103 protein-coding genes, 1 tRNA gene and 2 riboswitches are annotated in these 113,137 nt (G+C 69.5%); of the genes, 61 read left to right on the top strand and 43 right to left on the bottom strand.

Annotated features, from left to right (window positions below):
* Window positions 1-76 precede the first annotated feature (76 nt).
* The 10 genes from uvrA (at window position 77) to secG (ending at window position 12,096) form a co-directional block, all read left to right on the top strand.
* A complete protein-coding gene (gene uvrA, locus ABH936_RS05885; protein ID WP_404602825.1) occupies window positions 77-3,175 on the top strand; it encodes an excinuclease ABC subunit UvrA in 3,099 nt (1,032 codons plus the stop codon).
* A complete protein-coding gene (locus ABH936_RS05890; protein WP_404602826.1) occupies window positions 3,175-3,585 on the top strand; it encodes a Rieske (2Fe-2S) protein in 411 nt (136 codons plus the stop codon). The genes uvrA and ABH936_RS05890 overlap by 1 nt, the downstream gene beginning before the upstream one ends.
* Window positions 3,585-5,588 (top strand): excinuclease ABC subunit UvrC, encoded by a 2,004-nt coding sequence (gene uvrC / locus ABH936_RS05895; protein WP_404602827.1) that lies wholly within the window; start codon window positions 3,585-3,587, stop codon window positions 5,586-5,588. Before ABH936_RS05890 ends, uvrC begins: the two co-directional genes overlap by 1 nt.
* Before the next feature lie 17 nt (window positions 5,589-5,605).
* A complete protein-coding gene (gene rapZ, locus ABH936_RS05900; protein WP_404602828.1) occupies window positions 5,606-6,478 on the top strand; it encodes an RNase adapter RapZ in 873 nt (290 codons plus the stop codon).
* The gene (yvcK, locus tag ABH936_RS05905; protein WP_006945440.1) at window positions 6,475-7,458 is read left to right on the top strand and encodes a uridine diphosphate-N-acetylglucosamine-binding protein YvcK; all 984 of its coding nucleotides are present in this window, start codon (window positions 6,475-6,477) and stop codon (window positions 7,456-7,458) included. The genes rapZ and yvcK overlap by 4 nt, the downstream gene beginning before the upstream one ends.
* An 85-nt stretch (window positions 7,459-7,543) precedes the next feature.
* On the top strand, window positions 7,544-8,521 hold the full coding sequence (gene whiA, locus ABH936_RS05910) for a DNA-binding protein WhiA (protein ID WP_038570925.1): 978 nt from the start codon (window positions 7,544-7,546) through the stop codon (window positions 8,519-8,521).
* A gap of 155 nt (window positions 8,522-8,676) precedes the next feature.
* A complete protein-coding gene (gene gap, locus ABH936_RS05915) occupies window positions 8,677-9,684 on the top strand; it encodes a type I glyceraldehyde-3-phosphate dehydrogenase (protein WP_165583564.1) in 1,008 nt (335 codons plus the stop codon).
* Between the two features lie 12 nt (window positions 9,685-9,696).
* Window positions 9,697-10,893: a phosphoglycerate kinase gene (locus ABH936_RS05920; protein WP_165583565.1), complete on the top strand. Its 1,197-nt coding sequence runs from the start codon at window positions 9,697-9,699 to the stop codon at window positions 10,891-10,893.
* Between the two features lie 89 nt (window positions 10,894-10,982).
* Window positions 10,983-11,777 (top strand): triose-phosphate isomerase, encoded by a 795-nt coding sequence (gene tpiA, locus ABH936_RS05925; RefSeq protein ID WP_165583566.1) that lies wholly within the window; start codon window positions 10,983-10,985, stop codon window positions 11,775-11,777.
* A gap of 76 nt (window positions 11,778-11,853) precedes the next feature.
* Window positions 11,854-12,096 (top strand): preprotein translocase subunit SecG, encoded by a 243-nt coding sequence (secG, locus tag ABH936_RS05930; protein ID WP_006945467.1) that lies wholly within the window; start codon window positions 11,854-11,856, stop codon window positions 12,094-12,096.
* Between the two features lie 90 nt (window positions 12,097-12,186).
* Here the strand turns inward: secG and pgl are convergent, their stop codons facing one another.
* Genes pgl through tkt form a run of 6 tightly spaced genes read right to left on the bottom strand, consistent with a single transcriptional unit; the run spans window position 12,187 to window position 20,292 of the window.
* Complete coding sequence (gene pgl, locus ABH936_RS05935; protein WP_165583567.1) at window positions 12,187-12,915, bottom strand: 6-phosphogluconolactonase; 729 nt, start codon at window positions 12,913-12,915, stop codon at window positions 12,187-12,189.
* Entirely contained in the window at window positions 12,912-13,838 is a 927-nt protein-coding gene (locus ABH936_RS05940; protein ID WP_165583568.1) for a glucose-6-phosphate dehydrogenase assembly protein OpcA, read from the bottom strand. The genes pgl and ABH936_RS05940 overlap by 4 nt, the downstream gene beginning before the upstream one ends.
* Window positions 13,835-15,391: a glucose-6-phosphate dehydrogenase gene (gene zwf / locus ABH936_RS05945; RefSeq protein ID WP_115296203.1), complete on the bottom strand. Its 1,557-nt coding sequence runs from the start codon at window positions 15,389-15,391 to the stop codon at window positions 13,835-13,837. Before zwf ends, ABH936_RS05940 begins: the two co-directional genes overlap by 4 nt.
* Complete coding sequence (locus ABH936_RS05950) at window positions 15,388-17,019, bottom strand: glucose-6-phosphate isomerase (RefSeq protein WP_404602829.1); 1,632 nt, start codon at window positions 17,017-17,019, stop codon at window positions 15,388-15,390. Before ABH936_RS05950 ends, zwf begins: the two co-directional genes overlap by 4 nt.
* On the bottom strand, window positions 17,016-18,137 hold the full coding sequence (gene tal, locus ABH936_RS05955; protein ID WP_074039352.1) for a transaldolase: 1,122 nt from the start codon (window positions 18,135-18,137) through the stop codon (window positions 17,016-17,018). The genes ABH936_RS05950 and tal overlap by 4 nt, the downstream gene beginning before the upstream one ends.
* A gap of 7 nt (window positions 18,138-18,144) precedes the next feature.
* Window positions 18,145-20,292 carry a transketolase gene (gene tkt, locus ABH936_RS05960; protein WP_074045297.1) on the bottom strand — a complete coding sequence of 716 codons (2,148 nt, stop codon included), beginning with the start codon at window positions 20,290-20,292 and terminating at the stop codon, window positions 18,145-18,147.
* Between the two features lie 121 nt (window positions 20,293-20,413).
* Here tkt and ABH936_RS05965 point away from each other — a divergent pair, with 121 nt between their 5' ends.
* Entirely contained in the window at window positions 20,414-21,391 is a 978-nt protein-coding gene (locus ABH936_RS05965; RefSeq protein WP_074045298.1) for a heme o synthase, read from the top strand.
* 212 nt (window positions 21,392-21,603) lie between these two features.
* On the opposite strand, the gene ABH936_RS05970 is transcribed toward ABH936_RS05965, so the two are convergent.
* The 3 genes from ABH936_RS05970 to ABH936_RS05980 all read right to left on the bottom strand — a co-directional run bounded on the left by ABH936_RS05970 (window position 21,604) and on the right by ABH936_RS05980 (window position 24,265).
* Complete coding sequence (locus ABH936_RS05970; RefSeq protein ID WP_239302984.1) at window positions 21,604-22,551, bottom strand: heme A synthase; 948 nt, start codon at window positions 22,549-22,551, stop codon at window positions 21,604-21,606.
* Window positions 22,552-22,685: 134 nt separating this feature from the next.
* Window positions 22,686-23,525, bottom strand: a complete 840-nt coding sequence (locus ABH936_RS05975; RefSeq protein ID WP_165583573.1) for an ABC transporter permease — start codon at window positions 23,523-23,525, stop codon at window positions 22,686-22,688.
* Window positions 23,522-24,265, bottom strand: a complete 744-nt coding sequence (locus ABH936_RS05980; RefSeq protein ID WP_165583574.1) for an ABC transporter ATP-binding protein — start codon at window positions 24,263-24,265, stop codon at window positions 23,522-23,524. The genes ABH936_RS05975 and ABH936_RS05980 overlap by 4 nt, the downstream gene beginning before the upstream one ends.
* 151 nt (window positions 24,266-24,416) lie before the next feature.
* Here ABH936_RS05980 and ABH936_RS05985 point away from each other — a divergent pair, with 151 nt between their 5' ends.
* Genes ABH936_RS05985 through ABH936_RS06020 form a run of 8 tightly spaced genes read left to right on the top strand, consistent with a single transcriptional unit; the run spans window position 24,417 to window position 31,148 of the window.
* Entirely contained in the window at window positions 24,417-25,232 is an 816-nt protein-coding gene (locus ABH936_RS05985; protein ID WP_404602830.1) for a helix-turn-helix transcriptional regulator, read from the top strand.
* The gene (gene sufB / locus ABH936_RS05990; protein ID WP_006945377.1) at window positions 25,229-26,647 is read left to right on the top strand and encodes a Fe-S cluster assembly protein SufB; all 1,419 of its coding nucleotides are present in this window, start codon (window positions 25,229-25,231) and stop codon (window positions 26,645-26,647) included. Before ABH936_RS05985 ends, sufB begins: the two co-directional genes overlap by 4 nt.
* Entirely contained in the window at window positions 26,647-27,858 is a 1,212-nt protein-coding gene (gene sufD / locus ABH936_RS05995) for a Fe-S cluster assembly protein SufD (RefSeq protein WP_239302981.1), read from the top strand. Before sufB ends, sufD begins: the two co-directional genes overlap by 1 nt.
* Window positions 27,855-28,181: a non-heme iron oxygenase ferredoxin subunit gene (locus ABH936_RS06000; RefSeq protein ID WP_038568280.1), complete on the top strand. Its 327-nt coding sequence runs from the start codon at window positions 27,855-27,857 to the stop codon at window positions 28,179-28,181. The genes sufD and ABH936_RS06000 overlap by 4 nt, the downstream gene beginning before the upstream one ends.
* A gap of 49 nt (window positions 28,182-28,230) precedes the next feature.
* The gene (gene sufC, locus ABH936_RS06005) at window positions 28,231-29,007 is read left to right on the top strand and encodes a Fe-S cluster assembly ATPase SufC (RefSeq protein ID WP_038568278.1); all 777 of its coding nucleotides are present in this window, start codon (window positions 28,231-28,233) and stop codon (window positions 29,005-29,007) included.
* Window positions 29,008-29,009: 2 nt separating this feature from the next.
* A complete protein-coding gene (locus ABH936_RS06010; RefSeq protein WP_404602831.1) occupies window positions 29,010-30,305 on the top strand; it encodes an aminotransferase class V-fold PLP-dependent enzyme in 1,296 nt (431 codons plus the stop codon).
* A 1-nt stretch (window position 30,306) separates the two neighbouring features.
* Window positions 30,307-30,816, top strand: a complete 510-nt coding sequence (sufU, locus tag ABH936_RS06015; protein ID WP_115296209.1) for a Fe-S cluster assembly sulfur transfer protein SufU — start codon at window positions 30,307-30,309, stop codon at window positions 30,814-30,816.
* A complete protein-coding gene (locus ABH936_RS06020; protein ID WP_006945372.1) occupies window positions 30,813-31,148 on the top strand; it encodes a metal-sulfur cluster assembly factor in 336 nt (111 codons plus the stop codon). Before sufU ends, ABH936_RS06020 begins: the two co-directional genes overlap by 4 nt.
* An 88-nt stretch (window positions 31,149-31,236) precedes the next feature.
* Here ABH936_RS06020 and ABH936_RS06025 read toward each other — a convergent pair whose 3' ends face one another.
* Entirely contained in the window at window positions 31,237-31,713 is a 477-nt protein-coding gene (locus ABH936_RS06025) for a C40 family peptidase (RefSeq protein ID WP_083603764.1), read from the bottom strand.
* A 3-nt stretch (window positions 31,714-31,716) separates the two neighbouring features.
* A riboswitch (cyclic di-AMP (ydaO/yuaA leader) is annotated at window positions 31,717-31,902 on the bottom strand.
* A 115-nt stretch (window positions 31,903-32,017) separates the two neighbouring features.
* Window positions 32,018-33,007 (bottom strand): neutral zinc metallopeptidase, encoded by a 990-nt coding sequence (locus ABH936_RS06030; RefSeq protein ID WP_136788385.1) that lies wholly within the window; start codon window positions 33,005-33,007, stop codon window positions 32,018-32,020.
* 173 nt (window positions 33,008-33,180) lie between these two features.
* Here ABH936_RS06030 and ABH936_RS06035 point away from each other — a divergent pair, with 173 nt between their 5' ends.
* Both ABH936_RS06035 and ABH936_RS06040 read left to right on the top strand, forming a co-directional pair.
* Window positions 33,181-34,779, top strand: coding sequence for an ABC-F family ATP-binding cassette domain-containing protein (locus ABH936_RS06035; protein ID WP_404602832.1), 1,599 nt, complete (start codon window positions 33,181-33,183; stop codon window positions 34,777-34,779).
* Between the two features lie 9 nt (window positions 34,780-34,788).
* Window positions 34,789-36,651: an ABC transporter ATP-binding protein gene (locus tag ABH936_RS06040; protein ID WP_404602833.1), complete on the top strand. Its 1,863-nt coding sequence runs from the start codon at window positions 34,789-34,791 to the stop codon at window positions 36,649-36,651.
* Window positions 36,652-36,658: 7 nt separating this feature from the next.
* Here the strand turns inward: ABH936_RS06040 and ABH936_RS06045 are convergent, their stop codons facing one another.
* The 4 genes from ABH936_RS06045 to ABH936_RS06060 all read right to left on the bottom strand — a co-directional run bounded on the left by ABH936_RS06045 (window position 36,659) and on the right by ABH936_RS06060 (window position 39,001).
* On the bottom strand, window positions 36,659-37,429 hold the full coding sequence (locus tag ABH936_RS06045; protein ID WP_404602834.1) for an SDR family oxidoreductase: 771 nt from the start codon (window positions 37,427-37,429) through the stop codon (window positions 36,659-36,661).
* A 67-nt stretch (window positions 37,430-37,496) separates the two neighbouring features.
* Window positions 37,497-38,399 carry an SURF1 family protein gene (locus ABH936_RS06050; protein WP_241724503.1) on the bottom strand — a complete coding sequence of 301 codons (903 nt, stop codon included), beginning with the start codon at window positions 38,397-38,399 and terminating at the stop codon, window positions 37,497-37,499.
* Between the two features lie 46 nt (window positions 38,400-38,445).
* The gene (locus tag ABH936_RS06055) at window positions 38,446-38,712 is read right to left on the bottom strand and encodes a hypothetical protein (protein ID WP_006945337.1); all 267 of its coding nucleotides are present in this window, start codon (window positions 38,710-38,712) and stop codon (window positions 38,446-38,448) included.
* A complete protein-coding gene (locus tag ABH936_RS06060; protein ID WP_006945365.1) occupies window positions 38,687-39,001 on the bottom strand; it encodes a DUF3099 domain-containing protein in 315 nt (104 codons plus the stop codon). The genes ABH936_RS06055 and ABH936_RS06060 overlap by 26 nt, the downstream gene beginning before the upstream one ends.
* A 113-nt stretch (window positions 39,002-39,114) precedes the next feature.
* Between ABH936_RS06060 and fabG the strand changes: the two genes are divergently transcribed.
* The 3 genes from fabG (at window position 39,115) to ABH936_RS06075 (ending at window position 42,638) form a co-directional block, all read left to right on the top strand.
* Window positions 39,115-39,858, top strand: coding sequence for a 3-oxoacyl-ACP reductase FabG (gene fabG, locus ABH936_RS06065; RefSeq protein WP_241724504.1), 744 nt, complete (start codon window positions 39,115-39,117; stop codon window positions 39,856-39,858).
* Window positions 39,859-39,926: 68 nt separating this feature from the next.
* Window positions 39,927-40,688, top strand: coding sequence for an enoyl-ACP reductase FabI (fabI, locus tag ABH936_RS06070; RefSeq protein ID WP_074045305.1), 762 nt, complete (start codon window positions 39,927-39,929; stop codon window positions 40,686-40,688).
* A 72-nt stretch (window positions 40,689-40,760) separates the two neighbouring features.
* Window positions 40,761-42,638 (top strand): Mur ligase family protein, encoded by a 1,878-nt coding sequence (locus ABH936_RS06075; RefSeq protein WP_253184138.1) that lies wholly within the window; start codon window positions 40,761-40,763, stop codon window positions 42,636-42,638.
* A gap of 105 nt (window positions 42,639-42,743) precedes the next feature.
* Here the strand turns inward: ABH936_RS06075 and cphA are convergent, their stop codons facing one another.
* From cphA to glgC, 4 genes are all read right to left on the bottom strand, one after another.
* The gene (gene cphA, locus ABH936_RS06080) at window positions 42,744-45,578 is read right to left on the bottom strand and encodes a cyanophycin synthetase (RefSeq protein ID WP_404602835.1); all 2,835 of its coding nucleotides are present in this window, start codon (window positions 45,576-45,578) and stop codon (window positions 42,744-42,746) included.
* 35 nt (window positions 45,579-45,613) lie between these two features.
* Window positions 45,614-46,504, bottom strand: coding sequence for a cyanophycinase (locus tag ABH936_RS06085; RefSeq protein ID WP_404602836.1), 891 nt, complete (start codon window positions 46,502-46,504; stop codon window positions 45,614-45,616).
* 10 nt (window positions 46,505-46,514) lie between these two features.
* Window positions 46,515-47,786: a phosphoserine phosphatase SerB gene (gene serB / locus ABH936_RS06090; RefSeq protein WP_404602837.1), complete on the bottom strand. Its 1,272-nt coding sequence runs from the start codon at window positions 47,784-47,786 to the stop codon at window positions 46,515-46,517.
* A gap of 106 nt (window positions 47,787-47,892) precedes the next feature.
* Window positions 47,893-49,146 carry a glucose-1-phosphate adenylyltransferase gene (gene glgC / locus ABH936_RS06095; protein ID WP_404602838.1) on the bottom strand — a complete coding sequence of 418 codons (1,254 nt, stop codon included), beginning with the start codon at window positions 49,144-49,146 and terminating at the stop codon, window positions 47,893-47,895.
* Between the two features lie 63 nt (window positions 49,147-49,209).
* On the opposite strand from glgC, the gene glgA reads away from it, so the two are divergent.
* Window positions 49,210-50,421, top strand: coding sequence for a glycogen synthase (glgA, locus tag ABH936_RS06100; protein WP_404602839.1), 1,212 nt, complete (start codon window positions 49,210-49,212; stop codon window positions 50,419-50,421).
* A gap of 64 nt (window positions 50,422-50,485) precedes the next feature.
* Here the strand turns inward: glgA and ABH936_RS06105 are convergent, their stop codons facing one another.
* Genes ABH936_RS06105 through ABH936_RS06115 form a run of 3 tightly spaced genes read right to left on the bottom strand, consistent with a single transcriptional unit; the run spans window position 50,486 to window position 53,257 of the window.
* Window positions 50,486-51,247, bottom strand: a complete 762-nt coding sequence (locus ABH936_RS06105; RefSeq protein WP_259877798.1) for a hypothetical protein — start codon at window positions 51,245-51,247, stop codon at window positions 50,486-50,488.
* 25 nt (window positions 51,248-51,272) lie between these two features.
* A complete protein-coding gene (locus ABH936_RS06110; protein ID WP_404602840.1) occupies window positions 51,273-52,559 on the bottom strand; it encodes an MFS transporter in 1,287 nt (428 codons plus the stop codon).
* 56 nt (window positions 52,560-52,615) lie between these two features.
* Window positions 52,616-53,257, bottom strand: a complete 642-nt coding sequence (locus ABH936_RS06115) for a GntR family transcriptional regulator (protein ID WP_241724510.1) — start codon at window positions 53,255-53,257, stop codon at window positions 52,616-52,618.
* A 173-nt stretch (window positions 53,258-53,430) separates the two neighbouring features.
* Here ABH936_RS06115 and ABH936_RS06120 point away from each other — a divergent pair, with 173 nt between their 5' ends.
* The gene (locus ABH936_RS06120) at window positions 53,431-54,219 is read left to right on the top strand and encodes an ABC transporter ATP-binding protein (protein ID WP_074039322.1); all 789 of its coding nucleotides are present in this window, start codon (window positions 53,431-53,433) and stop codon (window positions 54,217-54,219) included.
* 6 nt (window positions 54,220-54,225) lie between these two features.
* Window positions 54,226-55,032, top strand: coding sequence for a TrmH family RNA methyltransferase (locus ABH936_RS06125; RefSeq protein WP_404602841.1), 807 nt, complete (start codon window positions 54,226-54,228; stop codon window positions 55,030-55,032).
* Between the two features lie 101 nt (window positions 55,033-55,133).
* On the opposite strand, the gene ABH936_RS06130 is transcribed toward ABH936_RS06125, so the two are convergent.
* From ABH936_RS06130 to ABH936_RS06140, 3 genes are read right to left on the bottom strand one after another with little or no spacing between them, the layout of a single operon-like run.
* Window positions 55,134-55,676 (bottom strand): YbhB/YbcL family Raf kinase inhibitor-like protein, encoded by a 543-nt coding sequence (locus ABH936_RS06130; RefSeq protein ID WP_136788376.1) that lies wholly within the window; start codon window positions 55,674-55,676, stop codon window positions 55,134-55,136.
* A 55-nt stretch (window positions 55,677-55,731) separates the two neighbouring features.
* Complete coding sequence (locus ABH936_RS06135; RefSeq protein WP_074045314.1) at window positions 55,732-56,109, bottom strand: DUF3037 domain-containing protein; 378 nt, start codon at window positions 56,107-56,109, stop codon at window positions 55,732-55,734.
* Window positions 56,106-56,894 (bottom strand): HipA family kinase, encoded by a 789-nt coding sequence (locus ABH936_RS06140; RefSeq protein WP_006945433.1) that lies wholly within the window; start codon window positions 56,892-56,894, stop codon window positions 56,106-56,108. Before ABH936_RS06140 ends, ABH936_RS06135 begins: the two co-directional genes overlap by 4 nt.
* Window positions 56,895-56,926: 32 nt before the next feature.
* Here ABH936_RS06140 and ABH936_RS06145 point away from each other — a divergent pair, with 32 nt between their 5' ends.
* The 8 genes from ABH936_RS06145 (at window position 56,927) to ABH936_RS06180 (ending at window position 65,804) form a co-directional block, all read left to right on the top strand.
* A complete protein-coding gene (locus tag ABH936_RS06145; RefSeq protein ID WP_115296223.1) occupies window positions 56,927-57,709 on the top strand; it encodes a 1-acyl-sn-glycerol-3-phosphate acyltransferase in 783 nt (260 codons plus the stop codon).
* Window positions 57,710-57,757: 48 nt separating this feature from the next.
* Window positions 57,758-59,869, top strand: coding sequence for a RecQ family ATP-dependent DNA helicase (locus tag ABH936_RS06150; protein WP_404602842.1), 2,112 nt, complete (start codon window positions 57,758-57,760; stop codon window positions 59,867-59,869).
* A 29-nt stretch (window positions 59,870-59,898) separates the two neighbouring features.
* The gene (locus ABH936_RS06155) at window positions 59,899-60,945 is read left to right on the top strand and encodes a glucose 1-dehydrogenase (protein WP_006945434.1); all 1,047 of its coding nucleotides are present in this window, start codon (window positions 59,899-59,901) and stop codon (window positions 60,943-60,945) included.
* Complete coding sequence (locus ABH936_RS06160) at window positions 60,942-62,372, top strand: DNA polymerase IV (protein ID WP_404602843.1); 1,431 nt, start codon at window positions 60,942-60,944, stop codon at window positions 62,370-62,372. Before ABH936_RS06155 ends, ABH936_RS06160 begins: the two co-directional genes overlap by 4 nt.
* Window positions 62,373-62,461: 89 nt before the next feature.
* Window positions 62,462-62,911: an NfeD family protein gene (locus tag ABH936_RS06165; protein WP_038568195.1), complete on the top strand. Its 450-nt coding sequence runs from the start codon at window positions 62,462-62,464 to the stop codon at window positions 62,909-62,911.
* 61 nt (window positions 62,912-62,972) lie between these two features.
* Window positions 62,973-64,229, top strand: a complete 1,257-nt coding sequence (locus ABH936_RS06170; RefSeq protein WP_038568192.1) for an SPFH domain-containing protein — start codon at window positions 62,973-62,975, stop codon at window positions 64,227-64,229.
* Window positions 64,230-64,314: 85 nt separating this feature from the next.
* Window positions 64,315-64,399: transfer RNA gene (locus ABH936_RS06175), tRNA-Leu, on the top strand.
* 79 nt (window positions 64,400-64,478) lie between these two features.
* Window positions 64,479-65,804, top strand: a complete 1,326-nt coding sequence (locus ABH936_RS06180; RefSeq protein ID WP_404602844.1) for a M20/M25/M40 family metallo-hydrolase — start codon at window positions 64,479-64,481, stop codon at window positions 65,802-65,804.
* Here ABH936_RS06180 and ABH936_RS06185 read toward each other — a convergent pair whose 3' ends face one another.
* Window positions 65,805-66,005 (bottom strand): DUF5703 family protein, encoded by a 201-nt coding sequence (locus ABH936_RS06185; protein WP_038568187.1) that lies wholly within the window; start codon window positions 66,003-66,005, stop codon window positions 65,805-65,807.
* 37 nt (window positions 66,006-66,042) lie between these two features.
* On the opposite strand from ABH936_RS06185, the gene ABH936_RS06190 reads away from it, so the two are divergent.
* Window positions 66,043-66,387, top strand: a complete 345-nt coding sequence (locus tag ABH936_RS06190) for a primosomal protein (RefSeq protein WP_404602845.1) — start codon at window positions 66,043-66,045, stop codon at window positions 66,385-66,387.
* 71 nt (window positions 66,388-66,458) lie between these two features.
* Here ABH936_RS06190 and ABH936_RS06195 read toward each other — a convergent pair whose 3' ends face one another.
* A complete protein-coding gene (locus tag ABH936_RS06195; RefSeq protein WP_404602846.1) occupies window positions 66,459-67,418 on the bottom strand; it encodes an aldo/keto reductase in 960 nt (319 codons plus the stop codon).
* 2 nt (window positions 67,419-67,420) lie between these two features.
* Complete coding sequence (locus ABH936_RS06200) at window positions 67,421-68,425, bottom strand: magnesium and cobalt transport protein CorA (RefSeq protein ID WP_404602847.1); 1,005 nt, start codon at window positions 68,423-68,425, stop codon at window positions 67,421-67,423.
* Window positions 68,426-68,504: 79 nt separating this feature from the next.
* On the opposite strand from ABH936_RS06200, the gene ABH936_RS06205 reads away from it, so the two are divergent.
* From ABH936_RS06205 to ABH936_RS06230, 6 genes are all read left to right on the top strand, one after another.
* Window positions 68,505-69,224 (top strand): MSMEG_4193 family putative phosphomutase, encoded by a 720-nt coding sequence (locus tag ABH936_RS06205; RefSeq protein WP_404602848.1) that lies wholly within the window; start codon window positions 68,505-68,507, stop codon window positions 69,222-69,224.
* 10 nt (window positions 69,225-69,234) lie between these two features.
* Window positions 69,235-69,762: a DUF3090 family protein gene (locus ABH936_RS06210; RefSeq protein ID WP_404602849.1), complete on the top strand. Its 528-nt coding sequence runs from the start codon at window positions 69,235-69,237 to the stop codon at window positions 69,760-69,762.
* Entirely contained in the window at window positions 69,759-70,580 is an 822-nt protein-coding gene (locus tag ABH936_RS06215; protein WP_404602850.1) for an SCO1664 family protein, read from the top strand. The genes ABH936_RS06210 and ABH936_RS06215 overlap by 4 nt, the downstream gene beginning before the upstream one ends.
* A gap of 69 nt (window positions 70,581-70,649) precedes the next feature.
* Entirely contained in the window at window positions 70,650-71,912 is a 1,263-nt protein-coding gene (gene mshC, locus ABH936_RS06220) for a cysteine--1-D-myo-inosityl 2-amino-2-deoxy-alpha-D-glucopyranoside ligase (RefSeq protein ID WP_404602851.1), read from the top strand.
* A complete protein-coding gene (locus ABH936_RS06225; RefSeq protein ID WP_404602852.1) occupies window positions 71,909-72,490 on the top strand; it encodes a hypothetical protein in 582 nt (193 codons plus the stop codon). The genes mshC and ABH936_RS06225 overlap by 4 nt, the downstream gene beginning before the upstream one ends.
* Window positions 72,491-72,660: 170 nt before the next feature.
* Window positions 72,661-73,077: a hypothetical protein gene (locus ABH936_RS06230; RefSeq protein ID WP_404602853.1), complete on the top strand. Its 417-nt coding sequence runs from the start codon at window positions 72,661-72,663 to the stop codon at window positions 73,075-73,077.
* A 109-nt stretch (window positions 73,078-73,186) separates the two neighbouring features.
* Here the strand turns inward: ABH936_RS06230 and ABH936_RS06235 are convergent, their stop codons facing one another.
* Both ABH936_RS06235 and ABH936_RS06240 read right to left on the bottom strand, forming a co-directional pair.
* Entirely contained in the window at window positions 73,187-73,498 is a 312-nt protein-coding gene (locus tag ABH936_RS06235; protein WP_404602854.1) for a hypothetical protein, read from the bottom strand.
* Between the two features lie 21 nt (window positions 73,499-73,519).
* Window positions 73,520-74,398 (bottom strand): proteasome assembly chaperone family protein, encoded by an 879-nt coding sequence (locus ABH936_RS06240; protein WP_404602855.1) that lies wholly within the window; start codon window positions 74,396-74,398, stop codon window positions 73,520-73,522.
* A 259-nt stretch (window positions 74,399-74,657) separates the two neighbouring features.
* Between ABH936_RS06240 and metH the strand changes: the two genes are divergently transcribed.
* On the top strand, window positions 74,658-78,350 hold the full coding sequence (metH, locus tag ABH936_RS06245; RefSeq protein ID WP_404602874.1) for a methionine synthase: 3,693 nt from the start codon (window positions 74,658-74,660) through the stop codon (window positions 78,348-78,350).
* A gap of 3 nt (window positions 78,351-78,353) precedes the next feature.
* Window positions 78,354-79,106 (top strand): HAD family hydrolase, encoded by a 753-nt coding sequence (locus ABH936_RS06250; RefSeq protein ID WP_404602856.1) that lies wholly within the window; start codon window positions 78,354-78,356, stop codon window positions 79,104-79,106.
* Window positions 79,107-79,267: 161 nt separating this feature from the next.
* Here ABH936_RS06250 and thiC read toward each other — a convergent pair whose 3' ends face one another.
* From thiC to ABH936_RS06270, 4 genes are all read right to left on the bottom strand, one after another.
* Entirely contained in the window at window positions 79,268-81,088 is a 1,821-nt protein-coding gene (thiC, locus tag ABH936_RS06255; RefSeq protein WP_404602857.1) for a phosphomethylpyrimidine synthase ThiC, read from the bottom strand.
* Window positions 81,089-81,177: 89 nt separating this feature from the next.
* Window positions 81,178-81,292: riboswitch (TPP riboswitch) on the bottom strand.
* A gap of 93 nt (window positions 81,293-81,385) precedes the next feature.
* Entirely contained in the window at window positions 81,386-82,096 is a 711-nt protein-coding gene (locus tag ABH936_RS06260) for a CE1759 family FMN reductase (protein WP_404602858.1), read from the bottom strand.
* A gap of 102 nt (window positions 82,097-82,198) precedes the next feature.
* A complete protein-coding gene (locus ABH936_RS06265) occupies window positions 82,199-83,389 on the bottom strand; it encodes a CE1758 family FMN-dependent luciferase-like monooxygenase (RefSeq protein WP_404602859.1) in 1,191 nt (396 codons plus the stop codon).
* Between the two features lie 293 nt (window positions 83,390-83,682).
* Complete coding sequence (locus ABH936_RS06270; protein ID WP_404602860.1) at window positions 83,683-84,528, bottom strand: RecB family exonuclease; 846 nt, start codon at window positions 84,526-84,528, stop codon at window positions 83,683-83,685.
* A 49-nt stretch (window positions 84,529-84,577) separates the two neighbouring features.
* Here ABH936_RS06270 and ABH936_RS06275 point away from each other — a divergent pair, with 49 nt between their 5' ends.
* The 3 genes from ABH936_RS06275 (at window position 84,578) to arc (ending at window position 88,815) form a co-directional block, all read left to right on the top strand.
* A complete protein-coding gene (locus ABH936_RS06275; RefSeq protein WP_404602861.1) occupies window positions 84,578-85,753 on the top strand; it encodes a site-2 protease family protein in 1,176 nt (391 codons plus the stop codon).
* Window positions 85,754-85,764: 11 nt separating this feature from the next.
* Window positions 85,765-86,973, top strand: a complete 1,209-nt coding sequence (locus ABH936_RS06280; protein WP_165583593.1) for a tRNA (adenine-N1)-methyltransferase — start codon at window positions 85,765-85,767, stop codon at window positions 86,971-86,973.
* Between the two features lie 210 nt (window positions 86,974-87,183).
* Entirely contained in the window at window positions 87,184-88,815 is a 1,632-nt protein-coding gene (gene arc / locus ABH936_RS06285; protein WP_165583594.1) for a proteasome ATPase, read from the top strand.
* A 141-nt stretch (window positions 88,816-88,956) separates the two neighbouring features.
* Here arc and ABH936_RS06290 read toward each other — a convergent pair whose 3' ends face one another.
* Window positions 88,957-89,313: a DUF3054 domain-containing protein gene (locus ABH936_RS06290; protein WP_165583595.1), complete on the bottom strand. Its 357-nt coding sequence runs from the start codon at window positions 89,311-89,313 to the stop codon at window positions 88,957-88,959.
* A gap of 113 nt (window positions 89,314-89,426) precedes the next feature.
* Here ABH936_RS06290 and ABH936_RS06295 point away from each other — a divergent pair, with 113 nt between their 5' ends.
* The 12 genes from ABH936_RS06295 to ABH936_RS06350 all read left to right on the top strand — a co-directional run bounded on the left by ABH936_RS06295 (window position 89,427) and on the right by ABH936_RS06350 (window position 103,129).
* Window positions 89,427-91,439, top strand: a complete 2,013-nt coding sequence (locus ABH936_RS06295; protein ID WP_165583596.1) for an MFS transporter — start codon at window positions 89,427-89,429, stop codon at window positions 91,437-91,439.
* A 70-nt stretch (window positions 91,440-91,509) separates the two neighbouring features.
* Window positions 91,510-93,027, top strand: coding sequence for a depupylase/deamidase Dop (gene dop / locus ABH936_RS06300; protein WP_404602862.1), 1,518 nt, complete (start codon window positions 91,510-91,512; stop codon window positions 93,025-93,027).
* A 179-nt stretch (window positions 93,028-93,206) separates the two neighbouring features.
* Window positions 93,207-93,398, top strand: a complete 192-nt coding sequence (locus ABH936_RS06305) for a ubiquitin-like protein Pup (RefSeq protein ID WP_165583598.1) — start codon at window positions 93,207-93,209, stop codon at window positions 93,396-93,398.
* A gap of 78 nt (window positions 93,399-93,476) precedes the next feature.
* Window positions 93,477-94,850, top strand: coding sequence for a Pup--protein ligase (gene pafA / locus ABH936_RS06310; protein ID WP_404602863.1), 1,374 nt, complete (start codon window positions 93,477-93,479; stop codon window positions 94,848-94,850).
* Window positions 94,851-94,954: 104 nt separating this feature from the next.
* Complete coding sequence (locus tag ABH936_RS06315; protein WP_404602864.1) at window positions 94,955-96,004, top strand: FKBP-type peptidyl-prolyl cis-trans isomerase; 1,050 nt, start codon at window positions 94,955-94,957, stop codon at window positions 96,002-96,004.
* A 41-nt stretch (window positions 96,005-96,045) separates the two neighbouring features.
* Window positions 96,046-96,465 carry an FKBP-type peptidyl-prolyl cis-trans isomerase gene (locus tag ABH936_RS06320; protein ID WP_006947303.1) on the top strand — a complete coding sequence of 140 codons (420 nt, stop codon included), beginning with the start codon at window positions 96,046-96,048 and terminating at the stop codon, window positions 96,463-96,465.
* A 205-nt stretch (window positions 96,466-96,670) separates the two neighbouring features.
* Window positions 96,671-97,663 (top strand): helix-turn-helix transcriptional regulator, encoded by a 993-nt coding sequence (locus ABH936_RS06325; RefSeq protein ID WP_404602865.1) that lies wholly within the window; start codon window positions 96,671-96,673, stop codon window positions 97,661-97,663.
* Window positions 97,660-98,736, top strand: a complete 1,077-nt coding sequence (locus ABH936_RS06330) for a helix-turn-helix transcriptional regulator (RefSeq protein ID WP_404602866.1) — start codon at window positions 97,660-97,662, stop codon at window positions 98,734-98,736. The genes ABH936_RS06325 and ABH936_RS06330 overlap by 4 nt, the downstream gene beginning before the upstream one ends.
* Window positions 98,733-99,074, top strand: coding sequence for a hypothetical protein (locus ABH936_RS06335; RefSeq protein WP_006947226.1), 342 nt, complete (start codon window positions 98,733-98,735; stop codon window positions 99,072-99,074). Before ABH936_RS06330 ends, ABH936_RS06335 begins: the two co-directional genes overlap by 4 nt.
* A 56-nt stretch (window positions 99,075-99,130) precedes the next feature.
* Window positions 99,131-99,415: a Sec-independent protein translocase subunit TatA gene (gene tatA / locus ABH936_RS06340; RefSeq protein WP_006947258.1), complete on the top strand. Its 285-nt coding sequence runs from the start codon at window positions 99,131-99,133 to the stop codon at window positions 99,413-99,415.
* Between the two features lie 17 nt (window positions 99,416-99,432).
* Window positions 99,433-100,257 (top strand): twin-arginine translocase subunit TatC, encoded by an 825-nt coding sequence (gene tatC, locus ABH936_RS06345; RefSeq protein ID WP_038568108.1) that lies wholly within the window; start codon window positions 99,433-99,435, stop codon window positions 100,255-100,257.
* 82 nt (window positions 100,258-100,339) lie between these two features.
* Window positions 100,340-103,129, top strand: coding sequence for a DEAD/DEAH box helicase (locus tag ABH936_RS06350; RefSeq protein WP_404602867.1), 2,790 nt, complete (start codon window positions 100,340-100,342; stop codon window positions 103,127-103,129).
* A 3-nt stretch (window positions 103,130-103,132) separates the two neighbouring features.
* Here the strand turns inward: ABH936_RS06350 and ABH936_RS06355 are convergent, their stop codons facing one another.
* Together ABH936_RS06355 and ybaK are read right to left on the bottom strand one after the other, a co-directional pair.
* Window positions 103,133-104,059: a 5'-3' exonuclease gene (locus ABH936_RS06355; protein ID WP_404602868.1), complete on the bottom strand. Its 927-nt coding sequence runs from the start codon at window positions 104,057-104,059 to the stop codon at window positions 103,133-103,135.
* Window positions 104,060-104,092: 33 nt separating this feature from the next.
* On the bottom strand, window positions 104,093-104,608 hold the full coding sequence (gene ybaK, locus ABH936_RS06360; RefSeq protein ID WP_200829287.1) for a Cys-tRNA(Pro) deacylase: 516 nt from the start codon (window positions 104,606-104,608) through the stop codon (window positions 104,093-104,095).
* Window positions 104,609-104,892: 284 nt separating this feature from the next.
* On the opposite strand from ybaK, the gene lnt reads away from it, so the two are divergent.
* A complete protein-coding gene (gene lnt / locus ABH936_RS06365; protein WP_404602869.1) occupies window positions 104,893-106,590 on the top strand; it encodes an apolipoprotein N-acyltransferase in 1,698 nt (565 codons plus the stop codon).
* 103 nt (window positions 106,591-106,693) lie between these two features.
* Window positions 106,694-107,326 carry an FxsA family protein gene (locus ABH936_RS06370; protein WP_006947225.1) on the top strand — a complete coding sequence of 211 codons (633 nt, stop codon included), beginning with the start codon at window positions 106,694-106,696 and terminating at the stop codon, window positions 107,324-107,326.
* A gap of 132 nt (window positions 107,327-107,458) precedes the next feature.
* Here the strand turns inward: ABH936_RS06370 and ABH936_RS06375 are convergent, their stop codons facing one another.
* From ABH936_RS06375 to ABH936_RS06400, 6 genes are all read right to left on the bottom strand, one after another.
* A complete protein-coding gene (locus ABH936_RS06375) occupies window positions 107,459-107,827 on the bottom strand; it encodes an RNA polymerase-binding protein RbpA (RefSeq protein WP_006947299.1) in 369 nt (122 codons plus the stop codon).
* Window positions 107,828-108,058: 231 nt separating this feature from the next.
* Window positions 108,059-109,426 (bottom strand): MFS transporter, encoded by a 1,368-nt coding sequence (locus tag ABH936_RS06380; protein WP_404602870.1) that lies wholly within the window; start codon window positions 109,424-109,426, stop codon window positions 108,059-108,061.
* A gap of 56 nt (window positions 109,427-109,482) precedes the next feature.
* Window positions 109,483-109,686, bottom strand: a complete 204-nt coding sequence (locus ABH936_RS06385; protein WP_404602871.1) for an antitoxin — start codon at window positions 109,684-109,686, stop codon at window positions 109,483-109,485.
* A gap of 11 nt (window positions 109,687-109,697) precedes the next feature.
* A complete protein-coding gene (locus ABH936_RS06390) occupies window positions 109,698-110,435 on the bottom strand; it encodes an HAD hydrolase-like protein (protein ID WP_144707726.1) in 738 nt (245 codons plus the stop codon).
* Window positions 110,432-111,244, bottom strand: coding sequence for a gamma-glutamyl-gamma-aminobutyrate hydrolase family protein (locus ABH936_RS06395; protein WP_165583604.1), 813 nt, complete (start codon window positions 111,242-111,244; stop codon window positions 110,432-110,434). The genes ABH936_RS06390 and ABH936_RS06395 overlap by 4 nt, the downstream gene beginning before the upstream one ends.
* A 126-nt stretch (window positions 111,245-111,370) precedes the next feature.
* On the bottom strand, window positions 111,371-112,942 hold the full coding sequence (locus tag ABH936_RS06400) for an APC family permease (protein WP_404602872.1): 1,572 nt from the start codon (window positions 112,940-112,942) through the stop codon (window positions 111,371-111,373).
* Between the last annotated feature and the right edge of the window lie 195 nt (window positions 112,943-113,137).

Genomic DNA, 113,137 nt, shown 5'->3' on the forward strand with positions numbered 1-113,137 from the left:
TCGTGGGCGTGTCCCGGGTGCCCACAGGGGTGGGTTTCCCCGCGCCGTTCGGGGGTTGTCGGTGCGCGCACCTAGCATGGGGGACGTGCCGAAGATTCCAAGCAGCAGCAACGCCGTGGCCCCACGTCGCGGCCACGATCACCTTCTCGTGCGCGGCGCACGGGAGCACAACCTCAAGAACGTCTCGATCGAGATCCCGCGTGACGCGCTCGTCGTGTTCACCGGGCTGTCCGGCTCGGGCAAGTCGTCCCTCGCGTTCGACACGATCTTCGCCGAGGGCCAGCGCCGCTACGTCGAATCCCTGTCGGCGTACGCGCGTCAGTTCCTCGGTCAGATGGACAAGCCGGACGTCGACTTCATCGAAGGCCTCAGCCCCGCCGTCTCCATCGATCAGAAGAGCACGAACCGCAATCCGCGCTCGACGGTGGGCACGATCACGGAGGTCTACGACTACTTCCGTCTGCTCTTCGCCCGCGCCGGTCGCCCGCACTGCCCCGTCTGCGGCGCGCCGGTCGGCAGCCAGACGCCGCAGCAGATCGTCGACTCGATCCAGGAGCTACCGTCTGGCACCCGCTTCCAGGTGCTTGCACCCGTCGTGCGCGCCCGCAAGGGCGAGTACGTCGACCTGTTCGCCGAACTGCAGACGAAGGGCTTCTCCCGTGCCCGTGTCGACGGTGAGACGGTGACGCTGAGCGAACCGCCGACGCTGGAGAAGCAGAAGAAGCACACGATCGACGTCGTCGTCGACCGTCTCGTCGCGAAGGGGCCGGACGACCTCAGCGGCCGCCAGCGCCTCACCGACTCGGTCGAGACGGCCCTCGGCCTCGCGGACGGCCTCGTCGTCATCGAACGCGTCGTGCGCGAGGGCGCCGAGGACGAGCACGACGAGCTGCCGCTCGAGCGCCGTTACTCGGAGAAGCTCGCCTGCCCGAACGACCACGCGCTGTCGATGGACGCGATCGAGCCGCGTTCGTTCTCGTTCAACAGCCCGTTCGGTGCCTGCCCGGCCTGCACCGGTCTCGGCACCGAGCTGCGTGTCGACCCCGACCTCATCATCCCCGACGAGGACAAGACGCTGCGCGAGGGCGCGATCCTGCCGTGGGCGCAGGGCAGCGGTGCCGCCGACTATTTCGTCCGCGTCATGGGCGCGCTCGGCAAGGAGAGCGGGTTCGACCTCGACACCCCGTGGCGCGACCTGCCGGCCAAGGCGAAGACGATGCTGCTCGAGGGCAAGAACCACAAGGTTCACGTCACCTACCGCAACCGTTTCGGGCGTGAGCGCTCCTATTCGACGGGCTTCGAGGGCGTCATCCCGTTCGTCAAGCGTCGCCACACGGAGACGGAGTCGGAGTGGAGCCGTGAGCGCTACGAGGGCTACATGCGCGAGGTGCCATGCCCGACGTGCAACGGCGCACGCCTCAAGCCCGAGTCGCTGTCGGTGACGATCGGCGGCAAGTCGATCGCCGAGGTGTGCGCGCTGCCGATCTCGGAGTCCGCGCACTTCCTCGACGACGTCGACTTCACCTCGCGCGAGCGGCAGATCGCCGAGCGCGTCATCAAGGAGATCGCGGCGCGTCTCGGCTTCCTGCTCGACGTCGGCCTCGACTACCTCTCGCTCGACCGGCCCGCCGGCACGCTGTCGGGTGGTGAGGCGCAGCGCATCCGCCTCGCGACGCAGATCGGCTCGGGTCTCGTCGGCGTGCTCTACGTCCTCGACGAGCCGTCGATCGGTCTTCACCAACGCGACAACCACCGCCTCATCGAGACGCTGACGCGCCTGCGCGACCTCGGCAACACGCTCATCGTCGTCGAGCACGACGAGGACACGATCGCGACGGCCGACTGGATCGTCGACATCGGGCCCGGTGCCGGTGAGCACGGGGGAGAGGTCGTCTACTCCGGCCCGGTCAAGGGCTTGCTCGCGGAGAAGAAGTCCGTCACCGGCGGTTACCTCAGCGGCCGATTGTCCATCCCGGTGCCGCAGACGCGTCGCGGTCAGGACGGTCGCCGCCTCGTCGTCGAGGGAGCGCGTGAGCACACGCTCAAGGACATCGACGTCGCGTTCCCGCTGGGCAACCTCGTCGTCGTCTCCGGCGTGTCGGGGTCGGGCAAATCGACGCTCGTCAACGACATCCTCTACACGACGCTCGCGAACGACCTCAACAGCGCCCGCCAGGTCGCCGGGCGCCACAAGCGCGTCACCGGCACCGAACTGCTCGACAAGGTCGTCCACGTCGACCAGAGCCCCATCGGGCGCACGCCGCGGAGCAACCCGGCCACCTACACGGGCGTGTTCGACGCCATCCGCAAGCTCTTCGCAGAGACACAGGAGGCGAAGATCCGCGGCTACCAGCCGGGGCGCTTCTCCTTCAACGTCAAGGGCGGACGCTGCGAGGCATGTTCGGGTGACGGCACGCTGAAGATCGAGATGAACTTCCTGCCCGACGTGTACGTGCCGTGCGAGGTGTGCCACGGGGCGCGCTACAACCGCGAGACGCTCGAGGTGCACTTCAAGGGCAAGTCGATCGCCGAGGTGCTCGACATGCCGATCGAGGAGGCCGCTGAGTTCTTCGAAGCGGTGCCCGCGATCGCGCGTCACATGCGCACGCTCGTCGACGTCGGTCTCGGCTACGTCCGTCTCGGCCAGCCGGCGCCGACGCTGTCGGGTGGTGAGGCGCAGCGCGTCAAGCTAGCCGCGGAGCTGCAGAAGCGCTCGTCCGGCCGCACGATCTACGTCCTCGACGAGCCGACGACCGGTCTGCACTTCGAGGACATCCGCAAGCTGCTCGAGGTCATCCAGGGCCTCGTCGACAAGGGCAACACGGTCGTCGTCATCGAGCACAACCTCGACGTCATCAAGAGCGCCGACTGGGTCATCGACATGGGCCCCGAGGGTGGTTTCCGCGGCGGTGAGGTCGTCGCCGAGGGCACGCCAGAGCAGATCGCGCAGGTCGAGGCGAGCCACACGGGTCGCTTCCTGCGTCCGCTGCTCGAAGCCGCGGGCGTGACGCCGACGATCGTGGCGCAGAAGCCCGTCATCGACCCGCGCGCGGCGATGAAGAAGACGGCCGCGAAGAAGACGGCGAGCAAGCAGACCGCGGCCGGCAAGACGACCGCAAAGAACACGAGCGCCGCGCCGAGTGCGGCGAAGAAGACGACCCGGAAGAAGGCATGATGAGCGACCTCCAGGCACAGTTCACCCGCCGCAGCGCGATGACCGCGACGATCGCCGTGGCCGGCACCGGCATGCTCGCCGCGTGCGGCGGGGGCGACGACGAGGCCTCGACGAAGTCCGTCGACGCCACGATCGACGCGAGCAAGGTGAGCGTCGGCAGCGGCTTCGTCGACCGCGGCAACTCCATCGTCCTCACTCAGCCGACGAAGGGCACCTTCAAGGCGTTCACGTCCGTGTGCCCGCACCAGGGCTGCCAGGTCGGCGAGGTCACCGACAAGGCGATCGTCTGCCCCTGCCACGGCAGCCGCTTCGACCCGATGACGGGCGCCGTGCTCGCCGGCCCCGCGGACAAGCCGCTCGCCGAGAAGAAGGTCGAGGTCAAGGGCAGCCAGCTGCACGTGACCGGCTGATGGCAGACCCCCGCACCTACCGCCCCAAGACGGGCGACATCCCGACCGAACCCGGCGTCTACCGCTTCCGCGACCGCGACGGGCGCGTCATCTATGTCGGCAAGGCGAAGAACCTGCGCTCGCGCCTGAGCAACTACTTCCAGGATCTGCGGCTGCTGCACCCGCGCACGCGGACGATGGTGACGACGGCCGCCTCGGTGGAGTGGACGATCGTGCGCACCGAGGTCGAGGCGTTGCAGCTCGAGTACGCCTGGATCAAGGAGTTCGACCCGCGCTTCAACGTCAAGTACCGCGACGACAAGTCCTACCCCTACCTCGCGGTGACGATGTCCGACGCGGTTCCGCGCGCGCAGGTGATGCGCGGGCGCAAGCGTCCCGGCACTCGCTACTTCGGCCCGTTCACGCACGCGTGGGCGATCCGCGACACGCTCGATCAACTCATGCGCGTGTTCCCGATGCGCACGTGCAGCAACGGGGTCTACCGACGCGCCGAGGCGTCGGGTCGCCCGTGTCTGCTCGGGTACATCGACAAGTGCAGCGCGCCCTGCGTCGGCAAGGTCACCAAGGCCGAGCACCGTGAGATCGCCCAGGATTTCTGCGATTTCATGGCCGGCGATTCCGCGCGCTTCACCCGGGAGATCGAGCGACGCATGAAGGCTGCCGCCGCCGACCTCGACTTCGAACAAGCGGCGCGCTTGCGCGACGACCTCGGTGCCCTGGAGAAAGTGCTGCAGAAGTCGGCCGTCGTGTTCGACGACGCGACGGATGCCGACGTCTTCGGCGTCGCCGAGGACGACCTCGAGGCAGCCGTCCAGGTCTTCCACGTGCGCGGCGGCCGCATCCGGGGTCAGCGCGGCTGGGTCACCGACAAGGGCAGCGACGCCGGCGTCAACACCGCCGACCTCGTCGAGGCCATGCTGCTCGAGGTCTACGGCGACCTTCAGGGGCGCGACGACGTCCCGCGCGAGGTGCTCGTGCCGTCGCTGCCGCCCGATGTCGAGACGGTCAGCTCGTGGCTGCGCGAACGCCGCGGCAGCAACGTCGACGTCCGCGTGCCGCAGCGCGGCGACAAGCGCGAGCTCGCCGCGACGGTCGCGAAGAACGCCGAGCACGCGCTCGCGCGCCACAAGGTGAGCCGCGCGTCCGACCTGACGGCCCGCTCGCAGGCCCTCGAGGAGTTGCAGGAGAACCTCGGGCTGCCCGAGGCGCCGCTGCGCATCGAGTGCTTCGACATCTCGCACGTGCAGGGCACGAACGTCGTCGGTTCGATGGTCGTGTTCGAGGACGGTCTGCCCCGCAAGTCGGAGTACCGCCGCTTCATCGTCAACGGCATCGAGGGCGAGGATGGCACGCTGCGCAACGACGACGTCGCCGCGATGCACGAGGTGCTGACGCGGCGTTTCGCCCGGCTCGCGAAGGAGAGCGCCGACCTCGCGCCCGCGACGACCGGCGAGATCCCGGCGGACGCGGCGACCGCAGGCCCCTCCCTGCGTGACGAGAACGGCCGCATCAAGCGCTTCGCCTACCGTCCGCAGTTGCTCGTCGTCGACGGCGGACGCCCGCAGGTCGACGCCGCCGCGCGGGCCCTCGCCGACGTCGGGTTCGACGACATCCCCGTCGTCGGGCTCGCGAAGCGTCTCGAGGAGGTGTGGCTCGTCGACGACGACTACCCCGTCATCCTGCCGCGCACGAGCGAGGCCTTGTACCTGCTGCAGCGCGTGCGCGACGAGGCGCACCGCTTCGCGATCACCTTCCATCGTGAGCGACGCTCGAAGTCGATGACGACGTCCGCGCTCGACGGCATCGCCGGGCTCGGCCCTGCCAAGCAGAAGGCGCTGCTCGCGCACTTCGGCTCGCTCAAGCGCATCCGCGCGGCGGACGCCGACGCGCTGTGCGAGGTCAAGGGCATCGGTCCGACGCTCGCCGAGACCATCGTGCGTTCGCTCGGGCAGGAGCAGGGCGAGCCAGCGGTTAACGTGATGACCGGAGAGATCGTCGAATGAACGAGCGAGAGGCAGCCATGTCACACCCACCGCGCGCGGAGTTGATGATCGTCACCGGCATGAGCGGCGCCGGCCGCTCGACGGCCGCGAACGTGCTCGAGGATCAGGGCTGGTACGTCGTCGACAACCTGCCGCCTCAGCTGCTGCCCGACCTCGCCGGGCTCGTCGACGCGAGCGCGGAGGACGTCCCGCGCCTCGCCGCCGTCGTCGACGTGCGCAGCCGCGCGTTCTTCACCGACTTCCGCGCGGGCCTCGAACGTCTGCGTGACGACGGCTGGCGCCCGTCGGTCGTGTTCATGGACGCGACCGACGGGGCGCTCGTGCGCCGGTTCGAGTCGGTGCGCCGACCGCACCCGTTGCAGGGCGAGGGGCGCATGCTCGACGGCATCATCCGCGAACGTGAGATCTTGCGCGACCTGCGCTCGAACGCCGACATCCTCATCGACACGAGCGGTCTCAACGTCCACCAACTGTCGGCGAAGGTGCACGAGCTCGTCGGCGACACGGGCGGGCCGGCGTTGCGCGTCGCCGTCATGAGCTTCGGGTTCAAGTACGGCATCCCGCTCGACGCCGACCTCGTCTTCGACATGCGTTTCTTGCCGAACCCGTTCTGGAACCCGGAGCTGCGCCCGTTCAGCGGAAAGGACGAGGTCGTGCGTGATTTCGTCCTCGGTCAGCCGGGCGCCCGTGAGTTCCTCGACGGCGTCCTCGCGCTGCTCGAACCGATGACGCAGGGCTACCTGCGCGAGGGGCGCAGCTACGTCACGCTCGCCGTCGGCTGCACCGGCGGCAAGCACCGCAGTGTCGCGATGGCCGAGGAACTGGCGAAGCGCCTCGCCTCCGATCAGGTCGGGACCCTCGTCGTCCACCGTGATCTGGGGCGGGAGTGAAGCGCCCCGCGGTCGCGGCCCTCGGTGGGGGGCATGGCCTGTTCGCCTCGCTGGAGGCCCTGCGTCTCGTGACGGACAAGATCACCGCCATCGTCACCGTCGCCGACGACGGGGGCTCTTCGGGGCGCCTGCGCGAGGAGTACGACATCCTCCCGCCCGGCGACCTGCGCATGGCGCTGGCCGCTTTGTGCGACAACTCGCAGTGGGGCATCGCCTGGCGTGATGCGCTGCAGCATCGCTTCCCCGGCGAGGGCCCGCTCGGCGGGCACGCCCTCGGCAACCTGCTCATCGCGGGGCTGTGGGATTCGCTGGGAGACCCGATCCAGGGTCTCGACATGGTCGGGCGCCTGCTCAGCGCGCGCGGGCGCGTCCTGCCCATGTCGTTGCAGCCGTTGCGCATAGACGCCAAAGTCCGCGGCGCCGACCCCGCAGATCCGGACGGGGTGCGCGAGGTCTCCGGCCAGGTCGCGGTCGCGCAGACGCCGGGCACCGTGCTCAACCTGCGCCTGTTCCCCGACCCGCCGCAGCCGTGCCGCGAGGCGATCGACGCGGTGCTCGACGCCGACTGGGTCATCCTCGGGCCGGGCTCGTGGTTCACCTCCGTCATGCCGCACCTGCTCGTGCCCGACCTGCTCGACGCGCTCGTGCAGACGAAGGCGAAGCGGATGCTGACGCTCAACGTACAGATGGACACGGGCGAGACCTCCGGTTTCTCGGCCAGCGATCACCTCGAGGTGCTCGCGGCCCATGCTCCGGCCCTTCACCTCGACGCGATCCTCGCCGACCCGGGCGTCGTCGGTGATGACGCCCGCGCCCGCGAGGCGCTCGAGTCGTCGGCGGCCGCGTTGGGCGCGAGCGTCGTCTACAAGCCGGTCGCCGACCAGGAGAGCGCCGGCGTCCACGACACCCTGCGCCTCGCGACGGCGTACCGCGACGTCATGGAATCGGCCGCCCGCGCCCAGGCGCGGCGTCGCGCGTGATCACCCGTTTGGGCCGGGTGCCGCGCGTTCGGCACAATAGATCCTTCGTCCCGCAGGGCGATCGACGAGGAAGGTGCACGACGACATGGCGATGACGGCAGCGGTCAAGGACGAGCTGGCCCGGGTGGTGGTGACGCCGCAGCAGACCCGCAAGTCCGAGGTCGCGGCCATGCTGCGCTTCGCCGGCGGGCTGCACCTCGTCGCCGGGCGGGTCGTCGTCGAGGCGGAGCTCGACACCGGCGTCGCCGCGCGTCGTCTGCGGACGAACATCACGCAGCTCTACGGTCACACGAGCGAGCTCGCCGTCATGAGTGCCGGCGGCATCCGTCGTCAGACGACGTACCTCGTGCGCGTCGCCAAGCCCGAGCTCGCCGTGCAGACCGGCCTCGTCGATGCGAAGGGCCGCCCGGTGCGCGGGCTGCCGCCGAAGATCGTCAACGGCACCCTCGACGACGCCGCCGCCGCGTGGCGCGGCGCGTTCATCGCCCACGGGTCGCTCACCGAGCCGGGCCGTTCGTCGTCGCTGGAGATCACCTGTCCCGGTTCCGAAGTCGCCCTCGCCCTCGTCGGCGCGGCGCGCCGGCTGGGTGTGCCCGCAAAGGCGCGTGAGGTGCGCGGCGTCGACCGCGTCGTCATCCGTGACGGCGAGGCGATCGGCGCGATGCTCACCCACATGGGCGCCGAGGACGCGCGCCTCGTGTGGGAGGAGCGCCGCATGCGCCGTGAGGTGAGGGCCACCGCGAACCGTCTCGCGAACTTCGACGACGCCAACCTGCGCCGTTCGGCGCGCGCTGCCGTCGCCGCGGGCAGCCGCGTCGCGCGGGCGATGGAGATCCTCGGCGAGGACGTACCCGATCATCTTCGTCAGGCCGGTGAGTTGCGCATCGAGCACAAGGAGGCGAGCCTCGAGGAGCTCGGCGCCCTGGCCGACCCACCGATGACGAAGGACGCCGTCGCCGGACGCATCCGCCGGCTGCTCGCGATGGCCGACAAGCGCGCCGCCGATCAGGGCATCCCCGGCACCGACGCGAACCTCACGCCCGACATGCTCGAGGACGACTGACCCTGCCGCGCCCCGGTCAGCGGCCTGACTGACCGGTAACCTGCCCCGCGGTGCCCCGCGGCCCGCCTGCGTGTCATAGGGTGGAGGTGTTGAAAGACCTCGCGCCTTTCTGGGCGCGTGAGCACTCGATTCCTAGGGAAGGGCAGGGTCCTCAAGTGACCGTCCGCGTTGGTATCAATGGCTTTGGCCGCATCGGCCGCAACTTCTTCCGGGCCGTGAAGGCCTCGGGCGCAGACGTCGAGATCGTGGCGGTGAACGATCTCACCGACAACAAGACGCTCGCCAACCTCCTCAAGTACGACTCGATCCTCGGCCGTTTCGACGGCGAGGTCTCCTACGACGAGAACTCCCTCACGGTCGACGGCAAGAAGATCGCCGCGTTCGCCGAGAAGGACCCGGCGAAGCTCGACTGGGCCTCGGTCGGCGCCGACGTCGTCATCGAGTCCACCGGTTTCTTCACGGACGCCGAGAAGGCCAAGGCGCACCTCACCGGTGGCGCGAAGAAGGTCATCATCTCCGCCCCGGCGAAGAACGAGGACATCACGATCGTCATGGGCGTCAACGACGACCAGTACGACGCGTCGAAGCACACGATCATCTCGAACGCCTCGTGCACGACGAACTGCCTCGCCCCGATGGCCAAGGCCCTCAACGACGGCCTCGGCATCGAGCGTGGCCTCATGACGACGATCCACGCCTACACGGGTGACCAGCGTCTGCACGACGCGCCGCACAGCGACCCGCGTCGCGCCCGCGCCGCCGCGATCAACATCGTTCCGACCTCGACGGGTGCCGCCAAGGCCGTCGCGCTGGTGCTGCCGGAGCTCAAGGGCAAGCTCGACGGTTACGCGCTGCGTGTGCCGACCCCCACAGGCTCGGCGACCGACCTGACGTTCGAGGCTCCGCGCGAGACGACCGTCGAAGAGGTCAACGAGATCGTCAAGAAGGCCGCGAGCGAGGGCCCGCTCAAGGGTTACCTGCAGTACACCGAGGACCCGCTGGTCTCGACGGACATCGTCACCGACCCGGCCTCCTGCATCTTCGACTCCGGTCTGACGAAGGTCATCGGCAACCAGGTCAAGGTCGTCGGCTGGTACGACAACGAGTGGGGTTACTCCAACCGCCTCGTCGACCTGACCACGCTCGTCGGCTCCTCCCTCTGATCGGGGTCAGGCGTGAAGTCCATCAGCGATCTGGGTGATCTGCGCGGCAAGACAGTGTTGCTGCGCAGCGACCTCAACGTCCCGCTCGACGGTTCGACGATCACCGACGACGGCCGCATCCGCGCATCGGTCCCGACGATCCAGGAGCTGACGAAGGCCGGCGCTCGCGTCGTCGTCGTCGCGCACCTGGGCCGCCCCAAGGGCGAGCCGGAGGCGAAGTACTCGCTGCAGCCCGTCGTCGCGCGCCTGTCGGAACTGCTCGGTCAGGACGTGGCGTTCGCCACCGACACAGTCGGCGACTCGGCGCGTTCCACGGTTGAATCCCTCGGTGACGGCGACGTCGCCCTGCTCGAGAACCTGCGCTTCAACGTTGGCGAGACGAGCAAGGACGAGGCCGAGCGCAAGCAGTTCGCCGAGCAGCTCGCGTCACTGGCGGACGTGTTCGTCTCCGACGGCTTCGGTGTGGTGCACCGCAAGCAGGCGTCCGTCTACGACGTGGCGCAGCTGCTGCCGTCGGCGATGGGTGGGCTCGTCAAGACCGAGGTCGAGGTGCTGAAGCAGCTCACCGAGAACCCGAAGCGTCCGTACGCCGTGGTCCTCGGTGGCGCGAAGGTCGCCGACAAGCTGGCCGTCATCGAGAACCTCATCCAGACCGCGGATCGGCTGCTCATCGGCGGCGGGATGGTGTTCACCTTCCTCGCGGCCGAGGGGCACGAGGTCGGCAAGAGCCTGCTCGACACCGAGCAGATCGAGACGGTCAAGGGCTACATCGCGAAGGCCAAGGAGCTGGGCGTCGAGATCGTGCTGCCGAGCGACGTTGTCGTCGCGCCGGAGTTCGCGGCCGACAAGGGCCACGAGGTCGTCTCGATCGACGCGATCCCGGCCGACCAGATGGGTCTCGACATCGGCCCGGAGTCGGCGAAGCTGTACGCGAGCAAGCTGACGGACTGCAAGACGGTGTTCTGGAACGGCCCGATGGGCGCGTTCGAGATGGAGCCGTTCGCCGCCGGGACGAAGGCTGTCGCGCAGGCGCTTATCGAGGCCACCGAGAACGGTGCCCTCACCGTCGTCGGTGGTGGCGACTCGGCCGCCGCCGTGCGTCAGCTCGGCTTCTCCGACGATCAGTTCGGGCACATCTCCACCGGTGGTGGGGCGAGCCTCGAATACCTCGAGGGGAAGGAACTGCCGGGCATCTCCGTGCTCGGCTGATCTGACCTCCACAGCTGCGAACCCCGCCTCCGTCGCTTCGGCGGGGGCGGGGTTCGCGGTATCCGATCAACGTGAAAGGGGAAGCCGGCATGGCTTCGACGAAGAACACGCGCACGCCGCTCATGGCGGGCAACTGGAAGATGAACCTCGACCACCTCGCGGGCACTCACCTCGTGCAGAAGCTCGCGTGGGGCCTGGAGGACAAGCGCCACGACTTCGGGGCCGTCGAGGTCGCCATCCTGCCGCCGTTCACTGATCTGCGTTCGGTGCAGACGCTCGTCGACGGCGACAAGCTCAAGCTCGTCTACGGCGCACAGGATCTGTCGCAGCATGACGAGGGCGCGTACACCGGTGAGATCTCGGGCGCATTCCTCGCGAAGCTCGGCTGCACCTACGCGTGCGTCGGTCACAGCGAGCGCCGTCAGTACCACGGTGAGACTGACGAGGTCGTCCGCGCGAAGGTCGAGGCCGCGTACCGTCACGGCCTCACGCCGATCCTGTGCGTCGGTGAGCCGCTCGAGGTCCGTCAGGCGGGCGAGCACGTCGAGCACTGCGTCGCCCAGATGCGCGCCGCCGTCGCCGGTCTCACGCCCGAGCAGGCGTCGACGCTCGTCGTCGCCTACGAGCCCGTATGGGCCATCGGCACCGGCGAGGTCGCGACGCCCGCCGACGCTCAGGAGGTGTGCGCCGCCGTCCGCGTCGCCCTCGCCGACGCGTTCGACCAGGAACTCGCGGACAAGGTCCGCGTTCTCTACGGCGGCTCGGTGAAGCCGGGCAACGTCGCGGAGATCATGGCCGGGGACGACGTGGACGGTGCCCTCGTCGGCGGCGCGTCGCTCGTCGCTGACGACTTCATCGGCATCTGCACCTACCAGAACGCCTGAGGCTCGGGCACGCGGTACGCTGGGGGCTGATTTCGCGCGGGCTCACGCCCGCCCCGTCGTGAGGTGAGATTTCTTCGTGGACATTGTCAAGATCCTGCTGCAGGGCCTGCTCGTGCTGAGCAGCCTGTTTCTCGTGCTGTTGATCCTCATGCACAAGGGCAGCGGCGGCGGTCTGTCCGACATGTTCGGCGGTGGCTCCGGCGCCAACCTCGGCGGCTCCTCCCGCGCTGAGCGCAACCTCAACCGCATCACCGTCGGCGCTGCGACGATCTGGATCCTCGCCATCATCGGCTTGGGGCTCGTCGAACGCTTCAATTGACGGATTCCATTGGTGCCCATGAGCGCCGACGCGACTAAGCTCGTCATCTCCAGCGGGAGGTGACGAGCTTCGTCGCGTTGGATGGGTGCTTCAGGCGCCGGGCCCGGCTGCCGCCTCGTCAAGCCACCAGATCGTACGTTCGCGTCCATGTACGCCGGAGGCCGGGTGAGCGGTTCGATCCGTCGAACTCGACGCTGCGCGCACCGCGTCTGCCTTGTCGGCCCCCGCGATCATGAGCCACACCTCGCGCGCCGCGTTGAGCGCGGGGAAGGTGAGGCTGATGCGCTGCGGCGGCGGCTTGGGGGAGTCGTTCAGCGCGACGACGCTCGTGTTGTCGACGCGTGTCGTCGCGTGCCCGGGAAACAGGGACGCCACGTGCGTGTCCGGACCCATCCCGAGCATGACGACGTCGAACTGTGCCGCCACCGTGGCCAGCTCGTCGCGGTAGCGCGCAACGGCCGCGTCGAGGTCGTCACCGTCCGGGCCGTCCGACGCTGCCATGGCGTGCACGTTCGCCGCGGGCACGCCGACGACGTCGATGAGCGCCACCCGAGCCTGCGTCTCGTTGCGCTCGGCGTCCCCCGTGGGCAGGAACCGTTCGTCGCCCCACCACAGGTGCACGTGCGCCCAGTCGATGTCGTCGAGGGAGGCGAGAGCTCGCGCACTCGCCTCACCCATCGACCCGCCCGTCAGGACGACGTGGGCGACGCCCCGGGAGGCCACCGCGTCGGCGATGACCTCCCGCAGGCGTTCGGCGATCGCGTCGGCCAGATCAGCCTTCGTCGCCGCCACGCGTCGTTCGACGTTCGCGGCGCTCACGCGTCGTCCTCGGCGGCGAGCTTCGGCAGGCCGCGCACGAGGGCGTCACGGTAGACCTCGTCCTTGTCGAGGCGCCGCAGCTCCTCGGCGAGGGATGCGACCGCGTCCGGGCGCTGCAGCGCCATCTGACGGTCCGGCTGGCCGGGCTGGCTCAGGATCGCCTGCTCACCGTGACGCGTCAGCAGGATCGGGCCGGAAGCACGCTCCAGCTCGACGCTGATGAGGCCCAGACCGGGTTCACCGAGTCGACGCTCGACCGGGCAGCCGAGTTCGACGCCGAGCCAACCGCCGAGCAGGTCGGTGGAGGCAGAGTCGCTCGCTCCGGTGACGATGACCTTCGTGACCGGCTCGTACGGCGGCACGTCGAGTGCCCCCGCGAGCAGGCCGCGCCAGCGCGTCGTCCGGGCCCACGCCATGTCCGTGTCGCCGGCGGTGTAGTGCATCGCGCGGCGCAGGATCTCGCTGCGCGGGTCGGCCGACAGCGACGCGTCCGTGATGCGACGCTGCGCCATCCGACCGATCGGGGTCTCACCGATGTTCTCGTCGGCCTTCATCGGCCACCACGCGACGACGGGGGAGTCGGCGAGCAGCAGCGGCGTCAGGGCCGACGCGCCGTGCTGCGCGAGGTCACCGTGCAGACGCAGCACGATGATCTCGGATGCACCGGCGTCGCCGCCGAGACGGATCTCGGCGTCGAGCCACGCGTCGGCGGCATCCGGGTCGGCGACGAGCGCGATGATGCGACTCGGGTGCAGACGCGTGGCCTCCGCCGCGACGTGCAGCGACTCCTCGACGTCCTCACCGCGGCAGACGGCGACGAGCGTCATGACACGCCCGATCGTCATCGAGCCGACCTCGTTGCGCAGTTGGACGAGCTTCTTGGAGATCTCCGTCGTCGACGTCTTGTCCAGGTTGACGATCACGGCATCCTCCAGTGGCGTCCGTCGCGGGCCATCATGTCGTCAGAGCTCTGCGGCCCCCACGTGCCCGACTCGTACTGATCGGGCTGCGCATCCATCGAGGCCCAGAAGTTCTCGATCGGGTCGAGGATCTTCCACGACAACTCGACCTCTTCGTGCCGCGGGAACAACGGCGGATCGCCGAGCAGCACGTCGAGGATGAGACGTTCGTACGCCTCCGGGCTCGAGTCGGTGAACGCCGAGCCGTAGCCGAAGTCCATCGTCACGTCGCGCACCTCGAAGCCGTTCGAGCCCGGAATCTTGGAACCGAACCGCATCGTGACGCCCTCGTCGGGCTGCACCCGGATGACGATGGCGTTGCGGCCGAGCTCCTCGGTCTGGTTCTCGTCGAACGGGGTCACCGCGTTCTTGAATACGACGGCGATCTCGGTGACGCGCTTGCCGAGTCGCTTGCCGGTGCGCAGGTAGAACGGCACACCCGCCCAACGCCGCGTGTTGATGCCGAGCTTGACGGCGGCGTACGTCTCGGTCTGCGAGTCGGGCTTGATGCCCTCCTCCTGCAGGAAGCCGGGCACCTTCTCCGCGCCCTGCCAGCCCTCGGCGTACTGCCCGCGAGCCGTCGAGGCCGCGAGATCCTGCGGCAGCTTCACCGCGGCGAGCACCTTCTCCTTCTCCGTGCGCAGATCCTTCGCGTCGAAGGTGAGCGGCTGCTCCATCGCCGTGATGGCGAGCAGCTGGAGCAGGTGGTTCTGGATGACGTCGCGCGCCGCCCCGATGCCGTCGTAATAGCCCGCGCGGCCACCGATGCCGATGTCCTCGGCCATGGTGATCTGCACGTGGTCGACGTGGTTGTTGTTCCAGATCGGCTCGAACATCTGGTTGGCGAAACGGAACGCCAGGATGTTCTGCACCGTCTCCTTGCCGAGGTAGTGATCGATCCGGAAGATCGAGTCGGGTGGGAAGACGCTCTCGACGATCGCGTTGAGCTCGCGCGCGCTCTCGAGGTCGTGCCCGAAGGGCTTCTCGATGACGACGCGGCGCCACGCGTCCGGCTTCGTCTCGCTCGGCTTCGTCAGGCCGGCCGTCTCGAGCTGCTCGCAGACCTGCGCGAACGATCCCGGGGGGATCGACAGGTAGAAGGCCGTGTTGCCCTCGGTGCCGCGGCTGTCCTCGAGTTCCTTGAGCGTCTTCGCCAGGTTCTCGAAGGCGGAGGCGTCGTCGAAGGTGCCCTGGACGAAACGGATGCCGTCGGCGAGGTTGGTCCAGACCTCCTCGTCGTAGCCCGTGCGCGCACGCTCCTTGACCGACTCCTTGACGATCTGCATGAAGTCCTGGTCCTCCCAGTCACGTCGGGCGAAGCCGACGAGGGAGAAACCGGGTGGCAGCAGACCGCGGTGGAACAGGTCGTAGATGGCCGGCATGAGCTTCTTGCGGGCGAGGTCACCCGTGACGCCGAAGAGCACGACGCTGCAGGGCCCGGCGATGCGGGGCAGGCGCTTGTCCTCCTTGGAACGCAGGGGGTTGTGGCCCTTGGAGATCTCAGTCGGCGGCGTCACCGAGCCTCGCCTCCGGACATCTTCGTCAGGGCCGCGACGACCTGCTTCAGGCCCGCGTCGTGGTCGGCGAGGTGCAGCCGCAGGACGGGCCGGCCGTGGTCGGCGAGGACGGAGGCGTCACCACCGGCCTGCGCATCGCAGAACTGCCCGAAGGTGAAGTCGCGCCCGGGCACGGCGAGATCCTCGCCGGGGACGGTCGTGATCTGCAGGTACACACCGTTCGCCGGGCCGCCCTTGTGGTACTGGCCGGTCGAGTGCAGGAAGCGCGGGCCCCACCCAAAGGTGACGGGTCGTTCCAGCGCACTCTCCAGCGGCGCGCGCGTCGCGGCCAGCTCGGTGTCGGCGAGACGGTCGAGGTAGGCCATGACGGCGAGGTAACCCGTCGGCGTCAGCTGTGCGACGAGCGCCTGGAGCGCCGCATCGAGCGTGTCGGCGCCCGCGAGGAAGTCGCGGCCCGCCGTGCGAACCTCAACGGCGCCGTCGACGAACGCAGGAGCATCAGCGGCGCCCATGCCCGCGTCGAGCAGTTCGCGCGCCGCGGCCTTCGCCGACTCGACGTCCGGCTGGTCGAACGGGTTGATGCCGATGAGGCGGCCGGCGACGGCCGTCGCGACCTCCCACAGCAGCATCTGCGCGCCCAGCGAACCCGAGACGGTCGTGACGGAGTCGCCCTCAGGGGTGCGCTCGTCGTCCTCGGCCGTGAGCAGGACCAGGTTCTCGTCCGCGGCGAGGCTCGAGGGCTCGTCACGCCCGACGACGACGGGCAGCAGGCCCTTGCCGTCCTTGCCCGTCGACTCGGCGATGAGCTGCTCGATCCAGTCACCGAAGCCCGGGATCTGCGTCCCGGCGTCGGCGAGGATCACCTTGTCGCGCAGGGGAGAGGTGCCCCCGAGCACGGCGCCCAGCTGTAGGCCCGGGTTGGCCCCGTCGTCCTCGGCGAGCAGGTCCGTGACGGACTCGGCCTCGTCGAGCAGGGCCTCGACGTCCGCGCCGGCGAGGCCGGAGGGGACGAGACCGAAGGCGGTGAGAGCCGAGTAGCGCCCGCCGACGTTCGGGTCGGCGTTGACGACGGTGAAGCCGCCGGCACGCGAGCTCTCGTCGAGCGGCGAACCCGGGTCGGTGACGATGACGATGCGCTCGGTCGGGTCGATGCCCGCGTCCTCGAACGCCTGCTCATACACGCGACGCTGGCTGTCGGTCTCGACCGTCGAGCCCGACTTCGACGAGACGACGACGAGGGTGTGCTCGAGGTCCTCGGCGAGGGCGGTGCGCACCATGTCGGGCTGGGAGGAGTCGAGCACGACGAGCGGAACACCCGCGGTCGCGCAGATGACCTCCGGCGCGAGCGACGAACCGCCCATGCCGCACAGGACGACGCGAGTCAGGCCCTGGGAGGTGAACTTCTCGCGCAGCGCGTCGATCTCACCGACGAGAGGACGGGATGAGCGGGCGAGGCCCACCCAGGACAGTCGTTTCGCGGCTTCGGACTCGGCGTCGGAACCCCACAGCGTGGGATCCTGCGCGAAGAGTCGGCTCGCGAACTTCTCGGCGACGAGCGCCGGGACGGCAGCGTCGATCGCTGCCGCCCCGGCACCCACGGTGCCGAGGCTGACACCGGAGGAGGTCACTTGTTCTCGCCTGCCTTCTCGAGTTCGGAACGGACGGAGCCGAGCAGCTCTTCCCAGGACTTCTCGAACTTGTCGAGGCCCTCGGTCTCGAGCTTGTCGACGACGTCGGCGTAGGAGACGCCGGCGTGCTCGAGGGCGTCCATCGTCGCCTTCGCCTCGTCGTAGGTGCCGGAGATGCGGTCGCCCTCGACCGTGCCGTGGTCGGCGAGCGCGGCGAGCGTCTTCGGCGGCATCGTGTTGACCGTGTTCGGCGCGGCGAGCTCGGTCACGTACAGCGTGTCCGGCAGGCTCGGGTCCTTGACGCCCGTCGAGGCCCACAGGGGACGCTGCACGTGCGCGCCGTCGTCGGCGAGGGTCTGCCAGCGCGGCGTCGAGAAGACCTCCTCGAACGCCTGGTAGGCGAGGCGCGCGTTGGCGATGCCGGCCTTCGACTTGAGGGCCTTCGCCTCGTCGGTGCCGACGGCGTCGAGACGCGCGTCGAACTCGGTGTCGACGCGGCTGACGAAGAAGGAGGCGACGGAGCGGATCTTCGACAGGTCCTTGCCGTTCTCACGGGCCTGTTCGAGGCCGGTGAGGAAGGCGTTCATGACGCCGCGGTAGCGGTCGAGGGAGAAGATCAGCGTGACGTTGACGCTGATGCCCTCGGCGAGCACGGCGCTGATCGCGGGCAGACCCTCGACCGTCGCCGGGATCTTGATCATGCAGTTCTCGCGCCCGATCGTCTCCCACAGCTGCTTCGCCATGGTGACGGTGCCCTCGGTGTCGCGCGCCATGCGCGGGTCGACCTCGATGGAGACGCGCCCGTCCTCACCGTTCGTCGCGTCGTAGACGGGGCGCAGGATGTCGCACGCGGCCATGACGTCCTTCGTCGTGATCGCGAAGACGGCCTCGTCGACGCCCTGGCCGGCTGCTGCCAGCTCGGCGACCTGCTCGTTGTAGGCGGAGCCGTCGGACAGGGCCGTCGCGAAGATCGTCGGGTTCGAGGTGACACCGACGACGTTGTTCGTCTCGACGAGCTTCGACAGCTCGTCACCGGTGACCATCGGACGGTTGAGGTCGTCGAGCCAGATGGAGACGCCCGCGTCGGACAGGGCCTGGGTGTTGGCGTTCTGAGTCATGGATGAATCACTTTCCTTCGACAGCTGCGATGGATGCTTCGGCGGCCTCGACGACCTTCGCGGGCGTGAAACCGAACTCGGTGAAAAGCGTCTTGGCGTCGGCCGAGGCGCCGAAGTGGTCGATGCCGACGACACGACCGTCCGTGCCGACGATGTCGTACCAGCTCATCGGGTGGCCTGCTTCCACGGCGACGCGCGCCTTGATGTTCTTCGGCAGCACGCTCTCCTTGTAGGAGTCGTCCTGTGCGTCGAACCACTCGCGGCACGGCATGGAGACCACACGGGTGGCAACACCCTTGGCCTCGAGTTCCTTCCGCGCCTCGACGGCGAGCGACAGCTCCGACCCCGTGGCGACGAGGATGATGTTCGGCTCGCCCTCGCTGTCGGCGAGAACGTAGCCGCCCTTGGTGGTGCCCTCGGCGGATGCGAACTCGGAGCGGTCGAGCGTCGGCAGCTCCTGACGGCTCAAGATGAGGCCGGTCGGGGCATCCGTCGTCTCGAGGATCTTCTTCCACGCCTGAGCCGTCTCGTTCGCGTCACCGGGGCGCACGACGTTGAGGTTCGGGATGGCGCGCAGCGCGCTCAGGTGCTCGATCGGCTGGTGCGTCGGGCCGTCCTCACCGACGCCGATCGAGTCGTGCGTCCACACGAACGTCGACGGGATCTGCTGGATGGCGGCGAGGCGCACCGCGGGGCGCATGTAGTCGGAGAACACGAGGAACGTGCCGCCGTAGGCGCGCGTCAGGCCCTCGAGCTCGATGCCGTTGAGGATCATGCCCATGGCGTTCTCGCGGATGCCGAAGTGCAGCGTACGGCCGTACGGGTTGCCCTTCCACGTGCTCGTCGAACGCTCTTCGGGAATGAACGACGGCTGGTTGTCCATCGTCGTGTTGTTCGATCCGGCGAGGTCGGCGCTACCGCCCCACAGCTCCGGCACGACGTCGGCGAGTGCGTTGAGCACCTTGCCGGACGCGGCGCGCGAGGCGATGCCCTTGGCGTCGGCCTCGAAGACCGGGAGGACCTCGTCGAAGTTCGCCGGCAGCTTCTTGGCCTGGACGCGCTCGAGCAGCTCCGCCGCCTCGGGGTTGGCCGACTTCCACGCGTCGAACTTCTTCGTCCACTCGGCGTGAGCGGCCTGTCCGCGCTGGATCGCCTTGCGGGTGTGCGCGATGACGGCGTCGTCGACCTCGAAGGTCTGCTCCGGGTCGAACCCGAGCAGCTCCTTCGTCGCCTTGATCTCGTCCTCACCGAGCGCGGAACCGTGGGCCTTGCCCGTGTTCTGCTTCGTCGGCGCGGGGTAGGCGATGATCGTGCGCAGGATGACGATGGACGGCTTGTCCGTGACCTTCTTGCCCTCTTCGATCGCCTCGAACAGCGCGTCGACGTCCTCGGTGTACTTGCCGCCGTCCTTCGCGGAGGCGCGCCAGTCGACGACGCGCACGTCCCAGCCGTACGACTCGTAGCGCTTGGCGACGTCCTCGGAGAAGGAGACGTTCGTGTCGTCCTCGATCGAGATGTAGTTCTCGTCATAGACGAGGGTCAGGTTGCCGAGCTGCTGGTGACCGGCCAGGGAGCTGGCCTCGGCCGTCACACCCTCCATGATGTCGCCGTCGGAGGCGATGACGTAGACGTGGTGGTCGAACGGCGACTCGCCGGCCGGCGTCTTCGGGTCGTACAGGCCCTTCTGACGGCGCTGCGCCATCGCCATGCCGACGGCGGAGGCGAGGCCCGATCCGAGCGGGCCCGTCGTGATGTCGACGCCCTTGGTGTGGTGCACCTCGGGGTGGCCGGGGGTCTTCGAACCCCACGTGCGAAGCGCCTTCAGGTCGTCGAGCTCGAGGCCCGAACCGGACAGGTAGAGCTGGACATACTGCGTGAGCGAGGAGTGACCGCAGGACAGGACGAAACGGTCGCGGCCGATCCACTCGGTGTCGGTGGGGTCGTACGTCATGAGGTTCTGGTAGATGAGGTAGGCGACGGGTGCCAGGCTCATCGCGGTGCCAGGGTGGCCGTTGCCGACCTTCTGGACAGCGTCGGCGGCCAGCAGGCGGGCCGTGTCGACGGCCCGGACGTCGATGTCGCTCCAGCCGGCCTTGTCAGCCTTCGGCAGGGCGAGTGCGTCGGAACGCTCGGGGGTGGACTGATCCGTGGTCACGGGTCTGGCTCCTTCGTGTCGGAATCGAACTCGAGGCGAGCCTAGTCCTCGTCGAGGTCGCGAGTCACCCTGAGTAGACTGGCCTGAGACGGACCCTCGTCCGCCTGCCCCGATCGCACCGATGAAGGACACCGTGACAGCGCTCGAACAGGACACGACCGTGCCGAACCGCGAGGCCACAGGCCCCGTCGGTGACCGCTCGCTCAAGGCGAAGATCGGCGACTACATCGCGCTGACGAAGCCGCGCATCATCGAGTTGCTGCTCGTCACGACGTTCCCGGTGATGTTTCTCGCCGAGCGCGGCGTACCGGAGGCATGGCTCATCGTCGCGACGCTGGTCGGCGGCACGCTGTCGGCGTCCTCGGCGAACGTGCTCAACTGCTACCTCGACCGCGACATCGACAAGCTCATGCACCGCACCGAGGGGCGACCGCTCGTCACGGGGGCGATCACGCCGCGGGCCGCGCTGATCTTCGGCCTCGTGCTCGGCGTCGCCGCGACACTGTGGCTGGGGCTGCTCGTCAACTGGCTGAGCGCATGGCTCTCGCTCGGCGCCATCGTGCTGTACGTGGGCTTCTACACGATTCTGCTGAAGCGCCGCACGTCGCAGAACATCGTGTGGGGCGGCGTCGCCGGATGCATGCCGGTGCTCATCGGCTGGTCCGCCGTCACGAACTCGGTGTCGTGGTCGGCGCTCGTGCTGTTCCTCGTCGTCTTCTTCTGGACGCCGCCGCACTATTGGCCGCTGTCGATGCGTTTCAAGGACGACTACGCGAACGCCGGCGTCCCCATGCTGCCCGTCATCGCCGAGGACGTGACCGTCGGCAAGCAGATCGTCGCCTACTCGTGGGTGACGGTGCTGACGTCGCTCGCGCTCATCCCGATCGCGCCCATGGGATGGATCTACGCCGTCATCGCCGTCGTCTCCGGCGCCGTGTTCCTGCTCGAGGCGCACATGCTGCTCAAGCGCGCGAAGGAGGGCGCCCCGTACTCGGTGCTCAAGCCGATGCGCCTGTTCCACTACTCGATCAGCTACCTGACGCTGCTGTTCATCGGCGTCGCCCTCGACCCGATCTGGTACTACGCGGTCATCCGCTGATCACACCGAGTCACCGAAACGCATCGACTCACTGACGAAGCGGGCCCCACCATCTGGTGAGGCCCGCTTCGTCGTCCGGTGGACACACTCGCGATTCATGTCCACCCCTGCGATTTTCGTCCACATTCGCGGCCACCTGGTCAGGTCCGACGATTGCCGCCGCCAGCGATGAGACGGGTCGTGGTGGAGGGGAAGTCGGCGGAGCAGGCGTCTCAGGGGCGCTCGCGCAGGGAGCAGAGGGCCCAGGTCATCCACGTGACGAGCAGGCACGCGCCGAGCATGTGGAACAGCACCGGCACCCACGGCACGCCCGTGAAGTACTGGACGTAGCCGAGCACGCCCTGCAGCAGAGTGATGACGAGCAGGCCGATCCAGGTGCGTCGCGTGGTGGCAGGGCTGCGCAGGACGAACAGCGAGAGCAGGACGGCGACGACGAGCCCGCAGAACAGCATGACGGTGTCGGCGTGCAGCCACGCGACGCTCCGCGCGTCCCACCCGGTGCGGGCGGGCTCGTCGGCATCGCCGCTGTGCGGACCGGAACCGGTCACCATCGTGCCGAGCACGAGAACGACGAACGCGAGAACGGCGGCGATCTTCGCGACGACGGCGATGGGCGTCGGCACGAGCGGTCGCTTCGGCCCGTCGCCCTCACGCCCACGCCACACGAGCCACGCGGACGCCGTGACGAGCAGCATCGACAGCATGAAGTGCAAGGCCACGATGAACGGGTTGAGATCCATGTGAACCGTGATGCCACCGACGACGGCCTGCAGCACGATGCCGAGGACGACGCACCCGGCGGGCAGGAGCAGGCGACGACGCGTGCGAGCCCAGAAGAAGATGCCCAGGCACAGCGCGATGGCGACGATACCGACGACGCCCGTCAGCGTCCGGTTGCCGAACTCGATGTACTTGTGCCAGGACTGTTCCTGCTCCGGCACCGGCGTGTACGAGCCGGGAACGCACTGCGGCCACGTCGGGCACCCGAGCCCCGAACCGGTGAGACGCACGAGCCCACCCGTCACGACGATGCCGATCTCGACGACCAGGTTGAGCCAGAACAGCCGCTTCAACCACGGGTTGACGGGACGAGATTCAGGAGGCGCGACGGGCGCGGCGCCAACGGCCGCGTCGGACGTCATCGGGGAGGAGTGAGTCACGACATCCAAGCGTAGTGGGCGCCCATCACAGATCGGACGCCCGGGCGCGCCTGGGGCGGGGGACCTTCGTCACCACCTGCCGGAGCCACGTGGGCGCTAGGCACAGGCTCGCTTGCCACGCAGCAGGGAAAATTTCAGTCGGACCAGCGGAACAACCGCGACGCGGCGAACGTCAGCACAGCACCCCAGATGACGAGCACGACGAGGGGGAGCGCCAGCGCTCCCGAGCCGGTGAGCGCCGAGCGCAGACCGTCGCCGAGCGCGCCGGTGGGCAGGAAGCGCGCGATCGGCTCCCACCACGATAGGTACTGCGTGGTCGCGAGCAGCAGGCCACCGCCGACGGCGAGCAGGACCCACAGCAGGTTTGCGACGACGAGGACACCCTCGGCGCGGATCCGGCCCGCGACGACGAGAGCGAGCGCGACGAACACCCAGCACCCGAGCAGCAGGAACACGATGGCGAGCGGCACGCCCACCCAGTGCGGGTGCCAGCCGAGCACGAGCCCGAGCCCGCCGAGGACGAGCGTCTGCACCGCGACGACACCGGCGACCGCCACCGCCTTGGCGACGAGCAAGCCGCGGCTGCCGAGGGGCGTCACACCGAGCAGGCGCAGGACGCCGTAGCGTCGGTCGAAGCCCGTCGCGATGGCCTGGCCGGTGAACGCCGTCGACACCACGGCGAGCGCGAGGACGCCCGGCGTCGCGAGGTCGATCCGGCGCCCCGGGCCGAGATCCGGCGTCGAGGCGAAGTGCAGTCCGAGCAGGGCAATCGCCGGGAGCAGCAAGGATACGAGCAGCTGCTCGCCGTTCGCGAGCAACGTGCGGCCCTCGAACGCCGCCTGGGCGCGCATCCGTCGGCCGGGCGCAACCGCCCGGGTCGTTGCGTCAGCAGCCATCGAGCGCTTGGAGGGCACCTCGGCCATCGATGTCGTCGAGGACGCCGACGTCGCCGGGGTCGAATCGGGGCGGGTCATCGCGCGGCCTCCGTCAGGTCGAAGTAGACGTCCTCGAGGTCACGCCCGTGGGTGACCGCATCCAGCGTGCCCTGCGCCACGCACGTTCCCGCGTTCATGATGACGACGTGGTCGGCGAGGCGTTCAGCCTCCTCGAACGAATGCGTCGTGACGACGACGCTCGCGCCGCGGTCGCGTTCGTCGCTGATGATCGCCCACACCTCGCGGCGGGCGTGCGGGTCGAGGCCGGCGGTGGGTTCGTCGAGGAACAGCAGGTCGGGCTGCCCCACCATCGCCGCCGCGAGTGCGACCCGCTGGCGCTGGCCGCCCGACAGGCGTCGCACGCTCGTGCGGTTGAACGACGGGATCTCCAGGCGCGCGGCGAGCTCGTCGACGTCGCGGGGGGCGCGGTAGAACGACGCGAGGTGACGCAGCAGCGCCATCGGCTTGGTTCCCATCGGCAGCCCGCCGTCCTGCAGCATGACACCGACGCGCGCGCGATGATCGGCATCGGCGTTCCACGGTTCGACCCCGAGCACCTGGATGCTGCCCGAATCGGGGCGCCGCAGCCCCTCGGCCATCTCGATGACGCTCGTCTTGCCCGCGCCGTTGCGGCCGAGAACGGCCGTGACTCGACCGGCGGGAGCGCTCCACGACAGCCCGCGCAGGGCGGGGTTGCCGGAGTAGGCGTGCGTGACGTCGCGGATGTCGACGGCAGCCGTCGCGGCGCCGTCGTCGGGGCTTGCGGGCAGTTTCGGCACCCGTGAAGTCTACGCGCGACCCGGCGCCGGGCCCGGGCGCGTCGACTCCCGCGTCGAGGTGAGGTGAACCTCAGTTTCACTCTCCGAGGGAATTACGCAACATTGGTGTTGTTAATTTAGGTGTGAGCCGTTCACGCGAAGGAGGTCGACCATGAACACGCCCACGAACGTGAGCACGCAGCAGGCGGCCTCGAACGCAACGGCACCGGCCACCTCGACCCGCGAACGCGTCCGTACGGCCGTCTCCGAGCACGGCCCCGTGACGGCGGCCGAGCTGGGGCAGCGGTTGAACCTCACGCCCGCGGCCATGCGCCGTCATCTCGACGCTCTGCTCGCTGACGGCCTCATCGCCGAACGCGAGGCCCCGACGACAGGTGCACGCCGGCGCGGTCGCCCTGCGCGCGCCTACGTCCTCACCGAAGCCGGCCACGGCGCGATGCCCGACGGCTACGACGCTCTCGCCTCGCAGGTCATCGAGCACCTCATCGAGCTCGGGGGAGAGCAGGCACTCGTTGCCGTCGCGCAGGAACGCGCCCGCGAGTTGGCCCACAGCGTCCGTCCCGCCGTCGAGGCCGCCGGTGACGACCCCGACGCCCGCGCCGACGCCCTCGCACGTGCCCTGTCCCGTCAGGGCTTTGCCGCCTCGACGCGTCCCGTCGCGGAGGGAACCCCGCTCGCCGGCGTACAGCTGTGCCAGGGGCACTGCCCGGTGCAGCACGTCGCGGCGAGCCACCCCGAGTTCTGCGAGGCCGAGCGTGCCGCGTTCTCCGAGGTCCTGGGCGTGCACGTGCAGCGCCTGGCCTCCCTCGCGCACGGTGACCACGTCTGCACGACGTTCATCCCGACGCCCGCCGTGCCACGAGTGCAGGACGCCGGCCCGCCAGGACCGCACGCCGCGCCCGGCGTAAGCCGCCACCTCGACACCCCAGACCAGACCGACGCCCACCAGAAGAAGGAGCAGCGATGAGCACCATCGAAGAGCTCAACCCGGGTCTTGCCGACCTCGGCCGCTACGAGTACGGATGGGCGGACACCGACACCGCCGGCGCATCCGCGAAGCGTGGCCTCAACCCCGACATCGTCGCGGACATCTCGGACCGCAAGAACGAGCCGGAGTGGATGAAGAAGCTGCGCATGAAGTCGCTCGGCCTCTTCGAGAAGAAGCCGATGCCGAACTGGGGCAGCGACCTCACGGGCATCGACTTCCAGAACATCAAGTACTTCGTGAAGTCGACGGAGAAGCAGGCCACGACGTGGGACGAGCTTCCCGAGGACATCAAGAACACGTACGACAAGCTCGGCATCCCGGAGGCTGAGAAGCAGCGCCTCATCGCGGGCGTCGCCGCGCAGTACGAGTCTGAGGTCGTATACCACCAGATCCGTGAGGACCTGGAGGAGAAGGGCGTCATCTTCGTCGACACCGACACGGGCCTGCGTGAGCACGAGGAACTCTTCCGCGAGTACTTCGGCACCGTCATCCCCGCCGGTGACAACAAGTTCGCCGCGCTCAACACGGCCGTGTGGTCGGGTGGCTCGTTCATCTACGTGCCGAAGGGTGTCCACGTCGACATCCCGCTGCAGGCCTACTTCCGCATCAACACGGAGAACATGGGCCAGTTCGAGCGCACGCTCATCATCGCCGACGAGGGCTCGTACGTTCACTACGTCGAGGGCTGCACCGCGCCGATCTACAAGACCGACTCGCTTCACTCGGCCGTCGTCGAGATCGTCGTGAAGAAGAACGCACGCGTGCGCTACACGACGATCCAGAACTGGTCGAACAACGTCTACAACCTCGTCACGAAGCGCGCCACCTGCGAGGAGGGCGCGACGATGGAGTGGATCGACGGCAACATCGGTTCCAAGGTGACGATGAAGTACCCGGCCGTCTTCCTCATGGGCGAGCACGCGCGCGGCGAGACGCTGTCGATCGCGTTCGCCGGCGAGGGCCAGCACCAGGACGCCGGCGCCAAGATGGTGCACGCCGCCCCGAACACGAGCTCGACGATCGTGTCGAAGTCCGTAGCCCGTGGCGGTGGCCGTACGTCGTACCGCGGTCTCGTGCAGGTGCTCGAGGGCGCCGAACACTCGAAGAGCTCCGTCGTCTGCGACGCGCTGCTCGTCGACCAGATCTCCCGCTCCGACACCTACCCCTACGTCGACGTCCGTGAGGACGACGTGCAGATGGGCCACGAGGCGACCGTCTCGAAGGTGTCCGAGGACCAGCTGTTCTACCTGCGCAGCCGCGGCCTGTCCGAGGAAGAAGCGATGGCGATGATCGTCCGCGGCTTCGTCGAGCCGATCGCCCGCGAGCTGCCGATGGAATACGCGCTCGAACTCAACCGTCTCATCGAACTCCAGATGGAAGGAGCCGTCGGCTGATGACCGCCGAGATCTCTGAACTGGGCAAGACCTCCCAGGCCACCCTCGCAGGCCAGCACACCGACGGCGGGTTCGTGCCCGACCAGTCTCGCGCCGAGCGCAAGAAGTCGTTCGACGTCGCCGACTTCGGCGTGCCGAGCGGGCGCGAGGAGGAGTGGCGCTTCACCCCCGTCGACCGCCTCTCGCCGCTGCTGGCCGAGAAGGTCACGGACGACGACGCGCTCACCGTCACGATCGAGGGTGAGGGTTTCGAGACCGGCACGCTCGCGATCGGCGAGGCCCCGCGCGGCACGGTCCTGACGCCGGGCGACCGCGCGTCGGTGCTCGCGCACGCGCTGACGCAGGACGCGAGCCACCTCGTCATCCCCGCCGAGGCGGAGCTGACGCAGCCGGCGCGCCTGACGATCCACGGTGAGGGCGCCGACAAGCGCGCCAACGGCCATGTCGTCATCGAGGCCAAGCACCACTCGAAGGCTCTCGTCATCCTCGATCACACCGGCTCCGCGCAGGTGACGGCCAACGTCGAGATCATCACCGAGGACGGCGCCGACCTCACGCTCGTCTCCGTCCAACGCTGGGACGACGACGCGCTGCACCTCGCCGATCACACGGCCCTCGTCGGTCGTGACGCGTCCTACCGCCACATCGCGGTGACGCTCGGTGGCGCCATCGTCCGCATGAACTCGAACGTCCGCTACGCGGGCCCCGGCGGCGAGGCGACGCTGCTCGGCGTCTACTTCTCCGACGCCGGTCAGCACCTCGAGCACCGCTCGTTCGTCGACCACAACGCGCCGCGCTGCACCTCCCTCGTCACGTACAAGGGCGCACTGCAGGGCGAGACGGCCCGTACCGTCTGGGTCGGTGACGTGCTGATCCGCGCCGAGGCCGAGGGCATCGAGACGTACGAGCTCAACCGCAACCTCGTCCTGACGGACGGCGCCCGTGCCGACTCCGTGCCGAACCTCGAGATCGAGACCGGCGAGATCGAGGGCGCCGGCCACGCGAGCTCGACGGGCCGTTTCGACGACGAGCAGCTGTTCTACCTGCAAGCACGCGGCATCCCCGAGGCCGAGGCGCGTCGTCTCGTCGTGCGTGGCTTCTTCGCGGACATCATCAACAAGATCGGTGTCCCCGAGGTCGTCGACCCGCTCATGGAGGCCATCGAGGCCGAGCTCGCAGCGACGCAGGAGATCGTCGAGGAGCAGGCATGAGTGAGAACGTCGAGTGGGTCAACCTTGCGAGCGTCGAGGAGATCCCGCAGCCCGGCGCGATCAAGGTCGACGTCGACGACCTCATCATCTGCCTCGCGAAGGACTCGAACGGCGTCATCCACGCGCTCGACGACACGTGCACGCACGCGGCCGTCTCCCTGTCCGAGGGTGAGGTCGACGACGACGGCATCGAGTGCTGGTTGCACGGCTCGAAGTTCAACTATGAGACGGGCAAGCCGATGAGCCTTCCCGCGATGCAGCCCGTCAACGTCTACCCGACGAAGATCGACGGCTCGGCCGTGTTCGTCGGCATCCCCGCCTGAGCCTGGCGCCGGCGCACCCACCAACTTTTCGAACGAAGGACGAAACACCATGTCTACGCTTGAGATTCGCGACCTCCACGTCACCGTCGAGACGGAGAACGGGACGAAGGAGATCCTCAAGGGCGTCAACCTGACGATCAACTCGGGGGAGACGCACGCCATCATGGGCCCGAACGGATCCGGCAAGTCGACCCTCGCGTACTCGATCGCGGGTCACCCGAAGTACACGATCACCTCGGGCACCGTGACGCTCGACGGCGAGGACGTTCTCGCGATGGACGTCGACGAGCGCGCCCGCGCCGGCGTCTTCCTCGCGATGCAGTACCCCGTCGAGGTTCCCGGCGTCACCGTCTCCAACTTCCTGCGCACCGCGAAGACGGCCGTCGACGGCGAGGCGCCGAAGCTGCGCACGTGGGTCAAGGACGTCAAGGACGCCATGGGCAACCTCAAGATGGATCCGGCGTTCGCCGACCGCAACGTCAACGAGGGCTTCTCCGGTGGCGAGAAGAAGCGCCACGAGATCCTCCAGATGGAGCTGCTCAAGCCGAAGATGGCGATCCTCGACGAGACCGACTCCGGCCTCGACGTCGACGCGCTGCGCATCGTCTCCGAAGGCGTGAACCGCGCCAAGGCGGAGACGAACTGTGGCGTCCTGCTCATCACGCACTACACGCGCATCCTGCGCTACATCAAGCCCGACCACGTGCACGTGTTCGTGAACGGCCGCGTCGCCGAGGAGGGTGGCCCCGAGCTGGCCGACCGTCTCGAGGCCGAGGGCTACGACCGGTACGTCAACGCGGCGGTCGGCAGCGAGGTCAAGGCCTGATCATGACTGATGTTTCGTTCGACGCGGCGCGCGTGCGAGAGGATTTTCCCGTGCTCGCGCGCCGCGTCCGCGACGGCAAGCCGCTCGTCTACCTCGACTCCGGCGCGACGTCGCAGAGCCCCGAAGCCGTCATCACGGCCGAGGGTGATTTCTACCGGACGGTGAACGCCGCGGTGCACCGCGGTGCGCACCAGTTGTCGGAGGCGGCGACGGATGCCTACGAGGCGGCTCGTGCCACGATCTCCGGCTTCATCGGTGGTGAGGCCGACGAGATCGTGTTCACGAAGAACGCGACGGAGGCGCTCAACCTCGTCGCGTACGCCTTCAGCAACGCAGGTTTCGACGGCGCGCTCGACGGCGTCGACCCGGAGCTGGCCGAGCGGCTGCGCATCGGCCCGGGTGACGAGATCGTCATCACGCCGATGGAGCATCACGCCAACCTCGTGCCGTGGCAGGAGCTCGCGCGCCGCACGGGCGCCACGCTGCGCTGGTGCGAGATCACCGACGACGGCCGCATCGACCTCGACTCGATGCGGGCGACCGTCGGCGAGAAGACGAAGATCGTCGCGTTCTCGCACGTGTCGAACGTGCTCGGCACGATCAACCCCGTCGACGAGATCAGCGCGATCGCCCGTGAGGTCGGTGCGTGGGTCGTGCTCGACGCGTGCCAGTCGGTGCCGCACATGCCGGTTGACGTGCGCGAGCTCGACGTTGACTTCCTCGCCTTCTCCGGCCACAAGATGCTCGGCCCCACCGGCATCGGCGTGCTGTGGGCGAAGAACACGACGCTCAACGCCATGCCGCCGTTCCTCACCGGCGGTTCGATGATCGAGATCGTCCGCCTCGAAGGCTCGACATACGCGCCCGCACCGCAGCGCTTCGAGGCGGGCACGCCGAATGCGGCACAGGCCATCGGTCTCGCCGCAGCGTGCGACTACCTCGACGCGCTCGGGATGGCGAACGTCTTCGCGCACGAGCAGGATCTCATCACCTACGCGCTCGAGGGCTTCGAGGCCCGGCCGTGGACCACCGTCCTCGGCCCCCTCGATGCCGCTTCCCGCACGGGCGCCGTCGCGTTCACCGTCGACGAGGTGCACCCGCACGACGTCGGCCAGATCGTCGACGACGCCGGGGTCGCCATCCGCACCGGCCACCACTGCGCGTGGCCGCTGCACCGGCGTCTCAAGGCCGTCGCGAGCAGCCGCATCAGCTTCAACGTGTACTCGACCCGCGAGGAGATCGACGCGTTCTTCGCGGCGCTCGATCGCGTGCCGAGCATCTTCGGACTGGAGGTCTGAGATGGATCTGTACCAGGAACTCATCCTCGATCACTCCAAGCACCCGCAGCACGCGGGGCTGCGCGAGCCGTTCGGGGCAGAGAGCCACCACGTCAACACCTCGTGCGGCGACGAGATCACTCTGCGCGTCGACGTCGAGGGCGAGGGTGACGACGCCGTCATCAGGGACGTCAGCTACGACTCGATCGGTTGCTCGATCTCGGTCGCGTCCGCGTCGATGCTCGCCGACAACCTCGTCGGGCACACGCTGCGCGACGCGCAGGAGGTCTTCGGCGCGACGCGCAGCATGCTGACGAGCAAGGGCAAGGACGCCGGCGACGAAGAGGTCATCGGTGACGCGATCGCGCTCGCCGGGGTCTCGCAGTACCCGGCGCGCGTCAAGTGCGCGCTGCTGTCGTGGTCGGCCCTGCAGGATTCGCTCGGCAAGCTCGGCCTCGACCTCGCCGGGAGCGCCGCGAACAGCACGAACAGCGACACCACCGCCAGCAGCGACAAGGAGATCACGGCATGAGCGAGACAACCACCCCGCCCGTCGAGTCGGACGTCGAGGACGTCAAGGAGGCCCTGCGCGACGTCGTCGACCCCGAGCTCGGCATCAACGTCGTCGACCTCGGCCTCGTCTACGGCATCACCGTCGACGACTCCAAGCACGCCGTCATCGACATGACCCTGACGTCCGCGGCGTGCCCGCTGACCGACGTCATCGAGGAGCAGGTCGCGACGGCGCTCATGGACGTCGTCGCCGGCCACTCCCTCAACTGGGTCTGGATGCCGCCGTGGGGCCCGGACAAGATCACCGACGACGGCCGCGAGCAGCTGCGCGCCCTCGGATTCAACGTCTGAGCCACCGCTACCGTACGACGAAGCCCGCCACCTCGATGGAGGTGGCGGGCTTCGTCGCGCTGTGCGGCGTACGTCAGGATCGAACAGATCAGACGCGGCCGAAGCGGTAGGAGGAACCGGCGCGCGCGAGCTGCACACGAGAGCCGGGTCGCGGTGCGTGCCAGACCATGCCGTTGCCGGCGTAGACGGCCGCGTGGTAGGCGTAGCCACCGGAGGTGAGGAACGCAAGGTCACCCGGGCGAGCCGAAGCGCGCGAGACGCGGTACGAGGCACGGTACTGCTGGTTGGCCGTGCGGGGGATCGAGCGACCGACCTGGCGGTAGCTCCAGCTCGTCAGACCCGAGCAGTCGAAGCGCCACGGGCCGGCCGCACCGTAGACGTAGGGGGCGCCGCGTCGGGACGAGGCGCTGGAGACGACGCGGCGCGCGCTCGCGGAGGTGACGGAGGCGCTGGCGGACGAGGCGGTACCGACCGAGACCGCGCCCAGCGCGGAGGTGGCGAGGGCGGTGCCGACGGCGACCTTGGACGTGTTGCCCAGGAACGAGCGGCGGGACATGTTCTTCATATCGGATCTCTCCAGGAGCGCTTACGAGGCATGACCTGTCGGGTTCGAGATCCTAGATTCTCGGCCGGCCTGAGCCGGCTTCACCCCAAGAGCCACCAAGGTGGCTCGGATGCTGGGTGCACCGCTCCCGTCGCTCCGCGCAATGCGGTGATACCTGGCCTTCGTGACGGGACTCAGCGACGAAGCAGGGCCGCACCGACGTCGGTGCGGCCCTGCAAGATTACCGTCGGCTCACGGTCGGAACAAATTGAGCGTGCAATCACTTTTCGTCAATTTTCCGACCCGTCCGAGCGTTTTCACGACCTCACTCGACGCTGTCGACGTTGAACGTGTCACACGAGTTGAGGTCGCCCTTCTCGTAGCCGGTCATGAACCACTTCTGCCGAGCCTCCGACGAACCGTGCGTCCAGCTCTCCGGCGTGACGCGACCCTGGGCCTTCTGCTGGATGCGGTCGTCACCGACGGCCGACGCCGCGGACAGCGCTGACTTGATGTCGTCGTCGGTGACCGGCTTGAGCAGCGTGTTGCCGTTCTTGTCCTTCGACTCCGTCGCGTGGGCGACCCAGATGCCGGCGTAGCAGTCGGCCTGCAGTTCGGTACGCACCGAACCCGATTCGGCACCCTTCGGATCCTGCTGTGCGCGGCCGAGCGCACCGAGCAGGTCCTGCACGTGGTGGCCGTACTCGTGGGCCACGACGTACTCCTTCGCCAGGGCGCCGCCATCGGCACCGTACTTGTTCGTCAGTTCTTGGAAGAAGGCGGCGTCGATGTAGACCTTGCGGTCGGTCGGGCAGTAGAACGGGCCCATCTGCGAGCTGGCCGTACCGCAGCCCGAGGACGTCTGCCCGCTGAAGATCACGGTCGGGACGTTCTCGTACTGCGTCCGGCCGTTCGTGAACTTCGGCAGCGCGCTGCCCCAGTAGTCCTGCACCGCGTTGACGGTGCCGACGATGCGGCAGGTGTCGTCACGGTTGGCGTCCGCACCCGTCTTGCACTGCTCGATCGCCTGCGCGACGGAGTCATTCGAACCCGACACGTCCTGCGTGTCCTGGGCATAGCCGTTGAGGCCTGAGCCGTACGAACTGCCCGATGAGCCGGTGCTGCCGCCGCCCGAACTGTCCGGCCCGCCGGTGAGGTTTCCGCCGAAAAGAGCGAAGATGAGCATGAGGATGAGACCGCCGATGCCGCCGACGACCGGGCCCCCGCCCATGCCACCGCCTCCGCCACCGAAGCCACCTGAGCCGCCCGAGGTCACCTGCGAGGTGTCGAGCTGCGCGTTGTCGTTGAACGTCAAGAGAGCCTCCGTCTGTCGAGGCGGACGCTGCGTCCGCCTCCCACCATCTCTCGTAGAATACGTGGGTTGGCTTCCCGCCGCAGCGCCCTCGCCGCTGCGCGTCCCGACGCCGCCCCACACCGCCGTCGGCCCACCTCGACGCACCTGCCGCCCCTGAAGGAGCGATTTCACCCGTGATCACCGCCGAAGGCATCGAACTGCGCGCCGGCTCGCGCATCCTGCTCGAGAACGCGACGTTCCGTGTCGCTCCGGGCGACCGCGTCGGCCTCGTCGGGCGTAACGGAGCCGGCAAGACGACGCTGACGAAGGTGCTCGCGGGAGACGGCATCCCCGCAGCGGGACGCGTCGTCACCTCCGGCGAGTTCGGCTACCTGCCGCAGGATCCACGCACCGGCGACCTCGATGTCCTCGCCCGCGACCGCATCCTGTCCGCGCGCGGCCTTGACGCCATCGCGCGCGACCTGCGCACCGCCGAGACGAACATGGCCTCCGAGGACGACGCCGTGCGCGAGAAGGCGATGAAGCGCTACACGCGCCTCGACGCCGAGTTCACCGCCGCCGGCGGGTACGCCTCGGAGTCGGAGGCCTCGTCGATCGCGAGCAGCCTCGCCCTCGACGAGCGCATCCTCACCCAGCCGCTGCGCACGCTCTCGGGTGGTCAGCGACGCCGCATCGAACTCGCGCGCATCCTGTTCTCCGGCGCGCAGACGCTGCTGCTCGACGAGCCGACCAACCACCTCGACGCCGACTCGATCCATTGGCTGCGCGACTACCTCAAGGCGTACAAGGGCGGGCTCATCGTCATCAGCCACGACGTCGAACTGCTCGACGCCGTCGTCACCAAGGTCTTCCACCTCGACGCCAACCGCGCCGAGCTCGACCAGTACAACGTCGGCTGGAAGGCCTACCTGCAGGCGCGTGAGCAGGACGAGAAGCGTCGCAAGCGCGAGCGTCAGAACGCGGAGAAGAAGGCCGGAGCGCTCATGGCGCAGGCCGACAAGATGCGCGCGAAGGCGTCGAAGGCGACCGCGGCGCAGAACATGGCCAAGCGCGCCGAGCGCCTGCTCGGCAGCCTCGAGGGCGAGCGTCAGCAGGACAAGGTCGCGAAGCTGCGCTTCCCGAAGCCGTCGCCGTGCGGCAAGACGCCGCTCATGGCCGAGGGGCTCTCGCGCTCGTACGGATCGCTCGAGATCTTCACCGACGTCGACCTCGCCATCGACCGCGGCTCGAAGGTCGTCGTCCTCGGCCTCAACGGTGCGGGCAAGACGACGCTGCTGCGGATGCTCGCCGGCGTCGACGCACCCGACACGGGCCGGATCATCGCCGGCCACGGGCTGAAGATCGGCTACTACGCGCAGGAGCACGAGAACCTCGACGTCGAGCGCAGCGTCCTCGACAACATGAAGTCCGCCGCGCCCGATCTCGGCGAGACCGAGGTGCGCAAGGTGCTCGGCTCGTTCCTGTTCTCCGGCGACGACGTCGAGAAGCCAGCCGGCGTGCTCTCCGGTGGTGAGAAGACGCGCCTGTCGCTCGCGCTGCTCGTCGTGTCCGCGGCCAACGTCCTGCTGCTCGACGAACCGACGAACAACCTCGACCCGGCCAGCCGCGAGGAGATCCTGGGCGCGCTGCGCGGCTACGAGGGCGCGGTCGTCCTCGTCAGCCACGACGACGGCGCCGTCGAGGCTCTCGAACCCGAACGTATCCTGCTGCTGCCCGATGGCGTCGAGGATCTGTGGGGCCCCGACTACGCCGACCTCATCTCGCTGGCCTGAGGAGCTCACATGTCCATGGGCGCCGGCTGGCAGATGATGCGCTCGATGTCACGCGACTCGAGCGTCAAGGATCAGCGTCTCGCCCCCGGCACGGTGCGCCGCGTGGCGGGCTACGCCCGCGGCTATCGCCGCACGATCGCGGCGTTCCTCGTCCTCGTCGTGCTCGACGCCGTCATGGTCGTCGCGTCACCGCTGCTGCTCAAGCACATCATCGACGACGGTGTCGTGCCGCGACATCGCGACGTCGTCGTGTGGCTCTCACTCGCCGTCGCGCTCGTCGCCGTGCTCAGCGCGGGCGTCACGATCACGCAGCGCTGGCTGTCGGCGCGCCTCGGCGAGGGTCTCATCTTCGACCTGCGCGCCGACGTGTTCCGCCACGTGCTCGCCCAACCCATCGCGTTCTTCACGCGGGCGCAGACGGGTGCCCTCGTCACGCGCATCAACTCTGACGTCGTCGGTGCGCAGCAGGCGTTCACGACGACGTTGTCGACGGTCGTCAGCAATGCCGTGAGCCTCGTCGTGCTGCTCGTCGCGATGACGTCCTTGTCATGGCAGCTGACGCTGGCCGCCCTCGTCCTCGTGCCGTTGTTCCTGCTGCCGACGCGCTTCCTCGGCCGCCGCCTGGCCGGTCTGACGCGCGAGCAGATGACGTTGAACGCCGAACTCGGCGCGCGGATGACGGAGCGGTTCAACGTCGCGGGTGCGCTGCTCGTCAAGCTCTTCGGGCGCCCGGACGAGGAATCGGCGCAGTACGACGCCCGCGCCGCACGCGTGCGCGACATCGGTGTCTCGATCGCCGCGCAACGCAGCATGTTCCTCGTCGCGCTCACCCTCATGGCCTCCCTCGCGACCGCGCTCGTCTACGGCCTCGGCGGGGTGCTCGCGGTCGACGGCGCGATGACGGTCGGCACCCTGCTCGCGCTCGCAGCGCTGCTCGGGCGCCTCTACGCACCACTGACGGCGCTGTCGAACGTCCGCGTCGACGTCATGGCCGCGATGGTCTCGTTCGAGCGCGTATTCGAGGTGCTCGATCTCGAACCGCTCGTGCGCGAATCACCCTCCGCCCGGGCGCTTCCTGACGGGCCACTGGGCGTGAGGTTCGACGACGTCACCTTCGCCTACCCGGACGCCGACGTCGTCTCGCTCGAATCCCTCGAGGCGAACGTGACGGGGGACAGACGCGGGGGAGAGGACGTGCTGCGCGGCATCGACCTCGACGTGCCCGCCGGGGCGCTCGTCGCGCTCGTCGGGCCCAGTGGCGCAGGCAAGACGACGCTGACGAACCTCGTGCCGCGTCTGTTCGACCCCACGTCCGGTGCCGTGCGCGTCGGCGGGCTCGACCTGCGCGAGGCGAGCCTCGCCTCCGTCCGCGACCGCATCGGCGTCGTGACGCAGGAGGCGCACATGTTCCACGACACCGTGCGCGCCAACCTCCTCTACGCCCGTCCCGACAGCACCGACGACGACCTGGAGAGCGCCCTCCGTGCCGCGCACGTGTGGAGCCTCGTCGAGCGGCTGCCGCTCGGGCTCGACACCGTCGTCGGCGATCGCGGACACCGCCTCTCCGGCGGGGAGAAGCAGCGCCTCGCCATCGCACGGCTGCTGCTCAAGGCGCCCGACGTCGTCATCCTCGACGAGGCGACCGCGCACCTCGACAGCGAGTCAGAAGCCGCGGTGCAGGCGGCACTCGCGAACGCGCTCGTCGGGCGGACGTCGTTCGTCATCGCCCACAGCCTCTCGACCGTGCGCGACGCAGACGTCATCGTGGTCCTCGAGGCCGGCCGCGTCGTGCAGACCGGCACGCACCGGGAGCTGCTCGCCACCGGTGGGCTCTACGCCCAGCTGCACGCGACCCAGTTCAAGGAGGACTGAGCGCGCTTCAGAGCGTGCGCAGCGCCCCGCCGTCGACGGGGATCGCGATGCCCGTGAGGTAGGACGCGGCCGGGCTCGTGACGAACGCGGCGACGCGGCCGAACTCCTCCGGCGTGCCGTAACGCCCCAGTGGGATGCCCGCCTCGGCTTCCGCCTTCGACGCCTCCGCATCTCCCGTACCGGCGTCGAGGCTCTTGACGCGGTCGGTGTCGATGCGCCCCGGCAGCAGGACGTTGACGCGCCCGCCGCGCGGGCCGTACTCGTCGGCGAGGGTCTTGGCCGCCATCGCGAGGCCTGGACGCAGCCCGTTGGAGATGGCGAGGCCCGGGATGGGCGACTTCACAGACGACGACAGCACGAGCGTCACCGCCATGCCCGAGGCGGGGTCGAAGGGCGTGTCGAGCACGGCGCGGGCCATGCGCAGCCCACCGAGGAAGACGCTCTCGAACGCGTCACGCCACTGCTGTTCGCTCGTGTCCTCGAGGCGGCCGGCGGGCGGGCCGCCGACGGAGATGACGGCGCCGTCGAGGCGTCCGTAGGCTTCCTGCGCCGTGGCGACGAGTCGCTGCGCAGCAGACTCGTCCGCGAGGTCGGCGACGACGGCGCGCACCCCCGCGGGCGAGTCGAGCCGCGCCGCGGCGTCGTCGATGCGCTCCTGATCGCGGGAGGCGATGACGAGGTCGGCACCGTCAGCGGCCAGCGCCTGCGCGCTCGCGAAGCCCAGGCCCGACGAGGCACCCGTGACGATGTAGCTACGGCCGTTCAGTCCACAATCCATGTCACCATCGTGGCACGTCCGGCGCGTGTGCGGAACACGCCGCCCGCCCCTCGTGAAGGGGACGCGCTCAGGCGTCCTCCTCGTCCCAGATGCGCTGCTTGCGCGGGCGGGGTTTCTTCGCGGGCTTCTTCGTCGGGCGCACGGGTGTCGTGGATCCGGTCTCTGTGAAACCTGTCGCCGAGGCGCTGTCACCGCCTGCCTCGGTGTCATGCGCCACCGGTGCCTCGTCCGCCAACTCCAGCGAGTCCAGGTACTCACGGCGTGCACGCAGCAGGACGAAGGCATACCCGGCGATCGCACCGAGCCACCACTGCAGCGCGTAGCTGAGGTTGATGCCGGCCGCGGAACCCTGCGACGGCCGGTCGAGCGCGGCGGGCCGCGGCGGTGTCGAGCCGTCGGCCAGCTTCTCCGAACGCATTCGGACGTACCCCTGCGCGAGCGTCGCGCCGGTGGCACGCTCCACGTCTGCGACGGAGATCGATGAGACCTGACCGTTCACCTCGGCGCGGCCCAACGACTTCTCGCTCGGGCGGACCCAGCCCGTCAGCGTCACCTCGCCCTTCGGTGCCTGCGGGATCGACGCGGGGCGCGCCGCGGTCTCGCCGTTCGCGACCCACCCGCGGTCGACGACGACCTTCATCCCGTCGACCTCGAACACGCCGAGCGTCTCGTATCCGAAATCGCCGCCGGGGCCGGGGCGGTTGCGCACCAAGAGTGGTTCGCCGACGTAGTGGCCGCGCCCGGTGACCTGCTTCCACTCGTCCGACTTCGCCGGCGCCCGCGAGGTGCTCAGCTCGCGGCTCATCGGGGTGGGGGTCGCGTCATAGTTGGCGTCGATGCGGTTCTGGATCGTGCTCTTGTCCTCCCAGCGCCCCCACTGCCAGAACCCGGCAATGACGCACAACGTCGCCCACAACGTGGCCACGAGGAGCCAGGTCAGCCAACGTCGGGTCGTGAGAAGTCTCAGCACCGCACCAGCCTATCGACGGGCGCTGAACGTCGCGTGAGCGGCCGCCTCAGCCGTCGGTGGCGCGCAGCTCGGCCGGCCGCACGGTGTCGCGGTGGAAACCGCGCATCGACAGGAACTCGCGCAGTGTCGGCTCGTGCTCGTCGCAGGCGAGCCACACCTTGCGCCGCTCGGGCGTGTGCAGCGTGGGGTTGTTCCAGCGCAGCGCCCAGGTTGCCTCGGCGCGGCAGCCCTTCGCGCTGCAGCGCAGCGCCGGAAATGCGGTGCCGGGTTCGTCACCGGGGGCGGAATCAGCGAGGTTCGCGCGCAGATCCATGGATCTCCTTGTGTGGCACCGGTGGTGGTGTGACGGCGCCCATCGTGTCGATGCGACGCTTGCCCGTCGCGTTCGCGAAGACGACGGCGACGTACGGCAGGATCGCGGCGAGGGCGAAGAACACGAGGCTGAGAGGGCGAAGGGGTGACCAGGTGAGGACGGCGGCGATGAAGCACACCGTCCTGATGCCCATCGAGATGAGATAGCCGCGAATGCGGCGGCGCTGATCGTCCTGCGCCGATTCGGGCAGGCTCGTGGCCGAGAGCCGTCGCTGCCCCTGATCCGCCATGGCCTCACTGTATTCGAGGGCCCCGGCTCGCCCGAAACGCCCCGGATTGGTCTACCCGGGGGTAGTCGATAGCGTGCGACGAAGAACACACCGCCTCATCCCGGAAGGTCCGCATGACCACCTCGCCCGAGACCACCAGCGCCCCGTCGCGCCGCCGCACCGTCCTCGTCACCGGGGGCAACCGCGGCATCGGGCTCGCCATCGCGCGACGCTTCCAGGCGCAGGGGGACGCCGTCGTCATCATGTCGCGCTCCGGTGAAGACGTCGAGGGCATCCCGGCCGTCACGGGTGACGTGACGAACTCCGAATCGGTCGACGCGGCGTTCGCGAAGGCCGCGCAGATCACCGGCGGGCCGATCGAGGTCGTCGTCGCCAACGCCGGTATCACCGACGACGGCCTGCTCATGCGCATGAGCGACGACTCCTTCGAGAACGTCGTCGACACCAACCTCGCCGGCGCCTTCCGCTGCGCTCGTGCGGCGTCGACGGGCATGATCCGGCGCAAGGGCGGGCGCATCATCTTCGTCTCCAGCGTCGTCGGCCTGTTCGGCTCCGCGGGCCAGACCAACTACAGCGCGTCGAAGGCCGGGCTCGTCGGCCTCGCCCGCTCCATCGCGCGTGAGCTCGGCGGGCGCGGCATCACCGCGAACGTCGTCGCGCCCGGCTTCATCGAGACCGACATGACGGCCGCACTGCCCGACGAGCGTCAGGCGGCGTACAAGGCGACGATCCCGGCGGGTCGGTTCGCGCAGCCCGACGAGGTCGCCGCGGCCGTCGCGTTCCTCGCCTCCGACGACTCGGCCTACATCAACGGCGCCGTCATCCCCGTCGACGGTGGCCTCGGCATGGGTCACTGACCGGCGGCCACCCGCCAGTCGCCCGCGCACGCACGCCCCCACTTCCGCACCATCACGAAAGGCCGGCCATGGGTCTGCTCGAAGGCAAGAAGCTCCTCATCACCGGTGTCCTCATGGACTCCTCGATCGCGTTCCACGTCGCGCGCATCGCGCAGGAGGAGGGCGCGCACGTCGTCCTCACGAGCTTCGGGCGCACGATGAAGATCACCCAGACGATCAGTCGGCGCCTGCCGCAACCCGTCGAGGTCGTCGAACTCGACGTGACGAACACCGAGCACCTCGACACGCTCGCCGAGCGTCTGCGCCCCCTCGTCGGCGAACTCGACGGCGTGCTGCACTCGATCGGCTTCGCGCCCCAGGGCGCGTTCGACTTCATGAGCGCGACGTGGGAGGACGTCTCGACGGCGCTGCACGCGTCCGCGTACTCGCTCAAGGCCCTCGCCGCCGCCTGCGAACCCCTCATGTCGCCGGGGGGCGCGATCGTCGGGCTGACGTTCGACGCGAAGTTCGCCTGGCCCGTCTACGACTGGATGGGCGTCGCCAAGGCGGCGTTCGAGTCGACCAACCGCTACCTCGCGCGCGACCTCGGCCCCAAGGGGCTGCGCAGCAACCTCGTCGCTGCCGGCCCGATCCGTACGACCGCCGCGAAGTCCATCCCGGGCTTCGAGCAGTTCGAGCAGACCTGGGACGAGCGCGCGCCGCTCGGGTGGAACGTCGGCGACCCGGTGCCCGCCGCGCGCGCCTGCGCGGCGCTACTGTCCGACTGGTTCCCGGCGACCACCGGCGAGATCGTCCACGTCGACGGCGGGGTGCACGCGATGGGGCAGTAGGACCAGGGCCGGCCTCGTCCAACCCGTGTCCCGTGGGTGCGCCCCGCTCGCCGGACGCCTACGCTTTCGCCCATGACTCCTGAACCGGCGCACGCGCGAGTCGAGTTGCTCGGCAACCGTGTTCTCGATGGCCCCAACCTCTACTTCACCCGTCAGGCGATCAAGACGACCCTCGACCTGGGGGCGTGGTGCGCGGCCCCCGAGGAGACAGTCTCCGCTGCGTTTCGGGCCCTCGATTCCCGCCGCCCAAAGATCGGCGAACCAGGCGGGCCCGTGCGCGACCGGTGCGTCATGCGCCTCGCGGAGGTCGTGACGCGTCAGATCGCTCAACTGAGCGGCACGGGCCGTCTTGGCGTGCGCGTGCGCCACGGGGAGGAGCCGGGCGAGTACGTCGTCGCCTTCCCGTGGAACCGGCGCGAACGTGGCCGTGCACTGGGGCGCGCCATCGCGCGTGCCCTCGACGATCTGCTCGACACCGAGCGCGCGAACGGCGCCTGTGTGCGCGCCGCCGCCGACGTGAGAGACGCCGAGCAGGGACCGCGCGAGACGCTGCCGCGGCCGCGCGTCCCCGTCATCTCGATCACCGGCACGAACGGCAAGACGACGACGACGCGCCTCGTCGCGCACATCGCGATGACGGCCGGGCGCACGACGGCGTGGAGCTCGACGGACGGCGTCCTCGTCATGGGTGAGCACATCGAGCACGGCGACTACTCCGGCCCGGCCGGCGCACAGGCCGTCCTCGCGACGCCGGGGCTCGAGGTCGCGGTGCTCGAGACCGCGCGCGGCGGGTTGCTCAACCGCGGCATGGGCGTGCCGTACAACGACGTCAGCGTCGTCACGAACGTCACGTCCGACCACCTCGGCAGCGGCGGCATCAACACCGTCGACCAGCTCGCCGAGGTCAAGGCGATCATCACGAAGGTGACGCGACCCTCCGGCTGGTGCGTGCTCAACGGGGACGACCCGCGCGTGTGGGCGATGCGCGTCGGCACCCCCGCCCAGCTCGTCGCGTTCACTCTCGACCCCAACGCCCCCTGCATCCGCGAGGTGCGCGCGGCGCGCGGCAAGGCGTTCACCGTCATCGACGGCTTCATCGCGTGCATCGAGGACGGCGGCATCGACATGCTCGTCAGCCTCGACGACGTACCGATGACGCTCGCCGGGCTGTCGCGCCACAACGTCGCCAACGCGCTCGCGGGAGCAGCGGGGGCGCTCGCGCTTGGCCTGCCGCGCAGCGCCGTCGTCCAGGGCCTCAAGACCTTCGCGCCCGACGCGACGCTCAACCCGGGGCGCATGAACGTCTACAGCCTCCCGCTCGGGGCAGATCAGCAAGCGAGCGTGATCATCGACATGGCGCACAACGAAGGTGGCCTCGAGGCCCTGCTCGACGTCGGCCGCGGCCTCGTCGCGCCCGGCTCGCGGCTGCTGCTCGGCCTCGGCACCGGCGGCGATCGCAGCGACGAGATCCTCGTCGCCCTCGGCGAACTCGCCGGGCGCGGCGCCGACGTCGTCCACGTCGTGCACAAGGAGCACTACCTGCGCGGTCGCACGATGGAGGACCTCGAGAAGCACCTGCGCGATGGGCTGTCGCATGTGGGCGCGCACGCGGAGGCGAGCCACGAGACCGAACTCGACGGTCTGCGTGGCTTGCTCGACGTTGCCCACGACGGTGACGTCGTCGCCGTCATGACGCACAGCCACCAGGCCGAACTGCACGCGTGGCTGCTCGAGCACGGCGCGACGACGGACGGCCCACGCGAGATCCGCCGCAAGGTGCGGGCCGCTCGCGGCAGCGGCGACGCCCCCATCGATTCGGTGCCCGACGAGGCACGCGACGACGTCCGTATCGCCATCGACGCGCTCGAACGAGCGGCGTCGCACGACACGTCACCGAGTGTCTTCGGCGACATGGCGACGAGCCTCAAGGCACTGCTCGAGTCACCCTGACGGCACGCTCGCCGAGGCGACCGGAACACGGACGAGCGCCCGCCACACGACGAACCCCGGCTGCGATCACACAGGATCGCGGCCGGGGTTCGTCGTGTGCCGGCGTCAGCTGCTGGGCAGGAGTTCGTCGATCACGTCGTCCTCGGGCGACTCGAACACGGCGTCGCGGCTGAAGTCGGGGTCGCCGGGGTGAGCGGCCTCGTCGGCGTGGGCGCCGGGCGTCGCGAGGTGCGTCAGGTCCTCGAGCGCGGCCATGACACGGGCGTGCTTGTCGGCGCAGATGACGACGAGGTCGCCGGCGCGCGCTGAGTCGATCGCCACCTGTGTCGCCTCGAGCTCGTCGAGCACCGTCTCGACGCTCGCGGCGCGTGCCTCACCCGAGTCGATCGCCTGCTGGGCACCTTCGGCGACGAGGGCTGCGGTCTCGCCGGGCGCGCGGCGCCGCAGGTTGTCGTCCTCACGGATGATGACGTGGTCGAACCACTTCGCGGCCAGTTCGCCCATCTCGCGGATGTCCTGGTCCCGTCGATCTCCGGCGGCGCCGACGACGACGGTGCGCCGCACGCGCGTCGACTTGTTCTTGCCGGCGACGTAGCGGTCGACGAACTCGCCGAGCAGCTGCAGACCGGCCGGGTTGTGGCAGTAATCGACGAACACCTCGGCGTGGTCGACCTCGATGCGGTTGAGGCGGCCGGGGGAGAGGTAGTAGCTCGTCGTGAACGTGCGCAGCCCCTGGCGGATGTCGTGCAGCGGGGCACCCGCGGCGAACGCGGCGCCGGCCGCGGCGAGGGCGTTGGCGACGTTCATGCGGGCGGCGCCGCTGAACGTGCTCGGCAGCAGGTGCGTCCACGCGAGCTGCATGGAGCGTCGGCCCTGCTTGAGGACGATCATCTCGCCCTTGTCCGTCGGCTCGAGCACGACGGCGCGGTCGCCACGCACGCAGCGCTCGTCGATGAACTGGCGCACGCGACTACCGGGCGCCTCCATCGAGAACCACACGATCGTGCCGCGGCACACGCGTCGCATGCGGCGCACGTACTCGTCGTCGGCGTTGAGGACGGCGAACCCGTCGCGCGGGACGGCCTCGACGATGACCTGCTTGACGTTCGCGAGATCTTCGAGCGAGTTGATGCCGCGCATGCCGAGGTGGTCGCTCTGGATGTTGGTGACGACGGCGATGTCGTTGCGGTCGTAGCCGAGGCCCTCGCGCAGGATGCCGCCGCGTGCCACCTCGAGCACCGCGAAGTCGACGCGCGGGTTCTGCAGCACCATCTTCGCCGACTTGGGGCCGGAAGCATCACGCGTGATGAGCAGGCGTTCGTCGATGACGATGCCGTCGGTCGAGGTCATGCCGACCTTCTTGCCGAGGCCCTTCATGATGTGCGCGAGCATCCGCGACGTCGTCGTCTTGCCGTTCGTGCCGGTGACGGCGACGATCGGAACGCGCGAGGGCGAGCCGGGCGGGAACAGCAGGTCGACGACCGGCTTGGCGATGAACTGCGGCTCACCGACCGTCGGGTGGGTGTGCATGCGGAAACCGGGCGCGGCGTTGACCTCGCAGATCGCGCCGCCGGTCTCACGTACAGGGACGGTGATGTCGGGGCAGATGAAGTCGATGCCCGCGACATCGAGGCCGATGAGGCGCGCGGCCTCCTCGGCGATCTCGACATTGTCGGGATGCGCGTCCATGGTGCGGTCGATCGAGATGCCCCCGGTCGACATGTTGCCCGTCAGCGCGAGCTTCACCGTCTCGCCCTCGGGCACGACGGCGTCCATCGCGTAGCCCTGGTCGGCGACGAGGTCGCGGGCGGCGTCGTCGACCTTGATCTTCGTCAGCACCTTCTCGTGCCCGTAGCCGCGCCGCGGGTCGGCGTTCGTCAGTTCGATGAGCTCGTCGACGGTGTGCTCGCCGTCACCGACGACGTGCGCGGGCACGCGTTCGGCGATGGCCGCCATCCTGCCGTCGATGATGAGGCAGCGGTAGTCCTTGCCGGTGACGAACGACTCGACCTGCAGCACGCCGCGCCGGCTCTGCGCCATCGCGATGTCGTAGGCCTCGCTGACGGCCTCGTCGTCGGTGAGGTCCAAGCACACGCCGCGGCCGTGGTTGCCGTCGAGCGGCTTGACGACGACGGGGAAGCCGATCTCGCGAGCCGCCTGGATCGCGCCCTCACGCGTGCGCACGACCTCCGACTTCGGCACCGGCAGCCCGGCCGAGCCGAGCAGGTCGAGCGTCAGGCTCTTGTCGCACGCAATGTCGACGGCGAGGGCCGACGTGCGGCTCGTCATCGTCGCGCGGATGCGTTGGGCGTGCACGCCCTGGCCGAGCTGAACGAGGGAGGCGCCGTTGAGGCGCGTCCACGGGATGTCGCGGCTGACGGCCTCGTCGATGATCGCCTGCGTCGACGGGCCGAACGCGCGGCGCTGCACGAGAGCGTGGAACGTCTCGAGCGCGGCCTCGACGTCGAAGCCGTCCTCGGGGTGCACGACGTGGTTGACGATGCGCACGGCGAGCTGGCCGGCGGCAGTGCCGACGCTCTCCTCGAGGTAGGCGTAGACGACGTTGTAGCGCCCCTCCTCGCCCTTGACTCCGCGCGTCTTGCCGCGGCGCACGTCGTGCCCGGCCTCCTGCTGCAGCTGCAGCGCGAGGTGCTCGGCGACGTGGCCGAGCCAGGTGCCCTCGTGGAGGCGCTCGACGAAGCCGCCCTCCTTGCCACGCGAGCACGAGTGGTGCTGCAGGCCGGGGAAGAGTTCGACGAGGCGATCCGCGAAGCCGGGGATCGCGTGCGTCGGGTAGTACTCGAGCACGCCGAGATCGACGACGAGGTGGATCGCGGGGTCGTAGGACCACACGTTCGGGCCGCGGTAGACGCGCGTGCTGACGATGCGCAGCGACGGCTCGATGGGGCCCGGTGCCTGCGGGATGTCGATGACGGTCATGTTCTGTTCTTCCCCTCGAAACGACGTGGACGCGATCAGTGACGCAGCGCGGCGGCAGCGGTCGCGGTGTCGTGCTGGTCCTTCGCCGCGGTGACCGCTACGTCGGCGTGCTGTTCGACGAACTCGGTCAGCGTGGCCGTCTCCAGGTCGAAGGTCGCCCCGTAGGGCAGCGAGTGCACGACGGCACCGGTGACGAGCAGCGGCGCGTCGCGGCGTGCCTCGTGTGCGTCCGTCTGCGCCATGCGCGCGTCGACGACGAATACGGCGCCGGAGCCGATGATCGTCATCTCCCGTCCGTTCGTGATCTCCGCGGCGGTGTCCTCGTCGATGCCCATGCCGAGCAGGCTCGGTGAGCCGGCGACGAGGGAGAGCAGGCGCCCGTAACGCGAGCGCTGGTCGAAGTGCTGGTCGATGATGACGCCCGGCACGAGGCCGAGGCCCTGCGTCAGCTGGCTCGCGCGCTGACGGGGCGTCACGCCCTCCTCGCCCATCGAGATCATGAACTGGCTCATGATCGACGCGCCGGCGCTCGTGCCGGCGATGACGGCGCCGCGCTCGTGGGCGCGCAGGATGGCCTTGCCGAGGGGCGTGCCGACGATGAGCTGGCTCAGCTTGAGCTGGTTGCCGCCGGAGATGAAGATGCCGCTCGCGGCGTCGATGCGCTCGGCGAGTTCTTCTGAGGATGAGTCGACGCGCGACTGCGGGTCGACGCTGCCCACGCTCGGGCAGCCGAGGCGTGTGAAGACGGTCGAGTACACCTCGATGACCTCGTCCGCCATCGACGATGCCGTCGGGATGACGACGATGTTCGACTTGCGGCCGCCGGCGAGGCGCACGAAGCGGCGCAGGATGGTCACACGGCCGATCTTGTCCTCGGCGCCGCCGATGATGAGCAGGGAGCGTCGGGGGTCGCTACGTTCAGGCATGCGCCATATGTTAGGCGTCACGCTGCGTCGCCGCAGCGGCGTCCACGTCCGTCACGTCGAGCATGACGGTCGCACCATCGGGCGTCTCGAGCGCGTCGAAGTCGTCGGCTTCCTCGATGTCGTCGCGGCTGATGCCGAGGAAGAACAGGACACTGTCGAGGTATGGGACGTTGACAGAGGCGTCCGCCTGCGCCCGCACGACGGGCTTGGCGTTGAACGCGATGCCGAGGCCCGCGAGGGCGAGCATGTCGAGGTCGTTGGCGCCGTCGCCGATCGCCACGGTGCGCTCCAGCGGCAGGTGCTCGGCCTCGGCGAACGCGGCGAGCGCACGTGCCTTTCCCTCGCGGTCGACGACGTCGCCGAGGACGCGCCCGGTCAGGGCGCCGTCGACGATCTCAAGGGTGTTGGCGCGCGCGTGGTCGATGCCGAGGGAGGCGGCGAGCGGCGCGACAACCTCGATGAAGCCGCCGGAGACGACGCCGACGGTGAAGCCGAGCCGCTTGAGGGTGCGCACGAGCGTGCGGGCGCCGGGCGTGAGGCGGATCTCGGCGCGCACCTCGTCGAGCACGCTCGCGGGCAGCCCCGCGAGGGCCTCGACGCGCTCGTGCAGCGATTCGGCGAAGTCGATCTCGCCGCGCATGGCGCGCTCGGTCACCTCCGCCACCTCGGCCTCGCGGCCCGCGCGGGCGGCGAGCAGTTCGATGACCTCGTCCTGGATGAGCGTCGAATCGACGTCGAGGACGACGAGTCGGCGGCCACGGCGCGCGAGCCCGGCCTCGGCGACGCTCGCGTCACACCCCGTCTCGTGCGAGGCCTCGAGCACCCGGCGGCGCAGCTCGACGACCTCGACGCCCGAGACGTCGAGCTCGATCGCGGTGACCGGCGTGCGCGCGAGGCGGCGCACGCGGTCGATGTTGCCGCCGTGGTGGACGACCTCGGCCGAGATCTCCGCGAGGGCCTCGGCGGGCAGCGTCGGTGCGAGCAGCGTGACGACGGCGCGTCCGGGCAGGCGCACGACGTCGTCGCTCATGCCCTCGGCGAGCGTCAGGGCGAGCGAGCGCAGGCGGGCGAGGCGCCTCATCTCGAGGACGAGTTCGTCGGGTTCGGCTGCGCTGACGAGGAACGACAGCGTGATGCCACCGCCGAGGACGGCCTGGCCGACGTCGACGATCTCGACGCCGAACTTCGTCATCGCGTCGGTGAGCTCGTGGAACAGCCCGGGGGAGTCGGTGCCCTGGAACGTCAGGCCCAACAGGTCGGTACGGCGCGCGTCGTTGTTCACCCCTCATTCATAGCGTGAAGGCGCCGCGCTCGCATCCGGTGTTCACGACGTGAGGCCGACCCGCGCGCGAGCGCGAATCGGCCTCACCCCCAGGGGCGTAGCTCGATCAGGGGGTCACGACGGTGCCCTTGCCGACGACGACGATGCCGGAGTCGGTGACGGTGAAGCCGCGGGCGCGGTCGGCGTCGTGGTCGATGCCGATGTGGGTGCCCTCGGGCAGCGTCACGTCCTTGTCGATGATGGCGCGGCGCACGATGCACGAGCGTCCGACCTTGACGCCGTCGAGCAGGATCGAGGAGTCGATGTCGCTGAACGAGCGCACGACGACGTTGGGCGAGAGCACCGAGTGGCTGACCGTCGCGCCGGAGATGATGCAGCCGGGGGAGACGATCGAGTCGACGGCGGTGCCGGTGCGCCCGTGGCTGCCATGGACGAACTTCGCGGGCGGCAGGCTCATGCCGGACGTCGTGTGGATCGGCCAGCGGTCGTTGTAGAGGTTGAAGATCGGGTGGATCGAGACGAGGTCCATGTGGGCGTCGAAGTAGGAGTCGATCGTGCCGACGTCGCGCCAGTACCCGCGGTCGCGATCCTCCGCGCCGGGGATCTCGTTGTCCTTGAAGTCGTAGACGAACGCCTCACCCCGCTCGACGAAGGCGGGGATGATGTCGCCGCCCATGTCGTGCTTGCTGTCCTCCAGGTCGGCATCACGTGTGACCGCCTCGATGAGCGCGTCGGTGGAGAAGACGTAGTTGCCCATCGAGGCGAGCACCTCGTCGGGGCTGTCCGGCAGCCCCTGCGGGTCGGTGGGCTTTTCGAGGAAGGCGCGGATGCGCGGCGGGTTCTGCGGGTCGACGTCGATGACGCCGAACTGGTCGGCGAGCGAGATCGGCTGACGGATCGCGGCGACGCTCGCCTTCGCACCCGAGGCGATGTGCGCATCAACCATGTCGGCGAAGTCCATGCGGTAGACGTGGTCGGCACCGACGACGACGACGTAGTCGGGCTTCTCGTCGTGGATGAGGTTGAGGCTCTGGTAGATCGCGTCGGCCGAACCGAGGTACCAGTTCTTGCCGACACGCTGCTGCGCGGGCACCGGCGTCACGTAGTTGCCGAGCAGGGAGCTCATGCGCCACGTCGTGGTGACGTGACGATCGAGGCTGTGCGACTTGTACTGCGTCAGCACGACGATGTGCAGGTAGTTCGAGTTGACGAGGTTGCTCAGCGCGAAGTCGATGAGGCGGTAGATGCCACCGAACGGCACGGCGGGCTTGGCCCGGTCCGCCGTCAGCGGCATGAGACGTTTGCCCTCGCCGCCGGCGAGGACGATGGCCAGAATCTTGGGGCCTCCACGGTTTGGCATGTGACGAGAATATGCCCCGACGTGGCTTCCCTCACACCCCCCGGCGCGGATAACGTTCATGGGGTGAGAGTCGACATCCTGACCAAGGAATATCCGCCCAACATCTACGGCGGGGCCGGCGTGCACGTGGCCGAGCTCGTCAAGGCGCTGCGCAGCAGCGGAATCGACACCCAGGTCCGCGCGTTCGGCGAACCGATCGACGAGCCGGGCACGCAGGGCTTTCCCGACCTTCCCGAACTCGCCGACGCGAACGGCGCCCTCAAGACTCTCGGCGTCGACCTGACGATGGTGCCCGCCGTCGCCGGCGCTGACGTCGTGCACTCGCACACCTGGTACGCCAACTTCGCCGGCCACCTCTCCTCGATGCTCCACGGCATCCCGCACGTCGTGAGCGCGCACAGCCTCGAGCCGATGCGGCCATGGAAGGCCGAACAGCTCGGCGGCGGCTACGCGATCTCCTCCTTCATCGAACGCACCGCCTACGAGGGCGCGGCCGCCGTCATCGCCGTCTCCGAGGGGATGCGCAAGGACGTCCTCGCGAGCTACCCGCAGCTCGACCCGGCGAAGGTCCATGTCGTCCACAACGGCATCGACGCACAGGCCTGGGCGCCTGACCACAGCGACGCCGCCCTCGAGATCGCGCGCCGTCATGGGGTCGACCGCGAGCGCCCGAGCATCGTGTTCGTCGGGCGCATCACGCGTCAGAAGGGCGTGCCGTTCCTGCTGCGTGCGATGCGTCAGGTGCCTGCGAACGTGCAGCTCGTGTTCTGCGCGGGCGCGCCCGACACCCCCGAGATCCTCGCCGAGGTCGAGGGCCTCATCGACCAGCTGCGCGCCGAGCGCGACGGCGTCGTGTGGATTCCCGACATGCTGCCGCGCGAGGAGGTCGTCGCGCTGCTGTCGCAGGCCACGACGTTCGTCTGCCCGTCGGTGTACGAACCCCTCGGCATCGTGAACCTCGAGGCGATGGCGTGCGAAGCGGCCGTCGTCGCAACCGCGACCGGCGGCATCCCCGAGGTCGTCGTCGACGGCGAGACGGGCTGGCTCGTGCCGATCGAGCAGGTGAACGACGGAACCGGTACGCCCGTCGACCCCGATACGTTCGTCGCCGATCTGGCGCGCGCCCTCACCGAGGCGACCTCCGACGTCGAAGAGGCCCGCCGACGGGGTCGAGCCGGGCGTCAGCGCGCCGTCGAGCACTTCGGGTGGGACGCGATCGCCGAGCGCACCCAGCAGGTCTACGCGACGGTGCTCGAAGGCTCCCGTACGGCCTGATACGTCATTGCCGGAGACACGCCGCTCTGAGCACACCGCAACGCGCGATCAACGCTGCCCGTCCTCATCGAGGGCGGGCAGCGTCGTGTGCGAGGCCGATCGCAGCCGCCGTCGCGGCCTGTGCGAGAGCGAGTTCGGCCTCGTCGAGCAGGGAGCGCAGCGTGCGCTCGCGCACTGCGACGCTACCCGCGTCGAGGCCGCCGCTCGTCGTCAGTGCCTCGTCGAGGGCGGCGACGACGAGGCCGGCCGTCGTGATGATGCGCCGCGCTCGCGGGTGCAGGCCCGGTGGCAACGCCCAGCGCGCGCCGTCGAGGCGTTCGTCGACGCGCTCGCGGGCCGAGGAGCCGAGGAACGGTGCGATCTGCAGGGATTCGAGCACCCCGACATGCGCCAGCAACGCCTCGCGGAAGCGCCGGTCGATGTCGGCCAGGGCGAGTGCCTCGAGGCGGTGGATCGGAACCGGGTCGCTGTCGTGCGGTTCGAGCGTGAGCTTGAGGCCCTCGTCACCAGCCGGCCCGTAATACTCCAGCCGCGGCACGAGAACCCCGCCGAGCGACGGCACGAACAGGCATTCTCCGGCTTCTATCGCAGCCTGCGTCGCGGGTCCGCCGGGCGGCAGCAAACCGCCGTGGACGCCCGGGCGGGGCAGGTCGACGCAGACGATGCGTTCGCCGAGGTCACGCCACAGTTCGAGGCGCGGCAGGCCACCCTCGACGGCGTCGACGTCGGGCAGCGCGGCGCCGATCGCCTCGCTGAGCGGGCGATCGGCGGCGATGGCGTGCGTGGCCCACAGGGCCAGGCGCACGGAGGCAGGTAGTTCGTACACGATCGCCCAGCCTAGTGGCGTCGGGTCAGTGCGCCAGAGCCGACGGAAGGTGCTTGCGCGAGAACATCAGGACGACGCCGAGGCTCAGCGCGGCGAGCACGACGCCACCGACGAACATCACGGGGTAGCTCAGCCAGTGGCTGACGACGGCGAGCCCGGCGGGCACGAAGAAGCCGAGGTAGGTGATCGAATAGTAGACAGCCGTCAGTCCCGCGAGGTCCTCGGGACCGGCGATGCGCTGCACCTCCTGCAGGCCGGAGACGAGCAGCATGCCGTAGGCGAGACCGAGGACGGCGGCCGCGACGAGCGCGAGCCACGGGCTGACGAGGCGCGCTGCAAGTGCGGCGATGCCGAGGCCGGGCAGCGTCATCGTCAGGGCGATGATGATGGCGCGCGCGGAGCTGACGTCGTCGAAGCGCTTGCCGACCTGCTGGATGAACAGCCCGCAGCCGAGCGCGACGAGGCACAGCAGGCCCGAGAAGGCGATGCCGAACGAGCCGGTGCGATCACCCATGACGGCGGGCAGCACGGCATAGGCGCATCCCGCGCAGCCGAACACCCACGGCGCCATCGGCAGGACGACGAACAGGAAGCGACGGTGGCCCGCAGCGGGCACGCGCAGGTCGTCGAGAAAGCGTCCCGGCATCTCTTGGTCAGCATGCGTCTCGGGGGCGCGCGTCAGGAGCACGAAGCTCGCCGCCGCGATGACGAGGTGGACGAGGTAGCACAGCTCCGCGGGAAGCGGCGCGAACTGGGCAAGCGCCGCGGCGGTGGCGGCGCCGAGCGCGAAGCCGGCCGTCAGGCTGATGGACGCGCGACGCGCGCCCGCGGCGGCGTCGGCCTCGGCGTCGAACGGGGGGCTCGACAGCTCTTTGATCCACGAGCCGCCGACGACCATCGCGAGCCCGAGCGCCAGGCCGGAGAAGATGCGGCCGACGAAGAGCACGGCCGGCGAGCCGGAGCCGACGGCGAGCAGCACCGACGCGATGATCGCGAGGATCGGCGCGGGCAGCATGAGCGGGCGACGGCCCCAGCGGTCCGAGGCCGGCCCGCCGAGCAGCAGCGCGGGCATGATGCCGAGGACGTACGCACCGAGCAGCAGGTCGACGGCGCCCGTCGAGAGCGCGTCGATGTCACGGTAGAGCCCGAGCAGCGGCGTGAACTGGTTGCCACCCCACGCGACGGTGAACATCGCCGCCCCGACCGGCAGCCAGGGGGCACGCGCGCCCCCGGCGCCGGCGTGCTCGGGGGTGTCGACGCTCGTCGTGACGCGTTCGTGGCTGGTGGTGCGGGTCGGGGTGTCGAGTGACACGCGGGGGCCTTTCGTCGGGTGTGGGTGAGTGGGGTGAACTCGGGCGGTCGGAAGGCTCAGGGGAGCAGTCCGTCGTAGGAGTGGTGCAGGTGCGCCGTCAGCTCCTGCTCGAAACCGGTCGCGTCGCCCGCGGCGACGAGGTCGACGAGGCGGGCGTGGGCGGTGAGGACGTCGCGGCATCGGCGGTCGTCCTTCCACAGGATGCGCGCGGCCATGCGGCGCTGACGTTCGCCGAGACGCTCGTAGAACTCGGTGAGGATGGCGTTGCCGCCGGCGGCGACGAGGTGGGTGTGGAAGACGCAGTCGGTCTCGGTGAAGTCGTCGTGGTCGCCGGTTTCGAGGCTCTGGCGCTGACGGCGCAGGATCTCGCCGAGATCGATGGCGACGTCGCGGTGCTCCTGCGCCTCGACGACGCTGCGCGCCGCACGCGACTCCACCGCGATGCGCGCCTCGACGACGTCACGCACCTCGCGCGGTTCGACTGCGCGCACGAGGGCGCCGCGCTTGGGGTACAGCGTCATCCACCCCTCGGCCTGCAGCCGGACGAACGCCTCGCGCACGGGGGTGCGGGAGACCTCGAGCAGTTCCGAGATCTCGCCCTCGCTGATGAGGGCGCCACCGGCGATCGAGCCGTCGAGGATGCGGCCCTTCACCTCGCGGTAGACCGCGTCGGCCGCGGAGATCTTCGGCTCGCTCATGCTCGCTCCTCGTTCGGGTGGTCGGTCTGCCGCCCACGGTGCTAGGCGTTCGACGCAACATAGATACAAGTTGTAGCTTACACCCGTGTCGGTTGGACGCCAGGCGCGTCCACGACGTCATCCGTGCCGTGTCGCGTGGCATTCGACCCCGTCGAGTCAGTAGGGTCACGGGTATGAGCGATGTGTTGTCCTTCTCCGGGATCGGTGTCACGCGCGGCGCGCAGAAGCTGCTCGACGACGTCTCGTGGGAGGTGGAGGAAGGCGAGCGCTGGGTCGTCGTCGGCCCCAACGGCGCCGGCAAGTCGACACTGCTCAACGTCGCCGCCGGTCGCATGCATCCCTCGACGGGCGTCGCCGGCATCCTCGGCGAAGTGCTCGGCGCCGTCGACGTGTTCGAGCTTCGCCCCCGCATCGGCCTCGCGACGGCGGCCCTCGCCGAGCGCATCCCCGCCGGTGAGAAGGTCTCCGACGTCGTCGTCACCGCGAGCTACGGCATGGTGGGACGCTGGCGTGAGAAGTACGACAGCTTCGACCACGAACGCGCACGCGAGCTGCTCGACGACCTCGGCGCCGCGCACCTCGCCGAGCGTCGCTTCGGCACGCTGAGCGAGGGGGAGCGCAAGCGCGTCCTCATCGCCCGCGCCCTCATGACCGACCCCGAGCTCATGCTGCTCGACGAGCCCGCTGCCGGGCTCGACCTCGGTGCCCGCGAAGACCTCGTGCAGCGCCTCACCGCGCTCGCCGAGGACGTCGACGCACCGGCGCTCGTGCTCGTCACCCACCACGTCGAGGAGATCCCGCCGGGCTTCACCGACATCCTCATGCTGCGCGAGGGCCGCGTCGTCGCCGCCGGCCCGATCGAGTCGACACTGACGGCCGAGAACCTCTCGGAGACGTTCGGTCTCGCGCTCGAGCTCGATCGTCACGGTGAGCGCTGGAGCGCCCGCGCCGCGCAGGCCTGATCGCCGGTGCCGATCCGCATCACCTCACCCGACGACGACCGCGTCGCCGACTACTTCCGCCTCACCGACGTCGCGCTGCGCAAGAAGCTCGAAACCGAGCGCGGCCTCTACATCGCCGAGAGCGAGAAGGTCATCCGCCGCGCCCTCGCGCGCGGCGACCGTCCCCGCAGCTTCCTCATGGGCCAGCGCTGGCTCGACGACCTCGCCGACATCGTCGCGGACGCCGAGGCCGCCGACGTCCCCGTGTACGTGGGGGAGGCCGACGTCATTGAGTCGATGACGGGTTTCCATCTGCACCGCGGGGCTCTCGCGTCGATGAACCGCCCCGCGCTGGCCTCGCCCGAAGAACTGCTGCGTGACGCGCGGCGCGTCGTCGTGCTCGAGGACATCGTCGATCACACGAACGTCGGTGCCATCTTCCGATCGGCCGCGGCGCTCGGCGTCGACGCCGTCCTCGTCACCCCGCGCTGCGCAGATCCGCTGTACCGCCGCTCGGTGCGCGTGTCGATGGGCACCGTGTTCCAGGTGCCGTGGACGCGCATCGACCCGTGGCCCGGCTCGGTGACGCGACTTCAGGAGGCCGGATGGACGGTCGCCGCGATGGCGCTGGCTGGCGATTCCGTAACGCTTGACGAACTCGCGGCGCGTGAGCCCGAACGCCTCGCGCTCGTCATGGGCACCGAGGGCGACGGCCTCGGAACGCGAACGGTCGCCGCGTGCGACGTCACCGTCCGCATCCCGATGACAGGCGGCGTCGACTCGCTCAACGTCGCGGCCGCCAGCGCCGTCGCGATGTACACGCTACGCATGTGACGGGGCGCGCCGAGGCCCCGACGTCGACGAGCATCCACTCGTGGTCATCGGGGCCTCGTGCTGTGTCGGCTGGCAGCCGCTGAGATCAGTGGCCGGGACGATCAGTGACCGTAGAGGCCCGTCGTGACGCCGCGTGCGACGGTCTGGAAGACGGCGTTGAAGCTGAGGACGGCGGGCGTGACCGAGTCGTCGATCGCGAGAGGGTCACCCTCGATCGCGTGGACCGCGAACATGTATCGGTGCTTGCCGTCACCTTCGGGCGGGCACGGCCCCATCCAGCCCTTGACGCCGCCATCACCGGCGACGTGGAAGGCGCCCTCGGGCAACGCGGCGTCACCCGATCCGGCGCCTTCGGCGAGTTCGGTGACGTCCGCCGGGATGCCTGCGATCGCCCAGTGCCAGAAGCCCGACGGGGTCGGCGCGTCCGGGTCGAAGCAGGTGACGACGTACGACGTCGTCGTCTCCGGCGCACCGCTCCACGACAGCTGCGGCGAGACGTTCTGCCCGTTCACGCCCCAGCCGTCGTAGACATACGTCTCGGTGAGGTCGCCGCCGTCGCTGAAGCTCGTGCTCGTGACGGTGAGGGCCGGGAACACCGGCAGGTGGTCGTAGGGGTTGGGCGCAGTGGTTCGTTCGATGCTCATGGTTCGACCCTACCGACCGCGCCCCAGGATTGAGCGGGTATGGGCCTGAGCCAGCTCAGCGCACGAGCCGGTCGACGAGACGTTCGAGGGTGGCGCCCGGGTCGTTGCTGACCCCGCCGTGCATCGGGCCCGGCTGGACGATCGTCGAACGCGGCGCGCTGATCCAGCCGAAGCGTTGCCCCAGCTTCGGCAGGTCAGGGCGCCCGGGGCACGGCTCGCCGCGCACGTCGGCGCACAGCGAGGCGAGCGACTGCTCGACGTCTGCGGCGGCGAGCGTCGGAGCGAAGGCGGCGAGGCGGGTCGCGTCGAGGTGGAAACGGGCGTCGAGGAAATCGGCCATCTGCGCGTAGAGCGCGACGCCGACGTTGAGGAACTCCTCGCGCTCGATCGACGGCACGAGACGCAGCACGACGTACTGGTAGCCGACGCTCATCGCATCTCACCCGCGAACGCCGGCGACCATGCTTGCGGGGCGGCGAGGCGCGCGAGCAGGTTCTCGACGTAGGCGGCGCGCACGTCGTCGGCGTGCGGCATCGACTCACTCGTCTCGAGCCATTCGTCGGGCACGAGCGTCAGGATCTCGCGCAACAGGCCAGGGGTGACGAGCGCAGCAAGACGCTCGTGTGCGGCCGCTGCGGCCGCGGGCGAGGGGTCGACCACCCCGGCCATGATGTGGGAGCCCAGATCGAAGCGCTGCGCCGCGAAACGCTCCGGGTGGGAGCCCTTCGACGGCCACGAGTAGTGGAAGTACAGCGCCGCACCGTGGTCGATGCACCACGTCTGCCCGTGCCAGCGCACGAGGTTCGGGTTGTGCGGGGTCCGGTCGATGTTCGCGGTGAACGCATCGAGCCACAGGATCGTGGCGGCCTCGTCGGCGGGCGGCGGGATGGAGCCGTCATAGGCGAAGGCGCCCGGCAGCAGGTCGACGCCGAGGTTGAGCCCGACGCTCGCCGTCAGCAGATCTTGCACCTCCTCGTCGGCCTCGTACTTCGCGATGGCCTCCGGCAGCTCGACGAGCTCGAGCTCGGGCACCCGCAGGCCGAGCGCACGGGCGAGTTCGCCGACGACGACCTCGGCGACGAGCACCTTGAGCCCCTGGCCGGCTCCGCGGAACTTGACGACCCACGTGCCGAGGTCGGAACCCTCGACGACGCCGGGCAGCGAGCCGCCCTCACGCAGGGGGACGACGAAGCGCGTCGCCTCGATCTGTTGCAGCACCGCGTCAGCCTAGCGGGATTAGGCTGGTGGACATGGAACTCGTCTACCCTCCCGTTCTCGCCATTGCGCGCAGCCTCTTCGCCGCGCAGGGGCTCAAGTTCACCCTCGTCGGCTCCGAGAACCTGCCGCGCACCGGTGGCGCCGTCGTCATGATGAACCACTTGTCGTACATGGACTTCACGTACGCGGGCTTCCCGGCGATCAAGCAGCGCCGCGTCATCCGATTCATGGCGAAGAAGGAGGTCTTCGACCACAAGATCTCGGGCCCGCTCATGCGCGGCATGAAGCACATCGCCGTCGAGCGCGGCAACGGCGCGCAGAGCTACCGCGACGCCGTCGCTGCCCTGAAGCGCGGCGAGCTCGTCGGCATCTTCCCGGAGGAGACGATCTCCCGCTCATTCGAGCTCAAGTCCTTCAAGACCGGCGGCGTGCGCATGGCGCAGGAGGCCGGGGTGCCGATCGTGCCGATGATCCTGTGGGGTTCGCAGCGTGTGTGGACGAAGGGCAAGCCGAAGCGTCTCGGGCGCACGAACACGCCGATCACCGTCGCCGTCGGTGAGCCGATGACGTACGACGAGACGCTCAGCCCCGAGGAGAACACGCAGCGCGTCAAGGACGCGATGCAGAAGCTGCTCGACGCGGCACGCGCGAATTACCCGACGCTGAGCGGCGCCGACCTCGAGTTCCTGCCCGCCTCCATGGGTGGCACCGCGCCGACGCTCGAGGAGGCCGAGGCCGACGACGCCCGCATCGCCGCCGAGCGGCGTCGCAAGCGTGCCGAGAAGGCTGCGGCTGCGTCCTCGTCGCAGGGCTGAATCCGCGTCGTTCTGGGGTTGTCGGTGTCTCGTGCCACAGTTCGTCCCATGAACGCTGAACAGGACACCGGCTTCGACGCCGTCGCCTCCTCCGTGCTGCACGCCCTGGCCGGGCCGGACGCCCGCCTGCGCGACGATCAGCGCGTCGCGGTCGAGGCGCTCGGTCGGCCGGGCGCGCGCGTCGTCGTCGTCCAGGCGACGGGGTGGGGCAAGTCGGCCGTCTACTGGGTGGCGACGGCGATCGCCCGCAGCCGCGGCGCGGGCCCGACGCTGGTCGTCTCGCCGCTGCTCAGCCTCATGCGCGACCAGGTGGCCGCGGCCGAGCGTGCGGGGTTGCGGGCCGCTGCGATCCATTCCGGCAACCTCGACGCCTGGGGCGCCATCGAGCAGGCCGTGACGGCCGGACAGCTCGACGTGCTGCTCGTCTCGCCCGAGCGGCTCGCGAACCCGACGTTCGGTGAACGCGTCATGCGTTCGCTCGCGGGTGATCTGGGGCTGCTCGTCATCGACGAAGCGCACGCCCTGTCCGACTGGGGGCACGACTTCCGCCCCGACTACCGCCGCGTCGCCGACGTCCTGACGACGCTCAACCCGGCGACACCCGTGCTCGCGACGACGGCGACGGCCAACGAGCGCGTCACCGAGGATCTGGCGCAGCAGCTGGGGGAGGCCTCCCTCGTGCTGCGGGGGCCTCTCGCCCGCTCGTCGCTGCACCTCGCGGTGCTGCCGGAGATGACGGCGTTGCAGCGCTACGCGTGGGTCGTCGACCATCTCGCGTCACTGCCGGGCAGTGGCATCGTCTACACCCTGACGGTCGCGGACGCCGAACGTCTCGCGGCGGCTGTGACGGCCGCGCACGGTGACGAGCTGCCTGTCGCTGCGTACACCGGTCAGCTCGAGGCCGCTCAGCGAGAACAGCTCGAGGACGATCTGCGCCACAACCGTGTCAAGGCGCTCATCGCGACGTCAGCGCTCGGGATGGGCTACGACAAGCCCGACCTCGGTTTCGTCGTCCACCTCGGCGCGCCGGCGTCACCGGTGTCGTACTACCAGCACATCGGGCGTGCGGGCCGTGCCATCGACTCGGCCGTCGTCGCGCTGCTGCCCGCCGCGGGCGACGAGAACATCTGGGAGTACTTCGCGACGGCGACGATCCCGAAGAAGGAGCAGGTCGCGACGCTCCTGACCGCACTGCAGGCCGCGGCCGAGCCGATGAGCGTCGTGGCCCTCGACGCGGAGACGGGCCTGCGACGCAACCGGGTCGAGCTGCTGCTCAAGCAACTCGCCGTCGACGGCGTCGTCGAGCGCACCCCCGACGGCTGGCGCGCCACCGGCGTCGAGTGGAGCTTCGACGAGGAGCACTACGCGGGCGTCATCGCGACGCGGGAGCGCGAGGCCGACATCATGCGCCGCTACATCGCCGGCGCCCAGTGCCTCATGAAGCTTCTGCGCACGGCCCTCGACGACCCCGAGGCCGCCGACTGCGGCCAGTGCTCGGTCTGCCTGGGCCACCTGCCCGAGCCGCTGACGACGGACATCGACCCCGCGACGCTCGAACGCATCGCGGCGGTGCTGCGCGCCGAGACCATCACCCTCGAACCGCGGAAGATGTGGCCCGGTGGCGCGTTCGGCACCCGCGGGCGCATCCCCGCGAACCTCGCCGCCGACCCCGGGCGGGTGCTCATCCACGCCGACGCAGCCGAGTGGGAGGACGAGCGGCGAGAGGATCGGCGCGCCCAGGGCACGCAGGAGGCGTCGCAGGCGCTGCAGGAATCCGCGGTGCGCGTGCTCGCGGCCTGGTCGAAGACGTGGCGCCAGCGCCCCTCATGCATCGTCGCGCTGCCGACGCGGGTCGGCTCGGGCGAGGTCAGCACCGCCCGGGTCGAGTCGCTGGCCGCGCACCTCGGCACCGCGGGCAAGCTGCCGCACACGACGTGGAACGTCGTGCCGCCCAACGTCGGCGATGCCTCGGGCGCCGAGGTGGCCGCCGCGTGGCGCGAGGCCCTCGCCGGGAGCGCTCCGCAGGTCGCGGGAGCGAGCGTCCTGCTCGTCGTCGACACCTCGTCGACGACGTGGGAGCCCACCGTCGCCGCGGCCGCGCTACGCGAGGCGGGCGCCGTCTGCGTCCTGCCGCTGCTCGTCCACCGAAGCGTCGGATGACCTCCTGCCCGGGGCCTAGAGTTGGAGTCATGCGCGCACTCACCGTCCTGCCCCTGAGCAAGGATTCCCTCGCCGTCACCGACATGCCCGACCCGACGCCCGGGCCCGGCGACCTGCTCGTCGAGGGCATCGCCCTCGGCGTGTGCGGCACCGACCACGAGATCGCCGACGGTGCCTACGGCTGGGCGCCCGAGGGCGCCGAGCGCCTCGTCCTCGGCCACGAGTCGCTCGGGCGCGTCCTGCAGGCTCCCGAGGGCTCCGACTTCGCCGAGGGCGACCTCGTCGTCGGCATCGTCCGCATGCCCGACACCGTGCCGTGCGTCGCGTGCGCCGCGGGGGAGTGGGACATGTGCCGCAACGGCGAGTACACCGAGCACGGCATCAAGCAGATCCACGGGTTCGGTTCGCAGCGCTGGAGCATCCCCGCCGACCACGCCGTCAAGCTCGACCCGTCGCTGGAGAAGGTCGGCGTGCTGCTCGAGCCGACGACCGTCGTGACGAAGGCCTGGGAGCAGGTCGAGCGCATCGGCGCCCGCGCGACGTTCGCGCCGAAGAAGGTGCTCGTCACCGGTGCCGGGCCGATCGGTCTGCTCGGCGCGCTCATCGGCGCCCAGAAGGGCCTCGACGTCTACGTCCTCGACCGGCCCACCGACGGTCTCAAGCCCGAGCTCGTGCGCGACCTCGGCGCCACCTACGTCACGGGCGACGTCGTGGAACAGATGCAGCAGATCGCCCCCGACGTCGTCATCGAGGCCACCGGCGCGGTGCCCGTCATCTCGGGCGTGCTCGCCAACAACGTGCCCTACGGCATCGTGTGCCTGACGGGCATCTCCGCGCCGAAGGAGCAAGAGGTCGACCTGGGCCACATCAACCGCGACCTCGTGCTCGACAACGGAGTCGTCGTCGGCTCGGTCAACGCGAACCTGCGTCACTACCAGGGCGCGGCCGAGGTGCTCGCGAAGGCCGACAACGCCTGGCTGGAGCGACTCATCACGCGACGCGTGCCGCTCGAAAAGTTCGCCGAGGCCTTCGAGCGCCGCGACGGCGACGTCAAGGTGGTCATCGACCTGGTGTGAGAGACGACGCCAGCATCGTCCACGTCGACCTCGACGCGTTCTTCGCCTCGGTCGAGCAGCGCGACAAGCCGAGCCTACGTGGACGCCCCGTCATCGTCGGTGGCACCGGCCTGCGCGGCGTCGTCTCGACGGCGTCGTACGAGGCGCGAGCGTTCGGCGCCCGCAGTGCGATGAGCACCGCCGAGGCACGGGCCATCTGCCCGGCCGGCACGGCGTTCCTCTCGCCACGGTTCGAGGCGTACCGCGCGTCGTCGCTCGCCGTCATGGCCGTGCTGCGCGAGCTGTCGCCGCTCGTCGAGCAGGTCTCGATCGATGAGGCGTACGTCGACCTGCGCGGCGCCGACCTCGAGGTCTCGAGCACCGCGCACGTGCGCGAGGTGCTCGAGACCCTGCGCCGTGACGTCGCCGACGCAACGGGCGGTTTGAGCGTCAGCGCGGGGGCGGCGTCGTCGAAGATGCTCGCGAAGATCGGCTCCGACCTGAACAAGCCGGCGGGCATCACCGTCGTCGAACCGGGCAGCGAGCTCGAGTTCCTCGCGCCGATGTCGGTGCGCGCGATCAGCGGCGTCGGCCCGGCGACTGCGGCGCGGCTGCGCACCTTCGGTGTCGAGACGGTCGAACAGCTGCGCGCGATGACGCACGTCGATCTCGTCAGCATCTTCGGTGAGCGTCACGGGCATTCCCTCCACGAACTGGCGCGCGCCCGCGACGATCGGAACCTCACCCTCACCCGCGAGGCGAAGAGCGTCTCGCACGAGGAGACGTTCGAACGCGACGTCCACGATCGCGCCGTGCTGCGCCGCGAGATCGAGCGCATCGCGCAGGCCGTCTCCGCTCGCTGCGAGAAGGCCGGAGTCTTCGGGCGCACCGTGCACCTCAAGGTGCGCCTTCCTGACTTCAGTTCGTTGACGCGCAGCTCGACATCACCGACCCCGAGCCGTGACGCCGACGTCATCGCCCGCACGGCTCAGCGCCTGCTCGACGGACTCGACCTCGCGCAGGGTGTGCGTCTCATCGGTGTGGGCGTCAGCGGTTTCGTCACGCACGCGCAGTCGGGGCTGTTCGAACTCGAGGCTCCCGTCGACACGCCGGCCTTTCCCGAGGCCGTCGGTGAGTCGTCGACAGCCGCCACCCCCAGCAGCGACGACGCCGACCGCGACGCCGACGAGGCGCCGTCAACCCTGCCTCAGGAGTTGACGACGCGTTTCAGCCCCGGCACGACGCCGTCGTGGCGTCCCGGCATGGACGTGCATCACGACGAGTTCGGCGCGGGTTGGGTGTGGGGTTCAGGGCGTGGCCGCGTCACCGTCCGGTTCGAGGGCCCGCTCACCCCGAAGGGTCCCGTGCGTACCTTCGCCGTGGACGATCCGGCGCTGACGCCCGGCGAACCGCCGGCCTGGGACGACGCCGCTGCCGCGTCACCGTGAGGTAATCGTTAGGTTCTCGGGTCGAACCGGACGAGCGTTCCACGTAGATTGCAGGTACGAAGTCGTCGAAGCGGGGAGCTGGACCGAGCATGAACAACAGTGCATGGCTGATGTGGCTGGGCGTCGCCCTCGCGATGGCCGCCGTCGAGGCTGTCACGGTCGACTTCGTGTTCATCATGCTCGCGCTCGGCGCGCTCGCGGGCGCGATAGCGTCGTACTTCGGTGCGGACTTCGTCATCAGTGCGCCGATCGCGGTCGCCGTCGCCGTCGGGTTGTTGTTCACGCTGCGCCCGATGCTGCGCCGCCGTCTGCGCCCGACGCGCGACAACACCGACATCGGGCCGCGTTCGGTCGTCGGTCAGACGGGGTTCGTCGTCGAGCCGGTCTCCGAGTCGCAGGGCCTCGTCAAGGTGCACGGCGACCTGTGGAGCGCGCGCACCGACGTGCGCATGACGCTCCCCCTCGGTTCGCCCGTCCACGTCATCGACCTGCAGGGCGCGACTCTGCTCGTCGACCCCACAACCACCGAGCGGCGCTGAGCGAGCACTCCCGCCAGCGTCCGCGCATCACGCCGGGTTCGCCCGGCCACAGGGAGGGAACATGTCCCCAGGACTCATCGTCGTCATCCTGCTGCTGGTGTTCGCGGTCGTCGTCGTCATGCGCACGATCCGCATCGTGCCGCAGCAGACGGCTCAGATCGTCGAGCGTCTCGGCTCGTACAACCGCACGCTGACGGACGGTCTGCACATCCTCGTGCCGTTCATCGACCGGGTGCGCGCGAACATCGATCTGCGTGAGCAGGTCGTCACGTTCCCGCCGCAGCCCGTCATCACGAGCGACAACCTCGTCGTCAGCATCGACACCGTCATCTACTACTCGGTGACGGATCCGAAGTCAGCCGTCTACGAGATCGAGAACTTCATCCAGGGTATCGAGCAGCTGACGGTGACGACGCTGCGCAACGTCATCGGTTCGCTCGACCTCGAGCAGACGCTCACCTCGCGTGACCAGATCAACGGGCAGCTGCGCGGCGTGCTCGACGAGGCGACGGGCCGCTGGGGCATCCGCGTCAATCGTGTGGAGCTCAAGGCGATCGACCCGCCGGCGTCGGTGCAGGATTCGATGGAGAAGCAGATGCGCGCCGAGCGTGACCGTCGCGCCGCCATCCTGAACGCCGAGGGTTTCAAGCAGAGCCAGATCCTCACGGCCGAGGGTGAGAAGCAGAGCCAGATCCTGCGCGCCGAGGGTGAGGCGCAGGCCGCCGTCCTCAAGGCCCAGGGTGAGGCGCGCGCCATCCAGCAGGTGTTCGACGCCATCCACCGCGGCAAGCCGACGCAGCGTCTGCTCGCCTACCAGTACCTGCAGACGCTGCCGCAGCTGGCGCAGGGCGATTCAAACAAGATGTGGGTCATCCCCTCGGAGGTCACCGACGCGCTGCGCGGCATCTCGAGCGCTCTCGGCGGCGACGCCGGGCGTCCGGGCGACAACGACGACGACGAATGGGTCGACCCCGGCACGAACGACGACAACGCGTTCGCCGACACGAAGCTCGAGGACCCTCAGGTCGCGCTCGCCAACGCGCGTGGCCAGGTCGACCAGGCCACGAACGAGGCGGAGGATTCGACGTCCCGCCCGCAGCGCCCTGCCGGCGCTGACGACGGTGTGCCCGCCCTCGGCGCATCGGCGATGCCGCAGGCGCCGCTCGGCGCGCAGGCGACGCCCGCCGGCGAGCCCGACGCCGGTCTGCAGCCCGAGCCGTTCGACGCTCCGCGCGAGGCCCGACAGCAGCCGCAGCGTCAGATCCGTCTGCCGCACCGGCCCGAGCAGGACGGCGAGCAGCCGACGGGCCACGCCTGAGCCGAGCCGATGTGCACTCCCAGCGAACGCCTGGTAATGTTCTTCCTCGTTGGAAGGGCGCGAAAGCGGCCGGAAAACACCACCTGTCCGGGTGGCGGAATGGCAGACGCGCTAGCTTGAGGTGCTAGTGTCCTTTATCGGACGTGGGGGTTCAAGTCCCCCCTCGGACACACTTCACGAGAAAGCCACGGTGAGATATCACCGGGGCTTTCTTGCGCGCTGCCCACGCAGGAATGAAAAGGTGGAGCCATGGCTTCTCAGACCTCCGCCGAATCCGACGTCCTGCGCATCTGCCGCGATCTGATCCGCATCGACACGAGCAACTACGGCCCGGGCACCGAGGGCCCCGGCGAACGCGAAGCGGCCGAGTACGTCGTGGGCCAGCTGCAGGAGGTCGGCCTCGAACCCGAACTGTTCGAGAGCGAGCCGGGGCGCGCGAACGTCGTCGTCCGCATCCCGGGGGCCGACCGCGAACGCGGTGCGCTCGTCGTCCACGGCCACCTCGACGTCGTGCCCGCCGACGCCGCCGACTGGTCGCACGACCCGTTCGCCGCCGACGTCGAGGACGGCTGCGTCTGGGGCCGCGGCGCCGTCGACATGAAGGACATGGACGCGATGATCCTCGCGACCGTCCGCGACTGCGCCCGCCGCGGCGTCACTCCGCCGCGCGACCTCGTCGTCGCGTTCTTCGCCGATGAGGAGGCCGGCGGCGTCAAGGGTTCGCACTGGGCCGTCGACCACCGTCCCGAACTGTTCGAGGGCGCCACCGAGGCGATCAGCGAGGTCGGCGGCTACTCCGTCACCGTGCCGAAGAAGGGCGGCGGCGACCAGCGCGCCTACCTGCTGCAGACGGGGGAGAAGGGCATCCGTTGGATCCGCCTCACCGCCCACGGCCGCGCCGGCCACGGCAGCGTCCCCAACGACGAGAACGCCATCGCGCGCCTCGCCGCGGCGATCGGCCGCATCGACGCCCATGTCTGGCCGCGCCAGTACGTCGCGAGCGTCCGCCAGCTGCTTGACGGTCTCGCCGACATCACGGGCACGACCTACACCGACGAGGACACGGACGCGCTGCTCGCGCACATCCCCGGCGCGCGCAACTTCGTCGAGGGGGCACTCGCGAACGTGTCGAACCCGACGATGCTCGACGCCGGCTACAAGCACAACGTCATCCCGCAGACGGCGTCGGTCAACGTCGACTGCCGCTTCCTGCCCGGGCACGAGGACGAGCTGATGGACGCCATCGGCGAACTCGCCGGCGAGCACGTGACGATCGAGACGCTGCATCGCGACATCGCGCTCGACGCGCCGTTCGAAGGCCACCTCGTAGAACGGATGAAGGACGCGCTGCGCACCGAGGACCCGGGCTGCGAGATCCTGCCCTACTGCCTGTCGGCGGGCACCGACAACAAGGCGCTCAAGCAGCTCGGCATCAACGGCTACGGCTTCACACCGTTGCGCCTGCCGTCCGATCTGCTCTTCGCGCCGATGTTCCACGGCATCGACGAACGTGTGCCCGTCGAAAGCCTCGAGTTCGGGCAGCGGGTGCTCGCGCGTCTGCTCACCGACTGCTGATCAGAGCCAGCCGCCGTTGTCCTGCGGGCGCATGCGGATGATGCGGCGCCGCAACCAGATGCGGCGGACCCCACCGAGGTAGATGCGGGTGCGGGCCAGCTCCCAGTGCCCGTACTCGGCCTCGTCGGTGAGGCTCTGGCGGATGTCGCTGCGGCTCGCGTCACGTGCGAACGTGAGCGTGCGGTATTCGTACTCGGCCATCTGCACATTCTTGCGCGATCGGGGTAGCGTTTTCCACATGAACGCCGACCCGCGCGCTGCCCTCGAAGCCCTCACACTCGCTTTCGAACGTCACCTCGAGGCGTGCTCAGCGCGTCGCGGTGACGACGACCCCGCCGTCATCGCGGCATCCGACGCCCTGGCCGACGCGTTCGAGACCTACGACGACGCGCTGCTCAACGCGTTCAACGAGATGACGCCGCTCGTCCTGCTCGACGACGACGATTTCGATGACGACGACTTCGACGACGACGATTTCGATGACGACTTCGACGACGAGGACGAAGAAGACGACGACCTCGACGACGCTGACGACGAGACGAGCGGCGACGACAAGCACCGCTCTGCGCGCGGTCGCAACTGAGGCGAACGCCCCATTGGGCCGAACGCTCGGCCACGGGGGCCGAGCGTTCTGACAACTGACGCCGCCCGCCGTCAGGCGCCGGCGACCTCGTCGAGCGCCACGACGATCTCGCGCGGCACGCTCAGCTCGCCGGCGCGCAGCGCGACACGCAGTTGAGCCGCGGTGCGAGACCCCGCGACGACGGCGTCGATGCCGGGCGCGTGCAAAGACCAGGCGAGGGCGAGTTCGGCGGGGTGGACGCCGAGGCCGTCGGCCGCCGTCGCGAGTGATTCGACGACGGCGCGCGTCGTCTCACGCGAGGCTCCGCTCGCCACGAGATCGCCGGAGGCGCGACGCGAATCGGCCGGCGTGCCGTGGCGGTACTTGCCCGTCAGCACGCCGCGCGCGAGCCCGGCGCCCGCGATGACGCCGTAGCCGCGCGCCGCGGCGGCCTCGACGACGTCCGTGGCGTCGGCGCGCAGCAGGTGATGTTCCACGGCGTGCGCGACGAGGTGGACACCGCGCGCCGCGAGCAGGTGACTGACGTCGACCGCGCGCCAGGCGGGCACGTCGCTCAGGCCGACGTCGCTCGCGCGGCCCGTCGTGACGGCCCACTCGAGTGCCGAGGCGACCTCGAGGCTCGGGGTGACGCCGTCGTCACCCTCGACGAGCCACAGGTCGACATGTTCCGTGCCGAGACGCTCCAGAGTCGCATCGAGCGCGGCCATGAGGCCGGCTCTGGACGTGTTCGGGCCCGGGGCGAAGGGGAGCGCTCCGTGACGGCCGTTGCGCGCGATGAGCTGGTACTCCTCACGCCGGCGGCCCTCGAGGGCCTCACGCAGCCGCACCTCGGCGGCGCCCGCGTCGACGTCGTTCGTCTCGAACGTGTGCCCGCCGGCAGCGAGGTAGGTGCTCGCCATCTCCTGCGCGCTCTCCGCCGTCACGCCGCGGGCCCACCCGGACACGCCGAGCACGAACGCGCTAACACGCGTCCCGCTGCCGTTGAGCACGCGCGTCGGCACCCGCGCCGCGTCACCGATGCGGCGAACCACCATCACAACCATCCAGACTTCTTGAACGCGCGCCACAGCAGCACGCCGATCGTCGCGAGCACGGCGATCATCAGGTAGTACCCGTAGTAGAACTCGTACCCGCCGTCGCGGCCGCCGAAGTGCACGGACGCCTCCAGCTCCGGCACCGAGTGGAAGTTCGTGCCGTAGATGCCGGCGAGCATCGTCGGCACCGTCGCGATGGCGACCCACGCCGAAATCTTGCGCATGTCGTTGTTCTGCTGCACGCCGACCTGCGACAGGTACGCCGACAGCACGTCCGACAGCAACCGATCGTAGGTCTCGATGTGCTCGCTGACGAGTTGCAGGTGATCGAGCACGTCACGGAAGAACGGCGCGAACCCCTCGTCGACGAACGACGACGCGACGAGGCGCCGCGTCGGCTCGATGAGCGGCTGCGCAGCCCACCGCGCCTCGAGCAGTTCGCGCTTCAGTTCGTAGATGTCGCTGACGTCCGTCGTCACGCTCGGCGTGAACACCTGATGCTCGATCGCGAGGACGTCGTCGCTCAGCTCCTCGTCGATGGCGAGGTACTTGTCGACGACCGCGTCCATGACCGAGTAGATGACCGCGACGGGGCCCTTCTCCAGCAGCCTCGGGTCGTGCTCCAACGCGGCGCGCACCGTCTCCAGCGGCGTCGGCTCACCGCGCCTGACGGTGACGACGAAGCGGTCGCCGACGAACACCATGAGTTCGCCGGTCTCGACGTCGGACGTCGCCTCGATGTAGCGCAACGTGCGCATGACGAGGAACGCCATGCCGTCGTAGACCTCGAACTTGGGGCGTTGCCCACCGGCGAGAGCGTCCTCGACCGCGAGGGGGTGCAGGCCGAACTCCGTGGCGATGATGGAGAACTCGTCGGCCGTCGGATCCTTCAACCCGACCCACAGGAAGCCGTCGTCGTGCTCGCGCAGATCGGCGAGCTCGGCGCGCAGGTCGCCGCAGTCGATGCGCTTGCCGCCGCGATAGACGGCCTGGTCGATGATCACCGTCGTATTCTGCGCTACCGCGCTACCCGCGCCGTGGCGCGACACGGGTCACGGACGGCCGGGCCGGTAACCTGGTGTCGTGGCCACCATCATCCTGCTGCGGCACGGGCGCACGAGCGCCAACGCCTCCGGCGTCCTCGCCGGTTGGAGCCCCGACGTCCATCTCGACGAGCTGGGGCGCACCCAGGCCGACGCCGCCGCCGCGGCGATCACCGCCTGCTGCACGCCTGAGCGCATCGTCGCCTCGCCGCTCGTGCGCTGCCAGGAGACTGCGGACGCCCTGCGCGCGGCGAGCGGCGTCGCCGTCGAGACCGACGACGCCGTCGGCGAGTGCCGCTACGGCGCCTGGACGGGGCGCAAGCTCAGCGACCTCGCCGGCGAGGAGCTGTGGAAGCAGGTGCAGGAACACCCGTCGCAGGTGACGTTCCCGCCGAGCCCGCAGTTCGAGCACGAGTCGATGCTCGCCATGCAGCGACGCGCCGTCGACGCCGTGCGCGCCCTCGCGCGCGAGCTGGACGAACGCAGCAGCGACGAGCAGGGCGGCTCGGGCGTCGGCGTCGTCGTCAGCCACGGGGACGTCATCAAGTCGATGCTGTCGGACGCGCTCGGTCAGCACCTCGACGACTTCCAGCGCATCGTCCTCGCGCCCGCGTCGATGAGCGTCATCCGCTTCGTCGGCGATCGCCCCTTCGTCCTCGCGATGAACGTGACCTCCGGTGGCCTCGGCGAGGCCGTCGGTCTGGCGCGCTCGACGAGCGCCGAATCCACCGTCGGTGGCGCCACCGGCGCGACGCAGTAGGCTCACGGACATGTCTGTAGTCGAGTTCAACCAGCCCGCGCGCTTCGTGGCGGGCACCGTCGGTGAGCCGGGCTCTCGCGAGTTCTACCTGCAGGTGCGTGACGCGCGCCGCGTCGAGGGCGTCGCCATCGAGAAGCAGCAGGTGGCCCTGCTCGCGGAGCGCCTCGAAGAGCTGCTCGACGAGGTCGGCGCCGACCGCGACGAGCCGGCCGCCGCACCCGACAACGACCCGCTCGAACTGCCCGTCGACCCGCTGTTCCGCGTCGGCAGCATGAGCGTCAGCTGGAATCCGATGCAGCGCGTCTTCGCGCTCGAGTGCCACGACCTCGACGCCGAGGTGGACGAGGACGATGAGGGCGCCGCGATCACCGCCATCACGGGCCTGCGCGTCGTGCTCGACCCGCCCGCCGCGCGCGAGTTCACGCGTCGTTCGCTCGCGCTCGTCGCGCAGGGCCGCCGTCCCTGCCCACTGTGCAACGAACCGCTCGACCCCCGCGGCCACGTCTGCCCCCGCGCGAACGGGTACCGACGCCGGTGAGCGAGACGCGCGACGTCACCTCCCGGCCGCTCGAGCTCGGCGCGCCCGGACTGAGCGAGCTCGAGTGGCGGATCGAGGGTCGCCTCGTCGACGCCTCCAACGTCGTCGTGCGGTTGATGACGGCGACGGGGGAGCGCGCCGTGTTCAAACCCGTGCGTGGTGAACAACCGTTGCGCGACTTCCGATCGGGGACGCTCGCGCACCGCGAGGTCGCGACCTACCTCGCCGCCGCCGCGGCCGGCCTGCGTTGCGTGCCGGAGACGACGTGGCACGTCGACCCGCAGCTCGGCGAGGGATCCCTGCAGCGTTGGGTCGGCCCGCTCGAACCTGCCGAGCAGCACCAGGTGGCGTTGCTCGACGAGGACGAGCTGACTGACGACGTGCACGCGATCGCCGCGTTCGACACCGACGAGGGCCCCCTCGTGCTCGCCCACCACGACGGTGACCCACTACGCGACGTCGCGCTGCTCGACGTGCTGACGAACAACGCCGACCGCAAGGGTTCTCACCTCGTCGAGGACACAGCGGGCGGGGGAGACATGCAGCTCTACGCCATCGATCATGGCCTGACGTTCCACGTCGACGACAAGCTGCGCACCGTCCTGTGGGGCTTCGCCGGTGAACCGTTGAGTGCGGCGCACGACGCGTCCCTCGCGGCGCTCCTGGCCGCGCGAGACGGGCTCGGCGCGCAGCTCAGCGCACAGCTCGACGATGACGAGGTCGAGGCGTTCTTCGAGCGCGTGGCGGCGCTGCGCACCGCCGGCGTGTTTCCAGAGCCGCCGCTCGATCGCTACCCGCTGCCGTGGCCGCCGCTGTGAGAGCCCACGAGGGCCTCGCCGTGACGCGTCCGCCGGGGAGGCGTCGGTCGTACCCGTTAGGCTGAGGCGGTGAAATCCTGGTCTCGCCCTGCGCTCAACCCCGTCGCCTCCCCGGCTGGAGCCGACATCGACGTCCGCCTCTTCGACACGGCAGCCGGAGAGATCGTCCCGATCGACCTCGGCGAGCAGGCCGGGCTGTATGTCTGCGGCATCACGCCGTACGACGCGACGCACCTCGGCCACGCGGCCACCTACGTCTCCTTCGACATCGCCCAGCGCGTCATGATCGACGCGGGCGCGCAGGTCACCTACGTGCAGAACGTCACCGACGTCGACGACCCACTGCTCGAGCGGGCCGCCCGCGACGGCGTCGACTGGCGTGAGCTCGCGACGAGCGAGATCGAACTGTTCCACGGCGACATGGAGGCCCTCGGCGTCATCCCGCCGCAGCACTACGTCGGCGTCGTCGAGTCGATGACCTTGCATTCGACCAACGTCGCCCGGCTGCTCGAGCGCGGTCTCGCCTACACCGTCGACGTACCCGCCGCCGAGAACTCCGCTGCCGGCGCGAAGGACGTCTACCTCGACCTCGCGCAGCAGCCGACGTTCGGTTCGGTCTCACACTGGGACCGTGAGCAGATGATGGCCGTGTTCGCCGACCGCGGCGGCGACCCCGAGCGTGAGGGCAAGCGCGACGTCTTCGACCCGCTGCTGTGGCGCGCCGAGCGTGGGGGAGAGCCGGCGTGGGACGGCGGCCCCGGCGTCGGACGCGGCCGGCCTGGCTGGCACATCGAGTGCACGTCGATCGCGCTCGAGCACCTCGGCAATGGTTTCACGCTGCAGGGCGGCGGCACCGATCTCATCTTCCCGCACCACGAGATGAGCGCCGTGCAGGCCAACGCGCTGACGGGGCAGCCGCCGTTCGCGCACCACTACGCCCACCAGGGCATGGTCGGCTACGACGGCGAGAAGATGAGCAAGAGCAAGGGCAACCTCGTCAAGGTGTCCGTGCTGCGCCGCGAGGGCGTCGACCCGATGGCGATCCGGCTCGTCCTGCTCGATAAGCACTACCGCACCGACTGGGAGTACACCGACGCGCTGCTCGACGCCGCGAAGGAGCGCCTCGCGACGTGGCGACGCGCCATCGAGGCGGATGGCGTCGACGCGACGCCCACGATCGAAGCGGTCCGCCGCGCCCTGCGCAGCGACCTCGACACGCCCGCCGCGCTCGCCGCGATCGACGCCTGGTGTGCAGCCGAGGGCGAAGAAGCCGTCGGCTCCGCGCAGCAGATCCGCGACGTCGTCGACGCTCTGCTCGGGGTCAAGCTGTGACCACGACGATCAGCACGGCCAGCGCCGCGACGATGTTCGTCCTGCTCGAAGGCCCGAGCGACGTCGCAGCCGTCGCGGCCCTCATGGAGCGTGACGGGCTCGCGAGCCCGAACGTCGAACTCGTCAACCTGCAGGGCGCGACGAACGTCGGCCGTGTCCTCGGCGAGATCCGGCAGATCCGATCCGACGCCGACGTCGTCGGGCTCTGCGACGCCGCCGACACCCGCGCGGCCGAGAAGGCGCTCGCCGACGACGGGCTGCCCGTGCTCGACGCGAGCGACCTGCCCGTCTATGGCTTCTTCGTCTGCGAACCCGACCTCGAGGGGGAACTGATCCGCGCGCTCGGCGCCGAGCGCGCGAAGGCCGCCATCGTGGGCGCGGGTCTCGGCAGCAAGTTCGATGCGCTGCGCACGCAGGCCGCGTGGGCCGACGAACCGCTCGCGGATCAGCTGCGCCGGTTCGCGCGCGCCGCGTCCGGTCGCAAGGAGAACGCGGCCGCTGTGCTCGCCGCGGCGATCGGCGCCGACGAGGTGCCCGAGCCGCTCGCCATGCTGCTCGACCGGATCCGGTACGCCTGAGCGCAGCTGCCTCTTGGCGCCCTTCGAGCGCGGTCATGACGTGGACGCACCGAAAGCCCAGCGCGGCGTTGAGCGCGAGGATGGTGGTGTTCGTCTCGGCGCAGTAGGTCTGGACCCATTGCGTCGCGCTTGCCTGCGGAAGTGACTGCAGGTGCTCGAGATTGACGACCTTGAGCGCCCGCGCGACGCCCGCATCACGGCAGGAACGGTCGACGAGCGTGTCGTCCTGCAACGCGATCTGCGGGGCGTCGCTCGCCAGCAGGATCTGCGCGTGCCCGGCCGGCCGGCCGTCGAGCCAGGCGAGGGTGCGCACGAGAAGGTCCCCCCTCGACGTGGCGCTCGTCCTCGCGGCGGCGGGCGTCGCCGTCACGCTTGCCGGGGCGGGTGAGGCCGCCGAGCGGTTCGTCGTAGGCCATCTGAGCGGCGAGGGCGTCCCAGTGCGGCGCGAGGTCGGCGGCGGGGGAGCCGACGAACGAGGTGAACGTCAGGCGTTCGCTGATGGCGCGTTCGACGCGCAGCGCGGCCGTGTCGACCGGCGGCGCGCGCGTTCAGCATGGCCGGCGGTTTCGACGCGTCCGCCGCCGTGACGTCGGCCTGCCGCCTCATCGTGCACGCCGTCTCGCTCGGGGAGTCGACACCCCCATCCAGCACCCGGCGGCCCTGACGCACCGACCCGTCGCGGTAGAGGCGAAGCCGTCACAGTCGATGCTGCGCCTGTCGATAGGTCTCGAAGACCCCTCCGACCTCACGCAGGCCTTCGACGCGGTGAATCAGCGCGGCCGAGCGTGTCGCGGGGCTACCGGTGGCGGCCCGTTGACGCATGACGCGGCTCAGGTCCCGCTCGCGCGTGGCGTCGAAGCCGATCTCGTCCAGCCCCTCAGCGGCACCCAGCGCCGCCGTCAGCGCGCGATATGTGCACGGGCTCATGCGCCAACACCGGCACGATTGTTCCGACGAGGACCCCTGCTGCCGTCGTCGCGAGAAACATGGCACGACCATGCCGCTCACGCCAGCCGTTCCGACGGCCCGTCAGACCGTGTCGCCCCCAGGGCCCTGCTCCCCGCGGCGGCTGTCGCCGTCCCGCCGGCGCAGGAACTGCTCGAACTGTTCGGCGATGGCGTCACCGGAGGCCTCTGGCAGTTCGGTGACGTCCATCGAGTGCTCGAGCGTGTCGACGTAGGAGGTCATGTCGCCGTCCTGCGCGACGAGTTCGCTGACGCCACGCTCCCAGGCCCGCGCCTGCTCCTCGAGATCGCCCTCGGGCAGCGCGACGTCGAGCAGTTTCGACAACCCCTGCACCATCGTCCACGTCACCTTCGGCTGCGGGCTGCCCAGTGCGTACTGCGGCATGACGACCCACTGCGCGATCGTCGTCACCTCCGAGCGCCCGAGCGCGTCGATGAGAATGCCGACGATGCCCGCCGGGCCGACGTACGTCGGCGTCTTCGCGTCATACGCCTCACGCGTCGCCGGCTGCGGCGACGTCAGCGTGACGGGCAGTGGCCGCGTGTGCGGCGTGTCCCCACCGAGCGCACCGCACACGACGACGCGCGCCGGCTCGCTCGCGTGGATGGCGTCGAGCAGTTCGGCGAGAAACGCCTTCCACCGGAACGACGGCTCGATGCCCTTGACGATGAGCACGTCGCCCACGGCGTCGAGTCGCGTGTGGAAGATCTCCGTCGTGCGCCAGATGACGCGGCGCTCGCCGTCGACGACGTCGATGCGCGGCTGGTTGACCTGGAAGTCGTAGTAGTCCTCCGGGTCGACGTCGGCCCACAGGCGCGCGCCGGTGGCCTTGACGAGGTGATCCATCGCGTCGAACGCGGCGCCGGTGACGTCGTTCCAGCCCTGGAAGGCGACGAGGACGGTCGGTGGGGTCGACGTGGTGAGGTCGAAGTGACGACGCACAGCGTGTCTCCTTCTGCAGGTCTGAGAGTGGATCGGGCGCGCGGCGACGATGCGGCGAGGGCCTGACATTCCAGTATGCGGCCAACGGCGTGCGCGCTCCAAGGCGGGGCGACGTCGCTCGATAGCATGGCGCGACATCCACCCGCCCTCGAAGGGACGTCACGTGAGCATCCGCTCCAAGGCAACCGACCCGACCACGACCGACCACGACGCCCGCCGCGACGCAGGCGGGGATCGCAGCGAGGAGCTGGCCGCGCTCATGCGTGAGCGAATCCTCGTCATGGACGGCGCGATGGGCACGATGATCCAGCGGCACGGGTTGAGTGAGCACGACTACCGCGGTGAGCGATTCGCCGACTGGCCGAGCGACCTCAAGGGCAACAACGACCTGCTGTCGCTGACGCAACCCGACATCATCGAGGGCATCCACCGCGAGTACCTCGAGGCCGGCGCGGACATCGTCGAGACGAACACGTTCAACGCACAGCGCATCTCGTTGGCGGATTACGACATGTCCGAGCTCGCGTACGAACTCAACGTCGAATCCGCGAAACTCGCTCGCACTGCTGCCGATTCGGTGACCACCGGGGCGCGTCCGAGGTTCGTGGCCGGCGCGATCGGCCCGACGAACCGTACGGCGTCGATCTCACCGGACGTCAACGACCCGGGCGCGCGCAACGTCAGCTTCGACGACCTCGTCGGCGCCTACCTCGAGCAGGCCCGCGGCCTGGCCGACGGCGGCGTCGACCTCATGCTCATCGAAACGATCTTTGACACGCTCAACGCGAAGGCGGCGATCTTCGCGCTGGAGCAGCTGTTCGAGGAACGCGGGCGGCGCTGGCCCGTCATCATCTCCGGCACGATCACCGACGCCTCCGGCCGCACCCTGTCGGGGCAGACGGGCGAGGCGTTCTGGAACTCGGTGCGTCACGCGCGCCCCCTCGCCGTCGGACTCAACTGCGCGCTCGGCGCCGACGAGATGCGCCCCTACGTCGCCGACCTCTCGCGCATCGCCGACTGTTTCGTCTCCTGCTACCCGAACGCCGGCCTGCCCAACGCGTTCGGCGAGTACGACGAGACACCCGAGGCGATGACGCAGACCGTCGCCGCATTCGCGGGCGACGGCCTCGTCAACCTCGTCGGCGGATGCTGCGGCACCTCGCCCGATCACATCGGGGCGATCGCCGACGCGGTCGCCGCCACGGCCCCGCGCAGCGTGCCCGACGTCGCGCCCGCCCTGCGCCTGTCCGGGCTCGAGCCGTTCACCGTCGACGAGAATTCGCTGTTCGTCAACGTCGGTGAGCGCACGAACATCACCGGTTCGGCGCGCTTCCGCAAGCTCATCAAGGACGGCGACTACGCGACGGCGCTGTCCGTCGCCCGTCAGCAGGTCGAGAACGGCGCGCAGATCATCGACGTCAACATGGACGAGGGCATGATCGACGGCGTCGCCGCGATGGATCGCTTCTGCAAGCTCATCGCCTCGGAACCCGACATCTGCCGCGTCCCGGTCATGGTCGACTCCTCGAAGTGGGAGGTCATCGAGGCCGGGCTGAAGTGCATCCAGGGCAAGTCGATCGTCAACTCGATCTCGATGAAGGAGGGCGTCGAACCGTTCATCGAGCACGCCCGGCTGTGCAAGCGCTACGGCGCGGCGATCGTCGTCATGGCGTTCGACGAGGACGGCCAGGCCGACACCCTCGAGCGGCGCAAGACGATCACGAAGCGGGCCTACGACATCCTCACCGGCCCCGACGTCGACTTCCCGGCCGAGGACATCATCTTCGACCCGAACATCTTCGCGATCGGCACGGGTATCGAGGAGCACGCGAACTACGGCGTCGACTTCATCGAGGGCACGCGGTGGATCAAGGCGAACCTGCCCGGCGCCCTCGTCAGCGGTGGCGTGTCGAACGTGTCGTTCAGCTTCCGCGGCAACAACCCGGTGCGCGAGGCGATCCACGCCGTCTTCCTCTACCACGCGGTCGCCGCGGGCATGGACATGGGCATCGTCAACGCCGGCGCGCTCGTCGTCTACGACGAGATCGACCCCGAACTGCGCGAGCTGATCGAGGACGCCGTCCTCAACCGCCGCGCCGACGCCACGGAACGGCTGCTCGAGGCCGCCGAACGGTACAACTCGAGCGGTGAGCAGGCGGAGGCGAAGACGGAACAGTGGCGCGAACTGCCGGTGCGCGAACGCATCACGCATGCGCTCGTCAAGGGCATCGACGACCATGTCGAAGGCGACACCGAGCAGATGCGCGCCGAGCTGGAGGCCGAAGGCAAGCGTCCGCTCGAGGTGATCGAAGGCCCGCTCATGGACGGCATGGGCGTCGTCGGGGACCTGTTCGGCGCCGGCAAGATGTTCCTGCCGCAGGTCGTGAAGTCGGCACGCGTCATGAAGAAGGCCGTCGCCTACCTCATCCCGTTCATCGAGGCGGAGAAGGAAGCCAGCGGCGTCACGAGCAAGCAGACGAACGGCACCGTCGTGCTTGCCACCGTCAAGGGCGACGTGCACGACATCGGCAAGAACATCGTCGGCGTCGTGCTGCAGTGCAACAACTACGAGGTGATCGACCTCGGCGTCATGGTCGCGCCGCAGAAGATCCTCGACGCCGCGCGCGAGCACGACGCCGACATCATCGGGTTGTCGGGCCTCATCACGCCGTCGCTCGACGAGATGGTGCACCTCGCGTCCGAGATGCAGCGCCAGGGGTTCACGCAGCCGCTGCTCATCGGCGGCGCGACGACGTCGCGTGCGCACACGGCCGTCAAGATCGACGGACGCTACGACGAGCCCGTCGTGTGGGTGAAGGACGCCTCGCGCTCGGTGCCGGTCGTCGCTGCGCTGTTGTCGACGGGGAAACGGCGCGAGGCTCTGCTTGCCGACGTCGTCGCCGACTACGACGCGTTGCGCGCCCGACACGCGGCCAAGCGCGACGAGCGTCCGCTGCTGACGCTCGACGAGGCGCGCGCCAACGTCACCGAGATCGACTGGTCTGCAGGCGTGCCCGACGTCCCGGCGCTCGCCGTCGACGGCGCCCCCGTGACGAAGGTGTTCACCGACTACCCGGTGAGCGAGCTGCGTGAGTACATCGACTGGCAGCCGTTCTTCGCCGCCTGGGAGATGAAGGGGCGCTTCCCCGACATCCTGAGCAACCCCGCGCAGGGCGAGGCGGCGCGCAAGCTGTACGACGACGCGCAGACGATGCTCGACCGCATCAGTGACGAGGGCTGGCTGCACCCGGCGGGTGTCATCGGGTTCTGGCCGGCGCAGGCCGACGGTGACGACACCGTACTGTTCGGCGACGCGTCGCGTTCGTCCGAGGTGGCGCGCCTGCACCACCTGCGTCAGCAGGGCACGCACCGTGACGGCGTGCCGAACCGCTCGCTCGCCGACTTCGTCGCCCCTACGGGTGCGGCCGACGACTGGGTCGGCGCGTTCGCCGTCACCGCTGGCACGGAGCTGCCGGGGCGGATCAAGGCCTACAAGGAGGGGCTCGACGACTACTCGGCGATCCTGCTGGAGGCCCTCGCCGACCGTCTCGCGGAGGCGTTCGCGGAGCGGCTGCACGAGCGTGTGCGCCGCGAGTTCTGGGGTTACGAGGCGGGGGAGAAGCTCACGAACGACGAACTCATCCAGGAGCGCTACCAGGGCATCCGTCCCGCGCCCGGCTACCCGGCGTGCCCCGAGCACACCGAGAAGGACACGCTGTTCGAGCTGCTCGACGTGACCGCGTCGATCGGGGTCGAACTGACCGAGTCGCGGGCGATGTGGCCCGGCGCGTCCGTGAGCGGGTGGTACTTCGCGCACCCGCAGGCGCAATACTTCGTCGTCGGGCGGATCGGACGCGATCAGGTCGCCGACTACGCTGAGCGCAAGGGATGGTCGATGGCCGAGGCCGAGCGCCACCTGGCCCCCAACCTCGGATACGACCCGGAGGACTGACGCGTGAACCCGACGCCGCACCTGAACCATCTCGACGCCCGCCTCGACGCGCCCGACTCATCGACGTCCACGCGCGCGGCGCATGGTTCGCATGCCCCCCGCGCGATCCTGTGGGACATGGACGGCACCGTCATCGACACCGAGCCGTACTGGATGGAGGCCGAGCGCGGCCTCATCGAGTCGTACGGGGCGTCGTGGAGCGAGAAGCAGGCGTTCCAGCTCGTCGGCAACGCGCTGCCCGTCACGGGGCAGATGATCAAGGATCAGACGGGTATTCCGCTGACACCGGACGAGATCGTCGACGTCCTGCTCGAGCAGGTCATCGAGAAGCTGAAGCAGCACGTGCCGTGGCGCCCCGGAGCGCAAGAGCTGCTGCTCGCCGCCCACGAGGCGGGGATGCCGTGCGCGCTCGTCACGATGTCGTACGAGTCGTTCGCGCGGGTGCTCGTCGACGCGTTGCCGGCCGGGACGTTCGAGGTCGTCGTCACCGGTGACATGGTGAGTGCGGGCAAGCCGGACCCGGAGGCGTACGTGCGGGCCGCGGCCGAGCTGGGCCTGCGCCCGGATGAGTGCGTCGCGATCGAGGATTCCGCGACGGGCGTGCGCTCGGCCGTCGCGGCCGGCGTCCCCACGCTCGCCGTGCCGCACCTCGTCGAGATTCCGCAGCTCGACGGCCTCGTCGTCGTCCCCGACCTCGCCGCCGTCAGCCTCGACGACCTGCCGCGTCTGGCGGAGCAAGCTCGCGCGACGGGCTGACGCTCGAGCCGGCCCGGCAGGCCGTGGCACAAGCGAATGTGACCGAAAAGCGCAGATGGGTACGCCGTTCGCGAATGTGGACGTAGATAGCAGATGGGGCGGAGACAAGAGTCGGTGAGGGGCGGAGTCGAGTTGCTCCACCCCCCACCGATGCGAACCCGTCAGTCCTGGGGCGTGGGGGTTGCCAAGGCGTGGGCGGTGTCGGGTTCGACGTAGACGCTGCGTCCGAGCTCGACGAACGTCTTCGACATCTGCTGCATGCCCTCACGGGCCTCGCGCTCGCTGACGACGCGCTGCTGGGCGCCGGCGTCACCGAAGCGGTCGCGCACGTCCTGGCTGATGCGCATCGAGCAGAACTTCGGCCCGCACATCGAGCAGAAGTGTGCCGTCTTCGCCGCCTCTGCGGGCAGCGATTCGTCGTGGAACTCGCGCGCGGTGTCGGGGTCGAGCGACAGGTTGAACTGGTCGTTCCAACGGAACTCGAAGCGCGCCTTGCTCAACGCGTCATCCCACGCCCGCGCGCCGGGGTGGCGCTTCGCTACGTCGGCGGCGTGCGCCGCGAGCTTGTACGTGATGACGCCGGTCTTGACGTCATCACGGTTCGGCAGCCCGAGGTGCTCCTTCGGCGTGACGTAGCACAGCATCGCGGTGCCACCCATCGCGATCGTCGTCGCGCCGATTGCGGAAGTGATGTGGTCGTAGCCGGGTGCGACGTCGGTGACGAGCGGGCCGAGCGTGTAGAACGGCGCGCCGTCACACCACTCCTGCTGCAGGCGCACGTTCTCCTCGACGAGGTCGAGCGGCACGTGCCCGGGGCCCTCGACCATGACCTGGACGTCGAACTGCCATGCCCGCTTCGTCAGCTCGGCGAGGGTGCGCAGCTCGGAAAGCTGCGCCTCGTCGTTGGCGTCGGCAGTGCAGCCGGGGCGCAGGCCGTCACCGAGGGAAAAGGCGACGTCGTAGCGGGCGAAGATCTCGCACAGCTCGTCGAAGTGGGTGTAGAGGAAGTTCTCCTCGTGGTGCGCGAGACACCAGCCGGCCATGATCGAGCCGCCGCGGCTGACGATGCCCGTGATGCGCTCGGCCGTCATCGGCACGTAGCGCAGCAGCACGCCGGCGTGGATCGTCATGTAGTCGACGCCCTGCTCGCACTGCTCGATGACGGTGTCGCGGAAGATCTCCCACGTCAGCTTGTCGGCCTCACCGTTGACCTTCTCGAGGGCCTGGTAGATCGGCACGGTGCCGATCGGGACGGGGGAGTTGCGGATGATCCACTCGCGCGTCGTGTGGATGTCGTCACCGGTCGACAGGTCCATGACGGTGTCGGCGCCCCACGTCGTCGCCCACGTCAGCTTGTCGACCTCCTCGGCGATCGACGACGTCACGGCCGAGTTTCCGATGTTCGCGTTGACCTTGACGAGGAAGCGACGCCCGATGATCATCGGCTCGCTCTCCGGGTGGTTGACGTTGGCGGGGATGATCGCGCGTCCGGCGGCGACCTCGTCGCGCACGAGTTCGACGGCGCAGTTCTCGCGCGCCGCGACGAATCGCATCTCGGGGGTGATCAATCCCTTGCGGGCGTAGTGCATCTGGGTGACGACGGCACCGTCCTTGGAGCGCAGCGGTGCGCGACGTTCGCCGCGCCACTCGTGGCTCGCCTCACCGCGTCGGACGGCCGAGCGGCCGTCGTCGAGCAGGGTGCGCTCTCGGCCGGCGTACGTCTCGACGTCGTCGCGCTCGGCGATCCACTCGGCGCGCAACGGCGGCAGCCCGACCTCGGGGTCACTGCCCGGGCCGGAGGTGTCGTACAGCTCGACGGGAGCGTTGGCCGCGCCGGTGCCGGGGGAGTTGTCGAGGATGACCTCGGTGTAGGGCACGCGCAGGCCGTCCGCGTCGCGGTACTGCTTGCGGCGCGCGGCGGCGCCGTCAGCCCGGGTATCGGGCGTTGTGACGGACGGAGTGGTCGAGTCGAGCGTCGTCATGTTGGTGCCTCCTTCGGATCGGACGAAGGCACGGCAAGACCCCACGCAGCAGGCGTCGACGAACGTCGGCACCGAACGGAGGATGAGCGACCATGAGGTCTCCTTGGCTGCCTGCGCCGGCATGATCCGGGTCAGGTCGGGTAGCGGTCGGAGCAGTATCAGCTCCCTCTCAGCCCTGTTCTCAGGACTCCCACGAAGGACACTTCCGACTATGGCACATCCCCGCAGACGAACGTGACGAAGGGGTCCGTCAGGTTTGTGACGAACCTGACGGACCCCTCCGGTCACGACTCGTGCTCAGCGGCGCAACATCTCTTCCATCGTCGGCACCGCGACGAACGGATCACGCGCCCGATTTCGCGTCTCGGCAAGCGTACGAACCGAGTTCGACGATGTTCTCGGCGCTTCCCCATCCTTGGACACGCGCGCGTCAGAATCGCCGTTCACCACCATGTCTGCTCCGCCGAGCATGCGCTCTAGCTGCTGCGTCAACTCATCGGCAGCCTCGCTCGCACGCGCTTCCAGGCTTCGCCCGGCCCAGTCGTCGGGCGCGGCGTAGACGGCCGTCGGCATGACGAGCGCCTTCATGTACGCGAACAGCGGTCGCAAGGCGGTGTCCGTCACCAGTGAGTGTCGGGCGGAGCCGCCCGTCGCGCCGACGATGACGGGCACGCCGCTCAGCACGCCGCCTGCAGTCGCGTCCCAGAACGACTTGAACAAGCCCGTGAAGCTCGCCTTGTACGTCGGCGTCACCGCGACCACGGCGTCGGCCGCGCCCAGTACCTCGTAGGCGTCCGCGAGCGCCGGGGGAGCGAACCCCGTCAACGACGCCGTCGTGATGTCGTGCGCCAGCGCCCGCAGGTCGATCCGCTCGACGACGACCTCGCCGCCCTGCTCCCGCGCACTCTCGACAACCGCGTCGCTCAGCAGCTGGGCGAGACGATGCGTCGACGATTCCTCACTCAGCCCGCCGCTGATCACGGCGAGGCGTGCCGTCCAGTTCGTCATCGTGTTCTCCTTCGTCTCGTTGTTCTGAGTTTGGGCCGAACGCCGCCGCCGGCGGCGCCCGCCGGGCCGGTCAGCCGAGTTGTCGGCGAACCGGGCTGATGCTCAACGGTCTTCGGCGCGCGTTCCCGTCACGTCGTCGGTCTGCGGAGCGCGCGGCACACCTGCCTCGACGCGGCCCATCTGACCGGCGTCAGCCGAGGGCGTGTCGGTCGCCTGGGCAGCGCGCGCAGCCAGCAGGCTGGCATGCGTCGGGGCATCAGGCACGCCGGCGGCGCGTGGGACGTCCATCTCGGCGCGCAGCTGCGGCACGACCTTCGTGCCGAGCAGCTCGATCTGGTGCATGACCTCGGCGTGCGGCAACCCGGCGTGGTCGATGAGGAACAGCTGACGCTGGTAGTCACCGACGTAGTCGCGGAAGCCGAGCGTGGCCTCGACGACCTCGTCCGGCGTGCCGACCGTCAGCGGCGTCTGACGCGTGTAGTCCTCCAACGAACCTGCCCCACCGTAGACCGGCGCGTGATCGAAGTAGGGGCGGAACGTCTCCATCGCCTTCGCCTTCGACTCGGCCATGAACACCTGCCCACCGAGGCCGACGATCGCGTCCTGCGCCCGGCCGTGACCGTAGTGCTCGAAGCGCTCCCGGTAGAACTGCACCATCTGCGCAGCGTGCTGCGGCGGCCAGAAGATGTGGTTGTGGAAGAAACCGTCACCGTAGTAGGCGGCCTGCTCCGCGATCTCGGGGCTGCGGATCGAGCCATGCCAGACGAACGGCGCGATGTCGTCGAGCGGGCGCGGCGTCGAGGTGAAACCCTGCAGCGGTGTGCGGAACTTGCCCTCCCACGTCACGTTCTCCTCGTTCCACAGGCGGCGCAGCAGCGCGTAGTTCTCGATGGCGAGCGGGATGCCGTCGCGGATGTCCTTGCCGAACCACGGGTAGACCGGGCCGGTGTTGCCGCGCCCCAGCATGAGGTCGACGCGGCCGCCGGCGAGATGCTGCGCGTAGGCGTAGTCCTCGGCGATGCGCACCGGGTCCGTCGTCGTGATGAGCGTCGTCGACGTCGACAGGATGATGTTCTTCGTCACCACCGCGAGGTTCGCCATCAGCACGGCCGGGTTGGCCGGTGCGACGAACGGCGGGTTGTGGTGCTGGCCCGTGGCGAAGACGTCGAGGCCCACCTCGTCGGCGAGCTTCGCCATCTCGACGGTGTTCGCGATGCGCTCGTGCTCGCTGACGGTGCGCCCTGTCGTCGGGTTCGTCGTGACGTCACCGACGGTGAAGATGCCGAACTGCATGAGGGCCTCCCTTGGTCCATGCATTCATGTAGTTGAAAATGCAACTACTTGCCGAACGGGACGGCGCGGCCGGTTATTCCAGCTGCGCGCCCGGTGACTCTGGCCCTGCGCGGCCCAACTGCGACTCCCGTACCCATCTGCGATTTTCGTCCACATTCGATGGACGTTGGTGAATGAGCGGTTGTCGTCAGCCTCGTCGCGGGGGCGGACGCAGTGCAGGAGGCGATAGATGCGCGCGACGCGCCACTCGGACGGTGGCTGCCGCTTCGACGACCGGCCCGAACGGTCATCCTTCAGTCGCCATCGACGTCTCCGAGGTCGCCGGTGGCGCGCGGATCGAGCGCGAGACGCGCCGCATGTTCGGGCAGCGGCGGGGGAGTGCCGCCCCATTCCGGGCAGAGCGCCTTGTGGTCGCACCACGAGCACGAGCGCGACTTCTTGGGCCGCCAGTCACCCGTCTGAGCACAGCGCTCGATCGCGCGCCACAGCGCTTTGAGCTTGCGTTCGAGCGCGAGCAGGTCGGCCTCGTCGGGTTGATAACGCAAGAACTGACTGTTGCCCAGGTAGACGAGTTGCAGCATGAGCGGCATGACGCCCCGCGTGCGCCAGATGACGAGCGCGTAGAACTTCATCTGGAACAACGCCTTGCCCTCGAACAGCTCCGACGGCGCGCGTCCCGTCTTGTAGTCGACGACGCGGATCTGCCCGCCGGGAGCGACGTCGAGGCGGTCGATGTACCCGCGCAGCGTGAGCCCATCGAGGTCGGCCTCGACGTAGAGCTCGCGCTCGGCGGGTTCGAGGAACTGCGGGTTCTCCATCGCGAACCACTTCTCGACGAGCTTCTCCGCATCACGCAGCCACACGGCGAGATCGTGCGGTGTGCTGCCCGCGAGTTCGGCCAGCTCCGGTTCATCGGTGAGCATGTCCTCCCAGGCATGGGGGACGAGGTCGAGCGCCCGCTCGAGCGTGCGCTTCGGGGCGTCGACGTCGAAGATACGCTCGAGCACCGAATGGACGAGCGTCCCCCGCGACGCCGCCGCACTCGGCGACTCCGGCAGCTTGTCTATGACGCGGAAGCGATAGAGCAGGGGGCACTGCATGAAGTCGGAGGCGCGCGACGGAGACAACGAAGCGGGCATCCGAGAAGTCTAATCGGCCCGGCGCACGAGACCCACATAGTCTTGGGGCATGCCCGAGCCCACACCCGGCCTCAAGATCGCCTCGCTGCGCGGCGTTCCCGTCTACATCGGACGCACGTGGCCGATCATCGCCGTCATCATCGTCGCGATCTTCGGCCCGCAGGTCGCCTCGCTGCACCCCGAATGGGGTTTCGGCGCGTACGTCGTCGGCATCGGGTACGCGTTGCTGCTGCTGCTCAGCGTGCTCGTCCACGAGGCGGCGCACGCCCTCGTCGCACAGGCTTGCCACTACCGCGTCACGCACATCGTCGCCGACCTCATGGGCGGCCACACGAGCTACGACACCCCCGACGCGACGCCCGGACGCAGCGCGCTCGTCGCCGCCGTCGGGCCGCTGTCGAACGCGGCGCTCGCGGTGATCGGCTTCCTCGGCCACCGCGCGAGTGACGGCGACGGCGCCGTGCCGCTGCTGCTCGGGGCCTTCGCGTGGAGCAACGCGTTCGTCGCGGCGTTCAACGCGTTGCCCGGTCTGCCGCTCGACGGTGGGTTCCTCGTCGACGCGCTCGTGTGGAAGCTGACGGGCAACCGCGCCACGGGCATGAAGGCCGCCGGCTGGTGCGGACGCATCGTCGCCATCGGCGTGGCCGCGTGGGCCGTGCTCGGGTTCGTACGCGCGCCCGGCTCGTTGTGGAGCCTCGTGTGGCTGCTGTTCATCGCCTCGTTCCTCTGGCGCGGCGCGAGCGTCGCCGTCAACGTCGGCATCAACCGCGAGTTCCTCGGCGGCATCCGAGTCGCCGACGTCATGCGCCCCGCCGTCGCCGTCCCCGCGAGCACGCCCGTCGCGGCGCTGCCGGAGACGGGCGACACGATCGTCCTCATCGACGCCGACGGCGCCGCGAGCGCCCTCGTCGCGCCCGGTGCGCACGTGCGGGTGCCCGTGGATCAGCGCCCACACGTGCCCGCGAGCGCCCTCGGCGAGGCCCTGCTGCCGCATGCGGGCGCCGTCATCTCCTCACCGCAGGACGACGTGATGGCGATCCTGCCCGCGTTCGAGGGCGATCCGACGCCGGGTGTCGTCACCGTCAGCATGCCGGTGGAAGGGCAGCCCGCAGCTGCCGACGACCCGGTCGCGCTGCGACTGGTCGGCATCGCGACGCTCGCCGACCTCGAGCGTGCGATGCAGCGTCACGCGCACGAGAGCGGCACCATGCCGCGGGGCGCCTAGACTTGCTCCCCATGAGCGAGAGCGATCAGACCCCCGCCCCGTCGACCGGCGCCGAGTACCGCCGCGGCCCCTTCCGGGAGGGCGAGCGCATCCAGCTCACCGACCCCAAGGGGCGCATGCACACGATCACGCTGACGCCCGGCAAGCAGTTCCACACCCACCGCGGTCACATCAAGCACGACGACCTCATCGGTTCGCCCGATGCGGTGACGGTGACGAACACGGCGGGCGTCGAGTACCTCGCGGTGCGTCCGCTGTTGAGCGACTACGTCATGTCGATGCCGCGCGGCGCGGCTGTCGTCTATCCGAAGGACGCCGGGCAGATCGTCACGATGGCCGACATCTTCCCCGGCGCACGCGTCGTCGAAGCGGGCGTCGGTTCGGGTGCGTTGTCGATGTCGCTGCTGCGCGCCGTCGGCGAGGACGGGCGCCTGTACTCGTTCGAGCGTCGCGAGGACTTCGCCGCCATCGCCGCGGGCAACGCGCGCGAGTTCTTCGGCGTCGACCACCCGGCGTGGAGCATCACCGTCGGCGACCTGGTCGAGGCGCTGCCGCAGACCGTCGAGTCGGGCACGATCGACCGCGTCGTGCTCGACATGCTCGCGCCCTGGGAGTGCCTCGACGTCGTTCACGAGGCGCTCGCGCCCGGCGGCGTGCTCATCTGTTACGTCGCGACCGCGACGCAGTTGTCGCGCGTCGCCGAGGCCGCGCGCGATCACGGCGGCTTCACCGAGCCGAATGCGTGGGAGAGCCTCGTGCGCGGCTGGCACCTCGAAGGCCTCGCCGTGCGCCCCGAGCACCGCATGCACGCCCACACCGGCTTCCTCATCTCCACGCGCCGCCTCGCCGACGGCGTCGCCGCGCCGCTCGTCAAGCGCCGCCCTGCCAAGGGTGCCTACGGTGACGACGGCGCTCCCGCCAGCGCCCCGGAGCCCACGCCCCACGACGCGTGGACACCCGAAGCCGTCGGCGAACGCCCCGTCTCCGACAAGAAGATGCGCAAGCTCGTGCGCTCGTTCGAGAACACCCCGACGGCACAGGCGCTCGCGGGCGATGACACCGCACGCGCCCCTGAGTCGGCGGCGCCGGCGGGCTCTGACGACGCTTCGGTGGCGCAGGCGAGCGCCGGCCCGGCCGCCGACGCGGAGACGTCCGTCGCTGCTGAACCGGACGCTGCCGCAGAGAACGCCGAGGCGCCCGTCGCAACCGATCAGGACTGACGCGAGGGTCGTCTCAGACGTCGTCATCGAGGCACGAGCCAGCCATCAGCGCCTCGTCGAACGAGCACGATCCACTTGGGTCGTGCTCGTTCGTCGTCGCGGGTGTGCGCAGGTCGATAGGGTGGAACGAGTGGCTGCTCGGGCCGCGCTTCGGTGCGCACGAGGAGCCGGACGGCTCTGACGAGCACCCCGAAGGCGAAGGAAACGGTGATGAGCGGCCCGAAGTTCGACCCGACGGACCGGACGTCGTCCTCGAACGACACGTCATCAGGCGCGACGTCGCCCGCCGACGTCCTGCGGCTGCGTTCGCAGTTGACGACGGTGTCGTCGCAGAACGAGCGTCTCGTGCGCACGCTCAAGGATGCGCGCGACCAGATCGCGTCGATGAAGGGTGAGATCGAACGTCTCGCGCAGCCGCCGAACAACTACGCCACCGTCATCGCCGCGCATGACGACGGCAGCGCCGACATCTTCTACATGGGCCGCAAGATGCTCGTGTCGTTCTCGCCCGCGATCACGATCGAGGAGCTCGCGCCCGGCCAGGAGGTCATGGTCAACGAGGCCATGAACATCGTCAGGGTCGTCGGGTTCGAGCGCGCCGGCGAGACCGTCACGCTCAAGGAGACGCTCGAGGACGGCCGCCTGCTCGTCGCGACGGGCAACGACGAGGAACGTGTCGTCCGTACCGCCGGGCCGCTCGCGGACGTGACGGTGCGTCCCGGCGACACGCTGCTCATGGAGGCCAAGAGCGGTTTCGTGCTCGAACGGCTGACGCGCGCGGAGGTCTCCGACCTCGGGCTCGAGGAGGTGCCCGACATCGACTACTCCGACATCGGGGGCCTCGCCGGGCAGATCGAGACGATCCGCGACTCCGTCGAGTTGCCGTTCCTGCACGCCGATCTGTACGCCGAGCACCACCTGCGTCCACCGAAGGGCGTGCTGCTCTATGGCCCGCCTGGGTGCGGAAAGACGTTGGTGGCCAAGGCGGTTGCCGCGTCGCTCGCGAAGCAGGTCGCGGCGAAGCAGGGCAACTCGGACGCGACGAGCTACTTCCTCAACATCAAGGGCCCGGAGCTGCTCAACAAGTACGTCGGCGAGACGGAGCGTCACATCCGCGTGCTGTTCCAGCGCGCGCGCGAGGTCGCGAGTTCGGGCACGCCCGTCGTCGTGTTCTTCGACGAGATGGAGTCACTGTTCCGCATCCGTGGCGCCGGCGTCAGCTCGGACGTCGAGACGACGATCGTGCCGCAGCTGCTCGCCGAGATCGACGGCGTCGAGAGCCTCGAGAACGTCATCGTCATCGGCGCGAGCAACCGCGAGGACATGATCGACCCGGCCGTCCTGCGCCCGGGGCGCCTCGACGTCAAGATCCGCATCGAACGCCCCGACGAGGTCGCCGGGCGCGACATCTTCGGCAAGTATCTGACGCCGGCCCTGCCGTTCCACGCCGACGAAATCGCCGCGCACGACGGCGATCCGTCGAAGGTTGCGGTGTCGCTCATCGACATCGCTGCGGGGGAGTTGTATGCCCGCGACGACGCGCACGCCTACCTCGAGGCGACGTACGCGGACGGTTCGCGCGAGGTGCTGTACTTCGCCGACTTCGCGAGCGGCGCGATGATTCAGAACATCGTCGACCGCGCGAAGAAGGCCGCGATCAAGGCCCTCATCACCTCCGGCGAGCGCGGTATTCGCGCGGAGCACGTGCGTCAGGCGTGCCGTGACGAGTTCCGCGAGAACGAGGATCTGCCCGGCACGAGCAACCCCGACGACTGGGCCCGCGTGTCCGGCCGCCGCGGTGAGCGCATCGTCAGCATCCGCACGCTCGCGGACAAGAACTGACTCACGCGTCGCCACGGGTCAGTTCCGCAGCACCTCGACGAGCCGCGCGACGCCGCGTTCCAGTTCGGCGTCGTCGGGCGCCATGCGGGCGAGGACGCGAGGTGCCGTATCGCTGCGGCGATTCCCGAACGGGGAGCCGGATCAGGCGCGACGACGTTCCAGCACGCGCGCGACGAGACGCCAGCCGAGCATGCACGCGCCGTTGAACGCCAGCGCGACGATGACGAACGCGACGGCCGTGCCGTGCCCGGAAACCTGACGCAGGATCATTCCGACGAAGACCGTCGTCAGCCACACGATCACTCCCGACGTCAGCGAGCGCCCCGGCAATCGCTTCATGACGACGAGGACGATCCACCCGACGATCGCTCCCACGACGAACGGCCACGCCGTCGTCACGATGCCGGTGAGGGCGTAGGCCTCGCCGTGGTTGCGCCGTCCGACGGCGGCGAAGACGAGGACGACGAGCAGGTCGAGAAGCGGCGCGAGAGCAAGCATGACCCCACCGTATCCGCCGATCTTGCCCGGGTTTCGCAGCGCAGACGCCGCGGAACCCGGACAACAGCGACTATATTTATTGTCAATTCAATAGTCGTCGCCCGAGGAGCTTCGTGCCCAGCCGTCACTCACCCGCCCACGCCGAGCCCTCGGCCCGCTCCGGTGCGGGCTCGTCGCGTCAGAGCCTGATCGCCGCCGTCCTGTGCATCGCCGGCACCGTCGTCGCGCTGCAGCAGACGCTCGTCATCCCGCTCATCCCCGAGTGGCCGACGCTGCTGCACACGAGCGCCGACAACACCTCATGGCTCGTCACCGCGACGCTGCTCGCGGGTGCCGTCGCGACGCCCATCCTGGCGCGCCTGGCGGACATGGTCGGCAAGAAGAAGATCATGCTCGTGTCGCTGGCTTTCGTCATCGTCGGCTCGGTCATCGGTGGTATCGGCTCGGGGCTCGGCGCGCTCGTCGTCGCGCGCACGTTCCAGGGCGTGGGCGCGTCGATGATCCCGATCGGCATCAGCATCCTGCGCGACGAGCTGCCACGCGAGAAGGTGGGCGGCGCCGTCGCGACGATGAGCGCGACCCTCGGCATCGGCTCCGCGATCGGGTTGCCGCTCGCCGGTTTCCTCGTCGAGCACTTCTCCTGGCACATGGTGTTCTGGGTGTCGGTCGTCTCCGCGAGCCTCATGTTCGCGGCCGTCGCGCTCGTCGTGCCCGAATCGAAGGTCACCTCGCGCGGACGCTTCGACCTCGTCGGCGCCGTGCTGCTGTCGGCGGCGCTGCTGTGCCTGCTCGTGCCCATCACCAAGGGCGGGCAGTGGGGTTGGGGGAGCGAGCGCGTCCTGCTCCTGTTCGCCGCGAGCATCGCGCTGTTCGCCGTCTGGGCGCCGTACGAACTGCGTCACAACTCGCCGATGGTCGATCTGCGCACCTCGGCGCGACGCCCCGTGCTGCTGACGAACGCCGCGAGCCTGCTCGTCGGCTTCGCCATGTACGCCAACATGATGACGACGACCCAGCAGCTGCAGATGCCCGAAATCACCGGGTACGGCTTCGGCATGTCCGTCATCGCCGCGGGCGTCGCGATGCTGCCCGGTGGCCTCGCGATGGTCGTGCTGTCGCCCGCGAGCGCCGCCGTCACGAAGCGCTTCGGCGCCCGCACGACACTGCTCGCCGGCGCGCTCGGCCTTGCCGCGTCGTACACGCTGCGCGTCTTCCTCACCGGCGCGGTGTGGCAGGTCGTGCTCGGCGCCACGCTGTGCAGCGCCGCGACAGCGTTCGCGTACGCCGCGATGCCGACACTCATCATGCGGTCGGTGCCGCTGACAGAGACCGCGTCCGCGAACGGCCTCAACACGCTGCTGCGCTCGATCGGCACGTCGACGTCGTCCGCCGCCGTCGCGGCGATCCTGACGAACATGGCGATGCACGTCGACGGGCACGACCTGCCGAAGCTCGCCGCGTTCAAGGCCGTCTTCGTCATGGCCGCCATCGCGGCGCTCGCCTCCGCCATCGTCGCTGCGTTCGTGCCGACGGCGCAGCCCGCGTCCGCAAGCGCGCCGAGCGCCACCCCCGCGACGCATCCCGCCCCGGCGAGCGCCGACAAGGACGCCGTGCGTGGTGGCGACAGCCGCGAGATCGTCGCGACCGGAACGCTCGTCGGCCTCGACGGCCACCCCGTACGCCGCGGCGTCGTGACGGCGCTCGCCAGCGACGGCGCGCACCTCGACTGGGGGCGCGTCGACGACGACGGGTGCTACCGCCTCGCCCTGCCCGGCGCGGGACGCTACGTACTCGTCGCTTCCGCCGAGGGCTGGGCCACACGCTCGCGGATCGTCGAGGTCACGGGCCCCGGTCTGCCGCAGTTGAGCCTCGTCGACCCGCTGCAGCTCACGGGCGTCGTGCGGCGCAGCGACGGTTCGCCGGCCGCGCAGGTGCCGGTGACGCTCATCAAGCACTCGGGCGAGTACCACGCGGACACGCTCACCGACGGCGAGGGCCGCTACGTCATGCCGCTGCCGCCGGGCGGGCGCTACGTCGTCGCCGCTCTCGATGCCGAGCACGACGCGACAGCCGCGGCGAGCGTCACCGTGCTCACCGAACCGGTGAGCGCCGACATCACCCTCTGACCCGCCGATGTCGCCCGCGATTTCGGGCGCGGGCACTAGGAATCCCGGGCAACATCACTAGGGTGGCGCCATGACGGTTCAGCGCATCATGGGCATCGAGACCGAGTACGGCGTGCTGCGCCCCGGCGATCAACGGACGACGCCGATGGTGCTGTCGGGCCTCGTCGTGCGCGCCTACGCGAACGACGTCGGCCTCAACGCGGCGCAAAGTCGGTGGGACTACAGCGACGAGTCGCCGTTGCGCGATCAGCGCGGCTACGACATCGCTCGCGAGGTCGCGCACGAGAGCCAGCTGACCGACGAGATCGACCCGAGCTTCGCCAACGTCGTGCTCAAGAACGGCGCGCGCCTGTACGTCGACCACGCCCACCCCGAGTACAGCTCGCCGGAGGTGACGACGCCCCGCGACGCGGTCGCGTACGACCGCGCGGGCGAGGTCATCATGCGGCTCACGGCGGCGTTGCTCGCCGACGACGAGGACGGCCCGACGCAGCTGTACAAGAACAACACCGACGGTCAGGGCGCCTCGTACGGCACGCACGAGAACTACCTGCTGCGCCGCGACGTGCCGTGGGCGCGCGTCGTCGCGGGCATGACGCCGTTCTTCGTCGCGCGTCAGGTCGTCACCGGCAGCGGCCGCGTCGGCATCGGCACCGAGAGCGAGCGGGCCGGTTTCCAGCTCACTCAGCGCGCCGACTTCTTCGAGGCCGAGGTCGGTCTCGAGACGACGTTGAAGCGTCCCATCATCAACACGCGCGACGAGCCGCACGCCGACCACCGCAAGTATCGCCGCCTGCACGTCATCGTCGGCGACGCCAACCACGCCGACGTCGCGAACCTGCTCAAGATGGGCATGACGAGCCTCGTGCTCGGCGCTCTCGAGGACGAGGCCCTGCCGCGGATCGTCCTCGCGCGACCGGTCACGTCGATGCGCGCCGTCAGTCACGACCTGACGCTCGCCGAGCCGCTCGACCTCGTCGACGGCCGCGCGATGAGCGCGCTCGACATCCTCGAGGCGTACCGCGATGCCACGCACACGTGGTGGCGGCGGCGCGGCGACGACCCGGTCGAGGAGCAGACGCGCGAGGTCTTCGAGCACTGGGGGCGCGTCCTCGACGGGCTGCGTCGCGACCCCATGAGCCTCGCGGCCGACCTCGACTGGGTGGCGAAGAAGAGCGTCATGGAGGCGTTCATGACACGCCATGATGTCGGGTGGGACGACCCGCGTCTGCGCGCGCTCGACATCCAGTGGTCCGACGTGCGCGCCGACAAGGGCCTGTTCCACACGTTCGAACGCGCCGGTCGCTTCACCCGCGTCGTCAGTGACGAGGACGTCGCGCGCGCCGTCGTCGAGCCCCCGCGCGACACGCGAGCATGGTTGCGCGGCAAGAGCATCGAGGCGTTCGGCAGCGACGTCGCCTCCGCGTCGTGGGACGGGATGGTCTACCGCACCACGCAGCCCTCGAGCTACACGCGCATCCGCCTGCCCGAGCCACTCGCCGGCAGCGCCGAGCAGACCCGCGGTTGGTTCGACGCCGACGTCGCGCACCTCATCGCTCAGGTCGGGCCCGACCTCGTCGTCGAGTGAGCGATCGGGGCGGGCCGCGCGACGAGGTGGCACAGCTGCTCGAGAATTGTGCAAGTACACGGGGTTTGTGCCGCTCATTCCTCCTGCAGATACGCATTACTCGTGCAACGAGCACTCCGGCGTTCGGGCGGCGATAGGGTGGCGAACAGCAACCAGCGACGTCATTTCGAGGAGCAACGATGAGCGGTCAGCAGTTCAAGAACGCCGGCGGCAAGGGCGACGACGAGTTCGAGGCAGGCGCAGACGCCGGCCAGGTGCAGGCGGCGTCGTCGACGAGCGACATCGACTCGATGCTCGACGAGATCGACGGCGTGCTCGAGACCAATGCGAGCGAGTTCGTCTCCGGGTTCGTGCAGAAGGGCGGCGAGTGACGCCATGGGCTACGCGAGCGGCCCTGACACCGCGTCCAGTCACGACCTCAGCAGCGAGTCAGACGATCAGGAGCAGCCATGGAACGCCGCATCTACGGCATCGAGACGGAGTTCGGCGTCACCGCGACGACGAACGGTCAGCGTCGCCTGACGCCTGACGAGGTGAGCCGCGCGTTGTTCCGCAAGGTCGTCGCGTGGGGGCGTTCGAGCAACGTCTTCCTCGACAACGGCTCGCGCCTCTACCTCGACGTCGGCGCGCACCCCGAGTACGCGACGGCCGAGTGCGATTCGCTGCTTGATCTCGTCGCCCAGGATCGCGCCGGCGAGCGCATCCTCGACGACATGACGAGCGACGCCCAGGCGCGCCTGTCGGAGGACGGCGTCGACGGCACGATCTACGTCTTCAAGAACAACACCGACTCGGCGGGCAACTCCTACGGCTGCCACGAGAACTTCCTGCTCGATCGCGGCGCCGACATGAACCGCATCGCGGAGATCTTCGTCGCGTTCCTCGTCTCCCGCCAGCTCGTCGCGGGCGCCGGCAAGCTGCTCGTGCGTGACGGGCGCACCGTGTTCAACCTGACGCAGCGCGCCGAGCACATCTGGGACGGCTACTCGAGCGCGACGACGCGCTCACGCCCCATCATCAACAGCCGCGACGAACCGCACGCCGACTCGGCGCGCTACCGTCGCCTGCACGTCATCGTCGGCGACTCGACGATGAGCGAGGCGACGACGCTGCTCAAGGTCGGCTCCGCCCACCTCGTGCTGCGCATGATCGAGGCGGGGGAGAGCTTCCCGCGCCTGCACCTCGCCAACCAGATCCAGGCGATCCGCGACGTCTCCGCCGACCCCACCGGCCAGTGCGTCATCGAGCTGCAGGGCGGCACGAGCATGACGGCCCTCGCGATGCAGCACATGTTCCTCGCGCGCGCGACGGCGTTCGTCGAGCGCGAGGGCGACCCCGACCCGGCGATCGCGGACGTCCTCGACCTGTGGGGGCGCACCCTCGAGGCGGTCGAATCGCAGAACTTCACCGGTGTCGAGACCGAGATCGAATGGGTCATCAAGCGCAAGCTGCTCACCGACTACGCGGCGCGTCAGGGCCTCGAGCTGGACGACCCGAAGCTCGCCCAACTCGACCTCACGTTCCACGACATCCGCGCCGGACGCGGCGTGTTCGGTCTGCTCGAGAAGGCTGGACGCGTGCGACGCATCGTCGACGACGCCCGCGTCACCGAGGCCATGACGACGCCGCCACAGACAACTCGCGCGAAGCTGCGCGGCGATTTCGTCAGGGCCGCACGTGCGGCGGGGCGCGACTTCACCGTCGACTGGGTGCACCTCAAGCTCAACGACCAAGCCGGCCGCACGCTCATGTGCAAGGATCCGTTCCTCGCCACCGATGCCCGCGTCGATCGTCTCGTCGAGAGCCTGACGACGCCCGTCTGAGACGCCCGCGGGCTCGGACGCACAGGCCCTTGCCAGGCGAAGCACATCCCACGCGGGTTATCGTGGCGGACGACCTGTCACCCATCGCGCGAGGATCCTCTGCTGTGACTTCCCCCAAGCGTCTGCTTGCCCTGGCCGCTCTGCCCATCGTCTTCCTGGCCGGATGCGGCAACGACGACTCGAAGGCCTCCAAGAGCTCGAGCGGCTCCTCCGGCGCCAGCGCGTCGTCGAACGCATCGTCACCGTCGTCGTCGAGCGGGCTGTCCGCACCCGCGACGAAGGGCAACCTCGACGACGTCAAGGTCGACACGAAGGACGCTGCGAAGCCCACCGTCTCGATCGCGAAGGACAAGCTGCCGTTCGGCACGAGCAGCACGAAGCCGAAGATCCTGACGCAGGGTTCCGGCAAGACGGTCGGCAACAACGACATCGTCAAGGCCAACTTCGTCATGGTGAACGGCACGACCGGCAAGACGATCGGTTCGACGTTCGGTGAGACCGTGCCCAGCTTCAACATGAGCGACAACAACAACCTGCCGGGCATCATCAGCACGCTGAAGGGCCAGAAGGCCGGGACGAAGCTCGTCGTCTCCCTGCCGCCGAAGGACAGCTTCGGTGCCGCGGGCAACGAGAAGATCGGTGTCGGCGCGAACGACAACCTCGTGCTCTACATGGAGATCAAGGCCACCGACACGCCGCTCAAGGAAGCCCAGGGCACGACCAAGGACGCGCCCGCCGACATGCCGAAGGTCAGCGTCCCCGCCGGCCAGGGCAAGCAGGCGAGCATCACCGTCGCCAAGGGCGCGAAGGCCCCGACGAGCCTCAAGACGGCCACCCTCATCGAGGGCAACGGCAAGAAGGTCGCCTCCGGCGACTCGGTCGCCGTCAGCTACACCGGCCAGATCTGGGGCACGTCGACGATCTTCGACGCCACCGCGAAGCACAACGACGGTGGCAAGCCGTCCGTGTTCGTCATCGGCAAGGGCCAGGTCATCACCGGCTGGGACAAGGCGCTCGTCGGCCAGAAGGTCGGCAGCCGCGTGCTCGTCGTCGTGCCGCCGTCCGAGGGCTACGGCAAGGACGGCAACCGGCAGGCGGGCATCAAGGGCACCGACACCCTCGTGTTCGTCGTCGACATCCTCGCCGCCAACTGACACGCTGAGCCTGTCAGCGACACTTTCTCGAAGGAGCAACCATGGGTTTCGACCCCAAGACGACCAAGCCCGAGATCGACTTCCCCGGTGACACCCCGCCGGCGGAACTCGTCGTCGAGGACATCACCGTTGGTGACGGCGCCACCGTCGAGGCCGGCGACATCATCAAGGCGCACTACGTCGGCGTCTCCTGGTCGACCGGCGAGGAGTTCGACGCCTCGTGGAACCGCGGCGAGCCGCTGGAGTTCACCGCCGGCGTCGGCCAGGTCATCCAGGGCTGGGACGAGGGCCTGCTCGGCATGAAGGTCGGCGGCCGCCGCAAGATCATCATCCCGCCGGCGCTCGGCTACGGCGAGCGCGGCGCGGGTGCCTCGATCGGCCCGAACGAGACGCTGATCTTCGTCGTCGACCTCGTCTCGACGAACAAGCCCGGCGCTGGACGCTCCTTCGGCCTGCGCTGAGGTAGCCTTCGCCACTCTGGTCGTCCGCGAGTGGGTTCGGCCTGAGCAACAAGACGGGGTGAGTGCCATCGGTACTCACCCCGTTCTGCGTGCCCGTGGCCATCACGCGGGGCCGAGTGCCGCCAATCGCACACCTGTGCGAATGAGAGGGTAGGCTCTGCAGCAGGACCACGGCGTCAGACCCGACAGCGACGAAGGAGCGAGCGTGGCAGCACGACCCACCCCGGAGGCGAAGACCGAGCGCCTGCTCAACCTCGTCATCGCGCTGCTCTACACGCGCAGGCCGCTGACGAAGGACGCCATCCGTCAGGCCGTGCGCCCGTACACCGAGGCACCGAACGACGAAGCCTTCGACCGGATGTTCGAGCGGGACAAGGACGAGTTGCGTGAGCTCGGCATCCCGCTGCGCGCCGAACCCATCGACATCCTGTTCGAGGACGAGATCGGCTACCGCATCGACAAGCGTGAGTACGAGCTGCCCGACCTGCACTTCGACGCCGACGAACTCGCTGTCCTCGGCCTCGCCTCGCGTGCGTGGCAGCAGGCCAGCCTCGCCGGCCCTGCGGCGGCGGCGATGCGCAAGCTCGAGGCGCTCGACATCAGCCCCGACGTCGAATCGGTCGTCGGCCTCGAACCTCGTATCCGCACCAGCGAACCCGCCTTCGACGCCGTCAAGGACGCGGTGATGACGCGGCGCGCCATCACCTTCACCTACCGCGCGGCCGGGCGGGAGAGCGCTGTGCGCCACGTTCAGCCGTGGACGGTGACGAACCGTCGGGGTCATTGGTACGTCGCCGGGTTCGACACCGACCGTGACGCGCCGCGCGTCTTCCGTCTCTCGCGCATCGAGGGCCCGGTGCGACTCGTCGGCAAGCCGGGCGCCTACGAGGTGCCGGGCGATCACGACACGAGCGCCCTCATCGAACGTACCGAACGCACCCCCGACTGGGCGCCTGCCGTCCTGCGGGTGCGCGCGGGGCGAGGACACTCGCTCGTGCGGCGCGCCCGCACCGTCGGCGTCATCGACGAGACGTGGCAGCTCATCGACATCGAGTACGCCGACCCCGGCGTGCTCGCCGACGAAGTCGCCTCCTTCGGCGCCGACGTGCTCGTGGAGAAGCCCGACGAGCTGCGCGAACGTGTCATGGCGCGCCTGCGGGGCGCCTATGAAGCCCAGACGGCGGAGACTGCACCATGAACGCCCGCACTGACAAGGCCGCCCGCTCTGGGGCGATCGACTCTGGGTCCGCCGACACGGGTTCCATCAGCTCGGGGTCGATCAACTCGGGGCCGATCAACTCCGAAGCGGCGACGACGCGCCTGTCACGGCTGCTCACGATGGTGCCGTGGCTGATGAACCGTCAGGGCATCGACATCGAGGAGGCGGCCCGCACCCTCGGGGTCAGCCGCGCGCAGATCGAGGCCGACCTCGAGCTGCTCTTCGTCTGCGGCACACCCGGCCACATGCCCGACGACCTCATCGAGGCCGAGTGGGAGCAGGGGCGTGTCTACATCCGCAACGCCGACACCATCGCCAAACCGCTGCGCTTCACCCGCGACGAGGCGCTCGCCCTCACCGTCGGGCTGCGCACGCTGCTCGACGTGCCCGGGCTGCAGGAGCGCGACGCCGTCGATCGCGCCCTCGCCAAGCTGAGCGAGGCGACGGGGGAGAGCGGCGCCGCACGCGTCCACGTCAGCCTCGAACGCGATGGTGAGCAGATGCTCAGCACGCTGCAGGACGCGGTGCGCCGCGCACATCGGGTGCACCTGCGCTACCTTGCGCCCGCCCGGGACGAGGTGACGGAGCGCGACGTCGACCCGCTGCGCCTGTTCACCTCCGACGGCCACTGGTACCTCGAAGGGTGGTGCCGTCGCGCCGAGGGCATGCGCACGTTCCGTCTCGACCGCATCGAGAGCGTCGAGCTCCTCGATGTCCGGGCCGAGATCCCGCAGGACGCGCAGCGCACCGACCTCTCGCGCGGCTTCTTCGCCCCCAGCCCCGACGCGCCGCAGGTGCGTCTGCGGGTGCAGCGGGCCGCGTTCTGGATCATCGACTACTACCCGTGCTTCGACGTCGAACGATCCGACGACGGCGAGCACGCAGACGTCTCGCTCGTCCTCGGCGACGGGCGCTGGTTGCGCCGGTTGCTGCTGCAGCTCGGCCGGGACGCCCAGGTGCTCGCGCCTGCCGCGGTGCGGGCGCAGGTCGCCGACGAGGCCCGCCGCGCCCTCGACGCCTACGCCGAGAGGCTCGGGGGCACCGTGCCGTGACGTGGTGGATGTGGCTGCTGTTCTGGGCGATCTTCTGGGTCACGGCCGTCGCCTACCTCGCCTGGCGATGCTGGCGCGTGTGGCCGCACGCGCGCGACTTCGCCCGCACGACGTCCGAGGCTTGGTCGCGTCTCGACGAGGCGCGCAACCTCGCCGAGCAGCGATCCGCCGCCGAGAACAGTGCGGCGCTCGTCACGCAGGGCGTCGACGATCTCGCGTGGAACAAGCCGGCCTCGCACTGGCGAGGCGAGCGTCAGCGGGCCCGCGAACGGCAGCGCGACCTGCGCTTGGACTCCCAGGCCGAGGTGTGGTCGTCTTGGCGCGATCCACTAGAGTGAACGACGACCATGCGGCTGCCGCCGCGCCGGAAACTCCCGGGATTCAAGGACTGGCCATGAAAAACCTGCTCGAACACCCCGCGTCACTGCTCATCCTGGTGCTCGTCATCGTCGTGCTCCTGGGCTGGAAGAAGCTGCCCGACATGGCGCGCAGCCTCGGGCGCAGCTCGCGCATCCTCAAGAGCGAGATCGACGAGATGAAGACGGAGAGCAACCGGTCGAAGGCCTCCGGCGCCACCGTCGAGGGTGAGACGGCGAACCCAGTGCACGACGCCAACGGCAACCCGGTCCACTCCGGTGACCCCGTGACGCGCACCGACGCGCACCGCAACGACGTCTGATCGGATCCCGTTCGCTCGTGGCAATCTTCGGACGACGCAAGGACAACCCCGAAGCGCGGATGTCCATCGGCGACCATCTGCGCGAATTCCGCAACCGCGCGATCGTCGCCGGCGTCGCGATCCTGCTGTGCTGCATCATCGGCTGGCACTACTACCAGAACATCTACGACTTCATCGAGCAGCCGTTCCGCGACTACCAGCACGCCCACCCCGAGGCGCACGTCGAGGTCGCGTTCAACGCCGTCACGGCGCCGTTCAACCTCAAGTTGAAGGTCGTGGCGTGGGCCGGCCTCATCCTCGCGGCGCCCGTGTGGCTGTGGCAGATCTGGGCCTTCCTCGTGCCCGGCCTGACGCCGCGGGAAAAGCGCGTCGGCCGCATCTTCGTCGCCTCAGCGATCGTGCTGTTCGCCTGCGGCGTCTACATGGGGTCGCTGACCTTCGGCAACGCCGTCGAGATGTTCATCAGTGCGACGCCGCGCGGCGCGGCCAACTTCGCCGACGGCGGGATGTACTTCTCGTTCGTCACCCGCTTCATCCTGTCGTTCGGGCTGACGTTCATGCTGCCGATCCTGCTGCTGGCACTCAACGCGGTCGGCGTGCTCAAGGGCCGGATCATGCTCAAGGGGTGGCGCTTCGCCGTCATCATCGCAGTGGCCTTCGCGGCCATCATGACGCCGACGCCGGACGTCTACACGATGTTCCTCATGGCAGTGCCGCTCATCGTGCTGTTCTTCGGCAGCGCAGGGCTAGCCCTCGCACTCGACGCGTGGCGTGCACGCAAGGAGAAGCATGAGCGTCCGGCCTGGATGGACGTCAGCGACGACCAGGCCTCGGCCCTGTGAGGCCCAGGCTGCAGGCACGACACACATGACGCCCGACGGCGGGCTCCCGAGCGGGAGCCCGCCGTTGTCATAGCCTGGGGGCATGTCGTCGCCCGCCGAGAAGTTCGCCCAGGCCGCTCGTCGGCGAAAGTTCGACTCGAGTCACCTCGGCCACTTCGTCGAGACGTTGCCGTACCCGCTCGACGACTTCCAGTCGGAGGCGGCGCGGACCGTGCAGGACGGACGCAGCGTCCTCGTCGCAGCGCCGACGGGTGCGGGCAAGTCCGTCGTCGGCGAGTTCGCCTGCTATCTCGCGGTGCACACCGGGCGCAAGGCGTTCTACACGACGCCGATCAAGGCGCTGTCGAACCAGAAGTACGCCGACCTCGTCGAGATGCTCGGAACGGAGAACGTCGGGCTGCTGACCGGTGATACCTCGCACAACAGTGAGGCGCCGGTCGTGGTCATGACGACCGAGGTGCTGCGCAACATGCTCTACGCGGGCAGTTCGACGCTGGGCGGCCTCGGCTTCGTCGTCATGGACGAGGTCCATTACCTCGCCGACCGCTTCCGCGGCGCCGTGTGGGAAGAGGTGATGATCCACCTGCCCGAGTCGGTGCAGGTCATCGCGCTGTCGGCAACGGTGAGCAATGCCGAGGAGTTCGGCGACTGGATGCAGCAGGTGCGCGGCGACACCGACGTCGTCATCACCGAGCACCGCCCGGTGCCGCTGTACCAGCACATGATGGTCGGCGCGCGCCTGTACGACCTGCTGGGCGAGGACGAACGCGGCGATCGCGTCGTCAACCCCGACCTGCTCTCGCGCATCGCGAGCCTGACGGCGCCCGCGCGCGGCGGTCACCGCTTCGACGCCGGCGCCCCGTCCGGTCGACGTGGGCGCGGCCGCCGTCCCGCGCCGCGTCAGCCGCAAGGGGAGACGTTCCGCCCGGCGCCGCGCGCCGAGGTCATCGCCGCACTCGATCGCGCGGGGCTGCTGCCGGCCATCACGTTCATCTTCAGCCGCGCCGGGTGCGAGGGCGCCGTCGCGCAGCTGCTCGGGTACGGCATGCAGTTGGTCACCGACGATGAGAGCGCCACGATCCGCGCCTACGTCGCCGAGCGCGTCGCGCACATCCCCGTCGAGGATCTTGCCGTCATCGGTTACCACGACTTCGTCGAGGGCCTCGCGCGCGGCTTCGCCGCGCACCACGCGGGGATGCTGCCGACGTTCCGCGAGATCGTCGAGGAACTGTTCGTCACCGGTCAGATCAAGGCCGTATTCGCGACGGAGACGCTCGCTCTCGGCATCAACATGCCGGCGCGCAGCGTCGTGCTCGAACGGCTTGTCAAGTACAACGGTGAAGCTCACGTCGACGTCACGCCCGCGGAGTTCACCCAGCTGACGGGCCGCGCGGGCCGGCGCGGCATCGACGTCGAGGGCCACGCGATCGTTCTGTACAACCGCGGCGTCGAACCGGAGGCAGTCGCAGGCCTCGCATCGCGCCGCACCTACCCGCTGCGCTCGAGCTTCCGCCCGACGTTCAACATGGCCGTCAACCTCGTCCACACCGTCGGACGGGAGCGGGCGCGCGAGGTGCTCGAGTCGTCGTTCGCGCAGTTCCAGGCCGACCGCAGCGTCGTCGGGTTGTCGCGTCAGATCGTCAAGAACAATGAGGGCCTCGAGGGCTACGCCGAGGCGATGCAGTGCCACCTCGGCGATTTCGCGGAGTACGCGGGCATCCGCCGTCGCATCAGCGACCTCGAGAAGAACGCGCAGAAGCGACGCGCCGCCGCCCTGCGCGCCGCCGCGGACCGCTCGCTCGCCGACCTCAGCCCCGGCGACGTCGTGCGCGTGCCGTCCGGGCGACGTGAGGGGCTCGCCATCGTGGTGCGCACCAACCGCGGCGGCAAGCGCGAGGGCCCGAGCCCGTCCGTCGTCACCGAGGACGCACAGCTGCGCCAGATCCGTTCCAGCGACATCCACGCGCCGCTCGAGGTGCTGACGCACCTCGCCATCCCGAAGACGTTCACCGCACGCTCGTCGAAGTCGCGCCGCGACCTCGCGGCGACGCTGCGCGCCAAGGTGCCGCACGATCCGCCGAAGCCGTTGCGACGCACCGAGATCGAACCGGACAAGGCCGTCACCGCGGAGATCGAGGAGTTGCGACGCCGGCTCGCCGCCCATCCGTGCCATGCGTGCGAGTACCGCGAGGAGCACGCGCGCTGGGCGCAACGCTGGTGGACGCTGCGCCGCGAGACCGACGCGCTCGTCACGAAGGTCGAGAACCGGACGAACACCGTCGCGAAGCAGTTCGACCGCATCTGCGACCTGCTGCTCGAGTTCGACTACCTCGCGGCCGATCCGTCGGCTGCCGGTGGAGTGAAGCTGACCAACGACGGCGCGATGCTCATGCGCCTGTACTCGGACAAGGATCTGCTCACCGCCGAGTGCCTGCGCTCGGGTGCGTGGAAGGGCCTTGACGCACCGTCGCTCGCGGCGGCCGTCTCGGCGCTCGTCCACGAGTCGCGGCGTGACGTGGTCGGTGAGACCCCGCGCATGCCGAACCGTGATGTCGCCGACGCGCTGGAGCGCACGCACGAGCTGTGGTCGGTCATCGACGACGCGCTCGTCATGCACCGACTGCCCGAGATGGCGGCACCCGACGCGGGCCTGGCCTGGGCCGCGCACCGCTGGGCGAGCGGCCAGGGCCTCGAGACGGTGCTACGCGACGAGGACCTCACCGCCGGCGACTTCGTACGACGCTGCCGTCAGCTCGTCGACGTGCTCGACCAGATCGCCGCCGCCACCGATGACGACGGCATCCGCAGGGCAGCGCGCAAGGCGATCAAGGGCGTGCAGCGCGGCGTCGTCGCGGCTGACCGGATCGACTGAACGTCAGCGGGCGAGGGCTGCGGAGAGGCGTTCAGCGGAGCCGCCCATGTCCCAGCGCGCTGCGAAGTCAGCGAATCCGGCGCCGTCGGCGACGCCCTGCGGGCGCGTCGTGACGAGGTCGTGGGGCACACGGACGTCGAGAGCGACGTCGACGACGCGCGGTGCGACGTCGAGGTAATCGGAGGCCGCTTCGAGACGCGTGCGGCGTGCGCCCTTGATCCGCGGGTCGCCGGAGGCGACGGCTTCACGGATGGCCGCGAGGGAGCCGAACTCGGCGATGAGGGCCGCCGCCGTCTTCTCACCGATGCCGGCGACACCGGGCAGCCCGTCACTCGTGTCGCCGCGCATGACGGCCATGTCGGCGTAGGCGCGGCCCGTCGCGACGCCGTACCTCGCCATGAGGAAGCTCTCGTCGACGAGGTCGGGGGCCCGCACGCCACCCTTGGCCGTGTAGATGACGCGCACGCCCATCGCGTCGTCGACGAGTTGGAACAGGTCGCGGTCACCGGTGACGACGTCGACGGGGCCGGCGTCGCGGAATCGGTGCGTCAGGGTGCCGATGACGTCGTCGGCCTCGTACCCGTCGACGCCGAGGCGGGTGATGCCGACGAGTTCGAGCAGTTCGCGGATGAGCGGCACCTGCGGGGTGAGATTCTCGGGGCTCTCCTCGGCGACGTCGGAGCCCTCTTGCACGCGGTGCGCCTTGTAGCTCGGGATCGCTTCGACGCGGAACGCGGGGCGCCAATCGTTGTCCCAGCAGGCGACGATGTCGGTCGGCTCGTACGTCGTGAGCAGCGTCGCGATCATGTCGGCGAAGCCGCGCAGCGCGTTGTTGGGCGTGCCGTCGGCGGCGGTGCGCTCGGGCACGCCGTAGAAAGCGCGGAAGTAGAGGCTGGCAGAGTCGAGCAACATGAGTCGGCGCGGCGTCATGGGCGCCATCCTGTCACGGTGCGGCGTCGAGCGTCAGTGCTCGTCAGCGCGCGCGATGTCGGCCACGCGGGCGCCGCAGGCACGGACGAGGTCGTCGGGGGAGAGCCGGACGTCGAAGCCGCGACGGCCGCCGGAGACGCAGACCCGCGGATGTTCGTGCGCCTGCGCGTCGATGACGACGTCGAGGCGTGAGCGCGTTCCGAGCGGGCTGACGCCGCCGAGGACGTAGCCGGTGAGACGCCGGACGTCGGCCTCCGCGGCCAGCACAGCTTTCTTCGCGCCGCACGCGGCGGCAACCGCCTTGAGGTCCGCCATCGTCGAGACGGGGACGCAGGCCATCGCGAAGCGGCCGGTGTCGAGCTTCACGACGAGCGTCTTGTAGACCGACGCAGGGTCGAGCCCCAGCGCGGATGCCGCCTCGGCGCCGTAGCTCGTGACGTCGGGATCGTGGGCGTAGGGGAGCGCCTCGTAGGCGATACCGAGCCGGTCGAGGGCGCGGGTCGCGGGCGTGGCGGGTGGTGTGTTCATCGTGCGAGACATCGCGTTCATCCTGCTACCTCATGCCCGACGGATTCAAGGTGCGTGACACGCCTGCGCACACAAGGCATGACGCACCTCGGCCACTGTTCGGCGCCCCGTCGGCCGGGCGCCAGTGCGCTCACCTGCGTTGCTCCTGGGCTGTGGGGCGGCTATGTTGGCTCGAACGCGCCCGTAGCGCGCGTCATTGCGGACGGGCCTCACGCCTAGTAGAAAACTTCGCGGTTCACCCCGCGATGGCCCCAACGGCGTGAGCCCGTCCGCCGCCTCTCGCCTGAGAGGCCTACGCTTGGCCGGTGCCCACGAAAGCTCTCCTTCGCGCATTCGGCGCCATCGGCGCCGGGTTGCTCCTGTGGCTCGCGTTTCCCGACCACGGTCTGTGGTGGACGCCGCCAATAGCCGTCGCCCTCATCACGCTGTGCCTCTGGCGCGTGCGGGCGCGCACCGGCGCGCTGCTCGGTTTCGTCTTCGGCATGGCGTTCTTCCTGCCGACGCTGTCGTGGTCGGGCGTCTACGTCGGCGCGTTCCCGTGGACAGCGCTCGCCGTCCTCGAATCGCTCTACATGGCCGCGCTCGGCGCAGCGGTTGCGCTCGTGCAACGTCGCCGCATCGCGCCGTTCGTCGTCGCCTGCCTGTGGGTGATGCAGGAATGGCTGCGCTCGACGACGCCGTTCGGCGGATTCCCCTGGGCACGCCTGTCGTTCTCCCAGGCCGACGCACCGTGGGCACCGCTCATCGCGTGGGTCAGCGCACCCGGCCTGACGTTCGTGCTCGCGCTCGCCGGCGCGGCGCTCGCATCGTGCGTGGCCCTGGCCGCGCCGCGGCTCTTCACGGCGGAGCGGCGGGGGAGTGCGGGCCGAACGTCTGCTTCGGATTCGGCTTCGGTTTCGGACGACGCCCACACCTCAGCGAACGCCACGGGCTCCGGGGCCACGCCTGTTGGTGACGCACGGCCCGACGGCGCCCGCGGCATCACGGCTCGTCTCCCGATCGCCGTGCCCGCTGCGGCCGCGTCGACGGCCGTCCTCGCACTGATCGTCGGCTCACTCATCACGCCCGGCACGAGCGGGCGGATGCTGCGCGTCGTCGGCGTGCAGGGCAACGTGCCCACCGAGGGGCTCGAGTTCAACGCGCAGCGCCGCGCCGTGCTCGACAACCACGTCCACGCGACGCTCGACCTCGCCAAGCAGATCGATGCCGGAGCGACGCCGCGCCCCGATGTCGTCGTCTGGCCCGAGAACGCCTCCGACATCGACCCCAAGCGCAACCCCGAAGCGGGCGCCGAGATCGCCTCAGCCCTCGCCGCCGTCAACACGCCGCTCATCGTCGGTGCGGTGCTGAACGAACCACGCCCCGAGGTGTCCAACGCGTCGATGCTCTACCTGCCCGGCAAGGGCCTGAGCGACACCTACGTCAAGCAGCACCCGGTGCCGTTCGGCGAATACATCCCGTACCGCTCGTTCTTCCGCACGTTTTCCTCGCAGGTCGATCTCGTCAAGGCCGACTTCGCCTCCGGGCGCAAGGTCGGGTTGTTCACGCTGCCGAACGCGAAGGGTGACGTGAAGCTCGCCCCGATCATCTGCTTCGAGGTCGCCTACGACGATCTGCTGCGCAAACCGGCGAACCAGGGCGCACAGATCTTCGCCGTCCAGACGAACAACGCGACGTTCGGCCACACCGCCGAGTCGACGCAGCAACTCGCGATCTCGCGCCTACGCGCGCTCGAATACGGCCGCTCGATCATCCACGTCTCGACGGTCGGCGTCAGCGCCCTCATCACCCCCGACGGGCAGCTGCACGAGCGCAGCGAACTGTTCACGCAGAAGGTGCTGACCGGGCAGCTGCCCCTGCGTTCGGACGCGACGCCCGCCCAGCGGCTCGGACGCTGGCCCGAGATCGCCGCCTCCGTCGTCAGCGTGGTCGCGCTCGCGTTCGCGCTGCGTCATGCCCGCCTGCCGCGCCGTCGCCGCAAGAACGGTCGCGGCGACGCCTGAGCCCGCTTTCGCTGGTGCCCACCGGGGTTCCACGACCGGCGATCGCTTCACGATTCGTCGACGAATCGGAACTCTTCGAGCGTGCCCGCGCGTTGAACCAGATGTGAACACCACGACTCGACCTCGCCGCCGCGGCTTCGCGCGCTGGCTCATGCTGGCGTTGCTCGTCGTCCCCGTCGTCGAGGTCTTCATCATCCTCAAGGTCGGGCAGCAGATCGGTGGCCTCAGCACCTTCCTGCTGCTCCTGTTCTGGTCGGCGCTCGGCGCGTGGATCGTCAAGCGCGAGTTCTCGCGCGCGTTCGGATCCCTCCGTCAGGCGTTCGGCTCTGGTCGTATGCCTGCGCGCGAGCTTTCCGACGCGGCGCTCGTCCTCATCGGCGGCACGCTGCTGCTCGCCCCGGGCTTCCTCACGGACGCACTCGGCCTGTTCGTCCTGCTGCCCTTCACGCGCCCGCTGACGCGCCGACTGCTCGAAGGTGCCGTCGCACACAAGCTGTTCGGTGCATCTCCCCTTGGTGCGGCCGCCTTTGGTGCCGCGAACGCGGCGCCCGGCCGAGTGCGCTTCACCCGCGTGCGCGCCGCCGATGCGGGCGGCGCTTCGGCGGCCGGTCCGTCACCCGCGCCCGGGCCATACCCCACCGCCGACGCGTTCGCCACGCAGGCCGGGCGCGACGCTGCCTGGAACTCTCCACGACGGGGTGCGTCCGACGTCGTCGAGGGCGAGATCATCGACTGAGTTGGTGAGACGGCTCGGCCGCAGTGCCCTCCGCCGTCACAGGCTGATACCCAAGGCCCTGAACAAGACGAGCGAGCACACACGAAGGCCGCCCCCGAACCGGGGGCGGCCTTGTTCGTCACGACGTGAGCGTCACTTGGACGCGGCAGCACGCTTTCGCTTCGGCTTTTCGCCGCGCGACTCGCGCAGCAGCGTGAGGCGCTCGTCGAGCAGCTCCTCGAGCTCTTCGACGGAACGGCGCTCGAGCAGCATGTCCCAGTGGGTACGCGCCGGCTTCGTGGGCTTGCGGTCGGGCTCGGGGCCGTCGACGAGCAGCGCCTCGAGGCCGCAACGGCACTCCCACAGCGCGGGCACATCGGCCTCGACGGAGAACGGCAGCTCGATGACGTGGCCCTGAGCGCACTTGTAGCTGACCATCTGTCGCTCGCTGAACGCGATGCCCTCGTCGGTCTCGAGCGAGAGCGTGCTGAGGTTGGTGCCTCGCAGTGAACGTTCTGCCATGGTGTCTCCCTACGTCACACGGGGTTCGTGGTGGTTCGTGATGCGCTGAGCCTGCAGCCCGCGCGATCCTGACGGAACAACGCCGGCCGGGGGCCGTTTGTTCCGCACGCACGCCGACGCGCTGACACACCAGTCTACGGCGCGGACGGGACGCGTCACGAATCGCGTTCGGGGGAGCGGCCGGCGCGCATCCTGCCGCGGGTCTCGAGCCCGGGGCGACAGCCGGCCTCGTCAGCCGGCGGCGCGTGCCCGGGCGCTGCCTCGCTCGACGTCGACTCGGCGCAGCAGCACCGCGCCGAGCGCGAAGAAGACGACGAGCGCGACGATCGACAGGCGGTAGGAGCCAGTCAGCTGGTGCACGAGACCGAACGTGAGGGTGCCGAACCAGCTCGTCCCTCGCTCCATCGCCTGATAGAGGCTGAAGTACTCCGACTCCCGGCCCGTCGGCACGAGCCGCGAGTACAACGACCGGCTGAGTGCCTGCGACCCGCCGAGCACGATGCCGATGCCGACGCCCAGCACGAGCCACAACCCGAACTGCCCCGACGGCAGGAAGAACGCTGCGAACACGACGAGCGTCCACAAGCCGAGGGAGAGCAACACGGCCCGCTTGGCGCCCATCGTCCGCGCGAGCCGACCGAACAGCAGCGCGCCGAGGAACGCGACGAACTGCACGAGCAGGATCGTCACGATGAGCTGGCTGTCGCCGAAGCCCAGCTCCTCCTTGCCGTACAGGCTCGCCGAGACGATGACCGTCTGGATGCCGTCGTTGAAGAACAGGTACGCAAGCAGGAACGTCATCGTGTCGGGGAAGTGCCGCAACTCCGCGAACGTCGAGCGAAGCTGACGGACGCTGCCGCTCACCGCCGCCGTCAGCGAGCCGGTCACGGCCGGGCCGACGCGACGCACGTCCCGTAGGCCGAGGACCGGGATGATCGTGAACACGCCCCACCACACGCCGGCACTCAGCAGATTGACGCGCACGGCCTCGCCCGTCGACAACCCCAACGAGTCGTGCATCGTCATGACGACGAGGTTGACCGCCAGCAGCAACCCGCCGCCCAGATAGCCGAGCGCCCACCCCCGTGAACTGACGCGGTCACGCTCGTCGTCGCTCGAGATCTGAACGAGCAGCCCGTCGTAGACGACGAGGGAGGCACCCAGACACTGGTTCGCGAGGATGAGCACGACAACACCGAGCTGCCAGTTGCTGCCTGCGACGAAGAACATCGAACTCGCCCCGAGGGCACCGACGAACGCGAACGCGCCCAGCAGGTGCGCCGGGCGCGAGATGCGGTCGGCGATCGCGCCGACGAAGATGAGCAAGATCGCGCTGATGATCGTCGAGACCGTCACCGTGTACGGCGTGAGCGAGCCGGGCGAGATCGGCAGACCGAGCACGTGCAGGTCGGTGTGGCACGCCAGGTCCGTATCCTGCCCCGGGCAGGCCGCCGACTTCGCAACCGCCGTGAGATACGGGGAGAACAGCACCGTCGACGTCGTCGTCACGTACGCCGAGTTGGCCCAGTCGTAGAAGTACCAGCTGCGCTGGCGCCTCGTCCGAACGGCGTCAGGGGGCGGGGTGAGGGCTTCGATCACGGGTGAAGCGTGTCACATCGACGACGCGATTTTCGGTGATGCGGGCCACTGAGAGGTCAGCGCCGCCGATCGAGGCGCCGCTTGTCGAGGTAGCGCCCAGCCGAGGCGCGCGCCTTCGTGATCTGCGCCGAGTACTTGCGGCCCGTGCGCTGGTCGACGAACTCGCCGGCCTTGTCGGTCATGGCGCGCACCTTCTCGGGGTTCTGCTGCACGTAGCGGCGACCCTGCGCGACGAGCTGCCTGGCGATGTTGGTCTTCATGGGGCGTGATCCTAGTGGACGTCCGCCGTCTCGTCCTGTGCCCGGGGCAGCAGCAGTGCCGCGAGCTGCTCGGCGGTGTCGACGACGGCCACGGCTCCCGCGCGCGCGAGCTCGTCGTCCGCGGCGTAGCCCCAGCTCACCCCGATCGTCGCGATCCCGTGACGCGCGGCGCCCTCGACGTCGTGGAGGCGGTCGCCGACCATGACGACGTCCGGCCCGGCGTCGCGACCGAGCGCGGCCAGCGCCCGGACGATGACGTCCGCCTTCGCGTCGTCCGGGCGCGTGATGTCGGCCCCGAAGACGCCGTCGAGACCCCCGGTCAGGTATGGCTCGAGGCCGAAGTGGGCGACGATGCGGCGCGCCGTCGGCTGCGGTTTCGACGTCGCGACGGCGACGCTGACGCCGGCAGCGTGCAGCTCGGCGAGCAGGTCGGCCATGCCGGGGTAGAGGTCGTTGTCGAACAGGCGCCCGGCGTTGTAATCCTCGCGGTAGGTGCCGACGATGCCCGGTACCTGCTCGGCCGGGATACCGATGCCTTCGAGGGCGACCTTGAACGGCGGGCCGACGAACGAGTCGAGCACGTGTTGCTCGGGCACCGCGACGTCGTGCACGCCCAGCGCATGCCGCATCGATGCGGTGATGCCGCGTGCCGAGTCGGACAACGTCCCGTCGAGATCGAACAGCACGAGAGTGAGCGGGCCGTGCGGCCAGGTGGTGTCGGCGTCAGCCTGGTGTGAAGCGCTTGTCATGACGCGGCCTGCGCGGTGTCGTGGGTGGGGTTCGCGGTGATGCGCGCGGAGCGGGCCGCGGCGCGGCGCTCGGCGTCGGCGGTGACGGCGTCGACGAACCACGTGAACACCTGCTGCGAACGCACGTCGGCCCCGCTCATCATCTCCGGGTGCCACTGCACGGCCGCGAGGCACCACGCGTCGTCCGCGTGCTGCACCGCCTCGACGAGGCCGTCGTCGGCGCGCGCGACGACCCGCAGCCCGTCGGCGATGGTGTCGAGCGCCTGGTGGTGGAAGGAGTTGACGGCCGCCTTCGTCACACCCCACGCGTCGTGCAGGAACGAGCGTTCCTCGACGCTGATGTGGTGCAGCGGCGAGGCGGGGTTGCCCATCGCCATGTGCTGCTGGTCGGTGCCCGCGTAGCGCAGATCCTGGAACAGGCTCCCGCCGAGGGCCACGTTGATGAGCTGCATGCCGCGGCAGATGCCGAGCACGGGCAGCCGGTTCTCGCGCGCGAGCCGGAGTGCCTCGATCTCGTACGCGTCGCGGATCGGCGACGTCGTCTGGCATTCCTGCTTGGCGGGCTGGCCGTACAGCAGCGGGTCGACGTCGGAACCGCCGGCGAGCAGCAAGCCGTCGAGCAGGGCCAGCTGTTGCGGCAGCGTCGAGTGATCCGTCGACGGCGGCAACATGATCGGAATGCCGCCGGCCTGCGTGATCGAGCGCGAATAGTCCTCGTTGACGGCGACGCGCCGGTAGCCGGGGAAGAGGTAGTGCGGGTCGTACTCGACGTTGGTGATGATGCCGATGACGGGTTTGCGGGCGCTCATCGTGCGTCCTTCCTGGCCTGGCCCTCGTGTGGCGGTGCGAATGTGTCCGTGAATCGCGGATGTGTCCGCAGATCGCCGATGTGACCGTAGATCACGAATGTGTCCGTGAATCGCCGATGTGTCAGCTCAGCGGTCCTCAGGGAGCTGCTTCGGGGTGTCGTCGTAGACGCCCAGCTTCCACGGCAAGTACAACGCCGCCGGTAACACGACGTAGCCGACGATCATCGCTGCGACCGCCCACAGGTTGAGCCCGCCGCCGGGATTGCTGAACTCGCCACGCCAGTCGAACTCGACCATGAGGAACACCGACGCGGCGATCGACAGGATCGGGAACACGACGTCGAGGACGACGCTGCGCTTCACATCGTTGGGGCGGTGCCGCGTGCGCCCGAGGAAGCACAGGATGAGCGCGAGCGGCACCATGACGAACTGCACGAACCGCGTCACCGAACTGATGACCATGGTGCCGCGCATCGAGTACCCGAACGCCATCGGCACGACGATCGCGAGGACCGCCGTCACGACGAACGCGACGACCGGCACCCCGCGCTGCGACGTCCGACTTGCCGCGGCGGGCAGCATCCGACGGCGGCTCATCGCGTCGAAGATGCGCGGCGTGTTGAAGCTCGCTGCGACGTTGATGCCGAACATGCTGACGAGGGCGCCGAGGACGATGAGGTCGCGTACGATTGAGTTGTCGAAGGCGCTCGCGAGCACGACGGCGTCCTTCGACTCGAGCACGCCCGTCGGGTTGATCATCATCGCCACGGACACGACGGCCACGTACACGACGATGACGACCGCGACACCGATCGGGATGGCGCGCGGCAGGTTGCGTGCCGGGTCTTCCATCTCGCTCGCGGCGCTGCCGGCGCCCTCGAACCCGGTGAACGCGTAGAACGCCGCGAGCATTGCGCCGACGAACGCGGTCGTGTCCATGCTCGGCACGAGAGGGCTGCCGTCGGGGCCCTCGAGATGGGTGAGATCGGAGAAGTGGTTGTCGCCGGTCATCGCCAGCACGACGAGGCCGGCGACGATCGTCAGGACGAGCGCCGCGACCTTACCGATCGTCGAGATGTTGTTGACGACCTTCGTGATGCGTGTGCCCGCCACGTTGATCGCGAGCAGCACCACCATGAGTAGGACGAAGCCGATCGTGATGTTCGTCGTCGTCACCGCCTCGTGGCCGCCGAAGACGGTGAGCACGGTGGTCACGACGGCCGTCGCCATGACACCCCACGCGATCGCGGCGCCGACGAAGCGCGTCAGGCCGACGTAGAACCCGACGTCGTCACCGAACGCGACCCGCGTGTACGCGAACGCCGCGCCGTTCTCGCTCGTCCAACGGGCCGCGGCGGCGAACGTCACGGCGAGGACGGCCGCGAAGACACCGGCGACGACGTAGACGAGCGGCGTCCACGTGCCCGCGACCTTCATGACGGCGCCGGGGGAGAGAAAGATGCCCGAGCCGATGATGCCGTTGATCGTCAGCAGGACGATTGACGCGAGCCCGAACTTCGCGCGCGACGTCTTGCGCCCGCTGGTGTCATCCCGATTCGCCGCTCCCTGCGGCGTCTCGCCGCGCGTCGTCGCGTCCTGTGGCGTCCCGCCGCGAGTGTGCTGATCAGGCGTCGTGGCGGGCGTCGACGACCCGTCGGCGCTCGCAGACGGGGTCGAACCCGCCGATGATGCGGCCATGACGACTTCCTCTCCTCGGGCCGTGCCCCGGCGAGGGGACGACGGCGTCAGTCGCGGTGAGTCGCCCACAGACGCATCGCCGCGTGATTCGTCCTCATCTGTCTAGTTGTGATGACCAGGCACGTTGGTCGAGTCATTGCGACTCGTTGATCTGAACGGGTGACAAGCGAAGACCTCTCGCTGTGCAGTGGAGCT

Source organism: Dermacoccus sp. GAS27A (genome assembly GCF_044909235.1).
Taxonomy (GTDB): Bacteria; Actinomycetota; Actinomycetes; order Actinomycetales; family Dermatophilaceae; genus Dermacoccus; species Dermacoccus nishinomiyaensis.

Bases quoted from the DNA above. Each gene is read 5' to 3' on its own strand.
- uvrA (WP_404602825.1), top strand. From the start codon at position 77: ATGGGGGACGTGCCGAAGATTCCAAGCAGCAGCAACGCCGTGGCCCCA.
- ABH936_RS05890 (WP_404602826.1), top strand. From the start codon at position 3,175: ATGAGCGACCTCCAGGCACAGTTCACCCGCCGCAGCGCGATGACCGCG.
- uvrC (WP_404602827.1), top strand. From the start codon at position 3,585: ATGGCAGACCCCCGCACCTACCGCCCCAAGACGGGCGACATCCCGACC.
- rapZ (WP_404602828.1), top strand. From the start codon at position 5,606: ATGTCACACCCACCGCGCGCGGAGTTGATGATCGTCACCGGCATGAGC.
- whiA (WP_038570925.1), top strand. From the start codon at position 7,544: ATGGCGATGACGGCAGCGGTCAAGGACGAGCTGGCCCGGGTGGTGGTG.
- tpiA (WP_165583566.1), top strand. From the start codon at position 10,983: ATGGCTTCGACGAAGAACACGCGCACGCCGCTCATGGCGGGCAACTGG.
- tal (WP_074039352.1), bottom strand. From the start codon at position 18,137: ATGACTCAGAACGCCAACACCCAGGCCCTGTCCGACGCGGGCGTCTCC.
- ABH936_RS05965 (WP_074045298.1), top strand. From the start codon at position 20,414: ATGAAGGACACCGTGACAGCGCTCGAACAGGACACGACCGTGCCGAAC.
- ABH936_RS05975 (WP_165583573.1), bottom strand. From the start codon at position 23,525: ATGACCCGCCCCGATTCGACCCCGGCGACGTCGGCGTCCTCGACGACA.
- ABH936_RS05985 (WP_404602830.1), top strand. From the start codon at position 24,417: ATGAACACGCCCACGAACGTGAGCACGCAGCAGGCGGCCTCGAACGCA.
- sufB (WP_006945377.1), top strand. From the start codon at position 25,229: ATGAGCACCATCGAAGAGCTCAACCCGGGTCTTGCCGACCTCGGCCGC.
- sufD (WP_239302981.1), top strand. From the start codon at position 26,647: ATGACCGCCGAGATCTCTGAACTGGGCAAGACCTCCCAGGCCACCCTC.
- ABH936_RS06000 (WP_038568280.1), top strand. From the start codon at position 27,855: ATGAGTGAGAACGTCGAGTGGGTCAACCTTGCGAGCGTCGAGGAGATC.
- sufC (WP_038568278.1), top strand. From the start codon at position 28,231: ATGTCTACGCTTGAGATTCGCGACCTCCACGTCACCGTCGAGACGGAG.
- ABH936_RS06010 (WP_404602831.1), top strand. From the start codon at position 29,010: ATGACTGATGTTTCGTTCGACGCGGCGCGCGTGCGAGAGGATTTTCCC.
- sufU (WP_115296209.1), top strand. From the start codon at position 30,307: ATGGATCTGTACCAGGAACTCATCCTCGATCACTCCAAGCACCCGCAG.
- ABH936_RS06020 (WP_006945372.1), top strand. From the start codon at position 30,813: ATGAGCGAGACAACCACCCCGCCCGTCGAGTCGGACGTCGAGGACGTC.
- ABH936_RS06025 (WP_083603764.1), bottom strand. From the start codon at position 31,713: ATGAAGAACATGTCCCGCCGCTCGTTCCTGGGCAACACGTCCAAGGTC.
- ABH936_RS06040 (WP_404602833.1), top strand. From the start codon at position 34,789: ATGTCCATGGGCGCCGGCTGGCAGATGATGCGCTCGATGTCACGCGAC.
- ABH936_RS06045 (WP_404602834.1), bottom strand. From the start codon at position 37,429: ATGGATTGTGGACTGAACGGCCGTAGCTACATCGTCACGGGTGCCTCG.
- ABH936_RS06055 (WP_006945337.1), bottom strand. From the start codon at position 38,712: ATGGATCTGCGCGCGAACCTCGCTGATTCCGCCCCCGGTGACGAACCC.
- ABH936_RS06060 (WP_006945365.1), bottom strand. From the start codon at position 39,001: ATGGCGGATCAGGGGCAGCGACGGCTCTCGGCCACGAGCCTGCCCGAA.
- fabG (WP_241724504.1), top strand. From the start codon at position 39,115: ATGACCACCTCGCCCGAGACCACCAGCGCCCCGTCGCGCCGCCGCACC.
- fabI (WP_074045305.1), top strand. From the start codon at position 39,927: ATGGGTCTGCTCGAAGGCAAGAAGCTCCTCATCACCGGTGTCCTCATG.
- ABH936_RS06075 (WP_253184138.1), top strand. From the start codon at position 40,761: ATGACTCCTGAACCGGCGCACGCGCGAGTCGAGTTGCTCGGCAACCGT.
- cphA (WP_404602835.1), bottom strand. From the start codon at position 45,578: ATGACCGTCATCGACATCCCGCAGGCACCGGGCCCCATCGAGCCGTCG.
- ABH936_RS06085 (WP_404602836.1), bottom strand. From the start codon at position 46,504: ATGCCTGAACGTAGCGACCCCCGACGCTCCCTGCTCATCATCGGCGGC.
- glgC (WP_404602838.1), bottom strand. From the start codon at position 49,146: ATGCCAAACCGTGGAGGCCCCAAGATTCTGGCCATCGTCCTCGCCGGC.
- ABH936_RS06115 (WP_241724510.1), bottom strand. From the start codon at position 53,257: ATGAGCGAGCCGAAGATCTCCGCGGCCGACGCGGTCTACCGCGAGGTG.
- ABH936_RS06120 (WP_074039322.1), top strand. From the start codon at position 53,431: ATGAGCGATGTGTTGTCCTTCTCCGGGATCGGTGTCACGCGCGGCGCG.
- ABH936_RS06130 (WP_136788376.1), bottom strand. From the start codon at position 55,676: ATGAGCATCGAACGAACCACTGCGCCCAACCCCTACGACCACCTGCCG.
- ABH936_RS06135 (WP_074045314.1), bottom strand. From the start codon at position 56,109: ATGAGCGTCGGCTACCAGTACGTCGTGCTGCGTCTCGTGCCGTCGATC.
- ABH936_RS06145 (WP_115296223.1), top strand. From the start codon at position 56,927: ATGGAACTCGTCTACCCTCCCGTTCTCGCCATTGCGCGCAGCCTCTTC.
- ABH936_RS06150 (WP_404602842.1), top strand. From the start codon at position 57,758: ATGAACGCTGAACAGGACACCGGCTTCGACGCCGTCGCCTCCTCCGTG.
- ABH936_RS06155 (WP_006945434.1), top strand. From the start codon at position 59,899: ATGCGCGCACTCACCGTCCTGCCCCTGAGCAAGGATTCCCTCGCCGTC.
- ABH936_RS06165 (WP_038568195.1), top strand. From the start codon at position 62,462: ATGAACAACAGTGCATGGCTGATGTGGCTGGGCGTCGCCCTCGCGATG.
- ABH936_RS06170 (WP_038568192.1), top strand. From the start codon at position 62,973: ATGTCCCCAGGACTCATCGTCGTCATCCTGCTGCTGGTGTTCGCGGTC.
- ABH936_RS06180 (WP_404602844.1), top strand. From the start codon at position 64,479: ATGGCTTCTCAGACCTCCGCCGAATCCGACGTCCTGCGCATCTGCCGC.
- ABH936_RS06185 (WP_038568187.1), bottom strand. From the start codon at position 66,005: ATGGCCGAGTACGAATACCGCACGCTCACGTTCGCACGTGACGCGAGC.
- ABH936_RS06190 (WP_404602845.1), top strand. From the start codon at position 66,043: ATGAACGCCGACCCGCGCGCTGCCCTCGAAGCCCTCACACTCGCTTTC.
- ABH936_RS06210 (WP_404602849.1), top strand. From the start codon at position 69,235: ATGTCTGTAGTCGAGTTCAACCAGCCCGCGCGCTTCGTGGCGGGCACC.
- metH (WP_404602874.1), top strand. From the start codon at position 74,658: ATGCGTGAGCGAATCCTCGTCATGGACGGCGCGATGGGCACGATGATC.
- thiC (WP_404602857.1), bottom strand. From the start codon at position 81,088: ATGACGACGCTCGACTCGACCACTCCGTCCGTCACAACGCCCGATACC.
- ABH936_RS06260 (WP_404602858.1), bottom strand. From the start codon at position 82,096: ATGACGAACTGGACGGCACGCCTCGCCGTGATCAGCGGCGGGCTGAGT.
- ABH936_RS06265 (WP_404602859.1), bottom strand. From the start codon at position 83,389: ATGCAGTTCGGCATCTTCACCGTCGGTGACGTCACGACGAACCCGACG.
- ABH936_RS06270 (WP_404602860.1), bottom strand. From the start codon at position 84,528: ATGCCCGCTTCGTTGTCTCCGTCGCGCGCCTCCGACTTCATGCAGTGC.
- ABH936_RS06275 (WP_404602861.1), top strand. From the start codon at position 84,578: ATGCCCGAGCCCACACCCGGCCTCAAGATCGCCTCGCTGCGCGGCGTT.
- ABH936_RS06280 (WP_165583593.1), top strand. From the start codon at position 85,765: ATGAGCGAGAGCGATCAGACCCCCGCCCCGTCGACCGGCGCCGAGTAC.
- arc (WP_165583594.1), top strand. From the start codon at position 87,184: ATGAGCGGCCCGAAGTTCGACCCGACGGACCGGACGTCGTCCTCGAAC.
- ABH936_RS06290 (WP_165583595.1), bottom strand. From the start codon at position 89,313: ATGCTTGCTCTCGCGCCGCTTCTCGACCTGCTCGTCGTCCTCGTCTTC.
- dop (WP_404602862.1), top strand. From the start codon at position 91,510: ATGACGGTTCAGCGCATCATGGGCATCGAGACCGAGTACGGCGTGCTG.
- ABH936_RS06305 (WP_165583598.1), top strand. From the start codon at position 93,207: ATGAGCGGTCAGCAGTTCAAGAACGCCGGCGGCAAGGGCGACGACGAG.
- pafA (WP_404602863.1), top strand. From the start codon at position 93,477: ATGGAACGCCGCATCTACGGCATCGAGACGGAGTTCGGCGTCACCGCG.
- ABH936_RS06320 (WP_006947303.1), top strand. From the start codon at position 96,046: ATGGGTTTCGACCCCAAGACGACCAAGCCCGAGATCGACTTCCCCGGT.
- ABH936_RS06330 (WP_404602866.1), top strand. From the start codon at position 97,660: ATGAACGCCCGCACTGACAAGGCCGCCCGCTCTGGGGCGATCGACTCT.
- tatA (WP_006947258.1), top strand. From the start codon at position 99,131: ATGAAAAACCTGCTCGAACACCCCGCGTCACTGCTCATCCTGGTGCTC.
- ABH936_RS06350 (WP_404602867.1), top strand. From the start codon at position 100,340: ATGTCGTCGCCCGCCGAGAAGTTCGCCCAGGCCGCTCGTCGGCGAAAG.
- ABH936_RS06355 (WP_404602868.1), bottom strand. From the start codon at position 104,059: ATGACGCCGCGCCGACTCATGTTGCTCGACTCTGCCAGCCTCTACTTC.
- ybaK (WP_200829287.1), bottom strand. From the start codon at position 104,608: ATGAACGCGATGTCTCGCACGATGAACACACCACCCGCCACGCCCGCG.
- ABH936_RS06375 (WP_006947299.1), bottom strand. From the start codon at position 107,827: ATGGCAGAACGTTCACTGCGAGGCACCAACCTCAGCACGCTCTCGCTC.
- ABH936_RS06385 (WP_404602871.1), bottom strand. From the start codon at position 109,686: ATGAAGACCAACATCGCCAGGCAGCTCGTCGCGCAGGGTCGCCGCTAC.
- ABH936_RS06390 (WP_144707726.1), bottom strand. From the start codon at position 110,435: ATGACAAGCGCTTCACACCAGGCTGACGCCGACACCACCTGGCCGCAC.
- ABH936_RS06395 (WP_165583604.1), bottom strand. From the start codon at position 111,244: ATGAGCGCCCGCAAACCCGTCATCGGCATCATCACCAACGTCGAGTAC.
- ABH936_RS06400 (WP_404602872.1), bottom strand. From the start codon at position 112,942: ATGGCCGCATCATCGGCGGGTTCGACCCCGTCTGCGAGCGCCGACGGG.